The organism is Mesorhizobium sp. 131-3-5, from assembly GCF_016756575.1.
Classification (GTDB): domain Bacteria; phylum Pseudomonadota; class Alphaproteobacteria; order Rhizobiales; family Rhizobiaceae; genus Mesorhizobium; species Mesorhizobium jarvisii.
Window position 1 is genome coordinate 6,049,496 of sequence record NZ_AP023254.1, and the last position, 115,343, is coordinate 6,164,838.

Sequence of the window (115,343 nt, forward strand, 5' to 3'; positions counted from 1 at the left end):
CATCGAGCTGATGCCGACAAGCGACGGGCGGCTCTATGGCTTCAAATATGTCAACGGCCATCCCAAGAACATGCGCCAGGGCTTGCAGACGGTCACCGCTTTCGGCGTGCTTGCCGATGTCGGCAGCGGCTACCCGATGCTGCTCACCGAGATGACCATTCTCACGGCGCTGCGCACCGCCGCGACTTCCGCCGTCGCGGCCAAGTATCTGGCACCACGCGGCGCGCGCACCATGGCCATCATCGGCAATGGCGCACAGTCGGAATTCCAGGCGATCGCCTTCAAGGCGCTGACCGGCGTCGACCGGCTCAGGCTCTACGACATCGACCGATCCGCCTCGCTGAAATGCGCCAAGAACCTGGCTGGCATGGGATTTGACATCACCATCTGCGAAACCGGGCAGGAAGCGGTCGAAGGAGCCGGGATCATCACGACCGTCACCGCCGACAAGCAATGCGCCACCATCCTCACCGACAACATGGTCGGCTCCGGCGTCCACATCAACGCCGTCGGCGGCGATTGCCCCGGCAAGACCGAACTGCACAGGGATATCCTGCTGCGCTCCGACATTTTCGTCGAGTTCCCGCCGCAGACACGCATAGAGGGTGAAATCCAACAGCTTGATCCCGACCATCAGGTGACCGAGCTCTGGCAAGTGATCGCCGCCAAGGTGCCAGGCCGCCGGGACGCCAAGCAGATCACGCTGTTCGATTCCGTCGGCTTCGCCATCGAGGACTTTTCGGCGCTGCGCTATGTGCGCGACCAGCTGCAGGCAACGGGCCTCTACGAGGAGCTCGATCTGCTGGCCGATCCGGACGAACCGCGCGACCTCTATGGCATGCTGCTGAGAGCGGCCATGCAGACCGCGGCATAACAAGAGCCGATTAGATGCCGCGAGCGATCCCGCAGGCATTTGATAGTGACTGCGGGTCTTGTCGAACGTCCCCTCGACGAGATGAAGGGCCATCGACGTTGCCGTCACTCCACCGTCACGGATTTCGCCAGGTTGCGCGGCTGGTCGACGTCGGTGCCCATGAACACGGCGGCGAAGTAGGCCAGCATCTGGATCGGCAGCGCATAGATGATCGGCGAGATGATTTCAGGCACGTCGGGCAGGATGATCGTGTCCATCGTCTTGACGCTCACCTGGGCAGCGCCCTTGGCGTCGGTGATCAGGATGATCTTGCCGCCACGCGCCGCCACTTCCTGCATGTTCGACACGGTCTTTTCGAAAATGCGGTCATGCGGCGCAATGACGATGACCGGCATGTTCTCGTCGATCAGCGCGATCGGCCCATGCTTCAACTCGCCCGCCGCATAGCCTTCGGCGTGGATGTAGGAGATTTCCTTGAGTTTTAGCGCGCCTTCCATGGCCAGCGGGAAATTGGTGTCGCGGCCGAGATAGAGCACGTCCTTGTAGCGCGACAGTTCGCGCGCGATCCGCTCGATCTGCTCTTCGAGCTTGAGCACCTGGTTGGCATAGCGCGGCGCTTCCGAAAGCGCGCGCACCAGGGTCTTTTCCTGTTCCTTCGAAATCACCCCGCGCGCCACGCCGGCGCGCACCGCAAGCGAGGCCAGCACCGACAGCTGGCAGGTGAAAGCCTTGGTCGAGGCGACGCCGATCTCGGGGCCGGCCAGTGTCGGCAGCACGACGTCGGATTCGCGCGCCATGGTCGATTCGCGCACATTGACGACGGCGCCGATCTTCATGCCGGCCTTGCGGCAATAACGCAGCGAGGCCAGCGTGTCGGCGGTCTCGCCCGATTGCGAGATGAAGAAGGCGGCGTCATTGGCCGACAGCGGCATCTCGCGGTAGCGGAACTCCGAGGCGACATCGATGTCGACCGGCAGCCGCGCATAGCGCTCGAACCAGTATTTGCCGATAAGGCCGGCGAGATAGGCGGTGCCGCAGGCCGAAATCGCCAGCCGGCCGATCTTGGCGAAGTCGAACGGCAGGTCGAGCGGCTTGGAGACGCCGGAGACGAAGTCGACATAATGCGCCAGCGTGTGCGAGATCACCTCGGGCTGTTCATGGATTTCCTTCTCCATGAAATGCCGGCGGTTGCCCTTGTCGACCATGAAGGAGGTCGACAGCGACTGCTGGCGCTTGCGCTCGACTTGTCTGCCGTCGATGTCGAAGATGGCGACGCTGTCGCGGCGCACCACCGCCCAGTCGCCGTCCTCGAGATAGGTGATCGAATTGGTGAATGGCGCCAGCGCAATGGCATCGGAGCCCAGGAACATCTCGCCGTCGCCATGGCCGACGGCCAGCGGCGGGCCGTTGCGGGCGCCGACGATCAGGTCCTCATCGCCCTTGAACATGATGGCCAGCGCAAAGGCGCCTTCCAGCCGCTTCAGCGCCTGGTGCGCCGCCTCGACCGGCTTCAGCCCCTTGGCCAGCTCGCGCGCCACCAGATGCGCCACGACCTCGGTGTCGGTCTGCGAGGAGAAGGCATAGCCATCGCGGACCAGTTCGTCGCGCAGCTCGGCAAAGTTCTCGATGATGCCGTTGTGGACGATGGCGACGCCGTCGGAAAAATGCGGATGCGCATTGGTCTCGTTGGGCACGCCATGGGTGGCCCAGCGTGTGTGGCCGATGCCGATCGTGCCGTCGAGCGGCTCCTCCTTGAGCCGGCGTTCGAGGTTGATCAGCTTGCCTTCGGCGCGGCGGCGGGCGAGCTTGCCATGTTCGATAGTGGCCACACCAGCCGAGTCATAACCACGATATTCGAGCCGCTTCAGCGTGGTGAGGATGAGCGGCGTAACCTGCGAATGGCCGACGATTCCAACGATGCCGCACATGGTTTTGCCCCCCTGATCTGCAGAATTCCGGCCTTATCGCCGTAGAAGGCAAGATATCCCTCCTTGATTACGGACTGATCGTTCATTCGAAGGAGCCTACGGCCTTAATCGCGACCAGAAACCGCCATGCTGTGAAGTGGTTCGAGAGGGCCAGGGTCAGGTAGCGGAGTTTGCGTCGTCGGCCGCGTTGAGCCGCCCGACGAACAGTTCGTTCGAATGATGCGCTTCCGTTGGCCCAGGCGCATGTTGAGGCAGCCGGCAAACCAAAACACACCCAACAGCCGGTTAGGCCCGGCCGCCTGATGCCCCCCTACAAGAGGCTGTCGGGCCGCTTGATCTATATGGGGCTTGCACGCGAAAGCGCTCCCGACTGCCTCGCGTGCCGGAAAGCGAGCGGCGCTGGGGTCCACGCGACGAAAAACGTCAAGATGAACACGAGAAGGGTCATCCCGGCACAGGTTAAAAAGGTTGGTGGGGAATGACCGACGACCTCCGAACCTTAGGGCTGTCGCTTACAATTCTCGACGACTCTTCGCCGTTAAAGCGATGAATCGCCGGCACCCGGCATCGTTTGATTGAACGAAGACACCGAACTGATCTCTCGATACAGAAGAAAGCTCAGTCCGCGCCTTGCTGGGTCCAGGCATGCGGAAGGGGGATGCAGGGCATGAAGTTCAGAGATCTGATCAGACGTGCCGACAACAATGTGGAGAAGTCATTCGAGGATCTCGAAGCTGACTTGGCTGATGCCGTCGACGAGTGCCTTGGCTTGGATGACCTGTCGGCGCTGGCAATGGACGATGTCGCGGACCAGCCGCCCATGCCAAACGACAACAGCGAACAGGACGAGAGCGCGCAAACCAAGGATGATGCCGGCAGCGACGATGCCGGCACTCCCGAACCCGTGCGACGGCTGACCTCTCATACGCAGAGCCGTATGGCTGCCTTGAGTTCCTTTGACGGGCTGTTTCGCGATGCGAAGCTCCATTTCGAGGAGATCAACGCGAAACTGTCCGAGATCGCAAGCACACATCAGCTGACCTTTGAATTCTTTCACATCCTTCATGCCGACATTCTCCGCGCCAACGAATTGGAGCTGGCCAATCAAAGCCTGACCGCAGAGCAAAAGAGCCTGTCGGACAAGCTCAATGACCTGATCCGAAGGCATCACGAGCGTGAAAGCATGGTGGAGGCCCTGCAGCAGCGCGAGGCAAGCCTGGTTCAGGACGCCGAGGCGCTTCGTGGCGCATTGGCAGCGGCAAGGCTGGAACTCGTGGAAGCCGCGAACACCAACGCAAGAAGCCAAGCGGAATTCGGAGACCTCACAAACACGCTTGCCGCCGCGACCGTCGAGGCCGACAGGCGCGCGCGAGAAAACAAACTGCTGCGTGAAAAGAACGTCAGCCTGTCGATCGACCTGGAAAAGGCGCTGAAGCGGGAGGACGAGGCGCGGCACAGGCTGGACGCCTTCTCCACGATCCATGCCAACGAAGCCGCGCGAAATTCCGAAGTGCTTGGTGCGCTCGGCAAGAGCGAAAAGGAAGCGGCACGGCTCCACACCGCGCTCGAGGCCGCCCAGGCGAAATTGTCGGAAGTGACGGAAACCGCCAGGATCATGGAGGCGGACAAGGGTGCCGAGCTCGAACGCAGCCGTGCCGAGATCCGAGGATTGCGTTCCGAAATTCAGAATCTCCACTCGCGACTAGAGGTCGCGTCGAACGCAAGCAGCGAGGCCTCGGCCGAGATCGCCAGGCTCAAGCTTCAATGGAGCGACGCGGTGGCGGAAAAACAGGTGGCGGACGAAAGGTTGGCGGCCCTCACCAAAGAGGCCGAGACCGACAAGCTGAACCTTTCGAAGATGACCGCGAATTTCTCACAGCTTTCGCTGCAGCAGGCATCCGATCAGCTACAACTCGATATCCGCCGGCAGGAATGCGAAGACCTGCGAGCCGAAATTGCATCGGTCAACGCCCGGATCAGGGAATTGCTGCCCTATGAGAGGTTCCGTGGCGCCACGAACGCCTTGCCGCATACGAACGATGTGGCCAAGACGCTTCCGGTGGCGGCGGAGCGAGCGGTGCGCACCGCTCGCCGAGTTCGTCGGAGGGCGCTCACCGCGTCGTAGGAGGACGAGCCAGCTGATCATATTTTGCGGCTCGCTTCCAACAGTTCGTCACGTCATTGGCGGAAAGCCCTGGACATCTGATCCGTGAGCGGCTTCAGCAGATAAGACCAGACGCTGCGTTCGTCGGTGCTGATGTGAACCTCCGCCGGCATGCCAGGTTTGAGCACCTTGGCATCGGTCAGGCAGGCCGCCTTGTTCTCGACATTGATGCGCGCCGAGAAATACGAAAGCTGTTTTTGCTGATCCTTGATCAGATCCGCCGAGATGCGCTTGACCGATCCCTGGCAAGCAGGCGTGGTGCCGGCATCGAAGGCCGGAAACCGGATGGAGACGTGCTGGCCTGGACGAACGTCATCTATGCGCGACGGGGGGATCAGAGCGTCGACGACGAGGTTGTCGGTGTCGGGGACGATCATCATGATCACCTCCCCCGGAGCGATCACACCGCCGATTGTGTGGATAGCCGATTCCTGCACCGTTCCCGATTGCGGAGCGCGGATGTTGGTTTTGGTCAGTTCGTCTTGCGCCACGACCTTGCGCTCGCTGAGTTCGGTCTGCTTGGCTTCGGTTTCACGAAGTTCGCTCGTTACTTCACTGCGCCTTTGCTCATCCAGCTGAAGAACCTGCAATTCGGTCTCGCTGACCTTGGCCTGTGCCTCAGCCACCGCCGCCGCCAGGCGTCCTGATTCTCCGTGCGCTCGGGTGGCATCCAATCGGATGTTGCTCAGTCGCTCCTTGGACACCAATTTTTTTGTATAGAGCGCCTGGACATCGCCAAGGTCTCCGTCCAGCAGGACCACCGACTGGTCTTCCGCGGCCTGCTGCGCCTTGAGGCCATCGATCTGGCGTTCGAGTTGCTTCGCGCGGCTTTCCAACTGCGCCTTCTGCCCCGTCAATGCCGTTGCGCGGCTTTCGAAGAGGGTGCGCTCTCCTCTGACCAGCGCAGCCAGCTCCGGGTCGCCCATGCGTTCTTGAAGGCTGGACGGAAGCTGCATTTCCGGCAGGCCTTGTCGCTCGGCCTCCAGCCGTGCAAGCCGCACGGTTGCGCGATCAAGATCCTCGCTGATTATCTGCAGATTGGCCCGTGTCAGCGTGTCATCCAGCCTGGCCACCACATCGCCAGCACGCACATGATCCCCATCTTGCGCGAAGATGCCCCCGATCGTGCCGCCCGTCAGATGCTGGACTTTCTTGATGTTGCTTTCGACCACCACGGTGGCAGGCGCGATCACGGCGCCGGCGATCTTGGTCAACCCAAGCCAAAGCCCGCCGCCGACAACCAACATGGCCGTGACCGCCGCACCAAGGATCAGGTTGGACCTGATATCATCGCGCGCCTCGACCGAATTCGCCTCGACCCTTCGGCTCCCGTTATCGAACGGAGCATACGAGACCATCGTCGCGTCAGACATGAAACAGCACCTCACGCATGACCGCTCACCCCTTTCTGCATCGGAACAACCGATGCCTGCCGTTCGGCAGGCGTCGGGAAGGGCCGGATGACATTGGCCAGGACCTCCTCGCGCGAGCCGAAGGAGTGAAGCATCCCATTCGACATGACGAGTACCTTGTCGATATTGGTGAGGGCAGAAGGACGGTGCGCAACAATGATGACGATCCCTCCACGTCGGCGCACCCCCAGGATCGCGCCGGCCAGGGCGGCATCGCCATCGACGTCCAGGTTTGAATTCGGCTCGTCCAGGACGACCAGAAACGGGTCGCCATAAAGTGCCCGGGCAAGCCCAACCAGTTGCCTCTGTCCGGCCGACAAGGCTGCCCCGCCCTCGCCTACGCGTGTTTGAAAACCATTCGGCAACCGCATGATCATCTTGTCGATGCCGGCGGCCCTGGCAGCCGCCAGCACGCCCTTGGCGTCGTCCTTGCCACCAAATCGCGAAATGTTATCGGCAACCGTCCCGTCAAACAGTTCGACGTCCTGCGGCAGATAGCCGACATGAGCGCCAAGCTCTTCCGAATTCCATTGGTCGAGCGAGGCTTCGTCCAGCCTTACCCTTCCGCGTAGCGGCTGCCACACTCCAACCAGCGCGCGCACAAGTGTCGTTTTCCCAGAACCGCTCGGGCCGACAATGGCCATTCCTGCGCCCCCGGACAGGCTAAAGCTGACATTGGCCACCGTCGGTTTTTGCTGGCCCGGCGGCGCTATTGTCAGGTCCTCGACCGCAAGCGCCGCCTGCGGGCGCGGCAGTTCCATGACTTCTTCATGCCCACCGACGACAGCCAGCACCTTGGCCAGTTGGGAATAGCTTTGCCGGAAAGCCGCGAAGCCTCGCCAGTTTGCGAGCGCAGCGTCAACCGGAGCCAACGAGCGGCCCAGCAGTATCGACGATGCTATGATCACACCTGGCGACGCTTCCCCCCCGATCACGAGATAGGCGCCCAGTCCCAGAACAGAGGACTGCAAGGCCATCCGCAGCGCCCTCGAGAGGGCACCGGTGGCGCCGACAATGTCGGAAAGTCGTTCCTGGTGCGTGAGATAGGCGTGGTTGATCTCGCTCCAGCGGCGGGCAAGCCGCCCGGAAAGGCCCATCGCGCGCACAACCTCCGCGTTGCGGCGGCCGGAATCGGCAAGATTGCGTTGCGACACCATCGTCTCGGACGCGCGTGCCGCGGATGCGCGGCCAAGGACTTCCGCTATCACCGTGAGCAGAACGACAATAATCGCACCGCTTGTTGCCAGCAGACCGAGCGCAGGATGCAGAAGATAGATGATCAGCAGATAAAACGGTATCCAAGGCGCGTCGAAGATGACGGTCGGCCCCAATCCCGAAAGGAAGCCGCGGATCTGATCCAGATCACGCAGCGGCTGTATCCGGTTCGCGTCCTGCCCGCCGATGAGCGGTAAGGACAGCGACAGGCCGAACACCCTTTGCTGCAGATTCTTATGGAGACGATTGCCTATTCGAACCAGGAGGCGAAGCCGTACGAAATCCAGCAATCCATAGACCGCGTAAAGGCCCAGCATTCCGACCGTAAATCCGACAAGGGTCGGAACGCTCTGCGAAGGCAGAACGCGGTCGTAGATCTGCAGCATATAGACGGAGCCAGTCAGGGCGAGAAGGTTTATCACCGCCGAGAAGACGCCGACGCCTACCAGCCCGGGCACGGCACCAAGCATGGCGCCACGCAGATCGGGCGAACGTATCCCTCCGGAGCTCATCGCTTGCGACCTCCGGTGAGAAATCGTTGCGCAAGCTCACTGGCCCCGTTGGCCACGGACAATTTTTGGGTTTTCAGGAGCGTATCCCTCTTTGCCTTCTAATTTACGCCCCACTAACGTACGTGGCCTTCGGTCAAAATGTAGCGAAATCGTGGCGCCGAGCCGAGAAACCCGAATCTGACGCATTAAATCAGGGGAAAACTACCGTTTTAAGGAGTACCGGAAGGCTGTGGAGGTCGCGTTCCCGGCAACGCGAGCGACACCGCGCCGTCCTTTTCGGAGGGTGAGTCGCCCCTCAGGCAAACGGCTCCCGGCCGTCTTCACGTCGCCATTTGAGTGTGCGATTCCGCTAGCGCTTCTTCGCGATAACCAGGAAATGTTGCGCCAGTTGTCCAGGAACGTGAAGAGTTCTGGACGCCTTTTCGAAGGGCTCCATCAACGCTTCACAGACTCCGGGCAAGAGGTTTCCCGGCCGGGGCAGATAGCCGTAAGGTATCATCTCCTCGACAAGGAATCCCGACGCGGTCAGGAGCTCCTTGAACTTCGCCACGCTCAGCGTGTTGCGAATTGTCCGTCCAAACAGCCGATTGAGCAGCCGGCAAACCAGGCCGATTGGTGAAGTCGCATTCATGTGAACGTTGCACACAAGACGCCCGCCGTCCTTCAAATGTTCATTTATCGCCTTCAACGCATCCCGCTTCAGCTGATCCTCGGCGTTCAGGAAGAAGCGAAATGCCGTTACGACATCAAAGGTTTCGCCGAGAGGTTCTGTTGTCATGTCGACGTGGCGCAGTCTCACATTGGGCGGAACTTGCGCGCTGCCCAGCATGGATCTCGAAATGTCGGCGCCGACCACCTCGCCAAACACGCCGGCTGCCACGCTGGTGATGCGACCTGTTCCGCATGCGAAATCGAGGCAGTTCCGGCCGGCTCCGCCCATTGGGCGAAGAACGTTCAGGATCAAGGGTTTTTCGATTTTCTCCCAAAGCGCGCCGTAGTAGCCGGACTCGTGCGTCTTGTTGTAATGCGCGCCGTAGCCCGGTGCGCAATGGCTGGCCCTGTAGTCGTCCGACACCCGGTCGCCCGGCGTGTGGACCTGCTGGTTGGACATCAGCTCCTGCCAAATTCCGGGCTCACCGGTCCGCGGCTTGGCCCGGGGAACTCGCGATGCCGAAGGCGTATCGAAAGCGTAACTTGCTGACTGAGCCATCTGAGCCGCGTTCGTCGGCGGCACCCCTTGCCTGGAATTGAGCCTCACCTGTATCTCCCGTTCGCTTGTGTTCGACGCCCTGATCGAACAGTAAGTTCCCCCAACTCATTTCTTTTTTCGGACTGCGACTAAAGCGGCCTATTGGATTGCCGCGCTTTGCAGATCGCTGCTGAACTTGGCTTCGACAGTATCTCCCGGCATCACGATCGTGTCTTCGTCAGCCGACAGCTTGCGCCACTCATCGCCGACCTTGCGGACGATCGTGACCTGAGCCCGGATTGTTTCGCCGGCAATCGGCAATGGCTGGGCGGACGCTCCGGTCGGTTGCAGCTTCTCGCTGGCGGCGTGGAGCCTGGCGGTGACATCACCCAGCCGCGCGTTGGTGTCCTTCAGATCCGTCAGCAAGGCAATCCTCCTTTGATTGTCATTGCGTTCGTGCTGCCTGACATAGTCCTCCTGCTGGCGCCGCGCTCTCATGAGCTCGACCGAGGTTTGCAGCGCACCGCTCGACGACAGAAGCAAGGCGCGCCTGACATCGGCGAGCCGAGTGTTGGTCAGATTGCCTGCATCAAACGCCTTGGTTACTTTCGCCAGGTCTTCCTGATCCGCCTTCACGCTCTCGGCCTCGACCTGTTCGCGCTTCTGCAAAACCTCGATTTGATCAGCCGCATCCTTCTCGCCCCTCTCAAGAAAAGTCTGCTCCTGCTGGAAATCGCTCAGCGCAATCTTCAGCCCGTCCGTTTCAGCCTGGGCGATCGCAGCTCCGACGCTGGGCGACAGAGGTGACCCCTGCGGCGTCTGCTTGTCGAAATCCGCCTGGCCCTGAAGTTCGGCGCGGACACGGGCGGCGTGAAAATAGTCTTTGGTGTACTCCCCCCAAAGTGTTTCGTAATCGCGCCTGAGATCAACCGGATCGGGACCCGTTTGGCCCGCCCGTGACCGCAAAAGGCTGAAGCCGCCGGAGACGGCAAGCGCCTGCCGTACGGTCATGAGCGGACGGTAGGCCTGTTGTCCAGGGGTGAGCACGTCGCCCATCACGTAGATTGGACGATACTCCACGATGATGGCGGTCACGTCGTCCGGTTTGACGACAACCATCTGCTCCCGTCCATCGGCCAGACGCACGTGAAAGATCTTGGTCGGCAAAAGCGCTTGCATGCGCGTCTGCAATTGAGACGCCGTCAGGCCTGCGACCATGATCATCCCGACCTCGGGAAGGGCGATATTGCCATCCATCTGGACCACGGCGCGCTGCGCTCGATCCGGGATCGGCGCTATCCCTATCTCGACGGTATCGCCAGGTGACAGTTGATATTGCTCGGCTTCGCCTGCGGAGGCCATCGATGTCAGGGACATCACCGCAACCGCGGCAAGAACGGTTCGTTTATTGAAGGCCATTTGCGACAATCTCCTTCTGGTTCGGGACCGGCTCCGAAGGCCACTCAACACGGGTAACGAAATCGTATACCGGGCCACCGGGCACACCCCAATTGCTCGACCAGATTACCTGTGAGCCGTCCGGCGAGGGCGAGGCATGCGTCTCGCTCCAGTAGTCGAAGTGGGTGTTCTGCGTTTCCACGATACGGCGGACCTCTCCGCTGCCGTCCGTGCGCACCGCAATGACCTGCTGCGCGTAAGGCGCCCAGTCCGGGTGCTGCGATACTTCGGCTGGCGTTCCGCCATAGCTCAGAAACACCCACCCGGGCCTGTCCAGGGACCTGAGCGACGCATGCATGGCCTCGCCATATTTCATCAGCGACGTGACCTTGCCGTCGGCCAATCGGCGCTTGATCACCTGATATATGTCGGGATTCGATTTGCTGATCCCGACATAGATTTCGCTGCCGTCGGCATCGACCGTCATGTCGCCGTGACCGGGCCGGTGGTGCTCCATCCACTTCTGTTGCAAGACGCCGTCGATGGAAAAGACGAAGGTCGGTTCATGGTCTTCCGACAATGCCTGTGAGCACACAATATTGATCCCCAGCGGAGAGATCGAGCAGGAGCCGGTGGTCCCCGGAAGCTGGGTAAGATCAATATCCGGGAATTTCTGCCGCTGCTTGAGGTCGTAGCCAAAGACCACCGATTTGCCGTCATTGCGCGTTGCACGCACCGCAATACGGTTGCCGTCGCGGCTCGGATTGCCTTTGTAAGGTCCGAACTGAAGTTTGCTGTAGGCTGCCGTGTCGAACACGACATCCTCATGATTTGTGCGCGGCGCCCAGGTGTAAATCTGCCTGCCAGCGACGCAGATCATCAGCTGGGGATCCCTGGGATGCCACTCGCATTCAGTTTCATTCGAGCGGTCGCGATGGAACAATGGCACGTAGCTGTGCCCGTCGAGGAAGCACATGCCACCACAACCATTGACGATCACGAGAAGGCTCTGGTCAGCATTCCAGGCCTGTGCACTCGAGTAACGGTGGGTGCAGTATTTCTTCCCGCAGACACCCGCCAGGCCGAGAATTCCAGGCTGGGTGATCCGTACGAAAGTCGTGCCGGACCAGAGATCCGTTGCTTCGCCAAGATAGTCCGGCAGGTTTTTCACCGGTGGTGTGGCCGACGTTTGCGATGCGCTGCTTTCGCGACCACCGAGCATATAAATATTCGCGAACATGGCACCGGCAATCAGCAGCAGTACCAACATGTGCCGGCGGAGCAGGGTCATGTCATGTAACCCATTTCGCGCCGTACCCGGCCTTCACTAAGGCGCGCGCGCCACCATGCGATCGTTCGCTCCAGCCCGTCGCGCAGGCTGGTCTGCGCCTGCCACCCAGTCTCGCCTTCAAAACGCGAGGAATCGGCGAGCAAGGCGCGAACCTCCGAATTTTGCGGCCGCAAACGCCTTTCGTCACGATGGACCGGTTTCTTGGAACCGCTTAGTTCCAGGACAAGATCCAATACGTCGGAGATGGTCACGGCGCGTTGGCTGCCGGCATTGTAGGCGTGGCCGAATTCGAGCCCGGCCAGGCCCGCGGTCTGGAAGGCCGCCGCAGTGTCTTCGACAAAGGTCAGGTCACGGATCGGGCTCGTATCGCCGACCATGATCGCCGGGCAATTCGGATCGAGAGCCTGCCGGATGATGGTCGGCACGATGGCGCGTTCGCTCTGGCGCGGACCATAAGTGTTGAAGGGCCGCATGATGACCACAGGGACATCGAACGACCTGGCGTAGGACTCCGCCATCATGTCGGCGCCTATCTTGGATGCCGAATAGGGCGACTGTCCCTGCAGCGGATGCGTTTCGCTGATGGGCATGGTCTGGGCGGTTCCATACACCTCGCTCGTGGAGGTATGCACCACGCGCTCCGTCTCCCATTGACGCGCCGCTTCAAGAACGTTCACCGTGCCCAGGATGTTGGTTTCCACATAGGACTGGGCAGCCGCGTAGGAATATGGAATCGCAATGAGCGCAGCCAGGTGAAACACGACGGCCTGACCGCGCACGATCCGGTTCAGGAACGCGCTGTCGCGGACGTCACCGCGGACGAGCTTCAGCTGGCTGCGGATCTTGTCCGGCAAATCGTCCAGCCATCCATGGCTGTCGAAGGAATTGTAAAGCGCCAGAGCAGTGACATCCGCGCCGTTGCGGACGAGCGCCTCAGTGAGATGCGAACCGATAAATCCATCCGCCCCTGTCACCAGAACTTTCTTGCCGTTGTAGCTCATGACTGCGCATTCCCTTGGCTGACTGGAGCGCTTTTCCTTTTGGGGTTCATACGTCGATCGGCTGTGATGGAACCCAGCCGACAACCGCCAGGACGCCACGCGCCATCCACACGATGTCGGAGACGATGGTGCGCTGCGGATAATAGGAGAGGTCGAGTCTGGCCTTGGCGGGGAACATAACCTCCCGATAGAACAGGATCGGATCCGCGGATCGGGGGAAGAAATGCGCCTCGTGCCGGAAGACAACCTGGGTTGGCCCCAGCAGGCCGGGCTTGTATTGCAGGACCGCCTCGAGGCCGCCTCGGAAACAATCGGCGAAAGCCATGCTCTCGGGTCGTGGCCCGACGATCGCCATTTCGCCTTTGAGGACGTTCCACAGCTGCGGCAGTTCGTCGAACTTTGTTGCCGCGAGGAACCGGCCCACCGTCGTCATGCGGCTGTCGCCCACGACGGTCAGTGCGAGGCCTTGGGAACCGCAGTTCACACCGAACTTGCGAAATTTGTACATGCGGAAGGGTCGGCCACCGGCGCCCATGCGGGTCTGTGCGAACAAGATCGAGCCACCGCCTTCGAGCAGAAGCGCTCCGGCGATCAAAAGCATCAGCGGTGCAAATACGATGAGCGCGGCGCCCGCGACCGCGAGATCGATCGAGCGTCGCGCCAAACCATGAGCGGGGTTTGAGACGAAGCGCCGATGAAGGGAACGGTCCGACGCATTCATGCCGCAGTTCCTGTTTGGGCACCGCCGTTGAGTGCGCTTGCAAGTGCAGCCACAACCGCCTCGGCGAGAGTTGAGGTGATTTGAGGGTGCAGCGGGATTGTCAGCTCTCGCTGAGCAAAGTCCTCTGTACGCGGCAGAGTGATGTCGGGATAACGCTCGCGATAGAACGTCATCTGGTGCACCGGCGGATAATGGATCGTGGTCTGTATCCCCTGCGTCCGCAGTTCGTCGATCACGTCCTGCCGCCTTGCGTAGCGCGGCAGGAGGATCGGCATGATGTGGTGAGCCGACGTCCGGGGTTCGCTGAATGGAATGGTCACGGCCGGACAATGTTCCGCGATGAGGCGCCGATACAGGACGGCCAGGATACGCCTGATCTCGTTCCACTCTTGCAGGTTCTGCAGTTGAACGAGCCCGATTGCCGCACGCATTTCGTCCATGCGGTAGTTGAACCCGAGCATCGTGACATCATATTGCGGGGTACGGCTGTTCAGCCGCTGGTGCGTCCCGCTGGTCATCCCGTGCCCGCGGGCTTGGCGAACCCTGTCGAGCAGATCGGAATCACGGGCGATCACGGCGCCGCCTTCCGCCGTCGTCATGTTCTTGTTGCCATAGAAGCTGAAGGCCGCCGCAGTGCCGAACGTTCCCACTTCCCTCAGGCCAGGGGCATGCGCGGCGTCCTCGATGATATGGAGCCCTCGAACCCGGGCGAACCGCTGCCATTGTTCCCTATTGGCGAGATAGCCCGCGAAGTGAACGAGAATGACCGCCTTCGTGCGTGAGGTGCACCGCGCTTCGGCTTCCGCGAGAGACATCAACGGCACGTCGACCGACTCGATATCGACGAAGACCGGAGTCGCTCCGACATAAAGCACCGCATTCGCGGTCGCCACGAAAGTCAGCGACGGGACCAATACTTCGTCGCCGGGTCCTATTCCCAGTGCATGCAGGATGAGATGAAGCGCCGCGGTGCAGGAACCAACCGCCACGCAATCTCGCGCGCCATGCATATCGGCAAAGGCCAGTTCGAATGCGCGCACCTGCTCCCCCATGGTAAGCCAGCCGCTGTCAATCACCTTTGACAAGGCTGCCTTCTCCGGCTCGCCTAGAATTGGGGCGCTCACCAAGAGCATCTTGACCTCCTAAAGATCCTTGTGATGGGTTCGGCCTCTACATCGGATTTCATGCGGCCGCAGCGGCTACCTCGATCGAGGTCGACTGCTCTTCCCAGGCAATCGCCTGCGCATTTTGGAAGTCATCGACGCGACCGATATCGAGCCAGAGACCGTCATGCTTGTACACGTGCACGGTCGTGCCGCCCTGCATCATCTGCAACATCAGGTCATCGAACCCGAATGGGATGCCCGAAGGTATGAACCGCAGGACATCCGGGTTCATGCAGTAAATCCCCATGCTGACAAGGTGGGAAAGCGTCGGCTTTTCCCGGAAGAGCTGAACGGCATTGTCGACCTCGTCGATGACGCCGAAATCCATCTTGATGAGGCGGCAGGCAGTGGCGATCGTAACCGGATCCTTATGCATGCGGTGCGCCGCCACAAACCGGCTGAGGCTCAGGTCGGTAAGAACATCGCCGTTGAGCACGACAAAGGTGTCGTTCAGTTCATCCCTGATCAGAGAGAGAGGCCCAATGGTGCCCAATGGCTCCATTTCCTGCGTATATTTGATCTTCAGATTCCATTGCGATCCGTCGCCGCAGACGCTGCGGATCAGGTGCCCGAGATACCCGGTCGTGATATAGACCTCCTCGATGCCGTTGCGCCGCAGCCACTTCAGAAGCAGCTCAAGAACGGGCCTGGCTCCTATCGGCATCAAGGGTTTCGGTAGGACCGACGTGAAGGGCCGAAGGCGCGTACCCATCCCACCACATTGAATCACCGCTTTCATCCGATCCTCCTGATTTGCAGTTGCCTGTGTCCGGGCATTTCGTGTTCGAGCTCATTCGGACCTGGCATTCCGTCAAATCCGGCTCGACCCTCGGCGGCAATCCGAACATCATACTTGAAGGGTATGTGACAGCCGGGGCGGCTGTCGTCGTGCATTCGAATGGTACCGATCCGAAGCGTTTCCGGTATTAGATAACCGCGAGATCAAGGACGGACCCAAGCATCTGGACCTGGCCATGAGACCAATCAAGCCGAACGAGTCCTGCGATCAAAAAGCAGCGATCCGCCAAGTGCCGGAACCATCCCGCGCACCCTCGGTGAAGGCAGGTGCCGCCATCAAAATGCCCTGCCGTACACCGAACATTGGAGACGGGCACTCGATATCGCTCGGTAGGCAGGCACGGGACGCCAGCGTTAAAAAAAATAACGACGGCTCTCACAAATTAGTATTATATTAGCCATGTGTGATGTGCGTGGGTTGGGACGCTGCGACCATCACAGTGATGTGATGACCAGCGGTGGCCACGACTTTTAGACTCACCGCGGTTCCGACCATCACAGAGGACTGGGAGGTTCCAGCGAGTGTTCTCGTCGGGAACCGGGTAACGCGTTGGGGTAGTTCAATGTATCGGATCGTCATCGCCGACGATCACGGCTTGTATCGGCGCGGCCTTCGGCTGGCACTTTTGGCTGGAATTCCAAACGCCGAAATATTCGAGGCCTCGTGTTTCGATGCTGTGGTCAATCTTCTAGAGGAGCAGGCATCCATCGATCTTGCGATCCTCGACCTGAACATGCCGGGGCTGGTTAACCAGGAGGTGCTCAGCGACGTTCTGTCTGCGTATCCTGACACACGTTTTGCGATCGTTTCCGGGGACGATTCCCGCTCGGAGATCCTGACCGCTCTTTCGATCGGGCTTCATGGTTACATCGTCAAATCGCAAAAAGACGAAGAAGTCGTTTTGGCGGTAAATGAGATCCTTGCAGGCCGGATCTATGTACCATCACTCTTGTCTCGAACGTCTGCCGACCAGAGAGCGTATGCCGCCCTCCCCTCGGTGAAAAATCCAATCCGTCAGCGCATGGGCTCAAGCGATCTTGGCAGACTGACGTCGAGGCAAAGGGACGTCCTCAAGCTGATGGCGGAAGGGTACTCGAACAAGGAGATCGCCCGCAATCTGGATATTGCCGAAGCGACAACGAAAATCCATGCCGCCGCCATTCTGCGCGAGCTCGGGGTGCGAAACCGGACTGAAGCAGCCGTTTTGCTACAAACGTGGATGTCGAGAAATATGAACTGATGTTTGCCACCCGAAGCGGGAAGCGGTTCGGGCCGGCATGCATGGGATAGACTTAGGCGCGTGCCATGACACCGGCGCGCTTTTGATCGTCTTACTGTGCATGTGCCCAAATCCGAAGTCGCTTTCGGAGCGGCAGGCACTACAACTCAATTTCCTTCCGCGATAACCGCAACGAATATCGCAATCCATACTCCGATATTTCCAATTTCGGCGAATGCCCGACAAGCGGCGTGCCGTCCACGCCGATTATCATGGACCCGAACCCATGGCGCACGACGTTTGAGTTCTTCCGACCTCCCGATTCCACCCAATCGAAAACCAGATCGTCCCCTGCCCCGTCGGATGCGAATTGCCACTTAACTCCGACCTTGCCTTGTGAGTCACCCAACGCGCCGTGTTTCACGGAGTTTGTCGTCAGCTCGTGAAGGATCATCGCAAAGCTCTCTGCGACGCCACTTGGCACTGTGAGCGAGGGGCCACTGATCGTTATGTCCCGTGTCTCCTTGAAGGGCTGCAGCTCCCGAGCCACGAGATCGTGGAGCATCCCCGACAGGCTCTTATGACGAGACAGGATGAGATGCGTCGCTTCCAGCGTTCTGATCCGATCGATCAGCATCTCCTTGTATTTGGCAACGTCGTTCTCGGGAACATTGATCATTTTTACCAGGGCCGTGATCACCGGGAACAAATTGCTGAACCGATGGCGGTCTTCGAGCATGATGCGCTCGTGCTTCTTTACGGCGGCGCGAAGAAGCGTGGTCTGTCGACGTTCTGTCAGATCGGCCGCCACCCCGATGCGCATTGCGCGGTCGCCATGTTCTTCCTGCCGTCCGCGCAGAGCAACCCAGCGTATGTGCCCGTCCATCCGCCTGACACGAATCTCGACGTCGTAGTTCACTGCCTGCGAGGGTTTTGCCGAGGCAGCCAATTTCGGCCAGTCGGCCGGATGGACCACGGCCGAGAGTTCTTCCAAGGGGCGGACGGGCTTGGAGGGCAGGCCGAGAATGTCCCAGAACTTGCCGGAGCCCGCGACTGTCCCCTCCTTGATATCTATTCGCCACGTGCCCAGGCGTCCGGCAGACAGAGCGAGATCGAGCCATTCCTTCTGAGCCCGGAGGGCCTCGCGTGCGGCTCGTCGCTCGGAAATATCGTCGACCACCACGAACACGCTTTCGGTGGATGCCTCGTCAGGCCGCGACGAGGACAGGGCCAGACGAGCCCAGAATGCCTTGCCGTCCTTGCGCAACACGCGAATATCGGCCGCGGACGACGCGGCGCCATTATCCAGATCCTTCAACAAGGCCCGCACGGCATCTCGATCGTCGGGAAGAACGAGCCCTTCCAGCTTCAGCTGGGCAAGCTCCTTTTCTCCGTAGCCGGTCATCTCAAAAAAACGTCTGTTCGATTGCAACAGTTCGCCACGTCGATTGGCATTTGCAAAACCCAAGGCAGCGCGCTCGAAGGCCCAACGATAGCGGCTCTCGGCTGCATCGATGGCAGCGAGCCTCGCCTCTGCAACCTCGAGCGCCCCGCGCAAATCCTGTCGCAGGCGATGGAACACGGATGCGATCAGGCCACCCGAGACCAGAAGGAAGATAGCGCTCGTCCAGTCTTCAGCTGAGAGTTGGGCGTTCAGGACGCGTCGCATCCACAAGCCGGCGGCGGCCATGAGAAGCGTTACGGCGATGGCAACCAACCGCCCTTCGAGGTACACGATAACAATAATTACGGGGATAAACGCAATAAACGTAACCCCCTGGCCGATGTATATCGTATTTATCGCTTCGAGTATTATCGATCCGGCAAGCACCAATAGCGAAGCTACATGAGCCAACGGGGTGCTTGACACGTTCGATTTAAGCCAGCGCAGATACGAACCCATGCGCCCAGACTACATCCTTATGTCTAGTTCGTCGAGACTAGGCCACGAGGAGGCAGCCTAATACCACTGCCGGATTGCCATGCCTTTGCCTGCGAATAGAATCAGGATCGGCAGGGTTCTTCAGGAAGCCATATTCAAGGAACGCTGCGGAAAAACCTTCCGCAGATTTCTACAATTGTGTCGAAATTCGAGTCGAAGGAGCAAGTTCCCGCCAGCAGGCGGAATTCGAATCAAGTAAATCACACAAGATTTACTTGAGTGGGCAGCAACTAGGGTTGGGGTAGAAGCGATGACACTGATTGAGAGGCGCAACGAAACCGTTGCAGTCAGCCAATACATTGTATTGAAAGATTCTCGTCACGCACGTCCGATACATCTTTCGGATCGGCCAGACGCCAGACCTGGCGGGCCGCAGCGACGCAGTTTGGAATCCATAACCGGCATGCTTGAGCGTATCGGCTGCGGCTATATCGTGCTGGACCGCGACAGGAAAGTAATCGAATGGAACGCAGCCGCGCAGGAGACGCTTGAGCGCCAGGGCGAAGCGGCTGACACGGCCGTCGAGCTGTCCGCAGGGCTAAGGCGGCTGGTCGCGAATGTTCCGGTCCATTTCCAGCCGGGATTACTCTCATGGGTGGTGATCCGCAGCAGAGGCGATAGGCCTGTGATCCTGAATGAGGCGGGCGTCGTCACACCCGACGGGACAAGCATCGTCGCATTGCTGGACCGGGAGAACACATCGGCGGCCAACCCTCAGACCTTGCAAAGGATGTTCGGTCTGACCAGCGCGGAGACGCAGCTGGCATTGCGCCTGGCGCAAGGCGATGCGCCCCTGGAGATTGCTCGCAGTTGGCATCTCAGTCGCACGACGATCCGCTCCCAGCTTGCCTCGCTGTTCGCCAAGACCGAAACAAGGCGTCAGGCTGAACTGGTTGCTCTTCTGGGACGCATTTCGGTCCTGCCATGAAATAGCGATTTCGGCGGGCGTCAGCACCCTCTCGAATTCAGCAAACCGAGATATGTGCCATGGCAACGCGGCCGCAAATTCTGCGGCCGCGGTTGCGCAGATTGCAAAGCTGGCGGTGCCATCTCCAGCCTGTCCACGCGCTATCGAACGCGGGCGGAGCGCGGAATCTCACAATTGGAGTGACTTGCCATGGTCGAACCAAATTCGACGGTCCACAAGCTGGCTGATGCCGCTCGTACGCGGTCGGATGGTGCTGTACTGAAACTTGCACGCGCGGGACCGATCGTCGTCACAGGTGCCGCCGGTTTCATCGGGTTTCATGTCGCGTTGCGGCTTTTGCGGCGCGGCCTTGTCGTTATCGGCGTCGACAATTTTACGCCCTACTACGACGTCGGGCTGAAGGAGGCGCGATTTGCGCAGCTCTGTGCCGAGCCGAGGTTCACTCCCATGCGGATGGACCTGGCGGACCAGGCGCGGGTGAAGGCGCTGTTTTCCGACTTCCAGCCATCGCACTTCGTGCACCTCGCCGCCCAGGCTGGGGTGCGTTATTCGCTCGCCGACCCGCATGCCTATGTGCAGTCGAATGTAGTCGCGTTTCTCAATGTTCTGGAGGGCTGCCGGCACGCCGGCGTCAGCCATCTCGTCTATGCCTCGTCGAGTTCCGTTTACGGCGCCAATCGAAGCATACCTTTTTCCGAGCACCATGGCGCCAGTCATCCGGTCAGCTTCTATGCCGCAACCAAAAGCGCAAACGAATGCATGGCGCATTCCTACAGCCACCTGTTCGGCTTGCCGGTGACAGGATTGCGCTTCTTCACCGTCTATGGTCCCTGGGGCAGGCCTGACATGGCAGTCTATACGTTCACCCATGCCATCGCCGAGGGGCGGACGATCGAGATTGCCAATGCCGGCCGCGTATGGCGAGATTTCACCTATATCGACGACATCGTAGAGGGGGTGGTTCGCGTGCTCGCCGCGCCGCCTCGTCCGGATCCGGACTGGGACAGCCGCGCGGCTGACCCCGCCACAAGTTCGGCGCCATATCGGATCTACAATATCGGCAATGACCGGCCCGAAGAAATCAACCGTCTGATCGCAATCATCGAAACTGCCCTTGGCCGCCGCGCCCTTCGCGTCAACGTGCCTTTACCTCCAGGTGACGTCCTGAAAACCCGCGCCGACGTAAGCGATCTCCGCCGCGCTGTCGGCTTCGCACCGGCGACGGCACTGGAGGACGGCGTGCAACGTTTCGTGGAATGGTACCGGGATTTCCATGCAAGCCCCGTCGGCCGAGAACGACAAGCGTTCATTCAGGCATAGGGCGAGACCACGGGAGGCCGGACGGCGAGCACACCGCCGGTTCGGCTGACGAGGCGCGCCTCCCACCAATACTCCTTCAAATGACGCATGAGGTCCATAAGATGCAAAGGCCGCGTCGGCGGGGTGCGATTGTGTCGCGAGGCAGATGACCATCGATGCGTCTTTGGGGCCGCCACTGACCTGCTCCTTCAACCATGTTGGAGGCATGGGCTAGCGGTCGCACGCCGATCGATGCGCCGGCGCTGTCGTGAGGGACATCATCGATGGATCGGCCACTTCATTTGCCGGCTCTCAATAACCAGTTCCATTGTAGGCCGCCAATCGCGCTTGGCCTGATCGAGAGCAGGGCAGACACCAAGCCAGGCAGCATCTTCAGTCGCTTGCCGATATAGACCGCCATGGCAACGTTCCAGATGGCCAGGGCAAGCGCGACACCGACAGCCGCGCCAATTGGGCCGTATATCTCGACGCCCACGGCACAGGCTATGACGTTGGCCGCCGCGCCGGCGATCATGGTCGTTGCCGCGGCCCATTCGTTTCCGGTCATCGCCAGCAGATTCTGCTGAGGCCCGCACAGCGCAACAAAAACATAGCCCAAAATGAGAACCCGCGCGATTGGCGCTCCCGCAGCAAAGCCCTCCCCGAAGAAGCTCAAGAACGGCTCGGCAATCACCATCATTGGGATGGCCACCGCGATGGCGCCGCCCGCAGACAGCAAGGTGGCCCGCGCGAAAAGCTGCTGCAGGCCTTTATGATCGCCTCTGGCATGCAGGTCGGCCGCTGTAGGCGAAAACATGGTAGCGACAGCGATGCGGGAAAGCCCCACAAGCATCGCCACGTTCAACGCCAGGGCGAAAATACCGGCCTCACGGATATGGTTGGTCCAGCCCAACACCAGCACGCCGGCACGACTGACGAAAACATCGAGGCCGGTGATGAGCATGAGCGGGGGGACGGCAAGCCACCATCCCCTCGGTTCGTAAGCGGGCTGAGCCTGCCGCAGGCCAGGTGGTTCAAACTTCCTGGCGGTGATGAACACCAGCGCAACCGTGATGGCCGAACTTGTCAGCACCGCCAGCATCACTTGCGGCGCGTGCACCGCCCACAATCCGGACCCGGCCATGATCGCCACCAATACCAGCAGCAGCCCGTCTCGCACGATGCGCTCCGGCAACAATGCCGAAACCACGCCGCCGAAAGCACGCACAAGCGTAGCGCCAATGGCATAAGCGGTAATCAAGGGTACGGCCGCCATGCCAAGCATGGTGCTTATCTCAAGTCCTCTTTGCGTATGATCCGGTTGCGCCTGCTCTGAAAAGAAAAGGACCAAGGCAGCACCCGCCATCCCGAACAGTGTCGCCGCGAGCAGCGATCTCCGCAGGGCGAATCTTATCACCCCTCGCGCCAGATCAAGCCTGCCGTTGGCTCTATAGGCGGGCACAAAACGCAACAGGGACACATTGAAACCAAGCGTTGCCAGATAGGCGAGCACGGAGGTCCAGGCTAGAACGTAGGCATAGATCCCGTAGTCGCGAGGCCCGATGAGGCGCGCAATGGCCAGCTGTGCAAGGCTGGTCAGCCCAGCACCTCCGATATAGATCAAGAGGGCGAAGACGCTCGCCCTCGCGAGCCGCGAGCCGACGTCCCTATTTCGCCGGGGTGTGGCTATTGGAAGAGCACCGGCGGGATGGCCCGGAGACTTTCGAGACACGCGACTATCGATTGCCGCAGCATGCGCAAGTGGTGCGCTTTCTTTTTGGTCTCGATTTGCGAATCCTTTATCCATCCGTGACAGCGCGGAAATGATTTGCTTCTCGACCTTACAAATACTTTTGAGCCCTGATTGACTGTCGGCGTTCTCAACGGAAACGACACTTCGGCCGGAAATCGCGAGGAGATCGTTTATCGATTCGAACACGCCAAAGGCGCTCATATTCACGTCCAAGTCGGCCTCGAAAATCCGCTCCGCCGGCGGCTCGTGCTCCATCCGATGTCGGAGACGGCTCTCAACGATCGCAGATGGCACCACCAGCCTGATGGTGAGATCGGCCGGCGGCGCGAGGCTGAGCGCCTTTTCGAGCGCTTCGCGGTCGTTGCCCCCATTGAACATCGCCAGCGATCCAATCGCTTGAACGTATCCTTGATCGAATATGACAATTTCGGGCGATTGCTTCGCGGCACTCCAGCAACGCGAAAGGTGCAAGATATATCGCCAGATCCGGGCGCGCCACATTCGTTTCTTTGGCGGTATCAACCTCACCATCGACACCGAACTTGAAATATCGTCCAGTCGCCCGATCGACGATAGAAATATTCCAGCAGTCGAGAATATCGCCGATACTATTCTGGAGACGAACAGAATGATCCCAAGGTCGAAGCTTCCGGCCCTGGTGCTGGGCTTATAGCTGAGAGCGACCTTGGCGTGATAGCCTTTCCCGCGCAACTGCTGCGCGAGCGCATGCGCAAATGTTGTTTTGCCGGATCCTGGCGGTCCGAAAAATTCAATGATCATTCTGGGGCAGGTCCGATTGCTGGAACGCAGTTGGTTCCCTGTGGCATTTTTTGAAGAGCGGAGACGACGGTTCTCATCAAACCCTCTCCAACAGCAGGTCAGCGTTGTCCTCGAGCCTGGAGCCGGCGTACCGCTTTAAATTCACCTGGGTGAGCACACTCCCGACTGGAACGGCGACGGATCCACCGGCCCGGAGCGACTCCAGAACGCCACGGGCGATGCTGCGCCTCGTCTTGGCCCATCGAACGGCAAAAAGCACTGCGTCGGCCCAGCGCTTCAGGAGCCTGGTTTCGGGGCCTCCGAGTCCCAACGGCCCGTTGATGATGACGACGTCGTAGACCGAGAGAAGTTCTTCGGTGAACTGGGATTTGTCGACCGTGGACAGAAGCGTCAGCAGATCATCCGAAGGTGCTGGAGCGGCCATGAGATCGATGCCGACTTCTGGCATTCTCGTGATCGCATCCTGGAGCACGCAGCGTTCACTCACATAGTCTCCAAAGGAGTTGTGAGCCTTGATGGTGCCGAATTCGCCACGAAACTCGTTCGTGAGGCGCGCGTCCTTGCGGTCGAGGTCGAGGAAAAGCACCCTTCCTCCCAATCGCGTTGCCGCCAGCGCCAGGCTCCACGCCAACTCTGTCTTGCCATCGTCGAGGATGCTGGACGTCACGAGGACGATGTGCGGCGGCTGCCCCCTTCCCTGAGTTGGCGCCGCAGTGACCAGAAGGGATGTCGCCGCGCGACTGAACGGCGAGTTCTGCTGGCCCAGAACCAGATGCCGCAATTGTTTGGCATGGAGTCCCGAAACCTTGGGAAGCAGTCCTACGCACGGGATCCCAAGCTCGGCTTCGGCTTCAGCTTCGCTGCGCAAGGTCTGGTTGAACATGTTACGGATCAGGACGAAGACCGCCGCCATCAGACCAAATACGATCATGCCGGGTGGAACCAGGAAGATTCTCGACAGGGTGCTGGGATTTGACGGCGGCCATGCCGTCGACAGGACCGCTACACCTGGCGTGGGAGCGGCGATGCGCCGTATCAGGTCCTGCTGCCGGCTAAGGAGCTCGTTGTAGTGCTGTGTCACGATGGTGACCTGCGGCTCAAGGGCACGCAAGCCGGAAAGCTGGCTCGCAGTGTCGGCCACGGCCGCGTCGCGCACCCTCTTGCGGTCCTCGAGAGCCGCAACCTGGGCGTGGTAGACGTTTGCCTCGGCGGCGATGCGCGCGATGCCCTGCTCTATCTCACGGTTGATCGCACTGCCCAGATCGCCGTCCGCAGCGGCACCCGACTGACGTGTCAGGAGGTCGGCCAACACAGGCGATCCGATTTCTTCAGCGATGGCCGATACAGGGGCGCCCGCCTTTCGCAGGTCCTCGATATGGTGAAGGCGCGATTCCGAGGCGGAAAGATTGGCTTTCGACAAGAAGATCTGTCGGCCGAGCTCCGCTGTCTCATTGGCCGCGTTGTTGGCCGCGCTTTGATCAACGGCGCCATGCGTCAGCCGGTACGTCTCCAGCCGATCGGTCGCGTCGACCAGGTCCCTTTGTACTTGCGGCAGGCTGGCGACCAGCGATTCCAGTTCGCGCTGATCCGATGCACGCCGTTTCTGTACGAGATCTTCGATATACACCTGAGCGAATGTGTTCGCGACAAGCGCGGCACGTACCGGACTGGTATCGGTGAAGCCGATGGTGATGACGCGCGAGCGCAGCTCTTGTCCGACCCTCATTCCGCCCCGCAGCGTCTTCAGCGCGGCCGCATCCGCAGCTTCCGGACTTTCGGCGGCAGGTCCACCCTTCGACCAGACCCGGCTCAGCAGGTTGCCCACGAACGAGCCTGAGGTGGGCGGGACGGCACTGATGCCGCTTTTTCCGGCGGCGTCGGCTGCCTGCGGTTGGCGCAGTGCCGTCAGAACTCGGCGCAGGTGGGCTTGCGACGAGAGCATCGTCAGATGGTCATCGATGCTTGAATCCAGCGAGTCCTGGGCGGTCGCCGTAGGGTTCGAAGTGCCGGTGCTCGGGGCGTCGATGATGATCTGCGTCGTCGCCTCGAACAGCACCGGGCGAGCAAAGCCCGCGAGGCCGGCCAGTATGCCGCCCAGAAGGGCCACGGCAAGCAAGAGCCATTTTCCCGTCGCCAGAGTGACGACGAGCTGATGGAAGGGAGACGGCGGTTGCGTGGGCTCGCGCGGCGGTCGCCTCATACGCGGATTGGTGTCGAGCGTAGCGACGGCCATCTGCGTGGCACGCGGAAGCCTGGCGCGGCTGGCTATGGAACCTTCCATCTCAATCCCCTGTCAGTTCGATATCGTAAGAAGCGTGCGTTGCCGGCGCCGATGGCCGCATGGCTTCGTTGCGCCATGCCTGGAACATCAGCAGCGGCCACAAGTCACGGAAATGATCCTGGTTTCCATGCAGATGATCGCGCCAACATGCGTCGACCTTCGCACAGTCGATGACCCCATCTCCGGACAGGCGTGTCGTGGCAATGATATCCGTTGCCCAGTCGCGCAGGGGTCCTCTCAGCCAGGCTCCGATCGGAACGTCGAAACCCTGCTTGGGCCGATCGACCAGTCGGCGCGGTACATAACGATCAAGGAGCTGGCGCAGTATCCATTTGCCCTTGCCACTTCGCACCTTGGCATCGGTTGGCAGGCGCCAGGCGAATTCAACGACGCGATGGTCCAGGATCGGGCATCGCCCCTCGAGGCTGTTGGCCATGGTGGCGCGATCGAGCTTCACCAGGATGTCGCCGGGGAGATAGCCGGTCATGTCGTCGAACAGGAGGCGCGACAGCAGGCCGTCGAGCTGTGTGGCGCTGGCATTGGATGCCGCTGGCTTGTGATGAAGAAGCTTGTTGGTCGAAGATTCCGTCAGCCGCTGAAGCAGTTGGTCCTCATTTGCCGCCGCGAACAGGCGGGCGAGGCGGTTCAACCGGTCACCGCGCAATCCGTGCCGCATGTTCGCCGAAAGCGGCAGGCTGCCGAACATGTCTTTCTGGGAGGCCTGGGCCAGCAATCCTGCCCCCGCCGCCAACATCCGCCGAAATGATGATGGCAGCTCATGCTGCCTTCTGAGGCGGGTTGCCAGGAAGTGTCGAGAGTAGCCCGCGAAGCACTCGTCGCCGCCATCGCCCGACAGAGCCACGGTGACGTGCCGCCGGGCGAGGCGCGATACCAGCAGCGTCGGTATCTGCGACTCGTCGGCGAACGGCTCGTCCCAGATCCTCGGCAACTCCGGGATGACCTCAAGCGCCGCGGCCGGTGAAAGATGAAGTTCCGTATGGTCGGTGCCCAGATGCCGCGCAACCGCGGCCGCATGAGGGGCCTCGTCGAACCCGCTCTCGCCGAACGCTATGGTGAACGTGCGAACAGGCGTCGGGGACTGCGCCTGCATCAGGGCGACGACCGTCGAGCTGTCAATTCCACCCGACAGAAAGGCGCCAAGCGGCACATCGGCAACCATTCGTTCTTTGACGGCAAGGCGAAGCAGGCTGTCGAGTTCGGTCGTAAGGTCCTCGTCGCTGCCGGCGATCGGATCCCGCTGCGCCTTGCAGGCGACATCGGCCAGCGACCACCAGCGGCGAATGCGATGCGCAAGCGAGCCAGCGCCGCGGGCATTGGCGAAATCCGCCGCCGTCACCGACAGGACTGAACCGGGCGGCAGCTTGAACACGCCCTGCCAGATGCAACGGTCATCCGGCACCCACCCTTTCGAAAGCATCGTCGCCGCAGCATCGACATCGATTTCCGGGGCGAAGCCCGGGAAACAGGTGATCGCCTTCAGCTCCGAGGCGAAGACAAGCGCTTCACGTGTCGAGGCGACATAGAGCGGCTTCTTGCCCATCCGGTCGCGGGCGAGGTGGAGAGTCCGGTTCTTCAGATCCCATAGCCCGAAAGCAAACATGCCGGCGAAGCGCGCAAGTGCCGCCTCGAGACCCCAGCTCTCGATCGCGCACAGCATCACTTCCGTGTCGCTGGTGCCGCGGAAATGGTGGCCCGCCCCTTCCAGTTCGCGGCGCAGATCGCGAAAATTGTATATTTCGCCATTGAAGGTAATGACATACCGGCCGCTCGCGGAGTGCATCGGCTGGCGACCCGCCTCCGACAGGTCGACGATGGCCAGACGCCGGTGCCCGAAGGCGATCCCGGCTTCACGGCTCGTCCAGAATGCCTCGCCATCGGGCCCGCGATGACGAAGGGCCATCATCATCGGCCCGATCGCCCTGAGCGAGTTGGTATTGGCTGCATCGGGCGCCAAGAGGATTCCGGCGATCCCACACATTCTAATATCTCCTCTGGCGAACGATCGCGGGGACCGCCTGCGGCGTTCCGGCGACAAGGCAGAGGGTCACACAGAACCACACGATCGGATGGCGGATGATCAGGTGCGGAGCACTGAAGACAGCGATCGAAGCCACGAGCGCCACGAGCGTGTCCTGTCTCGCGCCCCAGGCGGACAAGGCGGCCGAGCCGAGGATCCACAGCAAGGCCAGGACTGAAATCAGGCCACCCTGAGTGTAGAGATCGAGGATCGTGCTATGGGCCTCGAAAGGCCGCGGCAGAAACTGCTGATCGACTGTGGAGGGACGATCAAGGTGCGGGCCTGGTCCGAGACCCAGCGATCCGGATCTTGCTCCCTTGTCCAATGCCTCGTCCCAAAGCTGGAGGCGAAGTGTCGCGGTTTCCGCGGTTGCTTCCCCGCCCTTGTCCTTGGTGAGGCTCTTGGCGAAGTTTTCGGCGTTGGCGGCCTCGCTGAGGGCGTAAGGCGCGATGGAGACCGCCAATGGAAGGAATGCAACGGTGAACAGGAGGGCAAGTTGCCGTGAAAGGCTGACCTTGCCGCCGTCGCTAGTAAGCCATGCCCGAACCCTCAGCCCAAGAAGGATCAGGCAGGCCAGGATCGTCGTATAGAGATAGGTATCGCTCTTTGTCAGCCTTCCGACATAGAAGGTGAGGATCAGGCTGGACAGCCCGAGACATCTTCCCCATGGATTGCTGGTGGTTGTGGCAAGATGCAGGGCCAGTGGACCGAGGAGCGCGCAGTAGAGCGCAAGCTGGTTCGGATTGTCAGACCAACCGCTGAAGCGGTCCCAGAACCAGGGGTGGACGCCAGACTGATGGATCCAGCCGAAACCAAGCCCCACCTGGATGACAAAGCCTGCATTCGCGACAGCGATCATCCACCAGGCGATACGGCGTAAACGGGAAGCAGCGTTGGGTTCCGCGGCTGCCAGGCAGGTAACGCAGACCAACAGCACGTACGCCATCGTGTCATGCATCAACGGATCGAGGAACAGCGTGGTGGTCAGAAAGCCGATGATGGACCCCACGCCCAGGGCAAGCGTCAGGATCACCCAGAAACATGCAAGTTTGGTGAGGGCCGGCGTAACCTCCAGTCGGCCGCCGGCAAGGATGCGGGTGATCGACAGCAATATCCAGAGCGTGAGGAACAGTTCGCTGTAGCCGAACGGCAGCCCGGGGATGCTGAGCTGCACCGCGTAGGACATTGCGATGCCGAAGGCCAGGATCACATCACGGATCATTGCCGCGCCTCACCCAGTCGGGGGCCCCGCGCACCCTCTTCCCTCGAGATCACGGGCGCGGGCCGAGCAAGACTGCCGCGGTATTTGCCACCGAGGACAGTCTTGTACAGATCGCAATACTGGTCGACGACCCACGACAGCGAAAAGCGCTCCCGCACGAGGCCGACGGAACGGCTGCCCATGACCTTTCCACGGGCGCGGTCGGACAGAAGATCGACTATTCTGGACGCCAGGCCATCGGCATCGCGCGGCGCGACGAGATAGCCATTCCAGCCATCTTCAACCACGTCATTGCAGCCGGGCATTCTCGAGGCGACGATTGGCAACCCGGACAAACCCGCTTCCAGCAGGACGCGCGGAATTCCCTCGCGATACTGTGTTGGAAACGCGAACAGATCCGCCATGCCAAGGAGAGCTGGAACGTCCCGCCTTGGCCCCAAGGCGACGACGTAAGGAGCATATTGCTCGATATCGGACCTGCTGACCGCGAACGGACCTTCAGAGTCCTGCGGACCGACAAGCACGAAACGCGCATTGGGCCTCTTGGAGAGGACGCGGGGAACCGCCTTGATCAGGGTCGGAATCCCTTTCTGGCGAGTCAGCCGACCGACAAAGATTACGACTTCGGCCGACTGAAGCCCAAGCTCCTCGCGCATGGCGGCGGCCGAAGGGCCACGGTACCTTGCTGTCGAGAATGCATTCGGGTCGATGCCAGAACTCCGGATCAGTCGCCCTTTGCCGCGACCCACCAGCCGATAGCGGTCGAAGAAGGCCTGATCGTCACGATTCTGGAAGACCGTCATGGCTGTCCAGAGTGACGCCAGCCCCTGAAGGCCACAAAAGACCGGACGTAGCGCCAGCGCCCGCGGTTCCCGTGATGAGAATGTCCAACCAAGCCCATTGATGGTGCGAATGACCGGAACCTGCCCGCGCACGGCCAGAGGCGTGAGGAGGTTGGGCTTGGTGTCGAAACTTTGAACAATGTCCGGACGCAAATCGGACATCAATTTACGGATCGCGCTGACAGCTCCCCATTCTCCACCGCCACTGGCAAAGCGGTCGAACCCAAAGCTGCGATGCGGAATGCCGTGAGGCGAAAAGGCGTCTCCGGCATCGCTCGAGACGGCAGTGACCCGAAAGCCCCTTTCGCGCAGCGCCAGGAGGAACGGAATTCTAAGCCGGTGATCCTCGCCTCCTATGCAAACCAGATGTGGACTCATCCTGTCCCTCCTGGATGCCGGCAGAATCCCAACCGCGCAAAGCCGCTGGCCCTGTGATCTGTTCACGGCCCGGCTTCATCGCCCCAGTACGCACAACACCCAGCCTCACGCTAGGAGCAGGCTTGCGCGTTGTCCTCGTCTGTTTAAATGAAGCAAGGGATTGGGCGGTGCGGCGATGCAGCTGCAACCGCTGTCGGATCGATGAGTTGAGCGGAAACTCATTCGTTCTAACGATGCCAGGGCCGACATGGTCGCGTAGGACACGGCAAAGCCAATCAGCAAAACAAGGGGGCTGTGTTGGAGACGTCGGGGTACCCGCGTTTAGAAAGCCGTTTTCCACGTGCCTTGCCATCCGTTGGCGGTCCGACAACGGATCAAGATGTTGTGATAGATCGCAACAGCAGCCCTCCAGACGGCTTCACATGGAAACAGGCCTCCACCCGCCCTCTGGATATGGGCGGACCAACCACCCGTCTCTTCCCGCGGATGGGCGACGACTTCTCCGAAAAATCGGCGTTCTCGCACCTGGAGCGGGTTGTCGAAAAATACCCAGCCAAGATCGCGATCAGTGACGGCTCTACGTCCCTCAGCTTTTCGGAACTGCTCAACGCAGTCCAAAACCTGGCGGCTGCGATTGCCGGTTCCACCCCACCAGGCAAGGCGGTCGGGATTCTGATCGGAAATACCCTCTGGTATCCGGTGGCCATGCTCGCCGCCATGCGGGCCGGCAGGCCCGCCGTGCCGTTGAACCCCCGGGATCCATTTCAGCGCCTCGTCGCAATTTCCACCAGCGCGCGGCTGGCCGCGATCATCAAGCCAGGGCCAGGTAAACCGGCAGGCTGGCCGGATGCTTCCTCGCTTGAATGGATCGACGCGACAAGTTGCACGGCCGCAACGCCGGATGGCAGCCTATCGGCGTTGCCGCCCGAAGTATCGGTCGATGCTCCGGCAATCGTTCTGTACACGTCAGGCAGTACCGGAGCGCCGAAGGGCGTCGTGAACAGCCAGCGGGCGATCCTCCAACGCGTTCAGCAATATGTGGATGCCTGCCACTTCGGTCCCGACGACGTCTTCATGCCGTTGACCGGGCCGGCGACGATCGCGGGATGCCGCGAGATGATGACCCCGATGCTGTGCGGCGCCACATTGTACCTTTCGGATATAGAGAGCGCCGGCATTCGCGCCGTCCGCGACAATTTCGAGAAATGGCAGGTGACGGTCGTCTATCTTGTGCCGGCGCTGCTGCGCGTGTTGATGAATGGTTCTGCGCCCAACACATTCTCTTCCTTGCGGATCGTGCGGGTCGGCGGAGAAAAGATTCTATGGTCCGATATCGACCGGCTCCGCGACAGCGTCCCCGAGTCCTGCCTTGTCCAGATCAGCTATTCGTCCACGGAAACGACCGGCACGCAATGGTTCCTGCCGAGGGGCTACCAGGAACGCGGCGCAACGGTCCCGGTTGGCTTCGTGCTACCCGGCATCGAATACACCGTCGTGGATGAGAACGCATGCGAGGTCGCCCCGGGCGATGAAGGAGAGTTGCTGATCAGAGGCAACTACTCCACGCTTGGCTACTGGACGGATGGGGAAAACGTCCCTCTCCAGGCGAACTCCGGCAACCCGCTGCTTCGAATCTTCGCAACAGGTGATCTGGTCAAGGTCGACGACACCGGAATGATGTGGATCGTCGGACGAAAGGGACGCCAGATCAAAATAAACGGAAGGCGGGTCGAACCTGCCGAACTGGAACTCGTCCTGCGCCGGGCGCCTCAGGTGGATGATGCCGTTGCGGTGGTGACGGACGCGAACGAACTGGTGGCCTTTGCCGTCCCCGCCAGACCTGGCGGAAGCGAGTTCATTGCTGAATTGCGCGACCTGATCAGGACGGCCCTGCCGCCGGCTGTTCACCCGACGCGCCTGCACAGCGTTGCCGAGATACCGCGGCTCAAAGGCGGCAAAGTCGACGGTGTCAAGCTGCGGGAACTGGATCGCGCACTGAACGCGCAAGACGCCCAGAACATGCCCATCGCCCGGCAGGCGGCAAACCCGCTTGATATCGAAGGCACTGCGGCGGCCGTATGGGAGAGAATTCTCCCGGGCAAAAGGGCAGCTGGCAGCCGCTGGGACGATGCCGGCGGCGATTCATTGAAATTGCTGCAATTCGTCATGGAACTGGAGACGGCTCTGGGGCGGGAACTCAACCTGGACGCGTTCACGGTCGGGATGAGTTTCGCCGATGTCGTCCGGGCAGCGTCTCCAGGACAAGACACAAGCAGTTCGCTTGTCGAGGCTCCCGACCCGAGACCCGTTTTGTTCATCGTGCCCGGATCGATCGGTTACGGTCCAAGCCTGGCTGCCTTCGGCGCCGAGATGGGCAATGTCGCCAGGGTTGTTGCCGTGCGCTACGGGGATCTGAACGATCTGCTGAAGGGACATGGCACGATACCGCGGATGGTGGATGCGGTTGTCGACCAGATCAACCAGGCCCAGCCCGATGGCAATGTGAAGCTGATCGGTTATTCGCTTGGCGGCGGCGTCGCCTTCGAGGTTGCCGCCAAACTTGCTGCCGCCGGTCGGTCGGTCACGTTCCTGGGAATCCTCGACACCAATATCGGGCCTGGACAGCACAACTATCGTGAAAGACTCGCACGCACCGCCCAGCGCATCCGCACGCATCGCGTGACGGTGGATCGCATGATTTTGCGGGCTCTGGCAAAATTGTTTGCCCAATTTGGCGCCGAGGCTTTGCTTGCGAGGGGTATCGACTGGCTGAAATGGAGGAGCTTCGCCAGAACGCGATTCATCTTGCGCCTTGAGCTCGAAGAAGTCCTGCGGATGCGCGCATTTGGCCAGTGGCTCGCGCAACCGAAGCCCACATTGCCGATCACCGCCACCCTGTTTCGATGCAGGCGCACAGGCGTTCCGTCAGACCTTGGCTGGAGTGCTTTCGTCACAGGCCTGAACATAATCCCGATCGTCGGCGGGCACCTGGACATGCTCGTTGAACCCTATCTCAGCCACAACCGTCCGCTGATAGAAAAAGCCTTTGTAGTGAGCGGCACATAGCAGGTGATTCGCGCACGCGGAGGCTGAATCCAGACCGGATGCCCGTGTATCTTGCTGACGGATCCACAACAAATCCGCTGGCACTGCCGTCGTAGCGAGAACAGTCTGGTGCTGCGTCGCCGCGCTGAAATATCCCTAAATAATCAACAAGTACCAGGACCCGGGCAGCCTTCCCGTCGCATAGGCTCTCCTTGCCATGATCAACGATTCTATCAATGGGCGCCGGTATTTGATTTGGCCCTAATATATCCTTTCCAATAGGCAGGCATGGGGCACCACCGAATCGGACGTAAGGATATTTGCATGACAACCCTCCACTATGCCTCGGGTGGGTCGGCCTCCGAGGTCGCAACCGCCGGGTTCAATCTTGTCGACGTTTCATCCGTGGACGAACTCAACGCCTTGCCGGCTGGCACGAAAGGTCTGGTTTGGCTGGATGAAGCCAATGGCGCAACCTCGTCTTTCATTGACAAAGTCACGCCCTTCATCGGCAACCCGAAGGTGTTCGGCTTCTTCCTCGTCGACGAGCCCGATCCCACGGGCAAATGGGGAACCTATGCCACAGCCGACAATCTGAAGGCGGAATCCGACTGGATCCACACCCACCTGCCCGGCGCCAAGACCTTCATCACCATGATGAACATGGGGTCTTCGGCTGATCCCGATTTTTCAAACACTTTCAATCCCGCCAACACGCATATCGACTATTACGGCGTGGATCCCTACCCGGTGCGCACCGGCACAAGCACCGTCGACTACAATATGATCGACAGGACCGTGGCCGCGGCGGTCGCCTCTGGCGTTCCGCTCAGCCAGATCGTTCCGGTTTATCAGACGTTCGGCGGCGGCAACTACACCACCGATACGGGCGGCCAATATGTCCTTCCCAGCGTCGCCCAGGAGCAGACCATGCTGGACCACTGGGCCAAGGTTGCGCCATCGCCCGCCTTCGACTATGCCTATGCATGGGGCTCTCAACAGGGTGACACCGCGCTTGGCGACTCGCCGGCGCTGCAGGCCCTCTTCCTTCAGCACAATCAGAGCACCACCAGCGTGCCTTCGACCGGCGAAACAACTCCGCCCACCAGCACTGTGCCCCCTCCCATCACGGTGCCCCCAACCAGTACCGTGCCTTCGAGCAGCGATCACACTTTCTACGGCACGGGCGGCGCGGATGTGTTTCACAGCACCACCGGCGTAGATACGATGATCGGTGGCGGCTACAACGACACCTACTATGTCAACAACGTCGGCGACAAGGTGGTGGAACTGTTGGGCGGCGGCAACGATACTGTGCTGGCATCGGTGAGCTATGCGCTGTCGGCCGGCTCGGAGATCGAGCACCTCGCCATCACAAGCAAGTCCGGCACTACGACCATGAACCTCAAGGGAAACGAGTTCTCCCAAACCATAGACGGAAATGCCGGCAGCAACGTCATCAACGGCGGTGGCGGGAAAGACGTGCTGACGGGAAATGGGGGCAAGGACTTCTTTTTCTTCAATGCCGCCCTCAAGACCGGCAATGTCGACAAGATCACCGATTTTAATGTGACCCAGGACAAGATCGTGCTCGACCACAATGTGTTTACCGGCCTTCAAGCGGGCACCCTTCCCACCTCGGCGTTCCACGAAGGCAGGGGTGCGCACGACAGCGGCGATCACGTCATCTATAACAGTTCGACCGGCGCCCTGTCTTTCGACAGCGACGGCGAGGGTGGCGCACATCAGATCCAGTTTGCCACCCTGTCTCCGCATCTGTCTTTGACTGCGTCCTCGTTCATCGTAGCGTGAGCCTTGGGAAACGTCAGACCCTGATCACAAGGGTCTGACGTTTTCTTGAATATACCTCAATATACTTCGGTGAAATACTTTGATGGAACGAACCGCTCCAACGAGCATTGGTCCATCATGAGCACTCGCGGCATCGAATTCCTGCAGAAATGGGTGGAGGATAATGTGCCGCCCTATTCGAAATCCGACCCGACCCTTGCGGCCAAACTCGCCGAGCAAGTGACGGCGGACGCCATCAAGGCGGGAATTCGCCCCGAGGAAATCTCGGAAGAAGTCGGAAGCATGTTGACCACCATGCTTGAAGTGCTCGACCAACGCGATACGAAATGATTGCGCGGCCAGTTGCATTGGCAACGTCGCACAGGTCCACGGCCAACACGCCTGCTGCTCGGCCGAAGTGAGGTCCCCACCACTTCATGATCACCAGCCAAGCCAGTGTTTATGGCTTTTATCGCCTTGGTCAACCCGGGACGGTCTCGTACTCTTCCAAGACTCGCGCGATGATCTTGTCGAGGTCGTGAGGTTCAGCACCGTTGACTTGTATCAAGGGCCATCCATCCTGACGCAGGCACTTGCCGATCTCCCTTGAGATATTGGCCTGCCTCAAGCCCCTGTCCACGCCGAGTTCGAACAGGAGGACCTCCAGGAGCGGTTGCTGGGCATGCCGATCCATAAGACGGCGGCGCAGCGTTTCCTGCGGCGCATCGAGCTGGATAAGGAGGTCTGGTCGCGGCATGAACGCCAGGCAGTCACGAACCACGTCAATGCTTGGAGTTCGCGCCAGCACAACCAGCGCGCATAAAGCCTGGATTAGGCCCTCTTCGAAAATGAAATAACCTTCCGATTGCTGCGCTTGACGCCATGACTCACACAGCAGGGCGATATCGACCTTCATGCGCCATGACCATGTGCGGCTTCGTAGTGGGATTGACGCCAGAAGCCGCGCCGCGACACCATCCTTCGGCAGGGTCGACAGCAAGACTGGGCCGGAGGTGGCAATCTTTTTGCCAATGCGCCCAATGCCATGGCGTACTTCCGGACCATCTTCCTGGGCCGACCCATATTCAATCAGGCGATACCCGTTCACTGTCTTCACGTTGATGCCGTGTTTCGCCATCCCCTGGCAGAGGCCGCGAAGAAGTGTGGTCTTGCCTGCACCAGGCGGCCCAAACAACTCGATGATCATCACGCAATGCCCAAATGTCTCCGAGCAGGCAGTCATTCGCCTGCATGTCGAAGATTAGCCGGATTACGAGCCACACCAACGTTCATTTGAATGACCTTTCATATATGCCGGAGGCACGCGGGATTGGCCCTTGGCAAGCGTCTCAAGATCGGGGACCTCCGGGCGGCCCGGCCGTTCCTGAAGGGGAATTGGAGAACTTCCTCGAGGCCGGGGGCGGGAAAGCGCTGTCTGATCAAGATTGAGGCATCATCCGAATGATTGATGAAAAGATTTCGGTGGCGAGTGATGGTCGACGTTCAGCTTGGTGGGGCCCTGAATGTCTTCAGCGTATTTGCAGTCTGAAGCGGTGAATCAAGACCTGCGGGTGGATTGTCGACCGACGACGACCCGCGGATGGTCAGATATTCCCGAATATGCTCTTGACGAAGAGGGACCCCTCTGGCGCCCCTATCAGCAGATGGGCGCCGGTTTTGCTGACATTCCCATCTTCGATCACCTTAGAAACGTCGCAAGGCAATATCCCGACAAGCTCGCGATCGGCGACGGCGTCAATCGCCTGACTTATTCCGAGCTTTTCAGGGCTGTCGAGACATTGTCGTACCGTATCGCTGCCGTCGTTCCCGAAGGACAGGCGGTCGGAATCCTTCAGGCCAACTCGGCCTGGTACGCTGTGGCGATACTGGCGAGTATGGCGGCCGGGCGGCCTTCGGTTCCGCTCAACATGAGAGATCCGGGCTCTCGGATCATCGAGATTGTGAATGCCGCACGCCTCGGCGCCATTATAGGCGCTGGAAACGTTCGCCCAATCGATTTGCCGCAGGAAGTCCTATGGATCGATATTGCGGCTGGCGTCGCGCCGAACGGTCAACAGGCATCACAGCAGCCACAGCTCCCTTCGGTTTCCGTCGATGCGCCCGCAATGGTGCTTTACACATCAGGCAGCACAGGACGCCCCAAAGGCATCGTCAACAGCCAACGCAGCCTGCTGTGGCGGGTCCGGCAATATGTCGACGCGTGCCATATCAACGCGGATGACGTTTTCCTGCCGCTGACCGGGCCTGCCACGATTGCCGGTTGCCGGGAGATTTTTACCGCACTGCTGACGGGCGCCACGTTGCACCTTCTCGAGGTGGAGGCGGTCGGCCTCCGCGCAGTCCGTGCTCGGGTTCAAGCCGAAGGTGTGACGATCGCCTATCTTGTGCCGGCGCTGCTTCGAGCACTGTTGACCGACGCCCCTCCTGACGCTTTCCAGTCGCTCAGAGTGGCCCGGATCGGTGGCGAGAAGGTATCGTGGACGGACATCGCCTTGCTGCGCAAAGCCGTTTCGGACCAGTGCCTGATCCAGATCGGCTACTCGTCAACCGAGACCACCGGCTCGCAATGGTTCCTGCCGCAGGATTGGCCGGAGCAAGACGCATCGATCCCCGTCGGCAGGCTGCTTCCCGGGATGGCATTCGCCATTGTCGACGAAGCAGGACACGATGTCGGGCCAGGCGAGAGTGGAGAGCTTCTGATCAGAAGCCCCTATGTTCTGCTTGGTTATTGGGAGAACGGCGTCGTCATTCCCGCGCGGCCGGACCCGGACGATCCCGGTGTGCGGGTTTTTGCGACGGGCGACCTCGTTCGGCTGGACGATGATGGCCTGTTGCGCATCGTCGGCCGCAAGGGGCGCCAGATCAAGATCAATGGTCGACGCGTCGAGCCCGCCGAGCTCGAACGGGTCCTGCGTTGCGCGCCTTCGGTGGCGGATGCCGTGGCAATCGTGACGCCGGCCGAGGAACTCATTGCATTCGCGGTTGCAAAGCGCTTCGCCGGGGCTGCTTTCGCGGAGGAGCTCCGTCAGCTCGTCAGAACGACGTTGCCGGCGCCGCTGCGTCCCTTGCGGTTGCACACCATCGCGGAGATCCCACGCTTGCCGGGAGGCAAGGTTGACCTGGCAACGCTCACCGAAATGGATCGTACGGAGAGAAAGACCGCGCCAGCCGTCCAGCCGCCCGCTGCCCGACCGCTCCCCACAGGAGGCCAACTGAATCCAAGGCAAATGGTGCAGCACGCGTGGATGCAGGTTCTCAACACGGGCGCTGCGGCTGGAAATTGGGATGAGGCGGGGGGAGATTCGCTGCAGCTGCTGCATTGCGTCATGGCGATCGAGAGCGCCATAGGGCAAGAGCTCGGCCTCGAGGCCTTCACCGTCGGTATGAGCTTCGACGAGATGGTTGAGGCTGTCGTATCCGCACAGGCGGGCGAACGACACGCCAAGAAGCATCACCCTCCGGTTCTTTTCCTGTTTCCAGGGTCCGTCGGTTATGGTCCGAGCCTGGCTGCGTTCGCAGCCGCCATGGGCAAAGTCGCCCGGGTGAACCCCATTCGATATCCTGGCCTCGCTGCGATATTGGACGGACGTAACAGTCTCTCTGCCATGGCTGCCGCCGCACTCGAGCAGATAGACCGCGCCCAGCCTGACGGCCCTGTGCGACTTCTCGGCCATTCGCTTGGTGGCGCGGTTGCGTTCGAGGTCGCGGCGCGGCTTCTGGCGGCCGGTCGATCGGTAAGGTTTTTGGGTATCCTCGATACGAGCCTTCTGGACGAGCCGAGCAACCATTGGGAAACACTTACCCGCACATTCCATCGCATTCGCACCAATCGCATATCCGCCCACCGGATGGCTTGCCGAGCTCTTGCCAAGATCACCGTCGCCATGGGTTGCGAGGCGTATCTCGCCAGGATTCTCGACCGCTTTGGCAAGGGAGAGTTCAGCCCGACAAGCTTCAGAACCAAACTGGAACTGCAGGAAGTCTTGCGGGCGCAGTCTTTCTTCCAGTGGCTCGCGGCACCCAAACCGGCCCTGCCCATCTCCGGCACCTTGTTCCGATGCCGTCGGGAGGGAATGCCTCGGGCCCTGGGCTGGGAAAGTGCTCTGGCACATTTGGACGTGGTTCCGATCATCGGCAACCACATCGACCTTGTCGTAGAGCCCAATCTTGCCACCAACCGCCCGCTCATCGAGACGGCCGTCGTGCAGACCTACTCCCCGGCCGAGTCTCGCAAAAGGGAGGATCTGTCATCGACGTGATCTCACATTTCAGCAAGGACATGCTAGTGCTCGATGCTCGTGCGGAGGTCGATCGAATCGTTGACACCTTGCGCAAGCAGGTTCTTGGCACGCTCCGCCGTCGCGGAGTGGTTGTCGGCCTTTCCGGCGGCATCGACAGCTCCGTCGTCGCGACCCTGTGCACACGGGCGTTCGGCAAGGACAAGGTCTTGGGCCTGTTCATGCCGGAGCGCGATTCCTCCGGCGACTCCCTGAGACTTGGCCGCCGGGTCGCGTCACAGCTTGGCATTGAGAATATCCTGGAAGACATAGGCCCGGCAGTGGAGGCCGTCGGCGCCTACCGTCGGCAGATCGAGGCGATCCGGACCGTCGTTCCCGACTACGGGGACGGCTGGAAATGCAAGCTGGTGATCGAACCGGTTCTCGAGAGCAACGGCCTCAACATCACCCGGCTCACCGTCCAGGATCCGGAGGGCAAGGTCGACACGGTGCGTCTGTCGCCTGCTGCCTATCTGCAGATCGTCGCCGCAACCAACTATAAGCAGCGTCTGCGCAAGATGACGGAATACTACCACGCCGACCGCCTCAAATATGCGGTTGCGGGGACACCAAATCGTCTTGAGTACGACCAGGGGTTCTTCGTCAAGCAGGGTGACGGAACCGCCGACGTGATGCCGATCGTCCACCTTTACAAAACCCAGGTTTACCAGCTCGCGGAATATCTCGGCGTGGACGAGGAAATCCGCCAGCGGGCACCGACCACCGACACATTCTCCATGGCGCAAAGCCAGGAGGAGTTCTACTTCGCGCTGCCCTATCATCTGATGGATCTATGCCTCTACGGCCTGAACCAAGGGATCGCCAACGACGAGGTCGCGGCGGTTGCCGGCCTCACCGAGCCCCAGCTGCAGAAGGTTTTCAAGGACATCGACGCGAAACGGCGGGCCGCCCACTATCTTCACGCACGGCCTTTGCTCTCCGTGGAAATTGGCGAGGATTGAGCGGGAATGTGCGGCATCGCTGGAATTGTGGCCCTGAACGCCGCGGCGGCTTCTCCTTCACGCGAGGCGCTGATGAGAATGGTGGGCACGCTCTCGCACAGAGGTCCGGACGAGCGCGGCCTTTACCGGGACAAACGCGCGGGGCTGGCGCATGCCCGCCTGTCCGTCGTCGATCTTTCCAGCGGCCAGCAGCCGCTTGCGGACACAGGCGATACGACCTGGATCGTGTTCAACGGCGAGATATTCAACTATGTCGAGCTGCGGGAAAAGCTGATTGCGCTCGGCCACCGCTTCCGAACCCGCAGCGACACCGAGGTCGCGCTGCATGCGTATCGCGCGTGGGGCGAAGCGGCCTTCGAGCGGATGAACGGCCAATGGGCGATCGCAATCTGGGACTCAATAGCAGGTCGTCTCGTCCTGTCGCGCGACCGGTTCGGCATTTGCCCCCTGCATTTTTGCGAGCATGCGGGCCGCCTTTATTTCGCCAGTGAAGTGAAGGCCATTTTCGCCGCCGATCCAACCATCCCCCGCGCGTTTGATCCTGCCGGCCTCGATCAGACCTTCACGCTCTGGACGGTCGTTCCACCGCAGGGGGTATTTCAGGGAATCCACGAGCTCGTGCCCGGGCATGTCCGCATCTACCAGGATGGCACTGTTCGCGAGCAGGTCTTTTGGCAGCCTTCCTACCCCGAGAATATTGGAGCGCTGCAGGGCGAGTTCACCGGGTCGTGCGATGACGCGGTGGATCGCGTGCGTGGCGCCCTCGAAGCCGCGACGGCACTTCGAATGGTGCGCGCCGACGTGCCTGTGGGGTGTTACCTCTCGGGAGGGCTGGACAGCTCGCTTGTGGCGACACTGGGAAGGCGCTTCGCCGGCCGACGCTTCCAGACCTTCTCCTTGCGTTTTGCCGACGCCGAATATGACGAGACCCGCTTCCAGCGGCTGGTTGCCGAAGCAACCGGCAGCGAACACCACGAGGTGGTGGTTTCGCGCGGCGATATCGCGGCAATCTTTCCTGAGGTGATCTACCACACCGAGCGCCCGATACTGAGGACCGCCCCGGCGCCGCTGTTCCTGCTGTCGAGGCTGGTGCGCGAGCGTGGCATCAAGGTCGTGCTGACCGGCGAGGGTGCCGACGAAATGTTCGCCGGCTACGACCTGTTCCGCGAAGCCAAGGTCCGCCGATTCTGGGGACGCCAGCCGACGTCGACACGACGCTCACGCCTCCTGGAGCGGCTTTACCCGTATCTCACCCGCTCGCCGGTGCAACAGCAAGCGATGGCGCGCCAGTTTTTCGGGCGCGGGATCGAGGCCTATGAGGCGCCCGGCTTTGCCCATGATACGCGCTGGCGCAGCACCGGCGCCATCAAGCGCCTGTTCTCCGCGGATCTGCGCGCCGAATCCCAGCGCCGCGACGCCGTGTCGGAGTTGCTTGGCCGTCTGCCCGAGGCGTTTTCGCGCTGGAGCCCTCTTGCGCAGGACCAGTATCTCGAGGTCCAGACGTTGATGTCGGGCTATCTGCTTTCCTCGCAGGGCGACAGGATGCTGATGGCTAACTCCGTCGAGGGACGCTTCCCATTCCTGGACGATGAACTCGTGAGGCTCGCCAATTCACTTCCGCCTTCCTACAAGCTGCGTGTCCTCGACGAGAAGCACGTGCTGAAACGCGTGGCGGAGCCAATCGTGCCCTCCGAGATCGTAACCCGCAAGAAGCAGCCATTCCGGGCACCCAATGCGCTTTGCTTCGCTGCCGACGCCGCACCGGAGTACATTCGCGAAGCGCTTTCGGAGACGGCTATACGCAAGGCGAATGTTTTCGATCCGGCTTCGGTCACACGCCTGCTCGACAAGTGCCAGGCCAGGACCGGTGACGGTGATCTTTCCAATGCCGACAACATGGCGCTTGTCGGCGTGCTGTCGACCCAGCTCCTTCACCAGCAGTTTGTCGCGAGCTGTCCCAGTGCAACCCACGTGCGTGGACTCAGCGTCGACGTCGACCGCGAACATCGGGAGGAGCGCTTGCATGTTGCATGATGCCGTACCCCTGCTGCATGACTACCTCGCCCACTCCGCCGGCCGGCTCGGCGACAAGGTGGCGCTGGTGTGCGGCAAGCAACGTGTCACCTATGGCGAGCTCGAGGCGCGCGCCAATGCAGTCGCCACGGATTTGGCCGCATCAGGGGTCGCGCGCGGCGACCGTGTGATGATCTTTGCCGACAACACCGTCGAGACGGTGGTGAGCTTCTGGGCGGTGCTCAAGGCGAATGCGGTGGTGTGCATCGTCAACCCGCTGACCAAGAGCGACAAGCTTGACTATCTGCTCAACGACTGCCTACCCGCGGCGCTGATCACGGACGCGCATTTGCACTCGATCTTCCGCGAACCGGCGCGCAGCTGCCCGTCACTTCTGCGGACGATTGTTTCCGGATCGATCGATGACGACGAGCTCTCCCGATTGCCGCAAGCCGTACGCTGGGACATCGCGGTCGCCGCCAGCGCCAAGCCGCCGGCGCGGCGCTGCATCGATATCGATCTTGCCGCCATCATCTACACGTCCGGCTCGACAGGGGAACCCAAGGGCGTGATGCTGACGCACAGGAACATGATGACCGCATGCACGTCGATCGCTTCCTACCTCGAGCTTGCCGAGGACGAGGTGATCCTCAATGTCCTGCCCCTCGCCTTCGATTACGGCCTGTACCAGATGATCATGGCGTTTCGCACCGGGGCCCGGCTTGTGCTCGAACGTTCGTTCGCCTTCCCGGCGCAGGTCCTTGGGCTGATCAGGCAAGAGGGGGTTACGGGTTTTCCCGGCGTGCCGACCATCTTTGCGGCACTCTCCGAGCTCAAGTCCCTCAAGGATCAGGATTTCTCAAGCATTCGCTACGTGACGAACACCGCGGCGGCCCTGCCTCTCAAGCATATTCTCATGCTTCGGGAGCTGTTTTCGAGCGCACGCATCTATTCGATGTACGGCCTCACCGAATGCAAGCGTTGCACCTATTTGCCGCCGGAGGATCTCGCGCGAAAGCCGTTGAGCGTCGGGATTGCGATCCCGAATACGGAAATGTGGATCGTTGACGAACATGACAGGCGGGTCGCCCCCGGCGTCGTCGGCCAGCTCGTCATTCGCGGCGCGACAGTGATGAAGGGATACTGGGGCAAGCCCGAAGCGACGGCCAGGAAGCTCAAACCCGGCCCGCTGCCCGGCGAGCAGGTCCTATACACCGGCGACTACTGCCGGATGGACGCGGAGGGCTACCTCTACTTCGTCGGCCGTGGTGACGAGATCATAAAGTCGCGAGGCGAGAAGGTGGCGCCGAAGGAAGTCGAGAACGCCCTTATGGATATTCCCGGTGTCCGGGAAGCAGCGGTCATCGGTGTTCCCGACGAACTCCTTGGGCAGGCTGTGAAGGCGTTCGTCGTGATGGAGAATGGAAGAACCATCGGCGAAAAACAGCTGCAGATGGAATGCCAGAAACGACTGGAAAACTTCATGGTTCCGAAGTCCATCGTCGTTGTGGCCAGCCTGCCGATGACGGATACCGGCAAACTCAAGAAAACGGCTTTGTCATGAGGTGGGCTCGGGGACGAGGTCGCTTAATTTATGGTGTCTTACAGAGGGCGAATTCATGTTGACGATCAAGGACCGCACCGGAATCTACAGCGAGCAGATCCGCAGTTTCCTGGTTTCGAATTTCTACGTGAGCGACGTGAAGACATTGATGAACGACACGTCCTTGCTCGATCAAGGCATCGTCGACTCGACGGGAGTGCTTGAGATTATCGGCTTCATCGAGGAGACCTTTGGCATCATCGTGGAAGACAGCGAGCTCTTGCCTGAAAACCTCGATTCCATTCAAGGGATCGAGCAATACATCATCCGCAAGATGAACTGATTGCCGGCGTAAAGCCCGGACCGGTTCGCGCAATTGCTCTGGCTTTCGGCACGCTCATGCCTGCGCCTTGGCTTGCCCCAGAACCACCCGGCCCTCGCCCGCTTCGTTCGACACAGCGCGGATGTTCTCGTATGCCTTGCTGCGCTCAAGCAGTCCCATCACCTGTCGGTCCTGGCCAAGGCCGACCTCGAAGAGCAGGGTGCCGCCAGGCCGCAAGTATCGTGGCGCGTCCTTCATCACCCGCATGTGGATGCTCAGGCCGTAAGGGCCGGCCGCGAACGCTTCGCGCGGCTCGAGTTCGACCAGATGCGCCCGGTCGCCCTCTAGCCGCTTTTCCGAAATGTAGGGCGGATTGCAGACGATCACGTCGATCGTCCCGTCGAGCCCGAGGCCCGAGAGAGCGTCGAACAAGTCGCCCTGAAGCACCGAAACGCGGTCAGCCATGCCGTGATGGGCGGCGTTGCGGCGCGCCACGTCGACGCATCCATCGGTGAGGTCGCTCGCCCAGACACGTGCGGTGGGAATGTGGTGGGCGATGGCACACGCCAGATTGCCAGTGCCGCAGCACATGTCGACGATGCGCGGCGCCGGCAGGTTCATTTGATGCAAAACACCAAGGGCCGTCGTGCCCAGCAATTCCGTCTCTGGCCGGGGGACGAGCGCACCGGGCGCGACGAGCAACTCAAGTCCCATGAAGATGGCGCGGCCCGTACCATAGGCGTCGGCGACACTGAACTCTTTGCTCATGGCGACCCCACTGGCTTGATCTTCCCAGTATAGCTGTTCGGCATTCCTGCGCCAGTCAAACCTGTCGTTGGATAACCCGGCAAGCTGCCAGCCGATCAGTCTTCCACACCCATGTCGAGCGCGGCTATGGCGGCATTCAGGCGGTCGGGTGTTGGATCGTGCTTCAATCGCCGCAGATTGAAATCGAGGTGTTCCTTCTTGAACATGGAGACCAGGGTGACGCCGGCTGAATTCGTTGCGAATGCGTAATCGGCGAGAAATGCGATCGCAATTTCAGTGGGACTGCCGTGGTATCCGAGGTCACCAAGAGCGACCAGTATTTCCTTGCGCGCATTGAATTTCGCGACGATTCGATTGAGGCCCGAGAAGGTCCCGTGCGTTACGAACGTTCTGTGCCGGTGAGAGCGCGCCTTCAACTTGGCGAGGTTTGACTCCAGCGGGGTATTGGCAATCTGCACGAACCGATAAGGCAGCGATTCCTGGAGAGCCGTCATTCCGGCCTCGAGATCTCCCGCGACCGAGATGGCCCGGGCTTTCCCGTCCTGAATCACGCGCTCCACGGCCCGGATGATATCCTCGCGAACAAGCTCTTCGGCGGTCGGACGATGCAGTGCGAGGACATCGACATAATCCGTGCGAAGACGCTTCAGGCTTTCCTCGACACTTGATCTTATCAACGCCGCAGACAGCGGCACCTTGAATGGCGTCGGGCGCACTCTTGAAGCATGCTGCTTAAGCGCCGGAACCGTCGCCACAGCTATCCGCGACAACGGCTTCAGCAGTCGCATGGTGGCGGAGGTCTTCGGTGGGCGCATGCCAACCTTGGTGCAGACACAGACGCGATCGCGTTTCCTGGACGCAAATTCACCCCAGATCGATTCAGCCATGCCGTCGCCATAAGAAGGCGCTACGTCGTACCAGGTCACCCCTGCTTCGTAGGCGCGTTCCAAGGTCTCGATGCCCTTGCGAACTCCGATGCGAGAGCCAAGCGAAGCGCAGCCAAAACCGATACTTGAAACCTTGCTGCCGATAGCTTCGACAAAGACCCGCTTCATGGCGAAGCCTCTTTTTGATATCGGCACCCCAAGCCGCCGTTTTCTCAGTCGAATGATTTTTTATCTTTCTGTCAAGAGACAAGTAAGAAAATCATGAATCCTTCCCCAATTAAAAGGCGGCGTGAAATGGCATATCTGCGGGTTTCGGATCTTAACCCCAGGTGACTTCATGCATAGTTTGGCCAGATGCTTCTCCATTGGAACTCACTCCTGAAAGATATTTTCAGGCGCGAAAGATACATTTATATTTTTGATTCTGTTGATTTTTCGTGGATTGGGATCAGAAATCTTCCTGCATTGTTCCACATCGATCAGCGACGTCTGCAGGGCAGTTATCTGTATGCCTTGGCGGTAATTTCGGCGACCAGGCCATAATGAGCAGATCTTTGCTCTCGATCAATGAATGCCCGGTTCTTTGTGCTAGATTTTGAACCACCTGATGGACGCCTAGGAGCAAAGAGTGTTCTCGGCGAGGAGGGCTATGGCTTGGCCGGATATCGCAGTTCGATGACTCCTCCTCTGGTTCTTCTGTCGAATTGACAGTGTCATGACTGAAAGCCGAATCTGGTATGGCACCAGCGCGACCTTGTCTTGAAGCAGCGATGTTCCAGGAGCTGAAGGAAAGCCTGATTTAGTTGAAGGAAAGACTGGTCTTGGGAGGAAGCATGGGCGAGGACCTATCCGGTCATCATGCCGACCGCATTCAGGCCGCGATCGCTTCGGACGCGGCGGCGAAATCCGCGCTGGTCGCGTCCTGGCGACGGTCTTCCAATTTGCACCGGCTCGATCCAGCCGACTGCAGTTCCCCACGCTACCTCACGGAGACTGAGCTGGGGCAGGCCCGACAACGCATCGAACCACTCGTCCGGGCTGCCCAATCGAGTCTGGACCGGCTCTATCTTGCGGTGGGCGGCGTCGGGTGCTGTGTCCTCCTCGCCGATCGTGACGGCGTGCCGGTCGAACGGCGCGGCGCGCCCGTGGATGACGAAACGTTTCATTCCTGGGGTTTGTGGACTGGCTCCGTCTGGAACGAACAAAGCGAGGGCACCAACGGTATCGGCACCTGTCTGGTCGAACAGCGCGCGCTGACGATCCACCGCGACCAGCATTTCCATACGCGCAATACGGGGCTCAGCTGCACCACGGCTCCGATCTACGATCACCAGGGAGATCTGGTGGCAGCGCTTGATGTGTCTTCCTGCCGTGCTGACCTGACCGAAGCTTTTGCCAACCTTATTTCGCTGGCCGTTATCGACGCGGCGCGTCGGATCGAAGCAGAAAACTTCAAAATGGCATTCCCCAAGGCGCGCATTTTGCTGGCGCCGGTGGCCGACAAAGGCTCCGGCGCTCTAATCGCTGTAGATACCGACGATTTGGTGGTCGGCGCGACCCGGTCGGCTCGCCTTGCGCTTGGAATTACCCAGCAGTGCCTCGACAAGCCGATGCCCGCGGCCGATCTGCTCGGCTGGGCTGGCCCCGAAGTCTTTGCCGAGGCGGAGCGCGGTGTTCTGCAGCGAGCGCTCGCGCGGGCAGACGGAAATATCTCGGCCGCAGCCCAGGCGCTTGGCATCAGCCGCGCGACGCTTCACCGCAAGCTCAATCGCCTGGATGTACACAGGTCGCACTGACCAGTCGAAACCTCAAAGGACTGTCGCAATTCTGCGACACATCCCGCCCGCCCGCTGTCTCCGGGGCGGTGACATTGGCAGCATAAATCGCAAGTCTCTTCCGAAGCGTCGCATCCCGCGACGTCAGCTTTGGGAGGAAGACACATGAACAAGGTTGAATTCTCACGCCCGGTCAAGGCGCCTTTCGACAAGCGTTACGGCAATTTCATCGGCGGCAAATGGACCGAGCCTCGCTCCGGCCGCTACTTCGATAACCACTCCCCGGTGAACGGCCAGCTGCTGTGCGAGGTGGCGCGCTCGGATGCCCAGGACATCGAGGCGGCCCTGGATGCGGCCCATGCCGCCAAGGACGCGTGGGGACGCACCAGCGTGGCCGAGCGGTCGCTTATCCTCAACCGCATCGCCGACCGCATGGAGGAGAATCTCGATCTCCTCGCCTGCGCCGAAACCTGGGACAACGGCAAACCGATCCGGGAAACGACCGCGGCCGATCTGCCTCTGGCCATCGACCATTTCCGCTATTTCGCCGGCGCCGTGCGCGGCCAGGAAGGCAGCCTTTCGCAGATCGACGACGACACTGTCGCCTACCATTTCCACGAGCCGCTCGGCGTGGTCGGCCAGATCATTCCCTGGAACTTCCCGCTGCTGATGGCATGCTGGAAGCTTGCGCCCGCGCTTGCGGCCGGCAACTGCGTGGTGCTGAAGCCCGCCGAGCAGACACCGGCCGCCATCCTGCTTTGGGCCGATCTTATCGGCGATCTGCTGCCGCCAGGCGTGCTCAACATCGTCAACGGCTTCGGCCTCGAGGCCGGCAAGCCACTCGCGTCGTCGCCGCGCATCGCCAAGATCGCCTTTACCGGCGAGACCACGACGGGCCGGCTGATCATGCAGTATGCCAGCCAGAACCTCATCCCCGTCACACTGGAACTGGGCGGCAAGTCGCCCAACATCTTCTTCAAGGACGTTGTCGCCGAGGACGACGATTTCTTCGACAAGGCCATCGAAGGCTTCGTCATGTTCGCGCTGAACCAGGGTGAGGTCTGCACCTGCCCGAGCCGTGCGCTCATCCATGAATCGATCTACGACAGGTTCATGGAACGTGCCCTCAAGCGCGTCGAAGCGATCGTGCAGGGCGATCCGCTCGACCCGGCGACGATGATTGGCGCCCAGGCCTCGTCCGAGCAGCTGGAAAAGATCCTGTCCTACATCGACATCGGCCGCCAGGAAGGCGCCGAGGTGCTGACCGGCGGCGCTCGCAATGTTCTGCCTGGCGACCTGGCGGGCGGCTATTACGTCAAGCCGACCGTGTTCAGGGGCCACAACAAGATGCGCATCTTCCAGGAAGAGATTTTCGGACCGGTGGTTTCGGTCACGACCTTCAAGGACGACGACGAAGCGCTCAGCATTGCCAACGACACGCTCTACGGGCTCGGCGCCGGCGTCTGGACACGTGACGGCAACCGCGCCTATCGCTTCGGCCGCGCGATCCAGGCCGGCCGCGTCTGGACCAACTGCTACCACGCCTATCCCGCGCATGCGGCCTTCGGCGGTTACAAGCAGTCCGGCATCGGCCGCGAGACGCACAAGATGATGCTCGACCATTATCAGCAGACCAAGAACATGCTGGTCAGCTATAGCCCGAAGAAGCTCGGCTTCTTCTGATCGGCTCTTTGTCGCACAGGCGCGGCTCCGCGAGGGGCCGCGCCCAAGACTGGAGATCGGAAAGACCATGCACGCTAAGGTCACGGCGACGCCGGCCGCCCTCGAACTGATCGCGGAGATCGTTGCCGAACATGGGCCGGTGCTGTTCCACCAATCCGGCGGCTGCTGCGACGGCTCGTCGCCCATGTGCTATCCGCGCGCCGGCTTCATCGTCGGCGACCACGATGTACTGCTCGGCCACATCGAAGACGCGCCCTTCTACATCGGCGCTTCGCAATTCGAGGCCTGGAAGCACACCGATCTGATCATCGACGTGGTGCCTGGTCGCGGCGGCATGTTCTCGCTCGACAATGGTCGTGAGAAGCGATTCCTGACGCGGTCGACGATCTGCGCCGTTCAGATGTGATGTCGGTGCATCGGGCTGCTTCCCCTTTGCCTCGGTGAAAGGACGCACCAGAAAACAGACGCGTGGACAACCGACAGGCGGCAGGCGGCGCGTGCTTCGGTCCCCACATGCGCGGCTTCCCAGTCCGAACCCGCCACCTGCGACAGCAGCGGGCAAATCGACAGCTCTCGGACGAAGACGGTGTTCGCCAAGCAGATCTGCGGGCTCGGTCGCGCCTTAAAGGCTTAGTATAGCCTTGGACAGTGCCAGGCGTATGTTCATCGCCGATGGATCGGCCGCCGCTACCGATGGCAGCGGATCCACCGCCATGACCTTGACCGCGTTTTCACTGTGCTCGGACAGAAACACGTTGCACCAGATCGCGTTGGCGGTGCCGTTGGCGCCTTGGAAGACGATATCGCGATTGGAAACTCCGAGCACCCTGAAGCCGAAAATCCTGAAACCGTCTTCGGCCCGCTTTTGGCTCCTCATGCCAATGGACTGCACGACGTCGAAGCCATGGGCGGCCAGCGCGCCAGTAACATAGGGAACGGCCCTGGCCAGCGTCATATGGATCATTGTGCTGATGCCGTTGGTAGACATGACGTCGCGTGTGCTCCCCCCTCGCCTCTCCGGAGCGTTTCGCACACAAACGACAGTCGGGCTTTGATCTGGCGCAAAGGCGTCGGATCAAGCAGCCGGCAAGGAGGGAACTGGCAGACCTGCGCCCCGGTTGCTGGACACCTGTATGCGACTTCAAGCCATGTAGCGCTTCTCGGCGGGATCGTCTGGATAGGCGGCTTTCACTTCGAGGATGTCCTTGGACGCCGCTAGCAGTGCCTGGACGCAGGCTGGGTCGAAATGGCGTTCGGATTGTTCCTTGATGTAGTCGAATGCCCGGCCGACAGGCCATGCGGCTTTGTAAGGACGCTCCGAGGTGAGGGCATCGAAGACATCGGCCACCGCGGCGATGCGTCCGACCTGCGGAATTGCCTCACCCTTGAGACCGTTTGGATACCCACCCCCGTCCCAGCGCTCATGGTGCGATTCAGCGATCTCGGCGGCCAGTTTCAGCAGCGAGCATGTCGATCCGGAGAGGATGGCGCTGCCGATCAGTGTGTGTTCGTTCATCCGCTGTCGCTCGGCATCGCTGAGCTTCTGCTGTTTAAGGAGGATAGCATCGCGAATGCCCACCTTGCCGATGTCATGCATCGGTGCCGCGAGCTGGATGTCGCGGCATTGCTCGGGGGAAAATCCCAGCTGTTTCGCTAGCACGGCGCTGTAGTGCGCCATCCTGGTCGTGTGCATGGCGGTTTCCCGGTCCTTGTATCCGGCGGCGAGGGTCAAGCGATTTATGATCTCTTCCTCGCGGTGGCGCAGTTCGAGCGTGGCCTTTGCCACCTCGCTCCTCAGCCACTCCGCCCTGTGGGCAAGCTCCTTCTGCGCCTCGCACAGCCTCACCAGGTTTCTTGTGCGAGCCTTGAACTCCACGGGCTCGATCGGCTTGTGCAGAAATTCGATGGCGCCCGCATGGATGGCATCCATGCGCGTGCTGGCGTCGCCATCGGCCGTCACCATCACGAAGGGCGTGTCGGCGAACCGTCGGTCGCTGCGGATGTGTTCGATGAGCTCGATGCCGTTGATGCCTGGCATCTGGTAGTCGACGATGCCGAGGTCGAAGCTGATCGAAGGCAGATCGCGCAGCACATCCGCCGGCGCCGGATAGCTGGTGACAACACAGTTCGGGATCTGGCCGACCAGCATCTCCATCAGCATCCGGTTGGTGCGGTTGTCCTCGACGATCAATATGCCGATGCTTTCGTTGCTCATCACTACGCCGCCCTTCTGCCGTTTCGGTCGATCCGCGCAACTTCCTGCTCGATATCCTTGGTCAGCTTGACGTCGAGTGGTCGGCAGCGGCCCTCATCAGCCAAGGCCGCGAGTGACGTCAGGCCCAGATTGGCAGCGGCGCCCTTGAGCGAATGGAGCGTTCTGTCGGCGAGCGTCCGGTCGCTGCTCGACATTGCGCGATGCAGGTCGCGAAGCAGCGCGGCGGAGTCGTCCAGAAACGAATCCATCAATCTGTGGAATGCATCCTGTCCAAGAGTCTCGATCAATTCGCGCGTCCGCAGGTCCATGGGAGTTCCGCCGTCAGCGGCTTCATCGCCGCCCAGGCGGGGTATGACAGGCGCCATTCGGCCGGCGGCTCCGGCGAGCCCGTCAATCAGATGGCCGAGCCTCGCCATGGTGACCGGCTTGGCCTCGAACCCGTCCATGCCCGCCTCGATGCAGCGTCTGCGATCTTCATCGGACGCATTTGCCGTCATCGCAACGATCGGCACCCTATGGCCCGCCGCCCTGATGGTACGGGTGGCCTCGATCCCATCCATGACCGGCATCTGCATGTCCATGAGGATCAGATCGAACTGCCATTCGGATGCCAGACGAACGCCTTCGCGCCCATCTGCGGCCAGAACGGCGCGTTGGCCCAGCAATTCGAGAAACTGCTGCGCCACCTCGCGGTTCACCGCATTGTCCTCGACCACAAGGATGTTGAATGATGGCAGCACAACGGCGCGCGTCGTGGTGACGACGGGCGGATCGCTGCGCTTGGCCGGCACCTCGAACCAGAAGCAGCTCCCGACCCCTAGGCTGCTGTCGACCCCGATCGTGCCGCCGAGCCCCTCGACCACTTTCTTGCAGATGGCCAGCCCAAGGCCGGTACCCCCGAAGCGTCTGCTGATCGTGCCATCGACCTGGCTGAACGGCATGAACAGGCGATGGCGTGATTCCAGCGGGATTCCGATGCCGGTGTCGGACACCTGGAAGCGCAACCGCGCCCCATCTTCGCTTTCCGCCATGCTGAGACGTATCAGGCCATTCTCGGTGAATTTCACCGCATTGCTCAACAGATTGAGCAGCACGCGCCGCAGCCGGGTGGGATCGCCGACGTACCATCCGCCATGATGCGCGCAGCCATTCGATATCTCGATGCGATCGCGCTGCTCGCCCGCCCTGCCCTCCATGACCCTGGCGACGTCACGCAACATGGCCGGCGCGTCGAAGGGAACACTTTCGGCGGCGAAGTCGCCGTGTTCGATCTTGGCGAAGTCGAGGATCTCATTGATGACCTCGAGTAGGGCTTGACCGGAGCTTGTGATGATACGCACACTCTCCATGTCGCGCGGCGCGAGTTGCGAAAGGGAGAGCAGTTCGGACATGCCGAGAATGGCATTGAGTGGAGTGCGGATCTCATGGCCGACGGTGGCCATGAATTCGGACTTGGCGCGGTTGCCAACCTCGGCCGCACGGTACGCCATCGACAATTCGTCCGCCGTCGCCTCAAGCTGACGGCTAGTGACCTGAACGATGCGCAACTGGCGCATGAGATTCAGGATCAGCAGTCCGATCGAGCAGCCCAGCGCCAGGACGACCAGCGCCGACAGCTGCTGCAGCCGCATCACCTCGTCGCGGGCATCGGCGCGTGAGGCCGAAACCGAGGCGTTGGTGTAGGTGAGCAGGCCTTCCGTGACCTTCAGCAGGCGAACAAGGGTATCCGAGGCGCCGATCAAGGTCGCATGCTCGACCGCTCCGTCGGCGGCTATGCGGTCGAAGACGGATTCAAGTCCGACGACGAGACCCCGCACCTGCATACGCACGCCTCGGAAGGTTTCGTTGGTTTCAAAGAAGGAGGCATATTTTGAATTGTCGAGGATCGAGAGCCGCGAATAAAGGATGTCATAGCGCAGATTGAGCGCCCTGACCTCCTCGGCGCTGACGGCGCTTTTGCTGGTCAGCCGGTCTATCGCCTGCGCGAGGCTCCGGCTTTCCCTATCCAGCTGGTAGACCGCCCACAAGGCGTCCTCGCGAATGCTATCCTGCAGTGTGTTCTGCCTAGCGGCCAGATGGGCGAAGGCGCCCCCAAGCGCAAGCATCAGCCCCACGGAGACCGCGATCAGGTATCGCGTCGCCTTCCCGGCCCGCCGAACGGCCTCCCGGCTCTCGATCAGCTCGGGCTTCAATCGACGACCTCGATTTCCTTGATCTGCCACACCGAACGCGAGAAGTATTTCTCGTTGTAGAGTTCGTGGTTCTTGTCGAACGGGTAGATCATGAAGAGGGGTCCCTTGTCGCGAACCGACATCGGCTTGCCGTTCATCTTGAGTGCAAGGATCGTCTCATAGTCGGTGGCATCCTCGACCGGAACGTCGGCCGCGTAGTCGTTGAGGGCTTTGACCCGCAGCGTCTTGCCATGGGCGCCGGCTGCATCGAGGACGGCCTTCAGATATGGCCCATCGAACTCGGTGGCGCCCTCGGTCCAGGGGGTTTCCATGCTCGCCCGCCTGCCGGCAAGTGCCTGCAGCATGGCAATGTCAAAGGTCGCGGTGTTTCCAGCGTTGGTGTTGTCGATGTGACCGGTGACCGTCAGGACGACATCGCCCCTGGGTGCTCCAAGCGTGGCGCACATAGCATTGGAGAGAGGCAGTGCGCCCAGCAGCGCCGCCACGATCAGGATTTTCATCGGATAGCCTTTCGGAAGCCGACGCGCTTGGCGCGGCGGCGAAACAGGGCGCATCGCCGGCGCCGCAGTCATGCGTGAAGAGCGCAACCGCCGGCCTCAAACCGGCACGGACGGGGCGGCATCATGCCTTCGCCTGGCGGCGATCGTCCGAGATATCGATGTACCTTAGCAGATGACTGATTGTAATTCGGTAAAGTCGACCGCGAAATATTTGCGCAATGCCGGATCTTGGCCGGCGCCCCAGAAGAAGGCCGCCTCCATCGGTTTGATCTTGCACAATGCAAAGCGCCGCTGCGCCGCTACGATCAGCATATGGTCATAAATCTGTTCGCCGGCACGATCGTCATCAGCCTGACGGTCCTCATCCACACCTTCGGCCTCATCGCGATCACCCACGCCATGGCGCACCTCGTGGCTCGCTTCCGCATGCATGGCCGGCGCAGCCGAGTGATTGCGATGATCAGCGTCGTCATGGGGCTCTTTGCCGTCATCACGGCCGAGGTGTGGCTGTGGGCCGGCGTATATCTTGAACTCGGCGTCTTGCCTGACTTCGAGACCGCGCTTTATTTTTCCACCATCACCTTTTCGACGGTCGGATATGGCGACGTGGTTCCCGCCCATGGCTGGCGCGTCCTGGCGGCGCTCGAGGGCGTGAACGGATTTCTGCTCATCGGCTGGTCGACCGCTTATCTGATCGCGGCGGGAACGCGTATCGGCCCGTTCAGGGTCGGCGAGCACTTCTGACCGGACAGGCGCTCAGACCGCCACTGAATGCCTGGCCGTGCCGGCTTCGAGGTACTTGTCGAACTTCGCTGCCACCGTCCTGACAAGCGGGCGGCTGTCCTTCGGCACGACGAAGTTTTCGCCGTCGAGCCGAAGCAGCAGGTCGCCGCCGCTGATCGCAAGTCGACTTGCTAGGGCCAGGAGTCGCTGGCCGACGTCGCCGAAGCGTTCGACCAGTTCGATGGCCGAGAAGGCGAAATGGCACATCAGACGCTCGATGATCCAGCCTCTCGCCAGATCGTCGACGCTGAGCTCGATGCCGCGCGCCACTGCCAGCTGTCCGGAATCCACGGCCTTCTCGTATGCGCCGGTTGCGACGATGTTCTGGGCGTAGCCCTGGCGGTACCGGCTGATCGCGGACGGCCCGAGCCCGATCAGCGTCTCGCAATTGTCCTCTGTATAGCCCTGGAAATTGCGACGTATCTTGCCGGTGCGAGCCGAGATGGCGAGCGTATCGTTCGGCTTGGCGAAATGGTCCAGGCCCAGGGCCTCGTATCCGGCGTCCACGATCAGCCGGGCGGCGAGCTGCGATTGCGCCAACCGTCCGGCAGAATCGGGGAGCCATGCTTCGTCGATCATGGTCTGATGTTTCTTGAACCAGGGAACATGTGCATAGCCGAATAGCGCCAGCCTGTCGGGCTGCAACGTCAACGCCTGGGCGACGGTCCGGGCAACACTCTCAAGGGTCTGGTGCGGCAGTCCGTAGAGCAGGTCGAGGTTCACCGAATTCACGCCACGCGCCCGCACGGCGTCCACCACGCTCTTGGTCAGCAGGAAGCTTTGCTCGCGATTGATGGCTTGCTGCACCTTGGGATCGAAATCCTGAACGCCGAGGCTCGCTCTCGTCATGCCGATCGCGCAGAGGGCGTCGAGCCGGGCCTCATCCATGTCGCTGGGATCGATTTCGACACTGAGGCTGGCATCGTCGAGCACATCGAAACGATCCCGCAGCGCTTTTCCCAGCGACAGGATGTCCTCGGGCTTCAGCATCGTCGGCGAGCCGCCGCCGAAATGGATGGCGCGCACCCGGCCCTTGCCGCGCACGAGGCTGCCAATCGTCTCGATCTCTCTATGCAAGGAGTATAGAAAATTTGCCACCGGCTGATAGTGCCGGGTCTGCTTGGTGTGGCATGCGCAGAACCAGCACAGCTTGTCGCAGTAGGGAATATGCAGATAGAGCGATATCTCGTCATGGCTTTCGAGCGCTTCGAGCCAAGTCCGACAGACAGTCGCATCAACCCCCGGGTGGAAATGAGGCGCCGTCGGATAGCTCGTGTAGCGCGGTACATTTTCGCCAAGCCTGGCGGCCACTTCCGGTTGCATGTCGCTTTCCCTGTGTTTGCAAGGTCAGGCAATGGCCGCAATCGCGCGCCAATGCCTTGATTTCGGTCAAAGCCTTTGCACCGGACAAACTGTCACAAGGCTTTTTCAATGGCCGACACTTATCTTGCCGATACCCAGGGCCATGGGACGATCGTGATGACAGTGCGTCAAGATGTTCATAGCGCCGGCATTCCCGTGCTTTGCCAATCATGCGAGGCGCGGCATCGCGGCGTCTGCGGTGCGCTCGACGCCGATCAATTGGTCGGGCTCGCCAAGATTTCGTCAAAGCACACCATTGAACCGGGCGTGGAACTGATTGGCGACGCCGAGACCGTCGACAGCTATTCCAACGTGCTTTCCGGCGTGGTGAAGCTGACGAAAAGCCTTTCGGACGGTCGCCAACAGATTGTCGGGCTTCAGTTTGCTCCCGATTTTCTGGGGCGGCCATTCAAGGTGGAAAGCGCTATCAACGCCGAAGCGGCAACGGCCGTCTCCCTGTGCTCGTTTCCAAGAGCGTCCATCGAGAGAATGATGAGGGAATCGCAAGAGCTCGAGCATCGCCTGCTCAAGCAGACATTGAACGAGCTTGACGAAGCACGCGACTGGATGGTGACGCTGGGACGCAAGACGGCCGCCGAAAAAGTGGCAAGCTTCCTCCTGATGATTGCCAGAAACATCGATCCCACGCTCGATCCGGCCACCAACGCGACGAGCTTCGAGCTGCCGCTCACACGCGCCGACATCGCCGATTTCCTCGGCCTGACGATCGAGACGGTGAGCCGCCAGTTGACCCGGCTGCGGACAGATGGGCTAATCCGGACCGAGAACAATCGACATGTAACGGTGACCAGCCTTACCCGCTTGGCCGGCCGCTCTGGCGCCTGACCTCAATCAGCGATCCCGATCATCGGCAGCACGTGCTCGCGTTCAAACGCGATGTGCCGGCGCAAGTTCTCGAACAGGCCGCGCAACATGAACCCGATGGCTTCGGGATTCTCGACTGTCTCGCCATGTCCGATGGCCAGCAGGATTTCAGTCACCTCACCGGCAAAGCATTCGTCTTCCACATGCTCGGCCCGCAATCGTCGGGTCGAGGCAAGGTTCGCCTCGCTGCCGACCACCGCCTCCTCGTAAGCCGGAAAAATGATCGCCTCTTCGTACTGATGGATACTGCGCAGAAGCGGCACGATCGAGTTGGCTGTGCTGAGGCATATCATCCGATCAACACCCGGCAGAGCGTCCGCGATTTTTTCCAAAGCATCGCAAAGGCGGAGTTTCTCGTCATGCGCACGCCGCATCACAGCGGTCGGGACGGCCTCCCGCCCGGCCAGCGTGGAGATGTCCCGGTAGTTTTCAAACAGCGACGATCCTCGCACTTTCTCCGAATTCAATGTCAGCCTCCGGTCTTTCACAAGGCTTACGCTGCCCAATGATAACGCGGTGGGCTTTGACATGGATCAAGGCGCCGGCAACCCGGCTGAGGAATTGGTGCTGATGCGGATTGTTTTCCGCGCACGGAATCCGAGGTCGGGGACATGTCATGAAATTCGGCACTGAAACTGTGGCTCTAAGCCTGTTTGCATTCGCGGCCCTGGTGGCCGCCGGCTTTGGCGTGGATGAGCCTTTCCGCCAGCATATGTGGGTGCTGTTCATCGTGCTGCTGGGCTTTATCGCTATTCTTCTGCGCAAGACCAGTTTCGCGCCGGCAGCGCGGATCGATCCGTCCGCCTATATGGATGGGCCGATCCGCTACGGCGCCATCGCCACCATGTTCTGGGGCGTGGTCGGCATGCTCGTCGGCGTGGTCATCGCGCTGCAGCTTGCCTACCCGGATCTCAACATCCAGCCCTGGTTCAATTTTGGGCGCTTGCGGCCGCTGCACACATCCGGCGTCGTTTTTGCCTTCGGCGGCAACGCTCTGCTTTGCACGTCAATGTATGTGGTGCAGCGCACCTGCCGCGCCCGGCTTTTCGGCGGCAATCTCGCCTGGTTCGTGTTCTGGGGCTACCAGCTTTTCATCGTCATGGCGGCCACCGGCTATCTGCTCGGCATTACCGAATCCCGCGAATACGCCGAGCCTGAATGGTATGTCGACATCTGGCTGACCATCGTCTGGGTCGCCTATCTCCTCCTGTTCCTCGGCACGATCCTGAAGCGCAAGGAACCGCATATCTACGTCGCCAACTGGTTCTACCTGTCGTTCATCGTGACCATCGCGATGCTGCATGTGGTCAACAACCTGTCGATGCCGGCCTCCTTCCTGGGCTCGAAGAGTTATTCCGCATTTTCCGGTGTCCAGGATGCGCTGACGCAATGGTGGTATGGCCACAATGCGGTCGGCTTCTTCCTGACGGCCGGCTTCCTCGGCATGATGTATTACTTCGTGCCCAAGCAGGCCAACCGGCCGGTCTACTCCTATCGCCTTTCGATCATCCACTTCTGGGCGCTGATCTTCCTCTATATCTGGGCTGGCCCGCATCATCTCCACTATACCGCCCTGCCCGATTGGGCGCAGACGCTCGGCATGGTGTTCTCGATCATGCTCTGGATGCCGTCATGGGGCGGGATGATCAACGGCCTGATGACGCTGTCCGGTGCCTGGGACAAGATCCGCACCGATCCGATCATCCGCATGATGGTGATCGCCATCGCCTTCTACGGCATGTCGACCTTCGAAGGCCCGATGATGTCGATCAAGTCGGTCAACTCGCTCAGCCACTACACCGACTGGACCATCGGCCACGTTCATTCCGGCGCACTCGGCTGGGTCGGCATGATCTCGTTCGGCGCGATCTATTACATGGTGCCGAAGCTGTGGAACCGTGAACGCCTCTACTCGCTGCGCCTCGTGACCTGGCACTTCTGGCTGGCGACACTCGGCATCGTCGTCTACGCCGCGGTCATGTGGGTTTCCGGCATCATGCAGGGCCTGATGTGGCGCGAATACGACGAGCAGGGCTTCCTGGTCTACTCCTTCGCCGAAACCGTCGCCGCCATGCATCCCTACTACGTCATGCGCGCCATCGGCGGAGCCATGTACCTGTCCGGCGCCCTGATCATGGCCTGGAACATCACCATGACGATCCTCGGCCACCAGCGCCAGGAGCAACCGTTGCCGGGCTCCGTTCCCGCTCTCCAGCCTGCACAATAGGAGCCAGAAATGGGCTTGATGGACAGACACGCGATCATCGAGAAGAACGCCACGCTTCTTCTCGTTGGTTCCCTTCTGGTGGTGACGGTCGGCGGCATCGTCGAGATCGCCCCGCTCTTCTATCTCGACAATACGATCGAGAAGGTCGAAGGCATGCGGCCTTACTCGCCGCTCGAACTCGCCGGCCGCAATATCTATGTGCGTGAGGGCTGCTACCTCTGCCACAGCCAGATGATCAGGCCATTCCGGGACGAGGTCGAGCGCTATGGTCATTACAGCCTGGCGGCCGAGTCGATGTACGATCACCCGTTCCAATGGGGATCAAAGCGAACCGGGCCGGATCTGGCCCGGGTCGGCGACCGCTACTCGAACACGTGGCATGTGCAGCATCTGTCCGATCCCCGATCGGTGGTGCCGGAATCGATCATGCCGGGCTATGCCTTTCTCAAGGACAAGCCGATCGAGGTGAAGGACTTCTCGACGCATCTGGTTGCGAACAGGCGCGTTGGCGTCCCCTACTCCGACGACATGATCGCGAACGCCAACGCCGATTTGACGGCGCAGGCCGATCCCAACGCCGACACATCCGGCCTCTTGGCCCGCTATCCGAAAGCGAAGGTCGGCGATCTCGACGGCAATCCGCAGCAGGTCACCGAGATGGACGCGCTTGTCGCCTATCTGCAGATGCTCGGCACGCTGGTCGATTTCAAACACTACGACGAAGCCGCCGGTTACCGCTGAGGAGGACGACCATGGACTACAATCTGATGCGGGAATTCGCTGACAGTTGGGGCTTGCTGGCGATGGCGCTCTTTTTTGTCGGATGCATTGCCTTCGCACTTCGACCAGGCGGCCGCAGCCAGGCCGATGAAGCCGCCCGCATTCCCCTCAAGGATGACTGATCATGAGCACAGAGCATATCGACGACGTGTCGGGCATCTCGACGACCGGCCATGAATGGGATGGCATCAGGGAACTCAACAACCCTCTTCCCAGGTGGTGGGTGATAACGTTCTACATCACCATCGCCTGGGCGATCGGCTACACCATCGCCTATCCGGCATGGCCGATGCTGTCCTCCGCGACGAGTGGGCTGCTTGGCTATTCGAGCCGAAATGACGTCAAGAACGAGCTGGCGGCGGCCGAACTTGCGAAGGGCAAGTATGTCGCGGCAATTCAATCGAAGACCGTGTCCGAGATTGCCGCCGACGATGCCCTCCGTGAATTCGCGGTCGCGGCCGGCGGAGCCACATTCAAGGTCAATTGCGTTCAGTGTCATGGCTCGGGCGCACAGGGGTCCAAGGGCTTTCCCAACCTGAATGACGACGACTGGCTGTGGGGCGGCAAGGCCGACCAGATCCAGCAGACGATCACGCACGGCATCCGCTTCGCGTCCGACCCGGACACACGCATCTCCGAGATGCCGGGCTTTGGCGACATCATCACGCCCGAGCAAATCACACAGGTCAGCGCCTACGTGGCGAGCCTCTCCGGCAAGGTCCAGGACGCAAGTCTGATCGAGCCCGGCGCCAAGGTCTTCGCGGAAAACTGCGTCGCCTGTCATGGCGCCAACGCGAAAGGCAACAGGGAGTTCGGCGCCCCCGATCTGACCGATGCCATCTGGCTCTACGGGTCCGGCGAGGCAGCCATCGCCGCCCAGGTGCGCGCGCCGAAACACGGCGTGATGCCAGCCTGGATCGACCGTCTCGGCGAGACCAAGGTCAAGGAGCTCGCAGTCTACGTACATTCGCTTGGCGGCGGAGAATAGCGACGGGGGCCTATTCTCCTGCCCTCTCCGTCCAGGCGACGAGGCCCGGCCCTGCCGGGCCTCGACTGTATTCTAGTCCCGGGATTGACCTGCATCAACGCGTCGCGATCCAACCGGAGGCAAAGTCCGGTCGACGCTGCATTTCGCGCTGCCACGCATCGATAGGGCGACCGCCTGGCGAAATCTCAAGCTGCATGACGGGAGAGACCGGTGCTGGACAATACGCAGGTGGAACGGCTCGAAGCAGAGGCGGTCAACTCCGCCAAAGTGCGCCAGCCATTGTATGCTGCGCGCAAGAAGGTTTTCCCCAAGCGTGCATCGGGCAGCTTTCGCCAGTTCAAATGGCTCGTGATGGCGATCACGCTCGGCATTTACTACCTGACGCCGTGGTTGCGATGGGATCGCGGTCCGTTCGCCCCGGACCAGGCCGTGCTGCTCGATGTCGCCAACCGGCGCTTCTACTTCTTCTTCATCGAAATATGGCCGCAGGAATTCTACTATGTGGCCGGCCTCCTGGTCATGGCCGGCGTCGGCCTCTTCCTGATCACCTCGACGGTCGGGCGCGCCTGGTGCGGCTATACGTGCCCGCAGACCGTTTGGGTCGATCTATTTCTGGTCGTCGAGCGCGCCATCGAGGGCGACCGCAACGCTCGCATGAAGCTCGATGCCGGCCCCTGGACCGCCCGCAAGCTCGTGCTGCGGGTCTCGAAACACGCCATCTGGCTGGTCATAGGCGCGGCCACCGGCGGCGCCTGGATCTTCTATTTCGCCGATGCGCCAACGCTGGCCGGCGAAATCTTCACCGGCACGGCGGCTCCCGTCGCCTACATCACCATCGCCGTACTGACGGCGACGACCTATACGTTCGGCGGGCTGATGCGCGAGCAGGTCTGCACCTATATGTGCCCGTGGCCGCGCATCCAGGCGGCCATGCTCGACGAGAACTCCCTCACCGTCACCTACAATGACTGGCGCGGGGAGCCGCGCTCGCGCCACGCCAAGAAGGTGATCGCCGCGGGGCAGCCTGTCGGCGACTGCGTCGACTGCAACGCCTGCGTCGCGGTTTGCCCGATGGGGATCGACATCCGCGACGGCCAGCAACTCGAATGCATCACCTGCGCGCTCTGCATCGACGCTTGCGACGGCGTCATGGACAAGCTCGGCAGGGAGCATGGGTTGATCTCCTACGCGACGCTCTCCGACTACAACGCCAACATGATGCTGGCGACCGCCGGGGGCTCGGGTTCAGTCAATCCGTCGCTGGTCCGAACCGCTGACGGCCTGTTCTCCGACAAGGTGGCCCATTTCCACATTCGCAAGATCTTTCGGCCGCGCACCTACGTCTACATGGGCCTGTGGTCGCTGATCGGCCTTGGGCTGCTGTATTCGCTGCTGACGCGCGACCGGCTCGAAGTGAACGTGCTGCACGACCGCAATCCGCAGTTCGTCACTCTTTCCGACGGTTCCATCCGCAATGGCTACACCGTCAAGCTGCTCAACATGATCCCCGAGCCCAGGACGATCGTCGTCACCCTTCAGGGCCTGGAAGGAGCAGAGATGAGCGTGGTCGGCATCGATCAGCCGGCAGGCCGCTCCGTTCCCATCTCGGTCGAACCCGACCGGCTGAAGATGCTGAAGGTTTTCGTACGTCAGCCGGCAGGCCAGATCCAGGGCACGGCACAGACCTTCAAGTTCCGGGCCGAGGACAAGGCGAGCTTCGAGTCGGACGAATACACCGCCACCTTCAACGCACCGGAGATCGCCAGATGACCGCCAAGGCGCAAAAGTCCCGCGAATTCACCGGCAGGCACATGCTGGCCATCGTCCTTGCCTTCTTCGGCGTGGTCATCGCGGTCAATCTGACCATGGCGACGCTCGCCAGCACGAGTTGGACCGGCCTGGTGGTCGAGAACACCTATGTGGCGAGCCAGCAATTCAACAAGAAAGCCGAGGAGGGGCGCGCGCAGGCGGCCCTCGGCTGGACCGGCAAACTGACCATCGCAGCGGGCGAGGTTCGCTACAGCCTTACCGATGCCGGAGGTAAGCCGGTTGCCTTGCATGGCGTCAAGGTGCTGTTTCGCCATCCCGCCTATGAGAAGGAGGACAAGGCCATCACGCTCACCCTCGCCTCGGGTCAGGACTTCGCCGCGCAGCATACGCCGAAGGATGGTGTCTGGATCGTCGAAGTCGACGCCGATGCCGGTCTGGACAAAGCCTATCGTGACGTCCGCAGGATCATGATTTCCCATGGGGCGATGAAATGAGCTGTTGTGCACCTGGCGCTGAAATGACGCTGGATCTGGCGGGCGCCACATCGGTTCTGCCGTCCAGCCAGGAGATCAGGCTGGCAAGCCGATCGATCGGCGACAACCTTTGCCAGACCGATCTTTCGGTACCCACGGTCCACTGCGCGGCCTGCATCCAGACGATCGAGACGGCACTGGGAAAGCTCGATCGCGTCGAGAGCGCTCGCGTCAACCTGTCGACCAAACGGGTCTCGGTCCAGTGGCATGGCGACGAGGCTCCGCCATTTTTCGCAACGCTCGGGCGGCTGGGCTACCAAGCGCATCTCTTCGATCCGGAGACCGGCAGCAAGGACAAGACGCTTTCGGAGCTGATCCGGGCGGTCGCGGTCGCGGGTTTTGCCGCCGGCAACATCATGCTGCTGTCGGTCTCGGTCTGGTCCGGCGCCGAAGGCGCGACCCGCGACCTGTTCCACTGGGTCTCGGCGCTGATCGCCATCCCGGCATTGGCCTTTGCCGGCGGCATCTATTTCCGCTCGGCCTGGAATGCATTGCGCCACGGGCGCATGAACATGGACGTCCCGATTGCGGTCGGCGTGTCACTTGCCTACGCCATGAGCCTCTACGAAACCGTCAACCATGGCGACCACGCCTATTTTGACGCTTCCGTTTCGCTGCTGTTCTTCCTCCTGATCGGCCGCACGCTTGACCACGTCATGCGCGAACGGGCGCGCACCGCAGTGAATGGCCTGTCGCGGCTCGCGGCGCGCGGCGCCGTCGTGCTGCGCGGTGATGGCGTGCGCGATTACCTGCCGGTCGGCGAGATCGAACCGGGCATGGCGCTGCACATCGCCGCCGGCGAGCGAATTCCGGTCGACGGCAATATCCTCAGCGGTATTTCGGATATCGATTGTTCACTGGTATCCGGGGAAAGCACGCCCCGGACCGTGGGAGCGGGAGCCCAGGTTCAGGCAGGCACGCTCAATCTCACCGGCCCGCTGACCATGCAGGCGACGGCCGCGGCGAAGGATTCTTTCCTGGCCGAAATGGTCCGGCTCATGGAAGCCGCGGAGGGCGGCCGCTCGCAGTATCGCAGGATCGCCGACCGGGTCTCGGCGCTCTACGCTCCGGTGGTCCATCTCGCTGCCTTGCTGACGTTCCTTGGATGGATGGTCGCTTCGGGCGACTGGCATCTGGCAATGACGATCGCGATTGCCGTTCTCATCATCACTTGCCCGTGCGCGCTCGGCCTGGCCGTGCCGATCGTGCAGGTCGTCGCGGCGCGACGTCTTTTCGAGGCCGGCGTCATGGTCAAGGACGGTTCGGCCATGGAACGACTGGCGGCGATCGATACGGTGCTGTTCGACAAGACCGGGACCCTCACGCTCGGACGGCCAAGGCTGATCAATGGGCCATCCATCGACCCGGCCATGCTGGCGATCGCGGCCGACATGGCCTCGCATTCGCGCCATCCATTCTCGAAGGCCATAGCCGGTTTCGCGGGCTCTTCCAGTCAACCCGGTCTCCAGTCCGTCAGCGAGCACCCCGGCTTCGGAATGGAAGCCGTCACCGAAGGCAACACCTGGCGCCTCGGCCGGCGCGGATGGGCTGGATGGAAGGCGCGGACCGGCGGCGAAGGCAAATATGGCGGCTATGGCGGGACGGTGCTTTCGAAGAACGGGATGATCGTTGCCACCTTTGCCTTCGAAGACGCCGCGCGCGCCGACGCCAAGGCCGCGGTCGGGCAACTGCAGGATGCCGGAATGTCGGTCCAGATGTTGTCCGGCGACACCGCCAACGCCTGTCGCGACGTCGCCAAGACCTTGGGGATCGAGGACTTCGTTCCGGCCCTGCTCCCGTCCGGCAAGGTCGAGTGGATCGAGGCGCTGTCGAGGGAAGGCCACAAGGTCCTAATGGTGGGCGACGGACTCAACGATACGCCGGCGCTCGGCGCGGCGCATGTCTCGATGGCCCCGGCCACCGCGGCCGATGTCGGTCGCAATGCCGCCGATTTCGTCTTCCTGCGCGAAAGCCTACTGGCGGTGCCCTTGGCGTTGGATATCTCGCGAAAGGCAGGCCGGCTCATTCGACAGAACATCGCCATTGCCATTGTCTACAACGCGTTCGCCGTGCCGATCGCCATATCGGGGCACGTGACGCCGCTCATCGCGGCGATTGCGATGTCCGCCTCGTCGCTGCTGGTGATCGGAAACGCCATGCGGCTGCAAGGTTTCGCGAAAAGCTCATCGCCTGAAAACACTTCGCGCAACCGGCGCGAACGCCCCGGCCTGTCGGTCCAACACCCATGACGACGCTCGTCTATCTCATCCCCGTGGCGCTCTTCCTCGGGGCGCTTGGACTGAGCGGCTTTCTGTGGGCCCTGAGAAGCGGCCAGTATGAGGATCTTGATGGAGCGGCGGAGCGCATTCTCATCGATGGGGATGAGCAGCCGAGCGGGCGCATCGCCTTGGCGAAGGTGGACAGTGTCGAGAGAACAAGCGCCCCCTAGTTTATCCTGGTGCCGCTCTGGGTGTCGAACAGACGCACCTTGTGCACCAAGATCTCCAGGTTCACCTCTTGATCAGGTTTGAATGGTGGCTGTTCCCGGATTTCCGCCATCAGGTCGACGCCATCAGCAGTTAGGGTGATTTCCTGGGCTTCCCCGGTTGGCTCGACCACTTGGACCCTCGCCTTTGCGTGACTGCCACCGACAGCGATGTGCTGGGGGCGAATCCCGTAAACCACGCCTTGCCTGTTCCCTATCCCTGCCTCCTTCGGCAGTGGCAGGCGCAGGCCTTGTTCGGCGATGAATGCGCCACTCTCGACGCGGCCCCTGACCAGGTTCATTTCCGGAGATCCTATGAAGCTCGCAACGAACAGATTGGCCGGGTTCTCGTAGAGTTCGGAGGGCGTTCCGATCTGTTCGATGCGGCCTTTGTTCAGCACCACGATGCGGTCGGCGAGCGTCATCGCCTCGGTCTGGTCGTGGGTCACGTAGATGCTGGTGCGGCCGAGCCGCTGGTGAAGCTTCTTGATCTCGGCCCGCATCTTCACGCGCAGCTTGGCGTCGAGATTGCTGAGCGGCTCGTCGAACAGAAAGGCGGAGGGGTCGCGCACGATGGCGCGGCCCATGGCGACGCGCTGGCGCTGGCCGCCGGACAATTGCCGCGGCATGCGGCCAAGCAAATCCTGCAGACCAAGGATTTCGGCCGCCGCCTTCACCCTCGAGACGATCTCTTGCCTGGGAACCTTGGCCAGCCGAAGCGCGAAGCTCATATTGTCGGCGACGCTCATATGCGGATAGAGCGCGTAACTCTGGAAGACCATCGCTATGTCGCGCGACTTGGCGGGCATTTCGTCGACGACGCGTCCGCCGATGCGGATCTCGCCTGTCGTCTGCTCTTCCAGCCCGGCTATCATGCGCAGCAGCGTGGACTTGCCGCAGCCCGACGGACCGACCAGCACCACAAACTCGCCGCTCGCGATTTCGATGTTCACGTCGCGCAGAACTTCCACGGCGCCGAAGCTCTTGCCGAGCTGTTCTATTTCGATTGCAGACATCTGGTTTCCTCCCGTCCGGCATCACTCATTTCTGTTGAGCATGCCGCCATGCGCGGTATTCGGCCTCGCCCTCGGGACTCAGCGGGTAGTATTTCCGCAGGTCTCCTCCTTGCGCCAGGCGCGAGCGCGAAAACTCTTCCCACTCGATATGCGCGCCGGCGAGTTCAACCAATTTTGCCGCAAGGGCGATAGGCACGACGACCACGCCGTCATCGTCGGCGACAATGATGTCGCCAGGGATGACAAGCACGTTAGAGCAGGCGATGGGAACGTTGACGGCAAAGGGGACGATGTTGGTCTGGGCGTGGAAATTCGGCGTGACGTCCCTCACCCAGATGCCGATATCCAATGCCGCCGCCTGGGCCGAATCGCGGATGCAGCCATCGACCACCACGCCGGCCCCGCCGCGCCCGGCGAAATAGGTCAGCATCATCTCACCGAAGATGCCGCTGCCGAGGTCGCCGCGTGCATCGACCACCACCATGTCGCCCGGTTGCGTGGGGTAAAGCACGTGACGGTGCAACTGCCGCTCCGGCTCCTCATACTCGGTCTCGTTGTAGAGATCCTCGCGCTTCGGCATGCACTGGAGCGTGAGAGCAGGTCCCGCCGCCGTGCGGCCAGGTCTCAGAGGATGCGGGCCTCGTATTTGCGGGTCGCGAATGCCCATCTTATGGTAAAGCTCGCTGGCCAGTGTCGCCGAGCCGATCGCCGCAAGCGCGTCGACCAATTCTCTCGGCGGTCGGGAAATATCTGATATCGCCGGTATCTGGTCAGCTGCCATGCCGTTTCCTCCATTGCACGGTGAGGTGACAACCTCATCGATCGTCATTCAGTTGCGTATCCAACCCGTCGTCGAAGCCATCGAGTTCCTTGTGGCGCATGTCCGCCGTTCAGCCGCGAACCGCGCCGGTTGTGAGGCCCTTGACCAGCAGGCCCTGGGCAAACCAGACGAACACAAGGGTCGGGATGACCATGAGGACGCCGGCAGCCGACATGGCGCCCCAGTCGATGCCGTACTGCGAGACGAAGTTGGTGAGCCCGACCGGCAGCGTCTGCGCGGCCTTGCTCGAGGTCAGCGTCAAGGCGAGCAGCAGGTCGTTCCAGGTGAAGAGGAAGGTGATGACCGCGCTCGCGCCGATGCCAGGTGCAATCAGCGGCGCCACGATCTGGACCAAAGTGCGCACCGTGCCGGCGCCGTCCGACTGGGCTGCCTCCTCGATCTCCTTCGGCACATCCTGGATGAAGCCCAGGAGCAGCCAGATGGCGACAGGCAGTTTGGCCGCCGTATGGCTCAGGATCAGCGCCCAGATGGTGTCGAGCAGGCCCAAGGCGGCAAATACGGCAAAGAGCGGTATGGCAAGCGCGATGACCGGGATCATGCGCATGATCAAAAGCAGCCCGAAAATCAGCATGGCGCCAGGCATCCTGAAGCGCGACAGCGCATAGGCGCAAGGAATGGCCAGCAGATGGACCAGGATGACCGTCGCTATCGAGACGATGACGGTGTTCCAGACATAACCCATCGTGTCGTACTCGGCGAAAACCGCCACGTATTGTGTCAGGGTCGCGGTCTCGGGGATAATGTGTACCGGGACGGAGAAGATGTCGGCCGAACTGCGGATCGAGGTCAGGAACAGCCACACAAGCGGAAAGACGGTGAAGGCGACGGTCAAGGCCAGCGCCAGGTATTGACCAGCGGTCCCTGCCGTGAACCGGCGTCGGCGGCGCTTTGGCCTGGCGCGTGCGGTGACGATGGCGGCTTCGCTCATATCGCTCTCCGTTTCGCAATCAGCCACGGCACTCCGTAGAGGAGCCCGAGCACGAACAGCGACATCCCGAGCGCGATGTAGGAGACCGCCGCCGCGTGCCCGAAATCCACCGCCTGAAACGCCAGCAGGTAGGAGTAAACGGTGAGCAGGTTGGTGGCGCCACCCGGCCCGCCCTGCGTCATCAGCCACACGACGTCGAAGGTCCGGAACGTGTCGATGATGCGCAGCATCAGCGCTATCATGATGACCGGGCGCATCAGCGGCAGCACGATGTGCCAGAAGCGCTGCCATGGCGTGGCGCCGTCCACCGTAGCGGCTTCGAGCGGCTCCTGCGGCAAGGACTGCAGGCCGGCGAGGAACAGCAGCACCATCAGCGGCGTGTTCTGCCAGACATCGGCGACGATCACCGAGACAAGAGCCCAGGTGGGGTCGTTGAGCCATGGAATGTCGGGCAGATTGAACATGCGCAGCAGCGCGTCGACCAGACCGTACTGGGTGTTGAACAGCCAGCGGAAATTCAGGCCCACCACGGCGGGCGCGATCATCGGCGGCACCAAAAGCAAAGTGCGGGCGAGCCGCATGCCGCGCAATTTGCCGTTGACGAGCACGGCGATCGCCATTCCAGCCACCACCTCGATCGTGATGGAAATGATGCTGAATATGGCCTGATTTCGCAGCGCCTGGTTGAACTGGCGGCCGAAGAGTTCGTCGGTGTAATTGCCCATCCCGATGAAAGGCGCCGAGCCGCTGAGATCCCAGCGGAAGAAACTCATGATGAACGAGTATCCAAGCGGGTAGATCAGGATGGCCAGCATGACGAGGAGCGCCGGGCTGGCCAGAAGGTATCCTCTCTGCCAGGTGTAGGGCAGCGGCGAACGTCGCCGACGCCCCGGCACCTGATGCTGCGCGACGGGCGGCATCGTCAATCGTAAGCTCCGGCCCGGCGCATGATCTCCTCGGCCTCGGTCGCCGCCTGGTTGAGCGAGTCGGCGGGAGAGGCCTGGTCGGTCAGGGCCTGTTCGATGGCCGAGAACATCAGCGTGCAGACTTTCGAGAAGCCGGCGAGCTTCGGCCATTCCTTGCCGTTGGCTATCGTCGTCTCGAGTTGCTGCAGCCACACGGCCTGAGGCCCCTTTGCCGCTGATATCACTTCCTTGGCGATCGCCTGGCTGCTGGGGAAGTTGGTGAACTGATCGAACTGCAGCCGCTGCGCTTCCGGACCGACCGTATATTTGATGAATTCGACGGCGGCTTCCTTGCGTCCGGATTGCCCATTGAGCGCCATGGCATGGGAGATGGCGCATGAGATCGCCGCCTTGTCCCTGACATAAGGTGCTGTCGACCATTTGCCGACGACGCGGGAGGTCTCCGGATTGGACAGGGTCGCGAAGGCGCCCGGCCAATCGAAATTGGCATAGACCGTGCCCGAGGAGAATTCGGTCGAATTTTCGTTCCACTGATAGCCGACCGCGTCGGGCGGCACGATTTTGTGCTTCTGGATGAGATCGCGATAGAAGGTCAGGGCCTTGATGCCGGCTTCGGAATTGAAAGCCGGTTTGTTGGCCTGGTCCACCCAATCGCCGCCGGCTTGCCAGAGCAGATCGCTGAAGGTGCGTTGCGCGGGGTCGCCCTGCCCCGGCACGACCAGCCCATAATGGCCATTGCCGGTCAGTTTCAGCCCGACATCGACGAGTTCCTCCCAGGTCTCGGCCGGCTTCAGGCCTTTCTCCTGGTAGATGTCGCTGCGGTAGTACTGGACGCGGGAATCCATGTTGCGCGGAATGGCCGCCAGATTACCTGTCTTGGGGTCGCGCAGGTACTTGACCGCAACCGGATAGAATTCCGCCAGTTCGGAATCGCTGAAATAGCTGTTCAGCGGAGCGAAATGGTTGAAGTAGGAATCGATCTGCGCCGTGTGGGTGCTGTAGACGTCGTATTGGCTTGATCGCGCCGCGCTCAGCGTGACCACCTTCGCCGTCAGCGGGGTAAATTCCAACAGGTCGTAGCGAACCTTTACGCCGGTCTTGGCGGTGAAATCCTGAACGATCTTTTCCCAGTATTTGGGATAGAGCGGGCCGCCGGTGATCAGCAGTGCGGTGATCTCGTTCGCGTCTGCCCTGGCAATCCACGGCGCGGCGAGCGAGCCGGCCGTCACTGCCGCGCTTGCGGCCAGGAATTTGCGTCTCGATAGGTTTGCGGACATCACAATCTCCTCCTTGGTTTGATTGGTCGGCCCATCCAGGGGTCGGCCGATAACTTTCAACCTTTCTGGCAAGTCCGCGGCGGCTTGCTCCTCCCGCCGCGATACTGCCTGGATTACGTCCCGGACGACGCTTGCGCGCCCGCCGGGCGATTAGGCACGTTTGTCCCAACGCGAAAGCGTAACGATCCTGATCTCGGACGACGGAAAGCCAGGAATGGAACTGTCGGGGACCTCCACCGTTCGATCCTCCCTTCCCGCAGACCGAGTTATGGGTTAGTGAGCATCCATGAGATAAGTTGACTGCATATCTAGCTATCAGCCTATAAGCTTATCAGACAAGTGGATGTTAATGATGGATGCCATGGAGGTCAAGCTTCAAACTTTGCCCAAGCAGGTGGCCGGCGTGCTCGCGCGTCGAATCGCCAGCAGCGGCATCACCGGTGGCCAGGGACCGTCGGAACAGCAGATCCTTCAGGAGTTCGGGGTTTCGCGCGCGGTCGCGCGAGAGGCGCTGAAGATCCTGGCGTCTCTCGACATGATCGAGATCGCGCAAGGACGACGCGTGGTGGTGCGTCCGGCCGAAGAGTGGGACTATCTCAGTCCATTGCTCATCGACTGGCTGCCGCCCGAGCAGAGCCGCGAGATTTTGGCCGAAGCGCATGCGACGCGGATAATCATCGAACCGGCCATCGCCGCGATCGCGGCCAAGCATATGACCAAGGAAAACCTTGAGCGTCTTGGCACCTTGCTGGCGGCGATGTCGGCCAGCGAGGACAATCCGGACGCCTATCTGAAACTCGACCTGGATTTCCACATGGAGATTTGCCGGGCGGCCCAGAACAGGATCCTCGACCGTTTCATGTATTCGTCCCGGTGGTGGCAGATGGCGAGCAGGCGCATTAGCAATCAGATGCCGCATGCGCTGCCCTCGGCGACGGAGATGCACAGGGCAATCTACGAGGCGCTCGTGGCGCGCGATGAAAAGCGAGCGGAAGAAGCCATGCGCCGGCACCTCAAGAAAACCACCGCGGTCGGCTTGCCTCGATGAAGGAGCGGCGCAGCCAGCATTGGCGCTGGCCGCACCGCAGCGTGTCGGGAGGACACGGCTTGATTTGGAGCAATCCGGAAAAGTGAACTAAGCTCTCTTCGCTTGCTGTTCCTGGCGCTGGCGTGCACGGAAACCGAACATGTCGCCCTTGTCCTTGATTTCCGCCCACACCGGCGCGGTAATCCTGTCGATGGCGGCTATGTCCGCGTCGGAAATCGTCCAGCCGGCGCTCTCGACATTTTCCTCCAGCTCCTTGACGGTGCGCGCGCCGACCAGCGGCGAGCTGACGCCCGGCCTGCTGGTCAGCCACTGGATCGCAAGCTGCGGAACCGTCCTGCCATAGCGCGCCGCGATCGGCTTGAGGGCGTCGACGGCGTTCACCGCGCGCTCGTAGGTGCCCGGCTGGAAAAGAACGGTGGTACGACGCTCATCGCCCTCGACGAATTTGGTATCCGCTGACAACAGGCCGGTAAGCAGTCCCTGGGCGAGACCGCTATAAGGCATCACGCCGATATTGTGCTTGCGGCAATAGGGCAGCGTCTCAGCCTCGACCTCGCGCCACAGCATGTTGTAGGGCGGCTGGAGAACATCGATCACGCCATGCTGGCGCGCACTGTCCATGTCGGCGGTGCTGAAATTCGAAACGCCGACCGCCCTGATGCGCCCTGACGAGCGCAGCCGCTCCATCATCTCCATGGTCGGGCCGATCGGAAAATCCGAGTTCGGCCAGTGAACGAAATAGACGTCGACATAGTCCGTCTGCATGCGCTTCAACGAACCGTCGAGTGCCGCCTCAATCGCGGCGGGTTCGAGATGGTTGGGCGCGACCTTGGTCGCGATAACAGCATTGCCCCGGCGGCCGGCCAGCGCCTTGCCGACGACCTCCTCGGCATGGCCATGTCCATAGGCTTCGGCCGTATCGATCAGCGTGATGCCGAGCTCCAGGGCGCGTCTGATCACCCGGATCGATTCCTCATCGTCGGCCGCGCCCCAAAACGCGCCGGACATACCCCAAGTCCCAAGGCCGATCTCCGATACCTTGACCGGCGACGATCCGAGCTGTCGCTGTTGCATCCTGTTCCTCCTGATTGACGGCATGCGTGGGCTATCGCCCTGCTGAAACCTAATTTATACGCTTATATACTCGTCTAACAAGTAGGCTCTTGCGATTTGTGATTCCTGATCGGGAGCCACGAGTTTCTCAAATAATTCAATGGTATTAAATGGTTGATGGGCCATTCACGCAAAATCCCTCAAAGGGGGTTTACGTCTTATCGCTTCATCTTGTATGCTTATTAGACAAGTTTGGCTTAGATAGAAATCTGCGTCTGTAAGCATCACGGGGAGGATTCGATGAAGATCGTGGACATCAAGACGGCGGTGGTCGCGTACCACGGCAAGGCGACCTTGATCCGTATCGATACGGACGCCGGCATCTCCGGCTATGGCGAAGCCAATCCCGACGCAGGTGCGGCCGCAATCGTCGGGCTGATCTCGGAGTTGAAGTCGGAACTCATCGGCCAGGATCCGCGCAATGTCGAATATTGTTGGGACAAGATTCGCCGCGATCATGTTTTTTCCGGCGCCCAGGCCGGCATCTTCCTCATCGCCCTGACCGGGCTAGAAATGGCTTTGTGGGACGTGGCGGCGAAAGCCGCCGGCCAGCCGCTCTACCGCATGTTCGGCGGCAAGTTCCGCGACCGCATAAGGCTCTATGCCGATTGCGGCGACGGCGACGATGAATCGGGATCGCCGCAGGGATGCGCGGCGCGCGCGCGCCGCATGGTGGCGGAAGGCTTCACCGCGCTGAAATTCGACATCGACAATCTGCACCACCCGGCGAAGTTCGACGCGGTGAACCACACCATCAATGGCGCGGAGCTGCGCTCCATGATCGAGCGCGTCGCGGCGGTGCGCGATGCGGTCGGCCCTGACATCGATCTGTGCATCGATCTGCACGCACGCTATGACGTGCTCAGCGCCAGCCGCATAGCGGCCGAGATGGAACGCTTCAATCTTCTGTGGCTGGAAGAGCCGATCCCGGCGGAAAATGTCGAGGCCCTGAAGCAGATCCGCATGCGGACCAAGACGCCGATCTGCGTTGGCGAAAATCTCTATCTGCGCTGGGGCTTTCGGGAACTGCTCCAGAATTACGGCGCCGACGTCATCATGCCCGACGTGCCGAAATGCGGCGGCTTGGCGGAAAGCCGCAAGATCGCGAATCTCGCCGAGATGTACTACGTGCCGTTCGCGCCGCATCTGGTGTCGACGCCGCTGGGCACGATGGCGACATGTCATGTTTGCGCCAGCGTTCCGAATTTCCTGGTGCTGGAATGGCACGCGCTCGAGGAGCGGGAAGCGTGGGACAGTTATATCCGCCTGCCGAACGGCGCCAGGTCGATCGTCGAAGACGGCCATATCGTGGTGCCCGACGTGCCGGGCATCGGCGTCGAGCTCGACATGGACGGAGTCCGCAAACACGCCGTCCCCGGCTTCGGCGTCTTTGAATAGCGGATGACCGGCTTGGCTGACGGGATCCGGCGCACGATCAAATAAATCCTTGGGAGGAAACCATGGGCAAGCGGATCGTCTTCACCGGCGGCAGCGGCAAGATCGGCCGGCATGTCATACCCTATTTGCTGAGACGCGGGCATCAGGTCCTGAACCTCGACTTGACGCCGCTCGATGTTCCAGGGGTCGACACCGTCATCACCAACCTTGCCGACGCCGGCGAAACCTACAATGCGCTGACGCTGCATTTCGGGTTCAAAGAGTATTTCGGCGGAAAGGGCCGCGGCCCGGTCGACGCAGTGGTCCACTTCGCGGCGATCCCGCGGATATTCCTGCGACCGGACAACGCCATGTTCGCCGCCAATGTGCAGTCGACCTACAATGTGATCGAGGCCGCCGCCAAGCTCGGCATCCGCAAGATCGTCACCGCTTCCAGCGAAACGGTCTATGGCGTGTGCTTTGCCGAGGGCGAACGCGATTTCACGTCGTTTCCGGTGGATGAGGATTACGACGTCGATCCGACCGACAGCTATGGTCTTTCCAAAGTGTTGGGTGAGAAGATTGCACGCTCTTTCGCCTCCCGTAGCGGAGCCGACATCTATGCACTCAGGATCGGCGGTGTCGTTGAACCGCAGGACTATGCACGCTTCCCGGAATTCCTGGCCGACGCGTCAAAACGGCGGAGAGACGGCTGGACCTATATGGATGCGCGCGATCTCGGCCAGATCGTGGATCTGTGCATCGAGAAGGACGGTTTGGGATTCCAGATCTTCAACGCCGTCAACGACAACATCGTTGCGGACACGCCAACGGCGGAGTTTCTCAAGAAACATGCCCCCGACACGCCAATTACGCGCTCCATGGATGTGTTCGAGGGGCCAATCTCAAATCGAAAAGTGCGCGAGGTCCTAGGGTTCAGGCAAGTACATGATTGGCGAAGCCCGGCGAATTCATGACAGTGCCTGCGCGATTGGAACGGCGATGTCGCGCGCGCATCCACGTTCGACCCAAATCTTGTGAGGAGCTTGGGGAATCATCGCGAGATGCGCAGATTTAATTTGGCGTAGAAGCCTTCGCCTGCGAGCAATGTCCTGTCCGGCTCTGATGAGCGGCAGGATCACGGAATCGACCCAGGCATTCCGCAACGCAGCTGGCGATGCCGAGACGTTCATGATGGCATGGCGTCGGAGATATCGCCGCGCAGAGAACTGACGGGCGGGACCGGTTTTTTCTGATCAACCTCCCCGCGTTTCATCGACGTGACCTGACCCTATGAAGCCATCGCGGGCTCAGACCCGATGAGGGCTTCGCGCCCGCTGCGGTCATTCGCTGGTGAAAAGCGATGACGGACCCTGACCATTCTGGATCCATCCAACGGTAGTCAGCCGCCAGCACGGCAGCCGAATACGACGCGAAGCCGGTGCAGCCGACGCCGCGCTTGACTTGCTCATATGATCCATAATAAATCATACATAATAACTTTTAAAAAGACGGCGCATCTGGGAGCATCTATGAAAATTAAGGCCATCAAGGCGCTCGTCTGCAATGCGGAAATGCGCAATTGGGTTTTCGTTCGGGTCGAAACCGATGAGCCCGGTCTGTTTGGCTGGGGCGAGGCAACGCTGGAATGGAAGACGCGTGCCGTCGTTGGCGCGCTTCAGGATCTTGAGGCACTGCTCATCGGGCAGGATCCGCGTAATGTGGAGCAGTGCTACCAGATCCTGACGCGCCACGGTTTCTGGCGTCTCGGCGTAGAGGGAATGTCGGCCGTCAGCGGCATCGAGATCGCGCTCTGGGACATTCTGGGCAAGTCGCTGGGCGTCCCGGTCTGGCGGCTTCTCGGCGGCCAGGTCCGCGATTATCTGCGCACCTATACGCATCTCGGCCTCGGCGACATGAAGGCGGTCTATGAGAGCGGGTCGGCGGACACGATCGTCGAGCGCGGACGCATCGTCACGCAGGCCGGCTACGATGCGGTCAAGGTCGTCTGCATTCCCTACACCCACTATGTCTCGCCGGCGAAGGCGGTCGACTCCGTTGCCAACATGGTTGGCGCGCTGCGCGAGGTCGTCGGTCCCGATATCGACATCATGGTCGACTTTCACGGACGCCCGGCCTCCGTCAACGCGGCAATGGACTATCTCAAGGCGATCGAACCGGCCCGCATCATGTTCGCCGAAGAGCCGGTACCGCCGGAAGATGTCGCCGGCCTGGCGCATATCACCGCGCGATCGGCGATTCCCATCGCGTCCGGCGAGCGGCTGATCGGGCGCCGCGAATTCACCCATTCGATTGCGGCGCGCGCCTTCCACATCGCCCAGCCCGATATCTGCCATACTGGCGGCCTGCTTGAGACCAAGAAGATCGCGGCTCTGGCCGAAACCGCCGGCATCGGCCTTGCGCCGCACAACCCGCTCGGCCCGATCGCCGGCGTCGCAGCGCTTCACTTCGGCATATCGACGCCGAACGTCATCATCCAGGAGGAGATGTCGGGCGCGGTTGCCTGGTACGACGATGTCGTCACCTGGCCGATCGATCGCAAACCCGGCCGCTGGGACGTGCCCGATCTGCCGGGCCTTGGCGTCACCGTGAATGAAGAAGTCATTGCGCGCCATCCCTTCAAGCAGGAAGTGCTGCATGCCCGCAACGCCGTCATGCCCGACGGCACCGTGGTCGACTGGTGAGCGCCATGACAGGCAGGCTTCAGGGAAAGATCGCAATCATCACCGGCGCCGGCCAGGGCATCGGCGCCGCCACCGCCCGCGCCTTTGCGATGCAGGGAGCAAAGACCGTGATTGCCGAGCTCAATGCGACAACCGGCAAGGCGGTCGCCGACGAATTGCGTGCCAAGGGCGCCGACGCCATTTTCGTCGAAACCGATGTCACCGACACCGCGGCAGTGGCCGACATGGTGGCGAAGACGATCGCGGCCTATGGCGGCGTCGATGTTCTCGTCAACAATGCCGGCGCCAATGTCTTCCACGAACCTTTGCAGATGCCGGACGAGGAATGGGACCGCTGTCTCAGGCTCGATCTTGAGGCCGCGTGGTTCTGTGCCAAAGCGGTGTTGCCGACGATGCTGGCAAACGGTTCGGGGTCGATCGTCAACATAGCCAGCTGCCACGCCTTCAAGATCATTCCCCACACATTTCCCTATCCGGTCGCCAAGCATGCGCTTGTCGGCCTGACCCGCTCGCTCGCCATCGAATATGCGGCGCGCGGCATCCGCGTGAATGCGATCGCCCCCGGCTACATCGAGACGCCGATCGCGCAAGCCTATTGGAACACGTTTCCCGACCCGGCCGAGGAGAAGCGGCGGGCCTACGACCTTCATCCGCCCAAGCGCATTGGCAGGCCGGACGAAGTTGCAATGACGGCGGTTTTTCTCGCTTCGGACGAAGCGCCGTTCATCAATGCCGAGACGATCATCATCGATGGTGGACGCTCGGTTCTGTACCACGACTGACAACCAAGCAGGGAGGATCCACATGAAAACGACGACAAAGGCTCTGGCAACATTGGCGATACTGGCTGCCGGACTGATGGCTGGCGCAGCAAGCGCCGACGACATCAAGATCGGCTACATCAACAAGATGGGCGAGCATCCATGGTTCGTCGCCGAAGTCGGCGGCGCCAAGAAAGCGGCCGAGGCGGCCGGCGCCACCTTCGTTTCGCAAGACGTCCAGTTCGACTCCAATCTGACGATCACCACCTTCGACACGATGGTCGGTGACGGCGTCAAGGGCATCGCCATTGTCGTTCCCGACAAGGCGCTGGGACCGGTCATCGCCGAGAAGGCCAAGGCGGCGAAAATCCCCCTGGTGGCGGTCGATGACGATATCTACTATCAGGACGGCACCCAGGTCCCCTATGTCGGCATGAATGCCCACAATATCGGTGCGCGGGTAGGCGAAGAACTGGCCAAGCTTTACAAGGCCGATGGCTGGGCCGGCAAGGAGGTGCGTATCGCCTCGATCGAGGACCGCAAGGCCGACACTTGCATGCAACGCAACAAGGGTGCCGAGGAAGCATTCCTGAAGGCGGTGCCCGATTTCAAGCCGGCGAACATCCTTCGCGTCCCCTATGACAACACGATGGTCAACGCCATCGACGTCATGACCACCACGTTGACGGCCAATCCCGGCGTCACCAACTGGATCTTCTATTCCTGCAACGATGACGGCGTGCTGGGCGCGGCGCGAGCGCTGGAAAACGCCGGCTATGCCGCGGACCAGGGCATGGGCATCGGCATTGACGGCAGCCGCGCCTGCGAAGCCTTCGGATCAGGAAAGCCTTCGGCATTCCGTGGTACGATGTGGCTCAATTCGGCAAACCATGGCGCGCTGGCGGTGAAGATCCTGCTGGCCTCGATCAAGGACGGAACGAAGCTGCCCGTTCAGTCCTTCACCGACCCGGAATACATCACCGCCGGCAATTTTGCATCGGACTACAAGGCCAAGCTCTGCCACTGAGCCGGACCTGCGTCATGCGCCTCCAAGGCGCATGACGCTCTTCAACTGCTCGGATCGATCCTTGGGAGTGAGCTTTGACGCAATCCGACTTCTTCTCGCTCGATGGCATATCGAAACGCTTCGGCATCGTGCAGGCGCTCGACAACGTTTCGATCGCCTTCCGGCCAGGCGAGGTGCTCGCTTTGGTCGGCGAGAACGGGGCCGGCAAATCGACGATGATGCGCATTCTCGAGGGCGTCTTCGGTCCCGACAGCGGCACCGTGCGGCACGGCGCGACGCCGATTGTTTTCGGCGAACCGCGCGACAGCCACCGGGCCGGAATACGCGTCATCCATCAGGAGCCGGAGATCGTTCCGAACCTGACGGTGGCCGAGAACATTTTCGTCGGCGAATTGCCGCGCCTGGCAGGCGTCCTGCTCGACTGGCGCAAACTGGAGGAGCAGACCGACCGGGTGCTTGCGACCTTCGGCATGCAGCAGGACATGCGGCCACGCCAACTCTGCGGCACGCTCGGCCCCGCGCAACGCCAGATGATCGAGATCATGCGCGCCATCCGTGCCGGCGGCCGGCTGATCGCCTTCAATGAGCCGACCTCGTCACTGACCGATGATGAAGCGCGTCGCCTGTTTTCCGTCATCCGCCGGCTGCGCGAGGAAGGCACATCGATCATCTACATCTCGCACCGGCTGAACGAGATCATCGATCTTGCCGACCGCATTGTCGTTTTGCGCGACGGCAGGCTGGTCGATGATTCGCCGGCCGCCGGCGCCAGCGAGCAGACCATCGCCAAGCTCATGGTCGGCCGCAACATCGACGATCTGTTCACCCGCGAGACCTGGCGGTCCGGGGAACAATTGCTGGATGTGGCCGGATTGACCACAGACCGCGTCAGCGATGTCAGCCTCAGGGTTCGTCGCGGCGAAGTGCTCGGCATCGCCGGCCTTATGGGTGCGGGCCGCTCCGAATTGGCAAAGGCGATTGTCGGCTATGACCGGCGCATCGCCGGCACCATAGCCATGAACGGCGTGCCCGTTCTCCCCAACAGTCCGCATGCGGCAATCGTCGCGGGCATCGGTTTTGCTCCCGAAGACCGCAAGCACGAGGCGTTGCTCCTGTTCCGAAGCATTCTCGACAACGCAGCACTTTGCGTGCCTGACAAGACGTCGAGCTTCGGCTTCTTCAACCGCCGCAAGGCGCTGGAGATTGTCTCGCCGCTGGCAGCCAAGATGTCGATCAAGGCACCCAACCTCGACGAGCAGGTTTCGAAACTGTCGGGCGGCAATCAGCAGAAGGTCGTTCTGGCGCGCTGGCTTGCCCGGCAGCCGATGCTGCTCATCCTCGACGAACCGACGCGCGGCATCGATATCGGCGCCAAGGCGGAAATCTATCGGCTGATCGATGAACTCGCGGCAAGCGGCATTGGTATCATCCTGATTTCCTCGGAAATGCCGGAACTAATCGGTCTCGCCGACAGGGTTCTTGTCATGGCAGGCGGCCGCATCACGGCAGAACTTGCCCGCCCCGACGTCGACGAAGCGACGATCCTCAAACACGCCATGCCGCAATCCGCACCAGCGCCTGGAGACCACATTCAATGAACAGCCTCGAGCTTCGCGCATCGAAAGCGCAGACCGACGCCAGGGGCGCTTCCGCGCGCGTCGTCGAGCGCCTCGGCGTTCACAACATCAGCCTTCTGGTGGCGCTTGCCATTCTCATCATCATCTTCGGCTCGCTGCGCGGCGACGTGTTCTTCTCCAGCCGAAACCTGCTCAACATCGGCCTTGGCGTCACCATTCTCGGCGTGCTGGCGATGAGCCAGACCGTGGTCATCGTCGCCGGCGGTCTCGATATCGCCGTCGGCGCCACGGTCGGTCTGACCACAGTCTCGACGGCAATGGCCATCCAGGCGACCGGGTCGCCGGCGGCCGGCATCGTTGCCGGCCTGGTGCTTGGTGGCCTTGCCGGTCTCGTCAACGGCATCATCATCACCTACGGGCGCGTCAACGCGGTCATTGCCACGCTCGGCACCATGGCGATCTTTCGCGGCATCGCCTTCATCATGTCCGACGGCCAGTCGATCGCCATCTTCAGCGACACGTTCCGGTTCATCGGCATTGGACGCATCCTCGGCCTGCCGTTGCTGGTCTGGATTCTGGTGCTGACCGCGATCGCATTCCACCTCTTCCTCGCGCGTTCGATCGTCGGCCGCAACATCTATGCGCTCGGCGGCAATCCCGTTGTCGCCCGCTTCTCCGGCATCAACATCAACCGCTACCGCGTCGGCATCTACATCATGAGTGGTGTTGCCGCCGGATTGGCCGGGATCCTGCTGGCTGCCCGTACCGGTTCGGGTCAGCCCGTATCCGGATCCCAGGGCCTGGAACTCGAGGCAATCACGGCGGCCGTGCTGGGTGGCTGTGCCTTGCAGGGCGGCAAGGGCACGATTGTCGGCGCGCTGCTCGGCGTCGCCATCATTGGCGTGCTCAACAATGGAATGATACTGACGTCCGTGCCAACCTTCTATCAATTGCTTGCAAAAGGCTCACTGCTGATCCTTGCTGTGGTCATTGCCGAGTACCACTTGAACAGGACATGACGATGGACGCGGCGACCGCTGCAATCGATCAAGGCAAGCAGGACCTTCCTGCCGGGGATGGCGCCAATCTGTCCCTGAAGGATCGCATCGCGCGCGATCTCGGGCAGCGCATTCTCGCCGGCACCTACGCGCAGCACGTGGTCCTGCCGACGGAAGCTGAACTGTGCGTCATATACGGCGCCAGCCGCACGGCGCTTCGCGATGCGCTGCTGACACTTTCGGCCAAGGGACTGATCGAGGCGCGCAAGCGGGCTGGCACTCGTGTGCGCGCGTCGAGCGAATGGAACAGGCTTGACGCGCAGGTTCTCGAATGGATGCGCGATATCGAGCCTGATCTCGATTTCGTCCGCGGCCTGATCGAGGCGCGGCTGGTCATCGAGCCGGCTGCCGCCCAGCTTGCGGCCAGGATGGCGACCGCGGGCGATCTCGCGGTGATCGAAGCCGCCTATGAGGCCATGCGCATTGCGCCGGAGGACGACCTCGCGGCCTGTCTCGATGCCGATGTCCGCTTTCATACTGCTATCCTGCGCGCCAGCCGCAACCCGGTTTTCGCCAATCTCGGCAATATGCTGGCAGCCGCACTCAGCTTCTCTTTCCGACTGACCACATCGGCCACGGCCAATTATCAGCAGACGCTCAGCGCCCATGGCGATGTGCTGGAAGCAATCCGCATGCGTAGGGTCGACGACGCTCACGACCAGATGAAAGCGCTGATCGGCATCGCCTCGAACGACCTTCTCGCTGTCGCTCGCAAAGGCCGCCACCAACAGCCGGTCCCTACTGCCAGTCCGCTTCGTCCTTGAAGCGAAAGACCGGAGCGATCGGACCGAAGGCTTCTTCCTGTGCGAGCCGCATCGGCGCCTGCATTCCGCTCAGCACGGTTGGTTCGAACCAGGTGCCGCCGAGCGCATGCGACTTGCCGCGAGTCTCGATGCGCGCGCCGCGATCCACGGCGTCGCCGACAAGCTCCGCCACCTTCGCCACGGCTTTCGCGTTGATGAGCGGCCCCTGCACCACCTCCGGCGCGGCGCCGTCACCGACTTTCAGACCAGCAACCTGCTCGGTCAGCTTTGCCACGAAGGCAGCGTGGATGCCGTCCTGCACATAGATGCGGTTGGTGCAGACGCAGGTCTGGCCGGAATTGCGGAATTTCGAGGCAACGGCGCCGGCGACGGCGAGATCGAGATCGGCGTCGTCGAAGACGATGAACGGCGCATTGCCTACAGCTTCTTCAGCGTATCGGCGCACTGCCGCATCAGGAGCTTGCCGACGGCTGTCGAGCCGGTGAAGGAGAGTTTTCGGATCACCGTATGCTCGCAGAGCAGCCGCCCGATGCCGGCGGCGTCCTTCGACGGCACGATGTTGAGCACGCCGGCCGGAATGCCGGCCTGCCGGGCAAGCTCGGCGATTGCGAGCGCCGTCAGCGGCGTTTCCTCCGAGGGTTTGACGACCATGGTGCCAGCCCGCGGCGAGTGCCGCCGCCGCCTTGCGGGTGATCATCGCCAGCGGGAAGTGATGGCGGCGCAGACGCCGATCGGCTGTTTCAACACGATGAAACGCCGGTCGCGACCGGCCGACGGGATGACGTCGCCATAGACGCGCTTGGCTTCTTCCGAGAACCAATCGACGAAGGAGTCTAGAATCCGGCACGACCACTCGCCGAGCAGTCTACATTCTGGCCGTATAAACTGCGGATGCGGCAGGCGATGTGCCTTGTGGGCTACCCGCTGCTCAACCCAGCGAGCCTGAGGTAAAGTGTCTGTCTGAGGGGCTGGCGGTTAGCCGCCGCCGCCCATGGTCACGGACATAAAAGCCCGGAAGGCGGCCGCCGCCGGGCCGATTGGTCTATCACGCGACCAGGCCAGGCCGACATCCATACTGGGGATCGGTTCGACAAGCCGGCGCACTTCGATGCGCTGCCCCTCCAACGACCATGGTCGGTAGACCATGTCGGACAGAACAGTGACTCCCATGCCGGCAGCCACGAGCGAACGCACGGCCTCGACCGAACTGGTGGTAAGCACTGGGCGGAGCGTAAGCCCCGCGGCATCCCAGTAACGGGCTGCCGTCGTGCGTGCCTCGTCCACCGTCAGCATGACATAATCTTCCGCCGCCACATCGGCGAGGCCGATTTCCTGCCGCGCGAGCAGATGATGATCCGCCGAGAGCCAGAGCCGGCGGTTCGACCGCATCAAGACCTCCTGCGCCAGTTCCTCGGTGTGCGCCAGGTTGGACACCAGCATCACAGCCATGTCGATCTCCCCGCTCATCAAGCCGCTTTCGAGAGCGTCTCGAGGAAGTTCCAGCACCTCGACCTCGATCTGGGGGTAGGTCTTTCGAAACCGCGTGTAGTGGCGCGACATGTAGTAGCCGACGACCGTGTAGGTCATGCCCAGCCGCAGCTTACCCTCCAGACCCTTCCTGTCGCGCAACGGGCTTCGGACAGCGGCTGCGACTGCCCCGGTGATGACACGCGCATGTTCAAGAAACCGCGCGCCCTCCATCGTCAACCTTACGCCAGCGTGGTTACGCTCCAAAAGCCGTACGCCCAGATCAGCCTCCAGCGTCTTTATCGCCGCAGTGACCGCCGATTGTGAGATGTTGAGTTCCACCGCAGCATGACTGACCTGTCCGCTCTCGGCGGTGGCGATGAAATAATCGAGCTGTTTCAAGGTGATGGTCATGGCGCACTCCGACCCAGAACCATTATCTGTTTTTTTGATATCACAATCAATAAACTACTATTTCACAAATGCCCGCGCATGCGCAAAAAATGCTGCAACGCCGCAGAGACGGCAGCTTCGAGGGGTAACAATGCGATGGCGGTGACGCTAAACTGCGACATGGGCGAAAGCTTTGGCCTTTACAAGGTTGGCGACGATGTGGGCATGATGCCGATCATCGACGTTGCCAATGTCGCCTGTGGTTTTCACGCTTCCGATCCGGATCACATGCACGCAGCCGTCCGCGGCGCCAAGGCGAATGGCGTAAAGATCGGCGCCCATCCAGGCTTGCCGGACATTCAGGGTTTCGGCCGGCGGGAGATGCGGATGACCCGCGACGAGGTCAGGAACGCCATCATTTACCAGGTGGGAGCGCTTGCCGGCTTCCTCAAGGCAGAGGGTGTGGAACTCCACCATATCAAGCCGCATGGCAGCCTCTACTTCATGGCCATGCAGCAGGAGGCAATTGCCCATGGCGTATGCGACGCGGCAGAGGTTTTCGGCGTCCCCCTCTTCGGCATGACGGGCACCCTGCACGAGAAGATCTATCAACAGCGCGGCATCCCATTCGTCGCCGAGTTCTATGCCGATCTCGACTACGATGCCTCCGGCAAGCTGATCCTGACACGCGTTCATGACGCCAAGGACCCCACGGAGATGGCCGAGCGTTGCGTGCGCGCCATCAGCGAGGGCGAGGGCACGGCACAGGACGGCAGTTTCTTTCCCGTGCGCTGCGAAACCATCTGCGTGCATTCCGATACGCCGAACGCCATCGAAATAGCCAGGGCCGTGCGCGCCGCAATTGCCCCTTGGCATTGAGCCAACCGAAACCGCCGCACAGGCGGTTTCAAATCAGTCTGTCTGCAGTTTTCCGGAGCTTTTCATGGCCCAGATTCTATCGCCTCTTCCCGGCACTTTCTATCGGAGCGCTTCGCCGGACCAGCCGCCCTACAAGGCGGATGGCGACGCGGTCTCCGCCGGAGACGTAATCGGTCTCATCGAAGTGATGAAGTCGTTCCACGAAGTGAGGGCCGAGACGGCCGGTAAGAACATCCGCTTCCTTGCCGACAATGAAGAGCCCATCATGGCTGGCGCGCCTATTGCGGATCTCGACTGATGCTGAAAAAGCTTCTGGTTGCCAACCGGGGCGAGATCGCGGTCAGGATCATCCGGGCCGCACAAGATCTGGGCATCGCCACTGTGGCGGTGTATTCGGCCGCGGATGCCGGGGCGCTCCACGTCGAGCTTGCGGACGAAGCGGTCAACATCGGCCCACCGGCAGCAAAGAAGTCCTATCTCAACATCGAAGCAATTTTGACGGCTGTCCGCGAAACCGGCTGCGACAGCGTTCATCCTGGCTATGGCTTCCTTGCCGAGAATGCCGCCTTTTCAGATGCGGTCACAGGCGCCGGACTGGTTTTCGTCGGCCCGTCGGGGGATGCGATCCGGATGATGGGCGACAAGGTCTCGGCGCGATCAGCCGCCGCCGCCGCGGGTGTCCCAGTGGTGCCAGGCTCGGCTGGACGGGTCGAGGGCCTCGAGGCTGGCCGCGAGGTGCTGGCCGAAACCGGCTTTCCGGTGATGATCAAGGCTGCGGCAGGCGGTGGCGGGCGGGGCATCCGCATTGCGAACTCGTTCGCCGAATTCGAGCAAGCCTTTCCTCAGGCCGAAGCAGAAGCCCTCGCCGCCTTTGGCGACGGTGGTCTCTACATGGAAAAGGTGATCGGCAAGGCCCGCCATGTCGAGGTGCAGATCCTGGCAGACGGAAGCGATGCCATCCACTGCTACGAGCGGGAATGCTCGCTGCAGCGGCGACGCCAGAAGGTCTGGGAGGAGGCTCCGTCGCGCGCACTTTCCGACGGGCTGCGCGAGGAGCTCTGCGCTTCCGCGGTCGCTTTGGCAAAGGCGGTCAAGTATTCTGGTGCCGGTACGGTAGAGTATCTTTATGACGATGAAGCAGACCGCTTTTACTTCATCGAGATGAACACCCGTATTCAGGTCGAGCACCCGGTCACCGAGGCGATTACCGGCATCGACCTCGTGGCTGAGATGCTTCGCATAGCCGGCGGCGAGAAGCTGCGGATTCGGCAGGGCGATGTCTCCGTCAAGGGGCATGCGATCGAAGTACGGCTCAATGCCGAAGATCCGGCGAAGGAGTTCGCTCCATTCCCCGGGCAGGTGGCCGAGCTTCGCGTTCCCGGCGGTCCGGGCGTACGCTTCGACTCGATGCTCTACCAAGGCTATCAGGTGCCGCCCTTCTATGACTCGCTGCTTGCCAAGCTGATCGTCCACGCAGAGACGCGCGAGGCGGCGATAGTGCGGTTGATCCGCGCGCTTAACGAGTTGAAGATCGGCGGGCTCAAGACCACCAAGCCGCTGTTTCTTGCGCTGGCCGCCGATCCGGCGGTGCGGGCGGGAGACGTGCATACCCGCTGGCTGGAAGGCTGGCTCATCGAAAACGCCGCAGCATCGGCGGGCTAAGGAGGACCGATGTCGATACGATTCAACTTCGGCGGTGACGAACATATCTTCGGCGAGGTTTCCGAGGAAATGTCGCTCACCTCGTTCTTTACCGGCCTTTCGATGACCAACGCGGTGCGTACGGCAGGCATCCGGGGCGTCACCGAGATCTGCCCAGCCAACGCCAGCTTCCAGATCCGCTTCGACCCCGACATCGTCAGGCCGCAGGATTTGCTCAGCGAACTGAAGTCGATGGAAGAGGCGGCCTCAAAGGCTGCCCCGGTGCTGAAGACCCGGATCATCGAACTGCCGGTTTTTTTCCAGGATCCATGGACGCGTGAAACCTGCTTGCGCTTCCGCGAGCGCCATCAGGACCCGTCCTCCACCGATCTTGAATATTCGGCACGCATCAACGGCTACGCCACGGTGGAAGAGTTTATCGCGGCCTATTCCGGCCAGCCTTGGTTCGTATCCATGGTCGGCTTCGTCGCCGGACTGCCCTTCCTGTACCAGATGGTTGAGCGCAAGAAACAGATTCAGGCTCCGAAATATTTGCGTCCACGCACCGACACTCCCAAGCTCACCATTGGCCATGGCGGCTGCTTTGCAGCGATCTATTCGGTGCGCGGCGCTGGCGGCTACCAGATGTATGGCATAACCCCGGCCCCGATCTACGACCCTACCAGGAAGGTGCGCTACCTCGCCGATGATATGTGCCTGTTCAAGCCAGGCGACATCGTCAAGTTCAAGGCCATTGGTCGCGATGAGTACGACGCCACGCTGGAGGAAATCGAAGCCAATCAGTGGCAGCCGACGATTCGCGAATGCACCTTCAGCCTGACCGACTTCAACAGCGATATTTACGGCACAAATGCAAAGCTGATGGAGCTTATCAATGGCCGCTAAGGTAATCTCTCCCGGCCTCTCCACTTCCGTGCAGGACCTTGGCCGACCAGGCCACTATCATGTCGGCATCCCCGAAGGCGGCGGCATGGACCGCTTTGCCACACGCATCGCGAACCTGCTTGTCGGCAACGATCCCGGTGCGGCGGTGCTCGAAGCCACCTTCATGGGGCCTGAACTGGAATTCACCCAATCGGCAGTCATCGCCGTCACGGGGGGAGAGCTGCCACCCAAACTTAATGGCGAGGAACGGCCGACCTGGGAAAGCTTTCCGGTGAAGACAGGTGACCGGCTGTCCTTTGGCTTCCTCAAGGGCGGCGCGCGCGCTTATCTAGCCATCTCCGGCGGCATCGACGTACCCGTGGTTCTCGGCTCGCGCTCGACCTATATTCTGGGCGCACTCGGCGGCCATCAAGGCCGCACGCTGAAGGCCGGCGACGAGCTTCCCATCGGTGAAGGCTCCGGCAAAGCCGGTCTTTCGCTGCCTGCCAACCTGCGCCGTGTGTGGAATAGTCCGGCGGAACTCAGAATGCTTCCTGGCATGTACTGGCATCGGATTACTGAAGCCGCAGGCAATCGGTTCTTTGAGGAAACCTGGAAGGTCGCGCCCGAGGCTGACCGCATCGGCTATCGCTTCCGCGGCGGGACGCCGCTGGAGTTCGTTGAGCGTGAGCAGCCTTTCGGCGCAGGCTCCGACCCCTCGAACATCGTCGACGCCTGCTATCCCTACGGATCCGTCCAGGTGCCGAGTGGCACGGAGCCGATCGTTCTTCACCGGGACGCGGTTTCGGGTGGCGGCTATATGATGCTGGGTGTGGTGATCTCGGCCGACATGGACCTGATCGCCCAGCTTCAGCCGCACACCCCGGCGCGCTTCGTTGCGGTGACGCTGGAAGACGCGCTGGCCGCGCGAGCGGAACAGCGCGCCGCGCTGGCGCGTGCCGAAGGGTATCTGGCCGGCTGACGTCAGCCGGGAAATGCCGGCGGAGGAGCCGGAGGTGAGGAGATCGGCCGGCCAAAACCGACCGCGCGCGGCGGAAGACAAAATCCGGTGCGCGAAACGACAAGACGACGCCGGGCAACGGCGTGAATTTGGCCATCCGAGCAGTCCGCTAGAGACCGCCGGAACCGACAGGGGAAGACATCAGCAACGTGACTGGCCGCAAGGCCGGATGCTTCGCGCCTTTCCGTCGGTAACAAGAAGGAAAGGGACATGAGTCATCTGAGCGCGGAGAACGTCTCGGTGTCGTTTGCGGGGCTAAAGGCCCTGTCATCGGTGGACCTCCAAATTACGCCTGGGCGCATCGTTGGCCTCATCGGCCCCAATGGCGCTGGCAAGACCACGCTGGTCAACGTGCTGACGGGCTTCCAGGCTCCAACGGAAGGCACCGTCAAGCTCGACGGGGCGGCACTCTCGGGTCTCAAGCCGCATCAGGTCCGCCGGCGCGGCATCGCCCGCACCTTCCAGGGTGGGCGGCTCTTCCGCGACCTGCCGGTGCTGGACAATCTGGAGGTAACCGGCGTTGGTCTGGGAATGAGCCGGCGCGCAGCCATCGCCGAAGCGGAAGCGATGCTCGACTGGATCGGCATCGGCGCGCTGGGTCCCCGCGTCGCCGGAACCTTGCCTTATACGGATGAGCGCCGCGTGGCCATTGGCCGCGCCCTGATGGGACGGCCCGCATACATCCTGCTTGACGAGCCCGCGGCCGGCATGAGCACGCCGGAGGCGCGGGAGCTTTCGGCGCTGATAAGACACATCGCCGGCGATCTCGGCTGCGGTGTCCTGCTCATCGAGCACAATGTCGGGCTGGTGCTCGGCCTTTGCGAGCATATCGTCGTGCTCGATTCCGGAGCGATCATCGAGGAGGGTCCGCCCGCCGCGATCCGCGATAGCGAGAAGGTGCGCCACGCCTATATGGGCACGGCCGCGAACACCGACCTGCCCGTGCTGGAGGTGATGGAATGAGCCTGCTCGCCCTTTCCGATATCACCATCCGCTATAGCCGTCTCACGGCGGTGCGCGACGTCTCCTTCTCCATGGACGAAGGAGAAATCCTGTTCATCACCGGCCCGAACGGAGCTGGGAAGTCTTCGCTGCTGCGTGCGATCGCCGGTGTGACGCCGGTGGCGGGCGGCCGGATCGACCTGGCGGGCCATGAGATCACCGGCCAGGCACCGGAGAACATCGCCCGGCTCGGATTCTCCATGGTGCCGGAGGGGCGCGATGTCTTCGGCTCGCTGACGACCGAAGAGAACCTTCTCGTCGGCACTGGCATGCACGCTCGTGACCGCGGCTGGCGAAGCCGAACGGCGGGCGACCTCGAAGCCGTCTACGCAACCTTCCCGATGCTGAAAGAGAGGCGGCACGGGCAGGCGGGATTGCTGTCCGGCGGGCAGCAGCAAATGCTGGTCATCGGACGCGCGCTGATGACCAATCCGCGGCTCATAGCCATCGACGAGCCTTCGCTGGGCCTCGCCCCCAACATCAACGACCAGGTCTACGAGCGGCTCATCGCGCTGCGTGCGCAGCGCCAACTCACGCTGCTGATCGTAGAGCAGAGTTCGGCCCGGGCGATGATGGTGGGTGGGCGCATGATCCTGATGCGTGGCGGGCAGATCGTGCTCGATGGTGACGCCCGGACACTCGGAAACGGCGAGGCGATCCAGGCTGCCTACTTCGGTTACGAGGACCATTGAGATGCTCCAGATCCTGTTTGACGCACTCTCGCTTGGTTCGCTCTACGCGCTCGGGGCACTTGGCATTGCCCTCATCTTCGGCGTCATGCGGCTTGTGAACTTCGCGCATGGCGACGTCATCGCCTTCTGCGTCTTCGCGCTGCTGTGGCCATCGACGGATGCCATGGCCATCGTCTTTGCTGGCCAATTGCCGTGGTACCTGCTGGTGCCCTTCGTGCTGCTCTGCGGAGCCGGGCTGTCGGTGCTGTGCGAAATCGTCGTCTTCAGGCGGTTCCGCAACGCCAACCCGGCAACGATGATGATTGCTTCTTTCGCGCTCGGTTTCGTCATTCGCTATTTTCTGCTGATGCTTTTCTCGAGCCGGCCGAAGTCGATCAATCTCCTCCCAGAACTCTCCCAGCCCATCGAGATCTTCGGCGCCAGGCTGCCGCTTCTCCAGCTCATCACCATCATCGCGACGATGTTGATCCTGATAGGTCTGACCCTCTTTCTGCGCCGGACCCGGTTCGGACTGGAAATGCGGGCGGCGGCGGAGAATTTCTCCATGGCGCGCATGCTCGGCGTCCGCGCCAACCGGGTCATCATGGGGGCCTTCGCGCTGTCAGGCGCGCTGGCAGGTGCCATCGCCTTGATCTTCGGGGTGCAGACCGGCACCGCCGATATCCAGATGGGGGCGGCGATCATGCTGATGGCGTTCATCGCAACGGTTATCGGCGGCTTGGGCAGCCTGGCTGGCGCCGTGCTGGCGGGCTTCCTGCTCGGTGCCGCGTCGGTGATCATGCAGGTCATGCTGCCTATCGACGCCCGGCCCTTCCGCGATGCCTTTGTCTACGGAGCGGTCATCCTCGTTTTGCTCTTCCGTCCGCAAGGCCTGATTTCGGCGCGTGGCACAAAGGAAAGGGTCTGATCCATGTCCGCAGCGTCCCCGGCCATCGAGCCGCAAATGACCACCGGCGCCATTGTCGCCAAAACCCCCCGGCCCTTCGTGCTGGCGCGTCGTACCATCATCACGCCGATCCTGCTGTCGCTGTTGATGATCGCCATCGCACTCCTGACGATGATGACCGGATCGAGACCGTTCAATCAGGTGATCATTGACGTCTTCCTCCGGGTCATCCTCGTCGTCGGCCTTTATGTATTTATTGGAAATTCGGGCGTGCTGAGCTTCGGGCATATCGGCTTCACCTGCCTCGGCGCCTATGTGGCGGCATGGCTGACGATCAATCCCATCATGAAGAAGATGGCCTTTTCCGGTCTTCCCGGCTGGCTGATAAAAGCCCAGATGCCCTATTGGGAGGCGGCCATCATTGCCGCGATCTTTGCGGGGTTGGCGGCGCTGATCTTCGGACGGATCCTGATGCGGCTGTCGGGCATCGCCGCCTCCATCGCGACCTTCGCCATGCTGGCGATGATCAACACCATCTACTCCAACTGGGAAACCGTTACCGGCGGGACATCGTCGGTCGTCGGGATCCCGATCATCCGTTCGATCTGGCCCTATCTGATCGCCGCCATCCTCTCGATCTTCATTGCCTGGGCACATGCAATTTCGCGTTCCGGCCTGGCACTGCGTGCCGCCCGCGACGAACCGACGGCCGCGGCAGCCTCCGGCATCGATATTCCCAGGGAGCGGCTTGTCGCCTTCGTGATCTCCGGTGCCATAATGGGTCTCGGCGGCGCCTTGATGGCTCACTCCATCGGGGTTGTGACGCCCGACACCTTCTATCTCGGTCTCACCTTCATCACCATCGCCATGCTCGTCGTTGGCGGCATGGGCAGCCTTTCGGGCGGCGTGATCGGTGTCGTGTTCCTGTCGGCCCTCATTCAGACCCTGCGCTGGCTGGAAGCCGGGGTTTCCATTGGCGACGTCGCGTTCGCCATACCGAAAGGCCTTCAGGAGATCGCCCTGGGCATCATCATGATCATCATTCTGGCGCTTCGTCCGGCAGGCGTCTTCGGCAATCGCGAGATCTCTTTAACCCGCAACCGCGGTGACTGACCGGCGGATTGTAAGCCGCCGCAACCCTGAAAGGAGAAGTCTATGATAAACAAACTGAAAATAACGACAATGACGATGCTCTTCACCGCAACAGCTGCCTTTCCAGCCTTGGCGGACGACAGCAAGATCGTCGTCGGTTTCGCCACGGCGGAATCGGGCTTCATGGAGGCTTACGACAAGCCCGCCACCGATGCCGCGCTGATCCGCATCGACGAAATCAATGCCGCCGGCGGTCTTCTTGGGAAGAAAATTGAAGTCGTGAAAGCCGACACCAAGTCCGACCGTGCAGAAGGCGCAAAGGCCGGTCTTTCCGTTCTCGACCAGGGCGCTGACCTCGTCGTCGTTTCCTGCGACTACGACTTCGGTTCGCCAGCGGCGCTTGCCGCCGAGGCGGCTGGCAAGGTTTCCTTCTTCCTCTGTGCTGAATCCGTAAAGGCGGGCATCCAGGGCGTAGGCCCGCACAGCTTCTCGGCGTCGGTGCTGGCGGCCGTGCAAGGAGCGACGATGGCCGAATGGGCATACAACAAGAAGGAGGCCAAGACCTTCTATCGCCTGCTCGACAGCTGGACGGAATACAACAAGGGCATCTGCGACGGCTTCGACTGGATGATGCCGAAGCTGGAGGCCAAGGGCGCCAAACTTCTGGGTCAAGACACCTTCAAGAATGACGACCCTTCAATCGCTGCCCAGATCAGCCGCATCAAGGCCCTGCCAAAAGAACCCGATGCGATCATGCTTTGCACCATGATGCCGGGCGGCGTTTCGGCGATAAAACAAATCCGTGCCGCTGGCATCAATTCGATGATCCTCAACGGCTCCGGCATGGACGGCAGCTACTGGCTGTCGGCGGTACCTGACCTTTCCAACTTCTACGTTCCGGTTCAGGGTTCCATCTATGGCGACGACCCGAACCCGGAAGTCACCAAGTTCAACGCAGCCTACAAGGCCAAGACCGGCGGCGACCCATCTTCCATGTATGTCTATCCAGGCTATGTCATGATCGACGTCTGGGCAAAGGCCGTCGAGCGCGCCAAGAGCATCGATGCCGATGCCGTTGTCGCGGAACTCGAAAAAATGAAGAACGAGCCGACCCTCTTCGGTTCGCGCACTTTCACCTCCGAACTGCACCACCAGAACCAGACCAAATACCTGGTCGCCGACACCGAGAAGGGCAAGCCAGCGATCATCGACAGTTGGACGATCTCCGAACCGATCCCGCTTGACGCGCTCTTGAAGTAGTCGTGGCGCCGGCTTGGTCCGGCCGTCCTTCCCAAGCAAAGAACCCGGCCCGCACGATGTGGGCCGGGTTCAACCTATCAGTCCATGACATGCGAACTTTTATGTCCGGGCCTTGCGATAGGAATCCTTGAGCGCAATTCGCGCGCCTGAAAAAACGAAGATGTCGCAGCCATCGACCTCGATCTTGTCTCCCGCGGCCGTTGTTCCCGTGAAGCGCCACGAAGACAGTCCGGTATCTCCGCTGACCACATGGTTGTCATTTGACCAGGCAGCGTCCGAAAAGGTTGAGAAGATAGCGGCATAGGCTGCCCGCACGGCCTCCCACCCAGTGTGACGGCGACCGTTGGGGTCGGGTCCAGCCGAAGCATGGAAGGCGCAATCCTCCGCCATGCAGGCCATCAAGCCGTCGAGGTCATGGGCGTTCCACGCCGCCATGAACCGGCCTAGAAGCGCGGATCGCTGCAACGAAAGATCGCCTCCGGTCATGCCGGTCTGGTCCGCATCGCCGATCATTCCAGCCCTTCCTTCGCCACCGCGCCGACCAGCCGGTCCAGCGATCTCGACATGCGGGTCATGATTTCGGCGATGTCCTCTCCCGTCACGATCATCGGCGGGCAAAGCGCAAGCTGGTCGCCGATATTGCGGAAGATGAGACCTTCTTCGTGACCGATCACCGACGCTATCGCGCCCGCGCGTCCTACTTTTGCGAAAGGCCGCTTGGTCGCCTTGTCAGCAACCAGCTCGACCGCCCCGATCAGGCCGGTGCCGCGAGCCTCCCCGACAAGGGGATGATCGGCAAACGAGCGAATGCCCGCCTGGAAGAGCGCTTCCATGCGGGCCGCATTGCCCATCAAATCGCGCTCCTCGATGATGGCGAGATTTTCCAGCGCAACGGCTGTCGCGACCGGGTGGCCCGACGCCGTGAAGCCATGGCCGAAATTACCGATCGTCACGGTGTTGTCGGCAATCGCCTGATAGATCGCTTCAGAGAAAATGACGGCGGCAAGCGGCATGTAAGAGGAGGTGATCTGCTTGGAGACCGTCATGATATCAGGCGTGAAGCTGAATTTCTGGCAGCCAAAGGGCGTGCCGAGCCGCCCGAAACCACAGATCACCTCATCTGCTATCAGAATAATATCATTTGCCCGGCAGATTTTCTCCACGCCTTCCCAATACCCGACCGGCGGGGGCAGAACGCCGCCAGCTGCCATAAGCGGCTCCCCTATGAAGGCCGCGATCGTATCAGCCCCTTCTTCCGCGATCACCGCCTCCAGTTCGGCGAGCAGGCGCGCCGTGAAGGCGGCTTCGTCTTCGCCTTCCATGCCGAAACGATAGAAGTGCGGGCAGGTCAGGTGACGAACGGGAATCGCCGGCAGGTCGAAGTCGCGATGGTTGATCGGCAGGCCCGTCAGGCTGCCGGAGGCGACTGTGATGCCGTGATAACCCTTGGTCCGCGCCAGGAATTTCTTCTTCTTGGGTCGGCCGAGCGCATTGTTCATGAACCACACCATCTTGACGATGGTGTCGTTGGCTTCCGAGCCCGACGACGTGAAGAAGACACGCGTCAGGTTTTGCGGCGTCATCTCCACGAGTTTCTCCGCGAGCCGGATGGACGGCTCATGCGCCTTGGAGGAGAAGGTGTGATAGTAGGGCAGCTTCAGCATCTGCTGATAGGCGGCGTCGGCCAACCGCTTTTCCGAAAAGCCGACGGCCACCGACCATAGCCCGGCGAGCCCTTCGATATATTCCTTGCCGCGCTCGTCATACACACGGATGCCGTCGCCGCGGCTGATGATCAGCGGCCCGGTTTTTTCGTGCTGACGCAGGTTGGTGTAGGGATGCATGGTGGCGCCGATGTCGGCGGCGGCGAGAGAGTTGGAAAGCGCGTCCATGGAAGTCCTCAGCGGCTTGGGGAAGTGGTTCGGGGTTGTGAGTTCGAGATAGTTTTCGATCCCATGCGCGGAGCCTTCACGATACGGAAGAATGAATCATGGCAGGCTTTTGGAATGCGTGTCGATGATCCGCCGCATCAGCGCGGCGACGTCGCGCGCATTCGGCGGATCGGAGTGGATGCAGACGGTGTCGAAGTCGACCGGGCGGACCGTACCGTCTACCGCGACGAGTTCGCGTCGGGTAAGCGCCCCCATCATGCGGTGCTCGGCAAGTGTCAGGTCGATAGCCGACTGTACGCGCGGGATGATCAGGCTGCCGCCGGGAGCGTAGGTAAGATCGGGAAAGAACTCGCCCACGAAGGCAACGTCAAGTTCAACTGCCGCCGTCTCGTGACAGGTTCCCGCCATGCCGAAGAGCGGGACGCCGAACGGCTTGACCGCCGCGGCGATTGCCCGGGCGGTGTCCATGTCGCGCGCGGCCATGCCGTAGATAATGCCGTGCGGCTTGACGTGGCTGAGCCGCCCGCCCTCGGCGGCCAGTATCCCTTTCAGAGCACCGATCTGATAGAGAAAGGCGGCTGTCAGTTCCTCTGGCTGAAGTTTCATTTCCCGCCGACCGAACCCCTCCCGATCGGGAAGGGAAGGATGCGCGCCGACCTGCTTGCCGTGCGAGAGCGCTAGCCGCACGGTCTTCAGCATCGTCCACGGATCGGAGGCGTGGAAGCCGCAGGCGATATTGGCGCAATCGATATGAGGCATGATGCCGGCATCGTCGCCGAAACGCCAGTTGCCGTAGCTTTCCCCCATGTCGCAGTTCAGGGTGACCATGGTTTGCTTGCCTCAGCCCAGGGTGTTCGACGCCCAGCCGGGGGCGATGTGCGGGAAATCCGGCGGCGGTTCGCGCTCGTGCAGCAGTCGAAGCACGCGCGGAGGCGTCAGTGGCAGCTGCCGCACCGGCTTGCCGATGGCACGTGCCACTGCGCAGCCGATCGCCGCGCCAACGGCCAGGATTGGCACCTCGCCGGCGCCCTTGGTGCCGAGCGGGCCCATCGACGGTGCGCCCTCGTAGAGGTCGGCGGCGACCGCAATCACGTCCTGTGCCAGCGGCAGGCGATAGGTCTCGAAATCGTCCTGCGCGATGCGTCCGTCGGCGGTGATCGTCACCTCCTCATGCAACGCATAACCCAGCCCCTGCACCACGCCGCCTTGTATCTGGCCCAGGATGGCGCGCGGGTTGAGCGCGCGGCCGACATCCTGCACCACGCGATAGGCGAGCACCTCGACATGACCGGTGTCCGCATCAACCGCCACCTCGGCCTCGTGAACAACGAAGACGGGGATGTCGAGAGCGTCGATGAAATGCCCCATGGCGCAGCCGGACATTGCCGGGGCGTTCCTGGCGGTAAAGGCTCCGCTTCCTGTGATCGGGCCGGTGGTGGCCTGCGCATGGGCGACGATAGCGGGGATCGACATTCCGGAACCAGGACGTCCCGTGATCTCCACACGCCCCTCGCGCAGCACCAAGTCTTCCGGTCGGGTCTGGAGCATCTCGCCAGCGGTCCGCAGCAACTTCTCACGCACTTCCGCGCAGGCGGCCACGCTGGCCGCGCCGATGGATACAGTGGTTCGTCCCCCGCCAACGCCGACATCGAGACCGGCGGCATCCGTATCGGCTTCGCGCACGATCACCTGGTCGGGAGCGAGGCCAAGCTGCCCAGCCACGATCTGTGGCAAGGATTGCACCATCGTGCCCGATCCGATCTCCACACCCGACGTGACCAGCGTTGCGCTGCCGTCGGCGTTCAAATTCACCGTCGCCGCCGAGGGTCCGACGAAAACGAACCATGTGCCGACCGTGGTCGCAATTCCATAGAGCCTGCCGTCGGCCTTGGCTTGCGATGTGCCGGTGCTGGCGCGCAACGTCTCCATGCGATCGAGCATCGGACCCAGCACGTCGGCCTCGAAAACCTGGCCGGTGGCACCGAGATCGCCATCTCCCAGGACATTCTTCTTCCGAAACGCCATCGGGTCGAAGCCCAGCGCCTCGCAGATTTCGTCGGTATGTCGCTCCAACGCGAAGGTGTTGTAGACGCCGTTGCAGGCTCGGAACGCGCCGTTGGGTGGCGTGTTGGTGTATACGGCGCGGCTGACGAGCCGCGTTGCGCCAACCCTGTAATTGCCGCCCAGCGTGTGCGCCGTCATCGTCGTCAAGAAAACCTGCTCGCCTCCATACGCACCGCAGTCCATCAGCACGACCGCCTCGCGCCCGGCGATGTATCCTTCGGCGGTGACAGCGGACCGAATGCGGATTTCCGCATTCTCACGGCAGAGGCAGGTTGCCATCTCTTCCTGCCGGGTATTTTCCAGCACCACGGTGCGCCCGGTCATCCGCGCCAGAAGTGCCGTGATCGGCTCTATGGACGCATCGAATTTCAGGCCGAATCCGCCACCAACAGGTGGTACGGTGACCCGCACACGCCCGGGCGGAAGCTGCATGACCCTTCCGGTGACGTTGCGCACTGTCCAAGGCACCTGTGTCGAGGTCTGGATGTGAGCACGGCCGTCCTCCCAGGAGCCAATGGCAACACGCGGCTCGAAGGGCACATGGCTCTGCCGGCCGACGGTGAAACTGCTTTCGACAATGCGTATATCGGGACGGGCGAAGGCAGCGTCGACGTCGCCGCGACTGGATTTTGCCTCCCATGCGATGTTGCCTGAACGTGCACCGCCTTCCGTGATCACCTCATAGCCGCGCCAGCCCTCGTGGACGAGACGGGCGGCGGGCTGGAGCGCCTCGGCCATGGTAAACACCGGTGCCAGCGGTTCGACCTCCAGCACGATGGCGGCAAGTGCCGCCCGCGCCTGCTTCTCCGTCTCGGCGGCGATGACGGCGATTGGCTCGCCGTGATAGCGGATCGTGTCGATGGCCAGGAGCGGATGGTCGGCAATGCCGATGCCGTAGAGCCCTGGCGCATCGGCGCCGGTCGCCACCGCGCGCACGCCAGGACAGCGAAGTGCCGCCGAAACGTCGAGCTTGCGGATACGCCCCGCGGGAACGGTCGACCGCAGCAGCACGGCGTGCAACATGTCGGGGCGAGTCCGGTCGTTGGTGTATTTCGTCCGCCCTCGCAGCTTGTCCTGTGCATCGCGGCGCGGAAGATTCATCACCGTGGCCGCCAGCTCAGACATGGATGCCTCCCACCAACTGGCCGGCCTTTCGCGCCTGGTCGAGGCAGTCGGCCACGGCGTCGACGATCCGCTCATATCCCGTGCAGCGGCATATGTTGCCGACCATCGCGGCCTTGATTTCGGGGCGGCTCGCATGCGGATTGTCACGCACGAACGCCGAAAGGCTCATGACCATTCCCGGGAAACACATGCCGCATTGCACGGCATCGGCCGCCTCGAAATTGGCCTGGAGCGGGTGCAGCACCTGGTTTCCCGAACTCAATCCCTCGATGGTCGTCACCGCGCATCCCTGGACGAGTCCAACCGGCTTCAAGCAGGACGGCACCGCTTCGTCGTCGACATGCACCGTGCACGCGCCGCAAAAGCCTTCGCGGCACACAGCCTTGGTCCCCGTCAGGAACCGTTCCTGTCTCAGGATGTCGACGAGCGGCGTCATCGGATCTCCATCAAAGCGGCAGTCCTCGCCATTCAGCTGGAATGTCACAACCATGCCAGGCCCTCGGTCTTGAGAAGTGCGGCAACAGCGCGCCTGACCAGTGTCGGAAGAACCTGGCGCCGGTACCAACCCTCCGCTTCCTTGCCGTCGCGGCCCTGAAAATCATTGTGTTCCAGTGCAAGCTCGGCGGCGCGCTTCGGATCGAGCGCGGGCGCCGGGCCAGCCGCCATCGCCTGTTCGAGCGCCGTCCAGCGCCGCGCTACCGGCTCCACCGAGCCGACGGCGATGCGACATTTGTCTTTGTCCACCGCGAAGGAGACGATAGCGACCGGATAGTCGCCGGCTTGCCGGAGCGGCAGGCGGATGTGAGCACTTGCGATCAAGTCGCGGCGCAGATGAATTCTCGTCACCATCGCTTCGGTCAGCAGCGCAGGCCTGTCTTTGAGGAAATCCGAAATACCGAGGAGTCTTGAGCCTTCGAACGTCTGCAACTCCACCGTCGCCTCACAGGCGAGAAGCGCAGGGGCGAGATCGGCGGCGGCAAAGCCGAGGGCACAGAGGTTGCCGCCCACGGTGGCGACCCTTCGGATGCCGGGATTGGCCGCACCCTCGGCCGCGGCAACCAGACCTTCGAAGCCCGCTACCGCACGCAGCGCGCGGCCAAGCACCGTGTGGGTAACGGCCGCGCCGATCACGATATGGTCGGGCTCGATTTCGACCTTGGACAAGGCCGGTATTCGGTGGAGTGCGACCACCGCCTCGGGAAGGTCGACCCCGCGCCGCGGGTCACGCATCATCCAGGTGCCGCCGGCAAGCACCGTCGCGCCTTGCCGGCGTGCGGCCAATGCCTCTTCAATCGTGCTGGCCGCGGTGAACAATCGTTCCACGCTTGCTGCCATCTGTCATACCCCTCGGAAGCAGCCAACTTTCGCGACGCTGCAACATAGTTGCTCCAGCTTCACGCTCCTGTGAAATAGTAATTCTTTGAATATGGTATCGAAAAAACAGATAACTGCGGCATCCCGCAAGCGCCCGCAAGGTTTGCGGCGCGCTCGTTAGCGCTCAGACCCAGTGGGCGACGGTCCGTTTCTCAAAGCTTTCACGGAACTGGACGGTGGTTTTGGGAAGCAGTTCGCCAGTCTCCCAATCGAGGATCACGGCATAGTGCCGAACCGCATCGAGCGCATCGATCTCGCCCGAGCGGTATTTGCGCGCGACCTCCTCGGGATCCATGCGTGCCCTATCCTTCCGTTTCGCTCGGATGTCGGCGCGGCAGGCTTCGGTCGCCGTCTCGTCGATTTCGTATTGGCACAGGTCGCGGTCGATTTCGCGGATCACCACGCCGTAGTCGGTCCTGGCACGCTCCAGGGAAACGTAGTCGTCGATCACGTCCTCCATCACCTTGCGAGGCTCGCGCTCCAGTGGATCGCCGAAACCACCGCCGCCGGCCGTCGGACGCGCGAACTGGTCGCCTGTGTGGACGGAGTAATCTGAGAACACGGAGCCGAGCCAGATCTCGGTCTCTTCTCCGGCGCGCTTCATGGTCAAGCCGTGGGGCATCGACGGCAGCCCCCCTTCGACGCCCCAGACGACGGCGCGTTCGCGGTCGCAAATATAGGACATGACGGCATTTTCGGCGTCGAGCAACAACGAGGTCTTCTGCACGCCGACGCCACCGCGCCATTTGCCGGGACCGGCTGAATCCTGCTTGATCTGGAACTCGATCGTTCGAGTGGGATTCACCCGCTCGTTGCCTTCGTTCGGTTGCGACATCAGGCCCGTTCCGAAGCAGGCGGTGGTGACATCGGCGCCATCCTTGCCGTTGCGCCCGCCCCAGCCGCCAGGCAGCCATTCGTAGAACATGAAGATCGGCTTTTCGGGTTTGCGTGCGTCCCGCCCCCCGGCCAGCAGATATTCGAGGTTGAAGGCGCAGGCAATGGCGCGTTGGGGCATGATCTTCGACCACATCTCGAAGATCGCGTTCATGATCTTTTCGAATGGCATGAGGAACCCGGTCACCGCCACCGGCCATTCCGCGCTGACGATGCTGTTCTTCGGCGCGGTCACCTCGATCATCCGGTAAAACCCGCTGTTGAGTGGAAGGTCCGGGAAGAAGGTCTTCATACCGGCGACCACGGCCGAGAAGGTCGCGCCCGGCGCGGAATTGTACATCGAGGCGATGGTCGAATGGCTTCCCGTAAAATCGTAGTGGATCGTGTCGCCCTTGATCGTCATCTTGATGCGGATCGGGATCATTCCCTCGCCAGCGCCGAGATCGCGATCGATGTAGTCGACCGTCTCCCAGGTGCCGTCGGGCAGCTCCGCGAGACGCTTTCTCACGGCGCGTTCGACGTAGTCCTGAACCTCCTCCATACCGCGCATGACCTGGCGTCGCCCGTACTTCTTGACCAGCCGCAACAGTTCTCGCTCGGCCGCCTGCGTCGCCTGCGCCTGGGAATGGATGTCGCCAATGATCGATGCCGGATCGCGTGTGTTGGCCGCGATCATGTTGGCGACGTCGGAGCAGAAGCGGCCGCGCTGGAAAAGGCGCAACGGCGTGATCCGCAGGCCTTCGCGGAACATGTCGCGGGCGGTGACGTCGAAGGAACCCGGCACGGAGCCGCCGAGGTCCGACCAGTGGCCGTTCGACTGGGAGAAGCCGATCAGTTTGTCTTCGTCGAAGATCGGACGGACGAGCCGAACATCGCTGAAATGCGTACCGCCGGCATAAGGATCATTGATTGCGTAGACGTCACCGGGTGCCATATCGCCTTCAAAGACCCGGATCACCTCCTTGCATGTGTTGTGCAGTGTGCCGACATGGACCGCGATATCGTAGTTGCCCTGGGCGACAGAGTTGCCATCGGCGTCGTGCAGAGCGTTTGAAAAGTCCCGGTTGTAGATGACGAAGGAATAGCAGGTGCGAAGCATCTGTTCGGCCATCTGGTCGACGGTGGTGATGAAGGAGTTCTTCAGCACCTCGAACGTTACCGGATCGAGGCCAGGGTTCGTTTCAATCAGCTTTGTCATGTCTCAGCCTTTCGTCACGATGAGAATGTTCAGGAAGCCATCGACGGTCGCGCTCATTCCCGGCGGAACCACGGTGGTGGAATCGAACTGTTCGACAATGGCAGGCCCTGTGAAAGCAGCACCGGCGCTGAGCTGATCACGTTCATACACGGCTGCATCGTGAGATACGCCGTCGAACCAGACGCCGCGGCGGCCGAGGGGCTCGGGCACATGAGGCACTACTTCGTGCCACGGTATCTCGGCTTTCGGAACGATGCCGATCGCCTTGACCGCGATGCGGAAGATCGACACCGGCGCCTCTTCGCGGCGGTAGTTGAACTCTCGTTCGTGCTCGTTGTGGAACGCCTCGATCAACGAGCAGATGCTCTCGATCCGCGCCGGTGCCGACACCGCAAGTGAGCGCCACTGGCCCTGGTACATCATCTCGACCGTGCGCTGCAGCGCCATGTCTTCCTGCGCCACGCCCTCATGGGCCAGGCGTTCGACAGCCTGTTTTTCCATGAGAACAAACGCCGTCTGCATCTCGGCGGGCGAGACAGTCGAAGCATCGGCCATGAAGCTTTCGGAGAAATCGTGCTGCACGTCGACGAGAAGGCAACCGAGCGCGGAGGTGACGCCGGGATTGGGCGGTACGATCACGGTTGGAATCGAAAGCTCCTTGGCCACGGCCGCTCCGTGCAAAGCGCCCGCACCGCCGAATGCGACGAGTGCAAAATCGCGCGGGTCATAGCCTCGGCTGATGGAAAGAAGCCGGACGGCGTTGCCCATGTTGGCGTTGGCGACGGCGATGATCGCCTCGGCCGCTTGATGGAGTTCCATGCCGAAGGGTGCCGCCACCGTCTCCTGCACCGCCTGGGCGGCCAGAGCGGGGTCGAGAGTGATCTTGCCGCCTGCAAGGCTGGTTCCGAGACGGCCGAGCACGACATTGGCATCGGTGTTGGTGGCGGTGCGGTTGCCATTCTTGTAGCAGGCCGGACCTGGAAAGGCGCCGGCGGACTGCGGTCCGTTGCGCAAGCTGCCGCCTTCGTCCTGCCATGCCAGCGACCCGCCGCCCGCACCGATGGTCAGCACTTCGATGGAAGGAAAGCGGATCGGATATCCGAATTCAATGTACCAGTCTTTTGTGATGCGCGACTCCCCGTTCCATGCAAGCGAGACGTCGGTGCTGGTGCCGCCCATGTCGAAGCCGATCGAGTTCGGGAAGCCACAGAGATTTCCGATGAAACGGCTTGCGATCGCGCCGGCAGCGATGCCAGATCCTGCGAGCCGGGCTGAAAAATCCTTGACGCTCGCGGGTGTCATGACGCCGCCACCGCTGTGCAGCAACAGAAGATCTCGCTTGTATCCGGCCGCGGCAAGTTTTTCTCCAAGACGGGACACGTAATCGACGACGACGGGAGCGCAGACGGCGTTCGCCATGGTGGTGGAAAAACGTTCGTGCTCGAAGATTTCCGGCATGACTTCCGAGGAGATCGAGACCGGCACATCCGGCATTGCCTCCTTCAGGATCTCACGCATGCGGCGCTCGTTGGCGCCGTTGACATAGGAGTTCATGAAGCAGACGGCGATGGACTTGACCTGCCGTTTCTTGAGAATGTCGGCGGCACGGCGCGCAGCCTCTTCGTCCAGCGCTTCCAGGATCGCGCCCTCGGCACTGACTCGTTCCCGGACGGTCAGGCGGTCGCGGCGCGGGATATAGGGCTTGGCGACATCTTTATAGGTGTCCCAGAGATCTTCCTTGTTGGCGCGACGGATCTCGACAACGTCACGGAAACCCTCGGTGCAGACCATTGCGGTGCGTGGCAGGCGGCGGGTGATCAACGCATTGGTGGCGACCGTCGTACCGTGAGAAAACATCGTCACCTGCGAAAGATCGATGCGGCCCTGGTCCACGCCATTCATGATGGCTTGCATGGGATCGTCAGGCGTGGAGGCGGTCTTTTCGATGCGGATCGCGCCGCTGTCTTCGTCCATGATGCAGATGTCAGTGAAGGTCCCTCCGACATCGACGGCAACTCTAATTCGGCTCATGACAGTTCCTTCGCAAGGTCTTTGCGGGCAAAGCCCCGCCTTCGCCGCCCCTCGCCGGGGCGACGTTGCAATAAATGGTGGAATGGCCCGGATTCGTCGGGTCTAGTGGCGCGCTCTCGAGGCCGAAGGGCGGCCTGCCCGGTTCGCCGCTTCGCGACGGGTATCGGTCGGTGCGCAGCCGAACCGCGTCCGGTAGTGCTTGCAGAACTGAGACTGGTCAGCGAAACCCCAGCGGTAAGCGATCTCGGCAACGCTGCTGGTGTTGGTCACCGACATCAGCTCCTCGGCGCAAAGTTCAAGCCGGGCGTCGCGGATGAAGCCGTTGATCGACTGGTTGCTGTCCTGAAAAAGAACCTGCAGGTAACGCAGGGAGATGCCGCAGGCATCAGCCACCGCCTGCGGGCCGAGGCCGAAATTCTTCAGGTTGTCACGAATATACTGCTCGGCGCGATGCAAATGTCCGGCCCGGATCGACGAGATGCTGCTGTCCAGCACGCGATCGTCGCTCACGATCGACAGGCACAGCATTTCCAGGATGTGCCTGCCCATCATCTCACGAGCGGCTTCAGTGATCTCATCGACATGGCCGATCGTGGTGCGCACCGTGTCGAGGAAGAGCGCGGCGATGCCTTGGGTCGCATCGAAACTGAGCGCACTGAGCCGTTCGGCGGATCCGATCCGCGCCCGAACACTCGATGACGGCACCTTCAGGACCCACAGCGCGTTTGGCTTGCCATGCCAGAATTCGTAAGGCGCATCTCCCCTTTCAACGAGGAAGCCCCCCGGACCGCAATTGACGGTTCTCGACCCTTGCGAGAAATTCACCTCCGACATCTCCGGGATGGTGATGAGCAGGCTGGCGTCACGCTCGTTGAGGAAGTGGCGGCGATGGCGACGATAGCTTACGGCATCGCAGCGCATTTTAGACACGCTGACGAGCCCGAGGGAGAAGGTTTCCAGCGTACCTGAAAATTCGCGACGGTTCCGATACTCGGTGTCGAGCGGAAAATAGGCTTCGGTAACAGCGGCTTGCCAGGCATCACCACCTGCGGGACCGCCGATCGTATCGACGACGTATTTCATTCCCCGACCTTTCTGGTTGGCCCGGTTATCCCGGTGTTTTTTCGAAGATTACAGGAATCTGCCAGCGCGTATTGGTCAAAAACGAATAAACTTATGTGGCCGTTTGGTGGTTGGCTTGCTTTCCCATGCCTGCGCGAGGTTCGAGTTCCCTTGAAGCAGTCACTGTTTCATGGAAACGGTGACTGCTCCAACTCTTTGTTTTGACGCAATCCCGGACGAAAATCCGTTCACACTTTTCCTGGAATTGCTCTGGCCTGTTGCTGTCGATCGAACGGCCGCGAACATTTGCTTGCAAGCGCGCGGCTTCGTGGGCGTGCGCGCAATTTATCGAAGCGGCATCGCCACCGGCCGCATCGGCGTTCCCGTGGCGCCGCGCAGCTTGATGCAGGCACCAAAAAAGGCAAACTCATAGACCTTTTCCGCCGCCAGCTCCTCCAGCTGGGCCATTTCCAAAATAGGGACGCCGGCTTCGGCCAGGAGATAGGTGTGAACGGGGAAGAAATTCTCCGGATGTGCCGAAGGTGTCTGTTCCAGCGTCAGATTGTCGGCACCGATCATGATCACGCCGTGCTTGGCGAGATACTCGGCGCCTTCGCGATTAAGCCCCGGCGTGTTGCTGGCGAACGCCTTGTCGGGCCACAGCAGCATTTGGCCCGTACGAAGCAGGACGACATCACCAGGCTTGATCGACAGGCCCTGCTTCTTCAGGCAGCCCTCGATATCGGCCCTGCCGATCGGATGGCTCGGCGGCAACGTATCGACGCCGTGCAGAGCCGCGACATCCAGCAGAATGCCACGTGCAAAAATCGGCGGATATTTCTCCGGTCCGCATTTTTGCCAGGCGCGGCTGCCGAGATGGTCCCGCGCGGTAAAGCCGTTGAATATCTCACCATTGTAGCCGAAATGGTTGAAGGTATCGATGTGGGTCCCGCAATGGGTGTACATCGATATAGCATCGCCGGAATAACCGACGAGCTTGTTGGCTTCGGGGGTAACGCCCATGGCGTTGGCAACGATCTCACCCTGCGGCGTGTGCGTCATCCAGATCTGATATGGCTGATCGCCGGCACCAAACCAGCCGGGCATGCCGATGAAATGATCCACCGACAGATCGAACACCTTGGATGGATCGGTGCGGCTCATGATGGCCGAGCGGGACTCGGCATCGATGAGGTTCAGCATGCCGATCTCGTCGTCGCTGCCGTAGGGGCTCTTGGTGACCTTATGGAATTCGGCGTTGTAGGCAATAATTCTGCTCTTCATCGCCTCGTCGACGTAACACGCCATGCACATTGCCGTTCTCCTTGTTCTTCAGGTGGAAAACCCGACCAAAGGCTTGCCTATTCATCTGGACGGCAGCGCTATTCGCCGCGAATGACCGCTTCGGCACAAAGTGCCGCCGACAGCAGTTGCTCATCGCGCGCCGGCAGCGCCGACAGCAGGAAGCCGACAGGCATGCCGGCCTCGCCCGTGCCGCAAGGTATGGAAATGCCGCACCAGTCCAGGAAATTGCCGAGCAGCGTATTGCGCAGCGTGCGCATATTGGTTTTGACGAATAGCTCGTCATCGGTTTTCAACGGCTCCATCGGCGGGGCCACGTGCGCGACGGTCGGGAAGGCGATCAGCGCTCCGGCATCCACGAGTCCAGCGACCTCCCCGATCAGCCGGGTGCGCGAAGTGATGATTTTCAGATAGTCGACAAGGGTAATCTTCGCGCCGAGCCGCGTGCGGGTCACCACGCGCGGATCCATGTCGGCTGCCTCAGGGCCGGCAAGCCGTTGCTGATGCAGGGCATAGGCTTCCGCCGTCACCAGCGCGCCATGCTTGGCCGTCAGGTCCAGAATCTCATCGAACGCGGGAATGGCAAACCGCACGATTTTGACGCCTGCCTTGGCAAGGCGGGCGGTTGCGGACTCGAACGCGTCCGACACGCCGGACTGGACATCGTCGAACACCACATTCTGCGGGATCACGATGGTCAGTCCCTGGAGGGTGCCTCGGCCTATCGAGGGTGCCGACAAGCCGCGCATGGCGGCATCGATCCAGACGGCATCCTGCACCGTGCGGCAGAGCGGCCCCAGCGCATCAAGGCTCTGCGCCAGCGGAAAGACGCCACGCATCGAGTAGCGCCCGCGGGTGGCCTTGTATCCGACAATCCCGTTGAAAGCGGCCGGGATGCGCACGGAGCCGCCGGTGTCGGTTCCGATCGAGACCGGAACCAGACCGGCCGCGACAGCAACGCCAGAGCCCGACGAGGAGCCGCCCGGAATGCGTGGCACATCCGTACTTCTGGGGTTTTTCGGTGTGCCGTAATGGGGATTGATACCGAGCCCCGAAAACGCAAACTCGCTCATGTTGACGCGGCCGATGGCAACCATGCCCGCGGCTTTCAAATGCGAAACCACATCGGCATCGTCGAGGGCCGGCGCAGTATGGGCAAGAACCTTGGAGCCCGCCGTCGTCGCCAGACCGGTGATGTCGAACAGGTCCTTCCAGGCAACCGGAATGCCATCGAGAAGGCCAAGTGAACGGCCATCCCTGATCCGGCGTGAGGCAGCACCCGCCTCGCTCATTGCCCGGTCGCGCAACAGGCTGATGAAAACAGCCGGATCGGCATGAGCGGCAATTGCGTCGAACGTCGCCTCGGCCACTTCGACCGGGTCCACCGCACCGGACTGGATCATCACCGAGAGTTGGGCAACAGACAGGGAATTGAGTTTTTGTGTAATGACCATGCTTCCTTTTTTGAGGCGCGCTCAGGCCGCGACAAATTGCATCCAGCGGCGCACGAGATAATTGTGTTCGTCCATGGTGGTGTTCCAGACGGCAATGGAATTGGCACGCTGCCAGTAGGAGCCGCCGCTTCTGACCGCTCCCGCCTTGACCCGAAGCAATCCATCCGGTCCCGGAAGATCGTTCGCCGCCGGCAGGCCCTGGTACCAGTAGTCCCACTCGGCGGGCGTCATGTGTGCCCGGGATCGTTCCGGCGTCGACATGTAGTAGCCCTGGCGCGCGACCACGGCGCCCGGCCATCCTGACAGCCACCAGTTCAGATATTCGTAGGCCGCGTCCAGCATGCGTCCGTTCAGCCGCTTGGACAGGCATAGCCCGCCATGCCACGCGCGGTAGCCTTCCACCGGATTTGCCAGCTCCACGGGAACGCCGCGCAGATCCAGCTTGCTGATGCCGAGCGACCACATGCTTTCGATCACGGCGTCGCCGCAGGTCATCAGGTCTGCGGCATCTTCGGCAGACCTCCAGAACCCCTTGAAAAATCCGGATTTCTTGCGTGCCTCCAGAATATCCATCAGCTTGTCGATCTCCTCGACCGACATGTTGCCGAGATTTTTGAATGTCATCAGGCCCGCCGCCTGGGCTGCCAGCGCCGCGTCGAAAATGCCGATCGCCGGCTCGTTGACCAGCGCCGCGTGTCCGTGAAACTCCTCGTTGAGCAGCGCTGCCCACGAGTTCATACGCGCGGAGTTTTTCCTTACGACCTCGGGACTGTAGGCGAAGCTGTCGAAATTGTGGGTCGTCGGCAGCATGGAAATCCAGCGCGACGGCTTTTCGTCCAAGGCAAGGTTCGGTTGTACGAAAAGCTTGGTGACCGGCGCATCGCCCTGGCCGATCCGCGCGTTCGGACCGATGCGCCCCGTCTTGGTCAGATCGGTGATTTCATCCCAAAGACCGATGCGGTCGATATCGATCGGCTGCACCGCGCGCCAGTACCAGACGATATCGAGATTGTGAAAACACTGGTCGTAAATATCATAGGTGTCCGGCTCCAGCGCCGCCTTGTGCTGCGCCGTCATGAAATCCTGATTGTCGAATTCGATGTCCATGCCGAGATCGCGCTCGGCGCCGAGCCGCAGTTCCTCCAGCAGGGAAATGGCGGTGCCGAGAATGCGAAGCTTCGGCCGACCCTCTGTGTGAACCGCTGGCGACGAAAGCGCCGATGGCTTGTGATGCTTGGTCATGGCCTCTACGCGGTCTCGGTGATGTCGGCTGCGGGTTGTGGCAGCCCGAGCCGATTGAAGGCTGAAAAGGAGCGTCGGATCAAATCGGCATCCAGTCCGTCAACAATGAAAACGATGCGGGAGCGGCGATCATCGGATGGCCATCCCGTCATGTGAACAGGGGGATGGACGAGATGCTGGACGCCGTGAATGGCGACGGGGTTGTCCTCTCCCTCGATGTTGAGGATGCCCTTGACCCGCAGAACCCTGTCGCCGTGCCTGTTGAGCAGCATGGTCAACCACAGTCCGAAAGCGGTCCAGTCGATGCGCGCGTCGATGGTCATGACGAAGGAATGCACCGGCTTTTGATGGGCGCTGCCGGCTTCGCCAATGACGGACACCGGCTCCTCGCAATAAAAGCCGCTCCTTGCAGGCGCGCCCTCGCCCGAACCCGATGCCCCGCTCAACAGACGATCGATATCGAAGTGATCGCCATGCGCATCGACAAAGGGAGCATCCGGATTGATCCGGCGCACGCGCTGCATAAGCCGGGCAACCGCCGGCTCGTCGGTCAGGTCGGTCTTGGTCAAAACGATCGCATCGGCGATTGCCGCCTGCCGCACCGATTCGCCATGGGTTTCGAGCTGTGCCAGGCCATTGACTGCATCAAGCGTGGTGATCACATTCGCCGCCTTGAAATGATGGCGCAGCACAGGATCGGATTTGAGGGTGGACAAAACCGGGAACGGATCGGCAAGCCCGGTGCTCTCCATGATCAGCCGCCGGAAGGGCGGCACGATGCCGCGCTCGCGCTTGGACTGCAGGTCGCGCATCGCCTGCGCCAGTTCGCCCCGGATGGTGCAGCACACGCAGCCTGATTGCAGCAGCACCATGGTGTCATCGATCCGCTCCAGCAGATGATGGTCAAGACCGACTTCACCGAACTCGTTGATCAGCACCGCTGTATCGGACAGGGCCGGATCCTGCAGAAGACGGTGCAGCAGCGTGGTCTTGCCGGAACCCAGAAACCCGGTCAGCAGATTGACCGGCGTGAAGTCGGGGAAGGTATCAGGCATCGCCGCCGCCCTCCAGCCTCTCGATCAGAGCATGAGACAGCGGATCGCAGACGCGGCCGGATATCTTTTCCGCCAGCGGCCACAGATGTCCAAGATCCTCGACCATCTCCGTCTTGCCCGTGCGGGTCGACAGAAGGAACGAGCTGCCCTGCCAGTCCGACAGGGTCATGCCGAACTCGGTGAGAATACGGCTGGCAATACGGACGCGCTTCGCCCTCTCCCGGCGGCGGTCGACACGCTCGGTGTTGCGCGTGAACACGCCCGGACGTGCAACCGCATCGGTCCAATGCTCATTGCTTCCGAGAATTCCGCACAGCGAACACATGACAAAGACCTCAGGACGGACAAGGCGCTGGCACTATCGGCCTTATTTCCGACGCGGAAAGCGCTTGGCGAAATCATCGGCGATCTCGTTCATCGTAACGAATTTGACGCCGGGATGACTGCTTATATGGGCATAGAGCCGTTCCAGCATCATCAGGACCTGTGGCCTGCCGGCGACATCGGGATGGATGGTGATCGGGAAGACCGCGTAGTCCATTTCGCGATAGACCCAGTCGAACTGCGCCTTCCACATGTCCTCGATATCGCGCGGATTGACGAAGCCATGACTGTTGGGTGACTTCTTGATGAACATCATCGGCGGCAGATCGTCGAGATACCAGGATGCCGGGATTTCGATCAGGTCCGTTTCATGGCCGCGCTTCAGCGGCACCATCCAGTCGGCGGGCTTTTTGGAATAGTCGATCTTGGTCCAGCTGTCGCCGACACGCACGTAATACGGTGTGAAATCATTGTGCATCAGCGAGTGATCGTACTTGATGCCGCGCTCCAGCAGCAGTTCGTTGGTGACGGTGGAAAACTCCCACCATGGCGCCACATAGCCGGTCGGGCGTTTGCCGGACAGTTTCGTCACCAGTTCGATGCACTTGTCGAGGACCTCGATCTCCTGTTCGCGTGTCATCGCGATCGGGTTTTCGTGGGTGTAGCCGTGGATACCGATTTCATGGCCTGCGTCCGCCACGGCCTGCATCTGTTCCGGGAACGTCTCGATCGAGTGACCGGGAATGAACCATGTGGTCTTGATGCCGAACCGTTCGAACAGTTTTAAAAGGCGCATGCTGCCGACTTCGCCGGCAAACAGGCCGCGTGAAATATCGTCTGGCGAATCCTCGCCGCCATAAGACCCGAGCCAACCGGCCACTGCATCGACATCGATGCCAAAGCTGCACAGAATTTCCTTAGCCACGTCATTTTCTCCTTGAGGTTTTCCGGTCCATTTTATGGGCTCGATGGTCTTTCAGGTCGCCGGGATGACTGTTGCCTGACCTGGGTTCCAGGCAAGCAGGATGTCCGATCCCTCGGGAAAGACGCCAGGCGGATACTTGTCGATATGGGCCTCGAGCGCGATCGCCCGCCCATCCGGCAACTCGACCGAAAGATGGGAAATGTGGCCGACGACATCGAAGCGGCTGACTTTGGCGTCGATGACATTGCCGCCAGACTGCCTGGAGATCGCAGCGCGGGTGACGCTGCTCAATGTATGAACTTCCATGGCTTCGGCCGGAATGACGACATTGACCGCGGCGCCAGGGCTCATGTCGCCATTGGCGCTGCCGGCAAGCGTTCCAAGTGGCGTGTCGACTATGGTGCGCCCGTCTTCAATGCCCCTGACCGCGCCAGTGAAGATCGTGTTGCGGCCAATAAACCGGGCAACAAACGGGGTGTTGGGACGCGTATAGAGCTGATGCGGCGGGCTGATCTGTTCGACCCGACCCTGGTTCATCACCACGACGCGATCGGAGAGCGCCAGGGCTTCCGACTGCGCATGCGTCACGAACACGAAGGTGATGCCAAGCGTCCTTTGCAGCAGCTTCAACTCGTTCTGGATGGCTTTGCGCAGATTGGCATCGAGCGCGCCCAGCGGCTCGTCCAGAAGAAGAATATCCGGCTCGACCACCAGGCCGCGGGCGAGCGCGATGCGCTGGCGCTGGCCGCCGGAAAGCCTGTCGGTTTTTTTCTCGGCAATATCGTCCAGACCAAGCTTCGAAAGCATGCGATCGACCTTGGCGTCACGCTCGGCCTTCGCCATCCCCTTGACCTCGAGGCCATAGCCGACATTGCGGCGGACCGTCATGTGCGGGAACAAGGCGTAGTTCTGAAAGATCATTGATGTCGGGCGGTCGGCAGGCCGCATGTCGTTGATGCGAACGCCCTTGACCATCATGTCGCCGGAGGAAATGCTCTCGAACCCGGCGATCATTCGCAGGGTCGTTGTCTTGCCGCAGCCCGACGGGCCGAGGAAAGCGATGAACTCGCCCTTGCTGACGGACAGGTTGAAGTCGATCACGGCTGGCGTGCCGCTGTCGTAAACCTTGCCAATCCTGTACAGTTCGAGATCGTAAATCATCGCACTCGCTTCGCAAAAAAGGGGTGGGGCGGGCAAGCAAGGCTGATCGCCCGCCCCGTCAGATATCAGGCGCTCAGGAACTCATCCCACTTCTGCACCAGGTGATCATATTCTTCCGGCCATTGGTGCCAGTAGGCGACGTTGGCCGCGCGCGTTTCGAGTGAACCGCCGTCACGCAGATCGCCTTCCTTGATGCCGCGCTCCGTGGCGCCGACCCAAGGCTTGCCTTCATACCAGAAGGCATATTTTTCCGGCGACATGACCTCTTTGATGTTGGTCGTCGGCGAATAGTAGCCCTGCTCGGAAACGATGATGCCCGGAGGACCCGACAGCCAGTAGTCGGCGTAAGCTTCGACGGCAGCCTTGTTCGGCGTGCCCTTCAGCATGGTGTTGCCGATCGACCAGCCGCGATAGCCTTCCTTGGGAATGGCGTATTTGCACGCCTTGCCCTGTGCCTTGACAGCCATGACGGCCGGCTGCCAGGCGTCGCACACGACGATTTCGCCGGAGGCGAGGAAGTTGACGAGTTCGCCGAAATCGCCCCAAAGTGCCCGGAACTGGCCGTCCTTCTTCTTGGAAATCAGGAATTTCGCAGCTTCGTCGATCTCGGCCGCCGATGCATTGCCCGGGTTCTTCACATCCGAGAGGCCAAGCGTGTTCATCGCCATCACGGCTTGGCCGAAAGCGGTCAATGGGTCGGTGTTGAGGCCGGACTTGCCCTTCCACTTGGAATCGAAAATCGCCGTCCAGCTGTTTGCTTCTTCCTCGGAAACGATGTCGGGATTGTAGCCAACGGAATCGAAGTTGAAGACCGAAGGCACCATCCACAACGCCGTCTGTGTGTCGTCGGTCCAGATCTGTCCGACGATCTGCGCCGAGGCAGGCCACTTCGGATAGGGCTTCTTGAAGATGTCACGGATGTTCGACCAGTTCTTCAGCGCCGACGTCGCGATCGGATCGGCATTGTCGGTCATGACGACGGACGGCAGACGCTCGCCAATGGTTTCCCAGACGTCATAGTCCTTGGAGCCGGACAGGATCTTGGTCTGCGCATCCGGGAAGGTTGCCGCCGTGCCCGAGGTCGAGCCGACGCCGCTTGCCTTTTTGAAGTCGGCCAGGATGCGTTCCTGAACGGTCACCGAAAGACCGATGGTGCGCAGCTGCTCGGACGCAAGTGCTGTGCTTTGCGCATAAGCGGCGCTTGAAGACAGGAAATGCGTACCGCCTCCCATCGCAAGCGCCATGGCGCCCGCGGAACGCTTCAACAGTGAACGACGATTGATTTCTGACGAAACTGACATTGCTTTGTCTCCAGTTGTTCTTGTGTTCCCCGGAGCGTCCCCTTGTGGACACCCTGATCCGTTGCTCTGGCGAATAATTCCGAAAGGCCGTTGAGGATTTTCGGAGGACGTCGTGTGCTAGTACCGGCCCACAAGGAGGCCGCCGTCCACGACCAGCGTCTGACCGGTCATGTATCTCGCGCCGTGTGATGCAAGGAACGTGATCACGTCTGCGATTTCCTCGGGTTCGCCGATGCGCCCCATTGGAATGAAGGTGCCGGCGGCTTCGGCGCCCGCCGCGCCCAGCGAATTTTCCTCCGACAGCAGCTGGGCGGTGCGGATGTAGCCAGGCGCCATGCCGTTGACGCGGATGCCGTCACGGGCGAGTTCCACGGCAAGGGCGCGCACCAGGCCGACGACGCCGGCCTTGGCGGCGGAATAGTGCACATGCTCGTCCCAGCCGTAGGACGTCCCCATGATCGAGGAGAGCGCGACGATGGCGCCGGATCTTCGTGCCTTCATTGCGGGGACCGCAGCACGCGCAACGCGGAAGATACCCTTCAGATCGATATCGAACGTCAGGTCCCACTTGTCGTCGTCAAGCGTTTCGAGCGGCGCCTTGTGGGCGATACCGGCATTGGCAACGACTACGTCGATCCGGCCCAGACGCGCCTCCACATTGGCGACCAGCGCATCGACGGCGGACGTCGAACGCACGTCCAGCGCATGGAATTCAGCCGAACCACCAGCCATCCGGATGGCCTCGACCGTGTCGTTGCCCTCGCGCTCCAGCACATCGGTGACGACGACATGGTCGCCAAGTGCCGCGAAGGCCTTGGCTGTCGCATGCCCGATGCCGATGCCAGCGCCGGTGATGAGAACAACACGGGAAGAGAGCAGCGTGTCAGTCATGATTGTCATGTCCTCGCTCACAGCATCACGTCGCCGGAATTCGGACCGAGCGTCTGTCCGACAAACAGGCTGGCCTGCGGCGACGCAAGAAAGGCAACGGTTGCCGCCACCTCCTCAGGCTCGCCGAAACGGCCAAGCGGCAGCTCGGATGCCTTGCGGGTGCGCCATTCCTGCGACAGTTCCCGAACAAGCGGTGTGTTGATGGGCCCAGGCGCAACCGCATTGACGCGCACGCCGCGGCTCGACACCTCAC

General features: G+C 61.4%; 96 protein-coding genes and 2 pseudogenes (2 of these 98 running past the window's edge). 45 read left to right on the forward strand and 53 right to left on the reverse strand.

Annotated features, from left to right (window positions below):
• Positions 1-874 carry the 3' portion of an ornithine cyclodeaminase gene (locus JG747_RS29570; protein ID WP_038644814.1) on the forward strand. Its footprint begins 182 nt before the window's first position, so only the last 874 of its 1,056 coding nucleotides appear in the window; its start codon lies off the left edge, out of view; its stop codon occupies positions 872-874.
• 104 nt (positions 875-978) lie between these two features.
• Here JG747_RS29570 and glmS read toward each other — a convergent pair whose 3' ends face one another.
• Complete coding sequence (gene glmS / locus JG747_RS29575) at positions 979-2,802, reverse strand: glutamine--fructose-6-phosphate transaminase (isomerizing) (RefSeq protein ID WP_202360592.1); 1,824 nt, start codon at positions 2,800-2,802, stop codon at positions 979-981.
• Between the two features lie 667 nt (positions 2,803-3,469).
• On the opposite strand from glmS, the gene JG747_RS29580 reads away from it, so the two are divergent.
• The gene (locus tag JG747_RS29580) at positions 3,470-4,927 is read left to right on the forward strand and encodes a hypothetical protein (protein WP_202360593.1); all 1,458 of its coding nucleotides are present in this window, start codon (positions 3,470-3,472) and stop codon (positions 4,925-4,927) included.
• 53 nt (positions 4,928-4,980) lie between these two features.
• Here JG747_RS29580 and JG747_RS29585 read toward each other — a convergent pair whose 3' ends face one another.
• The 9 genes from JG747_RS29585 to JG747_RS29625 all read right to left on the reverse strand — a co-directional run bounded on the left by JG747_RS29585 (position 4,981) and on the right by JG747_RS29625 (position 15,610).
• Positions 4,981-6,324: an HlyD family type I secretion periplasmic adaptor subunit gene (locus tag JG747_RS29585; RefSeq protein ID WP_120145542.1), complete on the reverse strand. Its 1,344-nt coding sequence runs from the start codon at positions 6,322-6,324 to the stop codon at positions 4,981-4,983.
• A 26-nt stretch (positions 6,325-6,350) separates the two neighbouring features.
• Positions 6,351-8,105 carry a type I secretion system permease/ATPase gene (locus JG747_RS29590; RefSeq protein WP_019860111.1) on the reverse strand — a complete coding sequence of 585 codons (1,755 nt, stop codon included), beginning with the start codon at positions 8,103-8,105 and terminating at the stop codon, positions 6,351-6,353.
• A gap of 349 nt (positions 8,106-8,454) precedes the next feature.
• Positions 8,455-9,216: a class I SAM-dependent methyltransferase gene (locus JG747_RS29595; RefSeq protein ID WP_064986343.1), complete on the reverse strand. Its 762-nt coding sequence runs from the start codon at positions 9,214-9,216 to the stop codon at positions 8,455-8,457.
• Positions 9,217-9,453: 237 nt separating this feature from the next.
• Entirely contained in the window at positions 9,454-10,713 is a 1,260-nt protein-coding gene (locus JG747_RS29600; protein ID WP_202360594.1) for a polysaccharide biosynthesis/export family protein, read from the reverse strand.
• The gene (locus JG747_RS29605) at positions 10,700-11,983 is read right to left on the reverse strand and encodes a hypothetical protein (protein WP_202360595.1); all 1,284 of its coding nucleotides are present in this window, start codon (positions 11,981-11,983) and stop codon (positions 10,700-10,702) included. The genes JG747_RS29600 and JG747_RS29605 overlap by 14 nt, the downstream gene beginning before the upstream one ends.
• Positions 11,980-12,984, reverse strand: a complete 1,005-nt coding sequence (locus JG747_RS29610; protein ID WP_019860115.1) for an NAD-dependent epimerase/dehydratase family protein — start codon at positions 12,982-12,984, stop codon at positions 11,980-11,982. Before JG747_RS29610 ends, JG747_RS29605 begins: the two co-directional genes overlap by 4 nt.
• A 46-nt stretch (positions 12,985-13,030) precedes the next feature.
• Positions 13,031-13,705: a sugar transferase gene (locus tag JG747_RS29615; protein WP_027047197.1), complete on the reverse strand. Its 675-nt coding sequence runs from the start codon at positions 13,703-13,705 to the stop codon at positions 13,031-13,033.
• Positions 13,702-14,838, reverse strand: a complete 1,137-nt coding sequence (locus tag JG747_RS29620) for a DegT/DnrJ/EryC1/StrS family aminotransferase (RefSeq protein ID WP_038644803.1) — start codon at positions 14,836-14,838, stop codon at positions 13,702-13,704. Before JG747_RS29620 ends, JG747_RS29615 begins: the two co-directional genes overlap by 4 nt.
• Positions 14,839-14,887: 49 nt before the next feature.
• Positions 14,888-15,610: a nucleotidyltransferase family protein gene (locus JG747_RS29625; protein ID WP_019860119.1), complete on the reverse strand. Its 723-nt coding sequence runs from the start codon at positions 15,608-15,610 to the stop codon at positions 14,888-14,890.
• Positions 15,611-16,232: 622 nt separating this feature from the next.
• Between JG747_RS29625 and JG747_RS29630 the strand changes: the two genes are divergently transcribed.
• Positions 16,233-16,910 (forward strand): LuxR C-terminal-related transcriptional regulator, encoded by a 678-nt coding sequence (locus JG747_RS29630; RefSeq protein ID WP_019860122.1) that lies wholly within the window; start codon positions 16,233-16,235, stop codon positions 16,908-16,910.
• 139 nt (positions 16,911-17,049) lie between these two features.
• Here the strand turns inward: JG747_RS29630 and JG747_RS29635 are convergent, their stop codons facing one another.
• Positions 17,050-18,792 (reverse strand): sensor histidine kinase, encoded by a 1,743-nt coding sequence (locus JG747_RS29635; protein ID WP_038644798.1) that lies wholly within the window; start codon positions 18,790-18,792, stop codon positions 17,050-17,052.
• Positions 18,793-19,081: 289 nt separating this feature from the next.
• On the opposite strand from JG747_RS29635, the gene JG747_RS29640 reads away from it, so the two are divergent.
• Positions 19,082-19,759, forward strand: coding sequence for a helix-turn-helix transcriptional regulator (locus JG747_RS29640; RefSeq protein ID WP_019860125.1), 678 nt, complete (start codon positions 19,082-19,084; stop codon positions 19,757-19,759).
• A gap of 258 nt (positions 19,760-20,017) precedes the next feature.
• Positions 20,018-21,079, forward strand: coding sequence for an NAD-dependent epimerase/dehydratase family protein (locus JG747_RS29645; protein ID WP_038652178.1), 1,062 nt, complete (start codon positions 20,018-20,020; stop codon positions 21,077-21,079).
• A gap of 277 nt (positions 21,080-21,356) precedes the next feature.
• Here JG747_RS29645 and JG747_RS29650 read toward each other — a convergent pair whose 3' ends face one another.
• From JG747_RS29650 to JG747_RS29670, 5 genes are all read right to left on the reverse strand, one after another.
• Entirely contained in the window at positions 21,357-23,591 is a 2,235-nt protein-coding gene (locus JG747_RS29650; RefSeq protein ID WP_064986338.1) for an oligosaccharide flippase family protein, read from the reverse strand.
• 76 nt (positions 23,592-23,667) lie between these two features.
• Positions 23,668-25,872, reverse strand: a complete 2,205-nt coding sequence (locus tag JG747_RS29655; RefSeq protein ID WP_202360596.1) for a GumC family protein — start codon at positions 25,870-25,872, stop codon at positions 23,668-23,670.
• 1 nt (position 25,873) lies between these two features.
• Positions 25,874-27,871 carry an asparagine synthase (glutamine-hydrolyzing) gene (asnB, locus tag JG747_RS29660; RefSeq protein ID WP_202360597.1) on the reverse strand — a complete coding sequence of 666 codons (1,998 nt, stop codon included), beginning with the start codon at positions 27,869-27,871 and terminating at the stop codon, positions 25,874-25,876.
• A 1-nt stretch (position 27,872) separates the two neighbouring features.
• Positions 27,873-29,132 carry an O-antigen ligase family protein gene (locus tag JG747_RS29665; protein ID WP_019860130.1) on the reverse strand — a complete coding sequence of 420 codons (1,260 nt, stop codon included), beginning with the start codon at positions 29,130-29,132 and terminating at the stop codon, positions 27,873-27,875.
• Entirely contained in the window at positions 29,129-30,352 is a 1,224-nt protein-coding gene (locus JG747_RS29670; protein WP_064986334.1) for a glycosyltransferase, read from the reverse strand. The genes JG747_RS29665 and JG747_RS29670 overlap by 4 nt, the downstream gene beginning before the upstream one ends.
• A 384-nt stretch (positions 30,353-30,736) precedes the next feature.
• Between JG747_RS29670 and JG747_RS29675 the strand changes: the two genes are divergently transcribed.
• The 3 genes from JG747_RS29675 (at position 30,737) to JG747_RS29685 (ending at position 35,539) form a co-directional block, all read left to right on the forward strand.
• Positions 30,737-33,418 (forward strand): AMP-binding protein, encoded by a 2,682-nt coding sequence (locus tag JG747_RS29675; protein ID WP_202360598.1) that lies wholly within the window; start codon positions 30,737-30,739, stop codon positions 33,416-33,418.
• Positions 33,419-33,721: 303 nt separating this feature from the next.
• Positions 33,722-35,209 (forward strand): calcium-binding protein, encoded by a 1,488-nt coding sequence (locus JG747_RS29680; RefSeq protein ID WP_202360599.1) that lies wholly within the window; start codon positions 33,722-33,724, stop codon positions 35,207-35,209.
• 117 nt (positions 35,210-35,326) lie between these two features.
• Entirely contained in the window at positions 35,327-35,539 is a 213-nt protein-coding gene (locus tag JG747_RS29685; protein WP_019860134.1) for a DUF768 domain-containing protein, read from the forward strand.
• A gap of 130 nt (positions 35,540-35,669) precedes the next feature.
• On the opposite strand, the gene JG747_RS29690 is transcribed toward JG747_RS29685, so the two are convergent.
• Complete coding sequence (locus tag JG747_RS29690) at positions 35,670-36,395, reverse strand: AAA family ATPase (RefSeq protein ID WP_038644785.1); 726 nt, start codon at positions 36,393-36,395, stop codon at positions 35,670-35,672.
• A 316-nt stretch (positions 36,396-36,711) separates the two neighbouring features.
• Here JG747_RS29690 and JG747_RS29695 point away from each other — a divergent pair, with 316 nt between their 5' ends.
• The 5 genes from JG747_RS29695 to JG747_RS29715 are packed head-to-tail and all read left to right on the forward strand — an operon-like array spanning position 36,712 to position 44,347.
• A complete protein-coding gene (locus JG747_RS29695; protein ID WP_038644783.1) occupies positions 36,712-39,468 on the forward strand; it encodes a non-ribosomal peptide synthetase in 2,757 nt (918 codons plus the stop codon).
• Between the two features lie 20 nt (positions 39,469-39,488).
• Complete coding sequence (nadE, locus tag JG747_RS29700) at positions 39,489-40,448, forward strand: NAD(+) synthase (RefSeq protein WP_038652174.1); 960 nt, start codon at positions 39,489-39,491, stop codon at positions 40,446-40,448.
• Between the two features lie 6 nt (positions 40,449-40,454).
• Positions 40,455-42,482, forward strand: a complete 2,028-nt coding sequence (asnB, locus tag JG747_RS29705; RefSeq protein ID WP_038644781.1) for an asparagine synthase (glutamine-hydrolyzing) — start codon at positions 40,455-40,457, stop codon at positions 42,480-42,482.
• Positions 42,472-44,025, forward strand: coding sequence for a class I adenylate-forming enzyme family protein (locus tag JG747_RS29710; protein ID WP_019860141.1), 1,554 nt, complete (start codon positions 42,472-42,474; stop codon positions 44,023-44,025). The genes asnB (JG747_RS29705) and JG747_RS29710 overlap by 11 nt, the downstream gene beginning before the upstream one ends.
• A gap of 55 nt (positions 44,026-44,080) precedes the next feature.
• Positions 44,081-44,347 (forward strand): acyl carrier protein, encoded by a 267-nt coding sequence (locus JG747_RS29715; RefSeq protein WP_019860142.1) that lies wholly within the window; start codon positions 44,081-44,083, stop codon positions 44,345-44,347.
• Positions 44,348-44,401: 54 nt separating this feature from the next.
• Here JG747_RS29715 and JG747_RS29720 read toward each other — a convergent pair whose 3' ends face one another.
• A complete protein-coding gene (locus JG747_RS29720) occupies positions 44,402-45,094 on the reverse strand; it encodes a N5-glutamine methyltransferase family protein (protein WP_019860143.1) in 693 nt (230 codons plus the stop codon).
• Positions 45,095-45,189: 95 nt separating this feature from the next.
• Complete coding sequence (locus JG747_RS29725; RefSeq protein WP_019860145.1) at positions 45,190-46,149, reverse strand: aldo/keto reductase; 960 nt, start codon at positions 46,147-46,149, stop codon at positions 45,190-45,192.
• A 665-nt stretch (positions 46,150-46,814) separates the two neighbouring features.
• Here JG747_RS29725 and JG747_RS29730 point away from each other — a divergent pair.
• The 3 genes from JG747_RS29730 to JG747_RS29740 all read left to right on the forward strand — a co-directional run bounded on the left by JG747_RS29730 (position 46,815) and on the right by JG747_RS29740 (position 49,845).
• Positions 46,815-47,777 (forward strand): GAF domain-containing protein, encoded by a 963-nt coding sequence (locus JG747_RS29730; protein WP_019860146.1) that lies wholly within the window; start codon positions 46,815-46,817, stop codon positions 47,775-47,777.
• A 144-nt stretch (positions 47,778-47,921) separates the two neighbouring features.
• Complete coding sequence (gene adh, locus JG747_RS29735; protein WP_019860147.1) at positions 47,922-49,439, forward strand: aldehyde dehydrogenase; 1,518 nt, start codon at positions 47,922-47,924, stop codon at positions 49,437-49,439.
• Positions 49,440-49,506: 67 nt separating this feature from the next.
• A complete protein-coding gene (locus tag JG747_RS29740; RefSeq protein WP_010914203.1) occupies positions 49,507-49,845 on the forward strand; it encodes a DUF779 domain-containing protein in 339 nt (112 codons plus the stop codon).
• A 216-nt stretch (positions 49,846-50,061) separates the two neighbouring features.
• Here the strand turns inward: JG747_RS29740 and JG747_RS29745 are convergent, their stop codons facing one another.
• The 5 genes from JG747_RS29745 to JG747_RS29765 form a co-directional block, all read right to left on the reverse strand.
• A complete protein-coding gene (locus tag JG747_RS29745; RefSeq protein WP_202360600.1) occupies positions 50,062-50,427 on the reverse strand; it encodes a hypothetical protein in 366 nt (121 codons plus the stop codon).
• A 153-nt stretch (positions 50,428-50,580) separates the two neighbouring features.
• Positions 50,581-51,654, reverse strand: a complete 1,074-nt coding sequence (locus tag JG747_RS29750) for an HD domain-containing phosphohydrolase (protein WP_019860150.1) — start codon at positions 51,652-51,654, stop codon at positions 50,581-50,583.
• 2 nt (positions 51,655-51,656) lie between these two features.
• Positions 51,657-53,846, reverse strand: a complete 2,190-nt coding sequence (locus JG747_RS29755) for an ATP-binding protein (RefSeq protein ID WP_202360601.1) — start codon at positions 53,844-53,846, stop codon at positions 51,657-51,659.
• On the reverse strand, positions 53,843-54,346 hold the full coding sequence (locus JG747_RS29760; protein ID WP_027047202.1) for a molybdopterin-dependent oxidoreductase: 504 nt from the start codon (positions 54,344-54,346) through the stop codon (positions 53,843-53,845). Before JG747_RS29760 ends, JG747_RS29755 begins: the two co-directional genes overlap by 4 nt.
• Positions 54,347-54,511: 165 nt before the next feature.
• On the reverse strand, positions 54,512-54,778 hold the full coding sequence (locus JG747_RS29765; RefSeq protein ID WP_171880428.1) for a hypothetical protein: 267 nt from the start codon (positions 54,776-54,778) through the stop codon (positions 54,512-54,514).
• Positions 54,779-54,802: 24 nt separating this feature from the next.
• Here JG747_RS29765 and JG747_RS29770 point away from each other — a divergent pair, with 24 nt between their 5' ends.
• On the forward strand, positions 54,803-55,090 hold the full coding sequence (locus JG747_RS29770) for a potassium channel family protein (RefSeq protein ID WP_236952284.1): 288 nt from the start codon (positions 54,803-54,805) through the stop codon (positions 55,088-55,090).
• 12 nt (positions 55,091-55,102) lie between these two features.
• Here JG747_RS29770 and hemN read toward each other — a convergent pair whose 3' ends face one another.
• The gene (gene hemN / locus JG747_RS29775) at positions 55,103-56,452 is read right to left on the reverse strand and encodes an oxygen-independent coproporphyrinogen III oxidase (protein WP_202360602.1); all 1,350 of its coding nucleotides are present in this window, start codon (positions 56,450-56,452) and stop codon (positions 55,103-55,105) included.
• A gap of 156 nt (positions 56,453-56,608) precedes the next feature.
• Between hemN and JG747_RS29780 the strand changes: the two genes are divergently transcribed.
• Positions 56,609-57,337 carry a Crp/Fnr family transcriptional regulator gene (locus tag JG747_RS29780; RefSeq protein WP_274609722.1) on the forward strand — a complete coding sequence of 243 codons (729 nt, stop codon included), beginning with the start codon at positions 56,609-56,611 and terminating at the stop codon, positions 57,335-57,337.
• A 2-nt stretch (positions 57,338-57,339) separates the two neighbouring features.
• Here the strand turns inward: JG747_RS29780 and JG747_RS29785 are convergent, their stop codons facing one another.
• Positions 57,340-57,750, reverse strand: coding sequence for a hemerythrin domain-containing protein (locus JG747_RS29785; protein ID WP_038652171.1), 411 nt, complete (start codon positions 57,748-57,750; stop codon positions 57,340-57,342).
• A 242-nt stretch (positions 57,751-57,992) separates the two neighbouring features.
• On the opposite strand from JG747_RS29785, the gene ccoN reads away from it, so the two are divergent.
• From ccoN to ccoS, 8 genes and pseudogenes are all read left to right on the forward strand, one after another.
• Complete coding sequence (ccoN, locus tag JG747_RS29790; protein ID WP_019860158.1) at positions 57,993-59,603, forward strand: cytochrome-c oxidase, cbb3-type subunit I; 1,611 nt, start codon at positions 57,993-57,995, stop codon at positions 59,601-59,603.
• Positions 59,604-59,612: 9 nt separating this feature from the next.
• Positions 59,613-60,344, forward strand: coding sequence for a cytochrome-c oxidase, cbb3-type subunit II (gene ccoO / locus JG747_RS29795; RefSeq protein ID WP_019860160.1), 732 nt, complete (start codon positions 59,613-59,615; stop codon positions 60,342-60,344).
• Between the two features lie 11 nt (positions 60,345-60,355).
• Positions 60,356-60,505, forward strand: a complete 150-nt coding sequence (locus JG747_RS29800) for a CcoQ/FixQ family Cbb3-type cytochrome c oxidase assembly chaperone (RefSeq protein ID WP_019860163.1) — start codon at positions 60,356-60,358, stop codon at positions 60,503-60,505.
• A gap of 2 nt (positions 60,506-60,507) precedes the next feature.
• Entirely contained in the window at positions 60,508-61,371 is an 864-nt protein-coding gene (gene ccoP / locus JG747_RS29805) for a cytochrome-c oxidase, cbb3-type subunit III (RefSeq protein ID WP_019860164.1), read from the forward strand.
• Positions 61,372-61,581: 210 nt separating this feature from the next.
• On the forward strand, positions 61,582-63,141 hold the full coding sequence (gene ccoG, locus JG747_RS29810) for a cytochrome c oxidase accessory protein CcoG (RefSeq protein WP_069091372.1): 1,560 nt from the start codon (positions 61,582-61,584) through the stop codon (positions 63,139-63,141).
• On the forward strand, positions 63,138-63,635 hold the full coding sequence (locus JG747_RS29815) for a FixH family protein (protein WP_019860166.1): 498 nt from the start codon (positions 63,138-63,140) through the stop codon (positions 63,633-63,635). The genes ccoG and JG747_RS29815 overlap by 4 nt, the downstream gene beginning before the upstream one ends.
• Positions 63,632-65,923, forward strand: coding sequence for a cation-translocating P-type ATPase (locus tag JG747_RS29820; protein WP_069091370.1), 2,292 nt, complete (start codon positions 63,632-63,634; stop codon positions 65,921-65,923). Before JG747_RS29815 ends, JG747_RS29820 begins: the two co-directional genes overlap by 4 nt.
• Positions 65,920-66,066: pseudogene (ccoS, locus tag JG747_RS29825) on the forward strand (cbb3-type cytochrome oxidase assembly protein CcoS); the annotation flags it as partial. The gene JG747_RS29820 and the pseudogene ccoS, both read left to right, overlap by 4 nt.
• Before the next feature lie 53 nt (positions 66,067-66,119).
• On the opposite strand, the gene JG747_RS29830 reads toward ccoS, so the two are convergent.
• The 5 genes from JG747_RS29830 to JG747_RS29850 form a co-directional block, all read right to left on the reverse strand.
• Positions 66,120-67,175 carry an ABC transporter ATP-binding protein gene (locus JG747_RS29830; RefSeq protein WP_202360604.1) on the reverse strand — a complete coding sequence of 352 codons (1,056 nt, stop codon included), beginning with the start codon at positions 67,173-67,175 and terminating at the stop codon, positions 66,120-66,122.
• A gap of 25 nt (positions 67,176-67,200) precedes the next feature.
• Positions 67,201-67,956 carry an RraA family protein gene (locus JG747_RS29835; protein ID WP_027047205.1) on the reverse strand — a complete coding sequence of 252 codons (756 nt, stop codon included), beginning with the start codon at positions 67,954-67,956 and terminating at the stop codon, positions 67,201-67,203.
• 109 nt (positions 67,957-68,065) lie between these two features.
• Positions 68,066-68,944, reverse strand: a complete 879-nt coding sequence (locus tag JG747_RS29840; protein WP_051726729.1) for a carbohydrate ABC transporter permease — start codon at positions 68,942-68,944, stop codon at positions 68,066-68,068.
• Entirely contained in the window at positions 68,941-69,864 is a 924-nt protein-coding gene (locus JG747_RS29845) for a carbohydrate ABC transporter permease (RefSeq protein ID WP_051726728.1), read from the reverse strand. Before JG747_RS29845 ends, JG747_RS29840 begins: the two co-directional genes overlap by 4 nt.
• Positions 69,865-69,866: 2 nt before the next feature.
• Positions 69,867-71,147, reverse strand: a complete 1,281-nt coding sequence (locus JG747_RS29850) for an ABC transporter substrate-binding protein (protein WP_020628978.1) — start codon at positions 71,145-71,147, stop codon at positions 69,867-69,869.
• 394 nt (positions 71,148-71,541) lie between these two features.
• Here JG747_RS29850 and JG747_RS29855 point away from each other — a divergent pair, with 394 nt between their 5' ends.
• Positions 71,542-72,195, forward strand: coding sequence for a FadR/GntR family transcriptional regulator (locus JG747_RS29855; protein ID WP_196774196.1), 654 nt, complete (start codon positions 71,542-71,544; stop codon positions 72,193-72,195).
• An 87-nt stretch (positions 72,196-72,282) separates the two neighbouring features.
• Here JG747_RS29855 and JG747_RS29860 read toward each other — a convergent pair whose 3' ends face one another.
• A complete protein-coding gene (locus JG747_RS29860) occupies positions 72,283-73,269 on the reverse strand; it encodes an aldo/keto reductase (protein ID WP_063827333.1) in 987 nt (328 codons plus the stop codon).
• Between the two features lie 279 nt (positions 73,270-73,548).
• Between JG747_RS29860 and JG747_RS29865 the strand changes: the two genes are divergently transcribed.
• The 8 genes from JG747_RS29865 to JG747_RS29900 all read left to right on the forward strand — a co-directional run bounded on the left by JG747_RS29865 (position 73,549) and on the right by JG747_RS29900 (position 82,577).
• A complete protein-coding gene (locus tag JG747_RS29865; RefSeq protein WP_069091366.1) occupies positions 73,549-74,706 on the forward strand; it encodes a mandelate racemase/muconate lactonizing enzyme family protein in 1,158 nt (385 codons plus the stop codon).
• 62 nt (positions 74,707-74,768) lie between these two features.
• Positions 74,769-75,662 carry an NAD-dependent epimerase/dehydratase family protein gene (locus JG747_RS29870; protein ID WP_202360605.1) on the forward strand — a complete coding sequence of 298 codons (894 nt, stop codon included), beginning with the start codon at positions 74,769-74,771 and terminating at the stop codon, positions 75,660-75,662.
• Positions 75,663-76,217: 555 nt separating this feature from the next.
• Positions 76,218-77,390 carry a galactonate dehydratase gene (gene dgoD, locus JG747_RS29875; RefSeq protein WP_202360606.1) on the forward strand — a complete coding sequence of 391 codons (1,173 nt, stop codon included), beginning with the start codon at positions 76,218-76,220 and terminating at the stop codon, positions 77,388-77,390.
• Positions 77,391-77,395: 5 nt separating this feature from the next.
• Positions 77,396-78,172, forward strand: coding sequence for an SDR family oxidoreductase (locus tag JG747_RS29880; protein ID WP_202360607.1), 777 nt, complete (start codon positions 77,396-77,398; stop codon positions 78,170-78,172).
• 22 nt (positions 78,173-78,194) lie between these two features.
• Positions 78,195-79,178: a substrate-binding domain-containing protein gene (locus JG747_RS29885; RefSeq protein WP_019860184.1), complete on the forward strand. Its 984-nt coding sequence runs from the start codon at positions 78,195-78,197 to the stop codon at positions 79,176-79,178.
• Between the two features lie 74 nt (positions 79,179-79,252).
• The gene (locus JG747_RS29890; protein ID WP_202360608.1) at positions 79,253-80,776 is read left to right on the forward strand and encodes a sugar ABC transporter ATP-binding protein; all 1,524 of its coding nucleotides are present in this window, start codon (positions 79,253-79,255) and stop codon (positions 80,774-80,776) included.
• Positions 80,773-81,774, forward strand: coding sequence for an ABC transporter permease (locus tag JG747_RS29895; RefSeq protein WP_064986293.1), 1,002 nt, complete (start codon positions 80,773-80,775; stop codon positions 81,772-81,774). The genes JG747_RS29890 and JG747_RS29895 overlap by 4 nt, the downstream gene beginning before the upstream one ends.
• Before the next feature lie 2 nt (positions 81,775-81,776).
• The gene (locus tag JG747_RS29900; protein ID WP_244748270.1) at positions 81,777-82,577 is read left to right on the forward strand and encodes a FadR/GntR family transcriptional regulator; all 801 of its coding nucleotides are present in this window, start codon (positions 81,777-81,779) and stop codon (positions 82,575-82,577) included.
• Here the strand turns inward: JG747_RS29900 and JG747_RS29905 are convergent.
• A pseudogene (locus JG747_RS29905) lies at positions 82,564-83,408 on the reverse strand (aldehyde dehydrogenase family protein); the annotation flags it as partial. The gene JG747_RS29900 and the pseudogene JG747_RS29905 overlap by 14 nt on opposite strands.
• Positions 83,409-83,552: 144 nt before the next feature.
• Positions 83,553-84,458, reverse strand: a complete 906-nt coding sequence (locus tag JG747_RS29910; protein WP_202360610.1) for a LysR family transcriptional regulator — start codon at positions 84,456-84,458, stop codon at positions 83,553-83,555.
• 135 nt (positions 84,459-84,593) lie between these two features.
• Between JG747_RS29910 and pxpA the strand changes: the two genes are divergently transcribed.
• The 10 genes from pxpA to JG747_RS29960 all read left to right on the forward strand — a co-directional run bounded on the left by pxpA (position 84,594) and on the right by JG747_RS29960 (position 93,795).
• Positions 84,594-85,316, forward strand: a complete 723-nt coding sequence (gene pxpA, locus JG747_RS29915) for a 5-oxoprolinase subunit PxpA (RefSeq protein WP_019860192.1) — start codon at positions 84,594-84,596, stop codon at positions 85,314-85,316.
• Positions 85,317-85,380: 64 nt separating this feature from the next.
• On the forward strand, positions 85,381-85,614 hold the full coding sequence (locus JG747_RS29920; RefSeq protein ID WP_019860193.1) for an acetyl-CoA carboxylase: 234 nt from the start codon (positions 85,381-85,383) through the stop codon (positions 85,612-85,614).
• Positions 85,614-86,978: an acetyl-CoA carboxylase biotin carboxylase subunit gene (locus JG747_RS29925; RefSeq protein WP_202360611.1), complete on the forward strand. Its 1,365-nt coding sequence runs from the start codon at positions 85,614-85,616 to the stop codon at positions 86,976-86,978. Before JG747_RS29920 ends, JG747_RS29925 begins: the two co-directional genes overlap by 1 nt.
• Before the next feature lie 9 nt (positions 86,979-86,987).
• Positions 86,988-87,863, forward strand: coding sequence for a 5-oxoprolinase subunit B family protein (locus tag JG747_RS29930; RefSeq protein WP_019860195.1), 876 nt, complete (start codon positions 86,988-86,990; stop codon positions 87,861-87,863).
• Positions 87,853-88,824, forward strand: a complete 972-nt coding sequence (locus JG747_RS29935; RefSeq protein WP_020628981.1) for a 5-oxoprolinase subunit C family protein — start codon at positions 87,853-87,855, stop codon at positions 88,822-88,824. Before JG747_RS29930 ends, JG747_RS29935 begins: the two co-directional genes overlap by 11 nt.
• A gap of 249 nt (positions 88,825-89,073) precedes the next feature.
• Positions 89,074-89,826 (forward strand): ABC transporter ATP-binding protein, encoded by a 753-nt coding sequence (locus JG747_RS29940; RefSeq protein WP_069091358.1) that lies wholly within the window; start codon positions 89,074-89,076, stop codon positions 89,824-89,826.
• Positions 89,823-90,557 (forward strand): ABC transporter ATP-binding protein, encoded by a 735-nt coding sequence (locus tag JG747_RS29945; RefSeq protein ID WP_019860198.1) that lies wholly within the window; start codon positions 89,823-89,825, stop codon positions 90,555-90,557. The genes JG747_RS29940 and JG747_RS29945 overlap by 4 nt, the downstream gene beginning before the upstream one ends.
• Before the next feature lies 1 nt (position 90,558).
• Positions 90,559-91,464: a branched-chain amino acid ABC transporter permease gene (locus tag JG747_RS29950; RefSeq protein ID WP_019860199.1), complete on the forward strand. Its 906-nt coding sequence runs from the start codon at positions 90,559-90,561 to the stop codon at positions 91,462-91,464.
• Positions 91,465-91,467: 3 nt separating this feature from the next.
• A complete protein-coding gene (locus JG747_RS29955) occupies positions 91,468-92,556 on the forward strand; it encodes a branched-chain amino acid ABC transporter permease (protein ID WP_081296242.1) in 1,089 nt (362 codons plus the stop codon).
• Between the two features lie 42 nt (positions 92,557-92,598).
• Positions 92,599-93,795: an ABC transporter substrate-binding protein gene (locus JG747_RS29960; protein ID WP_038644746.1), complete on the forward strand. Its 1,197-nt coding sequence runs from the start codon at positions 92,599-92,601 to the stop codon at positions 93,793-93,795.
• Between the two features lie 99 nt (positions 93,796-93,894).
• Here JG747_RS29960 and JG747_RS29965 read toward each other — a convergent pair whose 3' ends face one another.
• The 19 genes from JG747_RS29965 to JG747_RS30055 all read right to left on the reverse strand — a co-directional run.
• Positions 93,895-94,308 (reverse strand): nuclear transport factor 2 family protein, encoded by a 414-nt coding sequence (locus JG747_RS29965; RefSeq protein WP_202360612.1) that lies wholly within the window; start codon positions 94,306-94,308, stop codon positions 93,895-93,897.
• Positions 94,305-95,687 (reverse strand): aspartate aminotransferase family protein, encoded by a 1,383-nt coding sequence (locus JG747_RS29970; protein WP_019860204.1) that lies wholly within the window; start codon positions 95,685-95,687, stop codon positions 94,305-94,307. The genes JG747_RS29965 and JG747_RS29970 overlap by 4 nt, the downstream gene beginning before the upstream one ends.
• Positions 95,688-95,783: 96 nt before the next feature.
• Positions 95,784-96,515 (reverse strand): LamB/YcsF family protein, encoded by a 732-nt coding sequence (locus JG747_RS29975; RefSeq protein WP_020628982.1) that lies wholly within the window; start codon positions 96,513-96,515, stop codon positions 95,784-95,786.
• Between the two features lie 12 nt (positions 96,516-96,527).
• Positions 96,528-98,876 (reverse strand): xanthine dehydrogenase family protein molybdopterin-binding subunit, encoded by a 2,349-nt coding sequence (locus JG747_RS29980; protein ID WP_019860207.1) that lies wholly within the window; start codon positions 98,874-98,876, stop codon positions 96,528-96,530.
• Positions 98,869-99,366: a (2Fe-2S)-binding protein gene (locus tag JG747_RS29985; protein WP_019860208.1), complete on the reverse strand. Its 498-nt coding sequence runs from the start codon at positions 99,364-99,366 to the stop codon at positions 98,869-98,871. Before JG747_RS29985 ends, JG747_RS29980 begins: the two co-directional genes overlap by 8 nt.
• Positions 99,357-100,211: an FAD binding domain-containing protein gene (locus JG747_RS29990; protein WP_038644744.1), complete on the reverse strand. Its 855-nt coding sequence runs from the start codon at positions 100,209-100,211 to the stop codon at positions 99,357-99,359. The genes JG747_RS29985 and JG747_RS29990 overlap by 10 nt, the downstream gene beginning before the upstream one ends.
• 163 nt (positions 100,212-100,374) lie before the next feature.
• Positions 100,375-102,342, reverse strand: a complete 1,968-nt coding sequence (locus tag JG747_RS29995; RefSeq protein ID WP_019860212.1) for a hydantoinase B/oxoprolinase family protein — start codon at positions 102,340-102,342, stop codon at positions 100,375-100,377.
• 3 nt (positions 102,343-102,345) lie between these two features.
• Positions 102,346-104,373: a hydantoinase/oxoprolinase family protein gene (locus JG747_RS30000; protein WP_019860214.1), complete on the reverse strand. Its 2,028-nt coding sequence runs from the start codon at positions 104,371-104,373 to the stop codon at positions 102,346-102,348.
• Positions 104,374-104,475: 102 nt separating this feature from the next.
• On the reverse strand, positions 104,476-105,456 hold the full coding sequence (locus JG747_RS30005) for an AraC-like ligand-binding domain-containing protein (RefSeq protein WP_019860215.1): 981 nt from the start codon (positions 105,454-105,456) through the stop codon (positions 104,476-104,478).
• Positions 105,457-105,780: 324 nt separating this feature from the next.
• Entirely contained in the window at positions 105,781-106,749 is a 969-nt protein-coding gene (locus tag JG747_RS30010) for a cyclase family protein (RefSeq protein ID WP_038644738.1), read from the reverse strand.
• Between the two features lie 68 nt (positions 106,750-106,817).
• Positions 106,818-108,191 carry an amidase gene (locus tag JG747_RS30015; RefSeq protein ID WP_446720604.1) on the reverse strand — a complete coding sequence of 458 codons (1,374 nt, stop codon included), beginning with the start codon at positions 108,189-108,191 and terminating at the stop codon, positions 106,818-106,820.
• 21 nt (positions 108,192-108,212) lie between these two features.
• On the reverse strand, positions 108,213-109,433 hold the full coding sequence (locus JG747_RS30020) for an ABC transporter substrate-binding protein (RefSeq protein ID WP_038652146.1): 1,221 nt from the start codon (positions 109,431-109,433) through the stop codon (positions 108,213-108,215).
• 5 nt (positions 109,434-109,438) lie between these two features.
• Positions 109,439-110,488 carry a CobW family GTP-binding protein gene (locus JG747_RS30025; protein WP_202360613.1) on the reverse strand — a complete coding sequence of 350 codons (1,050 nt, stop codon included), beginning with the start codon at positions 110,486-110,488 and terminating at the stop codon, positions 109,439-109,441.
• Positions 110,481-110,813, reverse strand: coding sequence for a hypothetical protein (locus JG747_RS30030; RefSeq protein ID WP_064986271.1), 333 nt, complete (start codon positions 110,811-110,813; stop codon positions 110,481-110,483). The genes JG747_RS30025 and JG747_RS30030 overlap by 8 nt, the downstream gene beginning before the upstream one ends.
• A 42-nt stretch (positions 110,814-110,855) precedes the next feature.
• Positions 110,856-111,737, reverse strand: a complete 882-nt coding sequence (locus JG747_RS30035) for a polysaccharide deacetylase family protein (RefSeq protein WP_019860221.1) — start codon at positions 111,735-111,737, stop codon at positions 110,856-110,858.
• A 51-nt stretch (positions 111,738-111,788) separates the two neighbouring features.
• Positions 111,789-112,898, reverse strand: a complete 1,110-nt coding sequence (locus JG747_RS30040) for an ABC transporter ATP-binding protein (RefSeq protein WP_019860222.1) — start codon at positions 112,896-112,898, stop codon at positions 111,789-111,791.
• Between the two features lie 65 nt (positions 112,899-112,963).
• Positions 112,964-114,199, reverse strand: a complete 1,236-nt coding sequence (locus JG747_RS30045; protein ID WP_202360614.1) for an ABC transporter substrate-binding protein — start codon at positions 114,197-114,199, stop codon at positions 112,964-112,966.
• Positions 114,200-114,316: 117 nt separating this feature from the next.
• On the reverse strand, positions 114,317-115,090 hold the full coding sequence (locus JG747_RS30050; RefSeq protein ID WP_027047213.1) for an SDR family NAD(P)-dependent oxidoreductase: 774 nt from the start codon (positions 115,088-115,090) through the stop codon (positions 114,317-114,319).
• Between the two features lie 17 nt (positions 115,091-115,107).
• On the reverse strand, positions 115,108-115,343 hold the 3' portion of the coding sequence (locus tag JG747_RS30055; protein ID WP_120145541.1) for an SDR family NAD(P)-dependent oxidoreductase. 511 nt of this gene lie beyond the right edge of the window; 236 of the gene's 747 nt are visible here — the last part of the coding sequence; its start codon lies off the right edge, out of view; its stop codon occupies positions 115,108-115,110.

What these genes read in the sequence shown, in the direction of transcription:
- JG747_RS30045 (WP_202360614.1), bottom strand. Translation starts at nt 114,199, where the DNA reads ATGTCAGTTTCGTCAGAAATCAATCGTCGTTCACTGTTGAAGCGTTCC.
- JG747_RS29990 (WP_038644744.1), bottom strand. Translation starts at nt 100,211, where the DNA reads ATGGCAGCAAGCGTGGAACGATTGTTCACCGCGGCCAGCACGATTGAA.
- ccoN (WP_019860158.1), top strand. Translation starts at nt 57,993, where the DNA reads ATGAAATTCGGCACTGAAACTGTGGCTCTAAGCCTGTTTGCATTCGCG.
- JG747_RS29925 (WP_202360611.1), top strand. Translation starts at nt 85,614, where the DNA reads ATGCTGAAAAAGCTTCTGGTTGCCAACCGGGGCGAGATCGCGGTCAGG.
- JG747_RS29625 (WP_019860119.1), bottom strand. Translation starts at nt 15,610, where the DNA reads ATGAAAGCGGTGATTCAATGTGGTGGGATGGGTACGCGCCTTCGGCCC.
- JG747_RS29655 (WP_202360596.1), bottom strand. Translation starts at nt 25,872, where the DNA reads ATGGAAGGTTCCATAGCCAGCCGCGCCAGGCTTCCGCGTGCCACGCAG.
- asnB (WP_202360597.1), bottom strand. Translation starts at nt 27,871, where the DNA reads ATGTGTGGGATCGCCGGAATCCTCTTGGCGCCCGATGCAGCCAATACC.
- JG747_RS29745 (WP_202360600.1), bottom strand. Translation starts at nt 50,427, where the DNA reads ATGTCTACCAACGGCATCAGCACAATGATCCATATGACGCTGGCCAGG.
- JG747_RS29730 (WP_019860146.1), top strand. Translation starts at nt 46,815, where the DNA reads ATGGGCGAGGACCTATCCGGTCATCATGCCGACCGCATTCAGGCCGCG.
- JG747_RS29780 (WP_274609722.1), top strand. Translation starts at nt 56,609, where the DNA reads ATGACAGTGCGTCAAGATGTTCATAGCGCCGGCATTCCCGTGCTTTGC.
- JG747_RS29760 (WP_027047202.1), bottom strand. Translation starts at nt 54,346, where the DNA reads ATGAAAATCCTGATCGTGGCGGCGCTGCTGGGCGCACTGCCTCTCTCC.
- JG747_RS29635 (WP_038644798.1), bottom strand. Translation starts at nt 18,792, where the DNA reads ATGGGTTCGTATCTGCGCTGGCTTAAATCGAACGTGTCAAGCACCCCG.
- JG747_RS29615 (WP_027047197.1), bottom strand. Translation starts at nt 13,705, where the DNA reads ATGAATGCGTCGGACCGTTCCCTTCATCGGCGCTTCGTCTCAAACCCC.
- JG747_RS29595 (WP_064986343.1), bottom strand. Translation starts at nt 9,216, where the DNA reads ATGTCCAACCAGCAGGTCCACACGCCGGGCGACCGGGTGTCGGACGAC.
- JG747_RS29835 (WP_027047205.1), bottom strand. Translation starts at nt 67,956, where the DNA reads ATGGCAGCTGACCAGATACCGGCGATATCAGATATTTCCCGACCGCCG.
- JG747_RS30040 (WP_019860222.1), bottom strand. Translation starts at nt 112,898, where the DNA reads ATGATTTACGATCTCGAACTGTACAGGATTGGCAAGGTTTACGACAGC.
- JG747_RS29725 (WP_019860145.1), bottom strand. Translation starts at nt 46,149, where the DNA reads ATGAAGCGGGTCTTTGTCGAAGCTATCGGCAGCAAGGTTTCAAGTATC.
- JG747_RS29640 (WP_019860125.1), top strand. Translation starts at nt 19,082, where the DNA reads ATGACACTGATTGAGAGGCGCAACGAAACCGTTGCAGTCAGCCAATAC.
- JG747_RS29955 (WP_081296242.1), top strand. Translation starts at nt 91,468, where the DNA reads ATGTCCGCAGCGTCCCCGGCCATCGAGCCGCAAATGACCACCGGCGCC.
- JG747_RS29910 (WP_202360610.1), bottom strand. Translation starts at nt 84,458, where the DNA reads ATGACCATCACCTTGAAACAGCTCGATTATTTCATCGCCACCGCCGAG.
- JG747_RS29685 (WP_019860134.1), top strand. Translation starts at nt 35,327, where the DNA reads ATGAGCACTCGCGGCATCGAATTCCTGCAGAAATGGGTGGAGGATAAT.
- hemN (WP_202360602.1), bottom strand. Translation starts at nt 56,452, where the DNA reads ATGCAACCGGAAGTGGCCGCCAGGCTTGGCGAAAATGTACCGCGCTAC.
- JG747_RS29965 (WP_202360612.1), bottom strand. Translation starts at nt 94,308, where the DNA reads ATGATCGGCGATGCGGACCAGACCGGCATGACCGGAGGCGATCTTTCG.
- adh (WP_019860147.1), top strand. Translation starts at nt 47,922, where the DNA reads ATGAACAAGGTTGAATTCTCACGCCCGGTCAAGGCGCCTTTCGACAAG.
- ccoP (WP_019860164.1), top strand. Translation starts at nt 60,508, where the DNA reads ATGAGCACAGAGCATATCGACGACGTGTCGGGCATCTCGACGACCGGC.
- JG747_RS30030 (WP_064986271.1), bottom strand. Translation starts at nt 110,813, where the DNA reads ATGTGTTCGCTGTGCGGAATTCTCGGAAGCAATGAGCATTGGACCGAT.
- JG747_RS29930 (WP_019860195.1), top strand. Translation starts at nt 86,988, where the DNA reads ATGTCGATACGATTCAACTTCGGCGGTGACGAACATATCTTCGGCGAG.
- JG747_RS29870 (WP_202360605.1), top strand. Translation starts at nt 74,769, where the DNA reads ATGGGCAAGCGGATCGTCTTCACCGGCGGCAGCGGCAAGATCGGCCGG.
- JG747_RS29960 (WP_038644746.1), top strand. Translation starts at nt 92,599, where the DNA reads ATGATAAACAAACTGAAAATAACGACAATGACGATGCTCTTCACCGCA.
- JG747_RS29850 (WP_020628978.1), bottom strand. Translation starts at nt 71,147, where the DNA reads ATGTCCGCAAACCTATCGAGACGCAAATTCCTGGCCGCAAGCGCGGCA.
- JG747_RS29580 (WP_202360593.1), top strand. Translation starts at nt 3,470, where the DNA reads ATGAAGTTCAGAGATCTGATCAGACGTGCCGACAACAATGTGGAGAAG.
- JG747_RS29620 (WP_038644803.1), bottom strand. Translation starts at nt 14,838, where the DNA reads ATGCTCTTGGTGAGCGCCCCAATTCTAGGCGAGCCGGAGAAGGCAGCC.
- JG747_RS30015 (WP_446720604.1), bottom strand. Translation starts at nt 108,191, where the DNA reads ATGGTCATTACACAAAAACTCAATTCCCTGTCTGTTGCCCAACTCTCG.
- JG747_RS29770 (WP_236952284.1), top strand. Translation starts at nt 54,803, where the DNA reads ATGATCAGCGTCGTCATGGGGCTCTTTGCCGTCATCACGGCCGAGGTG.
- JG747_RS29740 (WP_010914203.1), top strand. Translation starts at nt 49,507, where the DNA reads ATGCACGCTAAGGTCACGGCGACGCCGGCCGCCCTCGAACTGATCGCG.
- JG747_RS29590 (WP_019860111.1), bottom strand. Translation starts at nt 8,105, where the DNA reads ATGAGCTCCGGAGGGATACGTTCGCCCGATCTGCGTGGCGCCATGCTT.
- JG747_RS29680 (WP_202360599.1), top strand. Translation starts at nt 33,722, where the DNA reads ATGACAACCCTCCACTATGCCTCGGGTGGGTCGGCCTCCGAGGTCGCA.
- JG747_RS29800 (WP_019860163.1), top strand. Translation starts at nt 60,356, where the DNA reads ATGGACTACAATCTGATGCGGGAATTCGCTGACAGTTGGGGCTTGCTG.
- JG747_RS29630 (WP_019860122.1), top strand. Translation starts at nt 16,233, where the DNA reads ATGTATCGGATCGTCATCGCCGACGATCACGGCTTGTATCGGCGCGGC.
- JG747_RS29940 (WP_069091358.1), top strand. Translation starts at nt 89,074, where the DNA reads ATGAGTCATCTGAGCGCGGAGAACGTCTCGGTGTCGTTTGCGGGGCTA.
- JG747_RS29605 (WP_202360595.1), bottom strand. Translation starts at nt 11,983, where the DNA reads ATGACCCTGCTCCGCCGGCACATGTTGGTACTGCTGCTGATTGCCGGT.
- JG747_RS29860 (WP_063827333.1), bottom strand. Translation starts at nt 73,269, where the DNA reads ATGCAACAGCGACAGCTCGGATCGTCGCCGGTCAAGGTATCGGAGATC.
- JG747_RS29610 (WP_019860115.1), bottom strand. Translation starts at nt 12,984, where the DNA reads ATGAGCTACAACGGCAAGAAAGTTCTGGTGACAGGGGCGGATGGATTT.
- asnB (WP_038644781.1), top strand. Translation starts at nt 40,455, where the DNA reads ATGTGCGGCATCGCTGGAATTGTGGCCCTGAACGCCGCGGCGGCTTCT.
- nadE (WP_038652174.1), top strand. Translation starts at nt 39,489, where the DNA reads ATGCTAGTGCTCGATGCTCGTGCGGAGGTCGATCGAATCGTTGACACC.
- JG747_RS30010 (WP_038644738.1), bottom strand. Translation starts at nt 106,749, where the DNA reads ATGTGCATGGCGTGTTACGTCGACGAGGCGATGAAGAGCAGAATTATT.
- JG747_RS30025 (WP_202360613.1), bottom strand. Translation starts at nt 110,488, where the DNA reads ATGCCTGATACCTTCCCCGACTTCACGCCGGTCAATCTGCTGACCGGG.
- pxpA (WP_019860192.1), top strand. Translation starts at nt 84,594, where the DNA reads ATGGCGGTGACGCTAAACTGCGACATGGGCGAAAGCTTTGGCCTTTAC.
- JG747_RS30005 (WP_019860215.1), bottom strand. Translation starts at nt 105,456, where the DNA reads ATGAAATACGTCGTCGATACGATCGGCGGTCCCGCAGGTGGTGATGCC.
- JG747_RS29900 (WP_244748270.1), top strand. Translation starts at nt 81,777, where the DNA reads ATGGACGCGGCGACCGCTGCAATCGATCAAGGCAAGCAGGACCTTCCT.
- JG747_RS29690 (WP_038644785.1), bottom strand. Translation starts at nt 36,395, where the DNA reads ATGATCATCGAGTTGTTTGGGCCGCCTGGTGCAGGCAAGACCACACTT.
- JG747_RS29935 (WP_020628981.1), top strand. Translation starts at nt 87,853, where the DNA reads ATGGCCGCTAAGGTAATCTCTCCCGGCCTCTCCACTTCCGTGCAGGAC.
- JG747_RS29845 (WP_051726728.1), bottom strand. Translation starts at nt 69,864, where the DNA reads ATGCCGCCCGTCGCGCAGCATCAGGTGCCGGGGCGTCGGCGACGTTCG.
- JG747_RS29995 (WP_019860212.1), bottom strand. Translation starts at nt 102,342, where the DNA reads ATGACAAAGCTGATTGAAACGAACCCTGGCCTCGATCCGGTAACGTTC.
- JG747_RS30000 (WP_019860214.1), bottom strand. Translation starts at nt 104,373, where the DNA reads ATGAGCCGAATTAGAGTTGCCGTCGATGTCGGAGGGACCTTCACTGAC.
- JG747_RS29670 (WP_064986334.1), bottom strand. Translation starts at nt 30,352, where the DNA reads ATGAGTCCACATCTGGTTTGCATAGGAGGCGAGGATCACCGGCTTAGA.
- JG747_RS29750 (WP_019860150.1), bottom strand. Translation starts at nt 51,654, where the DNA reads ATGAGCAACGAAAGCATCGGCATATTGATCGTCGAGGACAACCGCACC.
- JG747_RS29920 (WP_019860193.1), top strand. Translation starts at nt 85,381, where the DNA reads ATGGCCCAGATTCTATCGCCTCTTCCCGGCACTTTCTATCGGAGCGCT.
- JG747_RS29945 (WP_019860198.1), top strand. Translation starts at nt 89,823, where the DNA reads ATGAGCCTGCTCGCCCTTTCCGATATCACCATCCGCTATAGCCGTCTC.
- dgoD (WP_202360606.1), top strand. Translation starts at nt 76,218, where the DNA reads ATGAAAATTAAGGCCATCAAGGCGCTCGTCTGCAATGCGGAAATGCGC.
- JG747_RS29950 (WP_019860199.1), top strand. Translation starts at nt 90,559, where the DNA reads ATGCTCCAGATCCTGTTTGACGCACTCTCGCTTGGTTCGCTCTACGCG.
- JG747_RS29715 (WP_019860142.1), top strand. Translation starts at nt 44,081, where the DNA reads ATGTTGACGATCAAGGACCGCACCGGAATCTACAGCGAGCAGATCCGC.
- JG747_RS29830 (WP_202360604.1), bottom strand. Translation starts at nt 67,175, where the DNA reads ATGTCTGCAATCGAAATAGAACAGCTCGGCAAGAGCTTCGGCGCCGTG.
- JG747_RS29840 (WP_051726729.1), bottom strand. Translation starts at nt 68,944, where the DNA reads ATGAGCGAAGCCGCCATCGTCACCGCACGCGCCAGGCCAAAGCGCCGC.
- JG747_RS29585 (WP_120145542.1), bottom strand. Translation starts at nt 6,324, where the DNA reads ATGGTCTCGTATGCTCCGTTCGATAACGGGAGCCGAAGGGTCGAGGCG.
- JG747_RS30020 (WP_038652146.1), bottom strand. Translation starts at nt 109,433, where the DNA reads ATGACCAAGCATCACAAGCCATCGGCGCTTTCGTCGCCAGCGGTTCAC.
- JG747_RS29895 (WP_064986293.1), top strand. Translation starts at nt 80,773, where the DNA reads ATGAACAGCCTCGAGCTTCGCGCATCGAAAGCGCAGACCGACGCCAGG.
- JG747_RS29665 (WP_019860130.1), bottom strand. Translation starts at nt 29,132, where the DNA reads ATGATCCGTGATGTGATCCTGGCCTTCGGCATCGCAATGTCCTACGCG.
- JG747_RS29815 (WP_019860166.1), top strand. Translation starts at nt 63,138, where the DNA reads ATGACCGCCAAGGCGCAAAAGTCCCGCGAATTCACCGGCAGGCACATG.
- JG747_RS29710 (WP_019860141.1), top strand. Translation starts at nt 42,472, where the DNA reads ATGTTGCATGATGCCGTACCCCTGCTGCATGACTACCTCGCCCACTCC.
- JG747_RS29885 (WP_019860184.1), top strand. Translation starts at nt 78,195, where the DNA reads ATGAAAACGACGACAAAGGCTCTGGCAACATTGGCGATACTGGCTGCC.
- glmS (WP_202360592.1), bottom strand. Translation starts at nt 2,802, where the DNA reads ATGTGCGGCATCGTTGGAATCGTCGGCCATTCGCAGGTTACGCCGCTC.
- JG747_RS29785 (WP_038652171.1), bottom strand. Translation starts at nt 57,750, where the DNA reads ATGCGGCGTGCGCATGACGAGAAACTCCGCCTTTGCGATGCTTTGGAA.
- JG747_RS29720 (WP_019860143.1), bottom strand. Translation starts at nt 45,094, where the DNA reads ATGAGCAAAGAGTTCAGTGTCGCCGACGCCTATGGTACGGGCCGCGCC.
- JG747_RS29865 (WP_069091366.1), top strand. Translation starts at nt 73,549, where the DNA reads ATGAAGATCGTGGACATCAAGACGGCGGTGGTCGCGTACCACGGCAAG.
- JG747_RS29880 (WP_202360607.1), top strand. Translation starts at nt 77,396, where the DNA reads ATGACAGGCAGGCTTCAGGGAAAGATCGCAATCATCACCGGCGCCGGC.
- JG747_RS30050 (WP_027047213.1), bottom strand. Translation starts at nt 115,090, where the DNA reads ATGACTGACACGCTGCTCTCTTCCCGTGTTGTTCTCATCACCGGCGCT.
- JG747_RS29980 (WP_019860207.1), bottom strand. Translation starts at nt 98,876, where the DNA reads ATGTCTGAGCTGGCGGCCACGGTGATGAATCTTCCGCGCCGCGATGCA.
- JG747_RS29695 (WP_038644783.1), top strand. Translation starts at nt 36,712, where the DNA reads ATGTCTTCAGCGTATTTGCAGTCTGAAGCGGTGAATCAAGACCTGCGG.
- JG747_RS29985 (WP_019860208.1), bottom strand. Translation starts at nt 99,366, where the DNA reads ATGGTTGTGACATTCCAGCTGAATGGCGAGGACTGCCGCTTTGATGGA.
- ccoO (WP_019860160.1), top strand. Translation starts at nt 59,613, where the DNA reads ATGGGCTTGATGGACAGACACGCGATCATCGAGAAGAACGCCACGCTT.
- JG747_RS29600 (WP_202360594.1), bottom strand. Translation starts at nt 10,713, where the DNA reads ATGGCCTTCAATAAACGAACCGTTCTTGCCGCGGTTGCGGTGATGTCC.
- JG747_RS29765 (WP_171880428.1), bottom strand. Translation starts at nt 54,778, where the DNA reads ATGCATGCGGAAGCGAGCCACGAGGTGCGCCATGGCGTGGGTGATCGC.
- JG747_RS29650 (WP_064986338.1), bottom strand. Translation starts at nt 23,591, where the DNA reads ATGATCATTGAATTTTTCGGACCGCCAGGATCCGGCAAAACAACATTT.
- JG747_RS29820 (WP_069091370.1), top strand. Translation starts at nt 63,632, where the DNA reads ATGAGCTGTTGTGCACCTGGCGCTGAAATGACGCTGGATCTGGCGGGC.
- JG747_RS29975 (WP_020628982.1), bottom strand. Translation starts at nt 96,515, where the DNA reads ATGGTCACCCTGAACTGCGACATGGGGGAAAGCTACGGCAACTGGCGT.
- JG747_RS29970 (WP_019860204.1), bottom strand. Translation starts at nt 95,687, where the DNA reads ATGGACGCGCTTTCCAACTCTCTCGCCGCCGCCGACATCGGCGCCACC.